Annotated in this window: 99 protein-coding genes and 1 pseudogene (1 of these 100 cut by a window edge); 60 read left to right on the top strand and 40 right to left on the bottom strand. The window is 72.0% G+C overall.

What is annotated here, in order from left to right:
• A pseudogene (locus Pme01_RS00710) lies at positions 1-325 on the top strand (hypothetical protein); the annotation flags it as partial.
• A gap of 38 nt (positions 326-363) precedes the next feature.
• On the opposite strand, the gene Pme01_RS00705 reads toward Pme01_RS00710, so the two are convergent.
• Both Pme01_RS00705 and Pme01_RS00700 read right to left on the bottom strand, forming a co-directional pair.
• Positions 364-1,203 (bottom strand): tyrosine-protein phosphatase, encoded by an 840-nt coding sequence (locus Pme01_RS00705; RefSeq protein WP_168113162.1) that lies wholly within the window; start codon positions 1,201-1,203, stop codon positions 364-366.
• Positions 1,204-1,228: 25 nt separating this feature from the next.
• Positions 1,229-2,437 (bottom strand): DUF349 domain-containing protein, encoded by a 1,209-nt coding sequence (locus tag Pme01_RS00700; protein ID WP_168113163.1) that lies wholly within the window; start codon positions 2,435-2,437, stop codon positions 1,229-1,231.
• A gap of 522 nt (positions 2,438-2,959) precedes the next feature.
• Here Pme01_RS00700 and miaA point away from each other — a divergent pair.
• Together miaA and dapF are read left to right on the top strand one after the other, a co-directional pair.
• Positions 2,960-3,889 carry a tRNA (adenosine(37)-N6)-dimethylallyltransferase MiaA gene (gene miaA / locus Pme01_RS00695; protein ID WP_239087933.1) on the top strand — a complete coding sequence of 310 codons (930 nt, stop codon included), beginning with the start codon at positions 2,960-2,962 and terminating at the stop codon, positions 3,887-3,889.
• A 29-nt stretch (positions 3,890-3,918) separates the two neighbouring features.
• Positions 3,919-4,794 (top strand): diaminopimelate epimerase, encoded by an 876-nt coding sequence (gene dapF, locus Pme01_RS00690; RefSeq protein WP_168113447.1) that lies wholly within the window; start codon positions 3,919-3,921, stop codon positions 4,792-4,794.
• Positions 4,795-4,900: 106 nt separating this feature from the next.
• Here dapF and Pme01_RS00685 read toward each other — a convergent pair whose 3' ends face one another.
• On the bottom strand, positions 4,901-6,394 hold the full coding sequence (locus Pme01_RS00685) for an NAD-dependent malic enzyme (RefSeq protein ID WP_168113165.1): 1,494 nt from the start codon (positions 6,392-6,394) through the stop codon (positions 4,901-4,903).
• Between the two features lie 174 nt (positions 6,395-6,568).
• On the opposite strand from Pme01_RS00685, the gene hflX reads away from it, so the two are divergent.
• Both hflX and Pme01_RS00675 read left to right on the top strand, forming a co-directional pair.
• Positions 6,569-8,026 carry a GTPase HflX gene (gene hflX, locus Pme01_RS00680; protein ID WP_239087932.1) on the top strand — a complete coding sequence of 486 codons (1,458 nt, stop codon included), beginning with the start codon at positions 6,569-6,571 and terminating at the stop codon, positions 8,024-8,026.
• Between the two features lie 51 nt (positions 8,027-8,077).
• Positions 8,078-9,562 (top strand): hypothetical protein, encoded by a 1,485-nt coding sequence (locus Pme01_RS00675; protein WP_168113167.1) that lies wholly within the window; start codon positions 8,078-8,080, stop codon positions 9,560-9,562.
• A gap of 66 nt (positions 9,563-9,628) precedes the next feature.
• On the opposite strand, the gene lexA is transcribed toward Pme01_RS00675, so the two are convergent.
• Positions 9,629-10,477: a transcriptional repressor LexA gene (lexA, locus tag Pme01_RS00670; protein ID WP_168113168.1), complete on the bottom strand. Its 849-nt coding sequence runs from the start codon at positions 10,475-10,477 to the stop codon at positions 9,629-9,631.
• Positions 10,478-10,957: 480 nt separating this feature from the next.
• Between lexA and nrdR the strand changes: the two genes are divergently transcribed.
• Positions 10,958-11,470, top strand: coding sequence for a transcriptional regulator NrdR (gene nrdR / locus Pme01_RS00665; protein WP_168113169.1), 513 nt, complete (start codon positions 10,958-10,960; stop codon positions 11,468-11,470).
• 132 nt (positions 11,471-11,602) lie between these two features.
• Positions 11,603-14,515: a vitamin B12-dependent ribonucleotide reductase gene (locus Pme01_RS00660; RefSeq protein ID WP_239087931.1), complete on the top strand. Its 2,913-nt coding sequence runs from the start codon at positions 11,603-11,605 to the stop codon at positions 14,513-14,515.
• A gap of 66 nt (positions 14,516-14,581) precedes the next feature.
• Here Pme01_RS00660 and Pme01_RS00655 read toward each other — a convergent pair whose 3' ends face one another.
• Positions 14,582-14,878, bottom strand: coding sequence for a DUF6582 domain-containing protein (locus tag Pme01_RS00655; protein ID WP_168113171.1), 297 nt, complete (start codon positions 14,876-14,878; stop codon positions 14,582-14,584).
• 128 nt (positions 14,879-15,006) lie between these two features.
• Between Pme01_RS00655 and Pme01_RS00650 the strand changes: the two genes are divergently transcribed.
• The 14 genes from Pme01_RS00650 to Pme01_RS00585 all read left to right on the top strand — a co-directional run bounded on the left by Pme01_RS00650 (position 15,007) and on the right by Pme01_RS00585 (position 25,725).
• Positions 15,007-16,692 carry a methyl-accepting chemotaxis protein gene (locus Pme01_RS00650; RefSeq protein ID WP_168113172.1) on the top strand — a complete coding sequence of 562 codons (1,686 nt, stop codon included), beginning with the start codon at positions 15,007-15,009 and terminating at the stop codon, positions 16,690-16,692.
• Between the two features lie 190 nt (positions 16,693-16,882).
• Positions 16,883-17,197 carry a gas vesicle protein GvpO gene (gene gvpO, locus Pme01_RS00645; RefSeq protein WP_168113173.1) on the top strand — a complete coding sequence of 105 codons (315 nt, stop codon included), beginning with the start codon at positions 16,883-16,885 and terminating at the stop codon, positions 17,195-17,197.
• Positions 17,194-17,541 carry a gas vesicle protein GvpJ gene (gvpJ, locus tag Pme01_RS00640; RefSeq protein WP_168113174.1) on the top strand — a complete coding sequence of 116 codons (348 nt, stop codon included), beginning with the start codon at positions 17,194-17,196 and terminating at the stop codon, positions 17,539-17,541. The genes gvpO and gvpJ overlap by 4 nt, the downstream gene beginning before the upstream one ends.
• Positions 17,538-18,290 (top strand): GvpL/GvpF family gas vesicle protein, encoded by a 753-nt coding sequence (locus tag Pme01_RS00635; RefSeq protein WP_168113175.1) that lies wholly within the window; start codon positions 17,538-17,540, stop codon positions 18,288-18,290. Before gvpJ ends, Pme01_RS00635 begins: the two co-directional genes overlap by 4 nt.
• Entirely contained in the window at positions 18,283-18,510 is a 228-nt protein-coding gene (locus Pme01_RS00630; RefSeq protein ID WP_168113176.1) for a gas vesicle protein, read from the top strand. The genes Pme01_RS00635 and Pme01_RS00630 overlap by 8 nt, the downstream gene beginning before the upstream one ends.
• On the top strand, positions 18,507-18,830 hold the full coding sequence (locus Pme01_RS00625) for a gas vesicle protein K (RefSeq protein ID WP_168113177.1): 324 nt from the start codon (positions 18,507-18,509) through the stop codon (positions 18,828-18,830). The genes Pme01_RS00630 and Pme01_RS00625 overlap by 4 nt, the downstream gene beginning before the upstream one ends.
• Positions 18,831-18,849: 19 nt before the next feature.
• On the top strand, positions 18,850-19,299 hold the full coding sequence (locus Pme01_RS00620) for a gas vesicle structural protein GvpA (protein ID WP_168113178.1): 450 nt from the start codon (positions 18,850-18,852) through the stop codon (positions 19,297-19,299).
• Positions 19,300-20,061: a GvpL/GvpF family gas vesicle protein gene (locus Pme01_RS00615; protein ID WP_168113179.1), complete on the top strand. Its 762-nt coding sequence runs from the start codon at positions 19,300-19,302 to the stop codon at positions 20,059-20,061.
• Between the two features lie 28 nt (positions 20,062-20,089).
• Complete coding sequence (locus Pme01_RS00610) at positions 20,090-20,698, top strand: hypothetical protein (RefSeq protein ID WP_168113180.1); 609 nt, start codon at positions 20,090-20,092, stop codon at positions 20,696-20,698.
• Positions 20,695-21,765, top strand: a complete 1,071-nt coding sequence (locus Pme01_RS00605; RefSeq protein WP_203935358.1) for an SRPBCC family protein — start codon at positions 20,695-20,697, stop codon at positions 21,763-21,765. Before Pme01_RS00610 ends, Pme01_RS00605 begins: the two co-directional genes overlap by 4 nt.
• 212 nt (positions 21,766-21,977) lie before the next feature.
• A complete protein-coding gene (locus tag Pme01_RS00600) occupies positions 21,978-23,051 on the top strand; it encodes an alpha/beta hydrolase (RefSeq protein WP_203935357.1) in 1,074 nt (357 codons plus the stop codon).
• A 58-nt stretch (positions 23,052-23,109) separates the two neighbouring features.
• Entirely contained in the window at positions 23,110-23,886 is a 777-nt protein-coding gene (locus tag Pme01_RS00595) for an SDR family oxidoreductase (protein WP_205863603.1), read from the top strand.
• The gene (gene lhgD / locus Pme01_RS00590; protein WP_168113181.1) at positions 23,883-25,061 is read left to right on the top strand and encodes an L-2-hydroxyglutarate dehydrogenase; all 1,179 of its coding nucleotides are present in this window, start codon (positions 23,883-23,885) and stop codon (positions 25,059-25,061) included. The genes Pme01_RS00595 and lhgD overlap by 4 nt, the downstream gene beginning before the upstream one ends.
• Positions 25,062-25,149: 88 nt before the next feature.
• Positions 25,150-25,725, top strand: coding sequence for a hypothetical protein (locus Pme01_RS00585; protein ID WP_168113182.1), 576 nt, complete (start codon positions 25,150-25,152; stop codon positions 25,723-25,725).
• Here the strand turns inward: Pme01_RS00585 and Pme01_RS00580 are convergent.
• Complete coding sequence (locus Pme01_RS00580; RefSeq protein WP_168113183.1) at positions 25,722-26,402, bottom strand: iron-dependent transcriptional repressor DtxR; 681 nt, start codon at positions 26,400-26,402, stop codon at positions 25,722-25,724. The two genes, Pme01_RS00585 and Pme01_RS00580, sit on opposite strands and share 4 nt — an antisense overlap.
• A gap of 53 nt (positions 26,403-26,455) precedes the next feature.
• Here Pme01_RS00580 and Pme01_RS00575 point away from each other — a divergent pair, with 53 nt between their 5' ends.
• Genes Pme01_RS00575 through Pme01_RS00565 form a run of 3 tightly spaced genes read left to right on the top strand, consistent with a single transcriptional unit; the run spans position 26,456 to position 31,102 of the window.
• A complete protein-coding gene (locus tag Pme01_RS00575) occupies positions 26,456-27,307 on the top strand; it encodes a sulfurtransferase (protein ID WP_168113184.1) in 852 nt (283 codons plus the stop codon).
• Between the two features lie 44 nt (positions 27,308-27,351).
• Positions 27,352-28,482, top strand: coding sequence for an acetoin utilization protein AcuC (locus Pme01_RS00570; RefSeq protein ID WP_168113450.1), 1,131 nt, complete (start codon positions 27,352-27,354; stop codon positions 28,480-28,482).
• A gap of 4 nt (positions 28,483-28,486) precedes the next feature.
• Positions 28,487-31,102: a bifunctional acetate--CoA ligase family protein/GNAT family N-acetyltransferase gene (locus Pme01_RS00565; protein WP_168113185.1), complete on the top strand. Its 2,616-nt coding sequence runs from the start codon at positions 28,487-28,489 to the stop codon at positions 31,100-31,102.
• A gap of 73 nt (positions 31,103-31,175) precedes the next feature.
• On the opposite strand, the gene sigB is transcribed toward Pme01_RS00565, so the two are convergent.
• From sigB to Pme01_RS00550, 3 genes are all read right to left on the bottom strand, one after another.
• Positions 31,176-32,246, bottom strand: coding sequence for an RNA polymerase sigma factor SigB (gene sigB / locus Pme01_RS00560; protein ID WP_239087930.1), 1,071 nt, complete (start codon positions 32,244-32,246; stop codon positions 31,176-31,178).
• Positions 32,247-32,321: 75 nt separating this feature from the next.
• Positions 32,322-32,744, bottom strand: coding sequence for a D-aminoacyl-tRNA deacylase (dtd, locus tag Pme01_RS00555; RefSeq protein ID WP_168113186.1), 423 nt, complete (start codon positions 32,742-32,744; stop codon positions 32,322-32,324).
• A 1-nt stretch (position 32,745) separates the two neighbouring features.
• Positions 32,746-34,230, bottom strand: coding sequence for a DUF7782 domain-containing protein (locus tag Pme01_RS00550; protein WP_444544215.1), 1,485 nt, complete (start codon positions 34,228-34,230; stop codon positions 32,746-32,748).
• 106 nt (positions 34,231-34,336) lie between these two features.
• Between Pme01_RS00550 and Pme01_RS00545 the strand changes: the two genes are divergently transcribed.
• The 4 genes from Pme01_RS00545 to Pme01_RS00530 all read left to right on the top strand — a co-directional run bounded on the left by Pme01_RS00545 (position 34,337) and on the right by Pme01_RS00530 (position 36,963).
• Complete coding sequence (locus Pme01_RS00545) at positions 34,337-35,278, top strand: ribose-phosphate diphosphokinase (RefSeq protein ID WP_373315424.1); 942 nt, start codon at positions 34,337-34,339, stop codon at positions 35,276-35,278.
• 81 nt (positions 35,279-35,359) lie between these two features.
• Positions 35,360-35,932, top strand: a complete 573-nt coding sequence (locus Pme01_RS00540) for an HhH-GPD-type base excision DNA repair protein (RefSeq protein WP_373315423.1) — start codon at positions 35,360-35,362, stop codon at positions 35,930-35,932.
• A 109-nt stretch (positions 35,933-36,041) separates the two neighbouring features.
• A complete protein-coding gene (gene mscL, locus Pme01_RS00535) occupies positions 36,042-36,458 on the top strand; it encodes a large conductance mechanosensitive channel protein MscL (RefSeq protein ID WP_168113190.1) in 417 nt (138 codons plus the stop codon).
• Positions 36,459-36,603: 145 nt separating this feature from the next.
• Positions 36,604-36,963 carry a DUF3099 domain-containing protein gene (locus Pme01_RS00530; RefSeq protein ID WP_168113191.1) on the top strand — a complete coding sequence of 120 codons (360 nt, stop codon included), beginning with the start codon at positions 36,604-36,606 and terminating at the stop codon, positions 36,961-36,963.
• A gap of 6 nt (positions 36,964-36,969) precedes the next feature.
• Here Pme01_RS00530 and Pme01_RS00525 read toward each other — a convergent pair whose 3' ends face one another.
• Together Pme01_RS00525 and Pme01_RS00520 are read right to left on the bottom strand one after the other, a co-directional pair.
• Complete coding sequence (locus Pme01_RS00525; RefSeq protein ID WP_168113192.1) at positions 36,970-37,866, bottom strand: carbohydrate kinase family protein; 897 nt, start codon at positions 37,864-37,866, stop codon at positions 36,970-36,972.
• Positions 37,863-38,780, bottom strand: a complete 918-nt coding sequence (locus Pme01_RS00520; RefSeq protein WP_239087927.1) for a pseudouridine-5'-phosphate glycosidase — start codon at positions 38,778-38,780, stop codon at positions 37,863-37,865. Before Pme01_RS00520 ends, Pme01_RS00525 begins: the two co-directional genes overlap by 4 nt.
• Positions 38,781-38,904: 124 nt before the next feature.
• On the opposite strand from Pme01_RS00520, the gene Pme01_RS00515 reads away from it, so the two are divergent.
• The gene (locus Pme01_RS00515; RefSeq protein ID WP_239087926.1) at positions 38,905-39,150 is read left to right on the top strand and encodes a DUF3039 domain-containing protein; all 246 of its coding nucleotides are present in this window, start codon (positions 38,905-38,907) and stop codon (positions 39,148-39,150) included.
• A 213-nt stretch (positions 39,151-39,363) separates the two neighbouring features.
• A complete protein-coding gene (locus Pme01_RS00510; protein WP_168113195.1) occupies positions 39,364-41,088 on the top strand; it encodes a DEAD/DEAH box helicase in 1,725 nt (574 codons plus the stop codon).
• A gap of 182 nt (positions 41,089-41,270) precedes the next feature.
• On the opposite strand, the gene Pme01_RS00505 is transcribed toward Pme01_RS00510, so the two are convergent.
• Together Pme01_RS00505 and Pme01_RS00500 are read right to left on the bottom strand one after the other, a co-directional pair.
• Positions 41,271-41,501 (bottom strand): DUF7455 domain-containing protein, encoded by a 231-nt coding sequence (locus Pme01_RS00505; protein ID WP_168113196.1) that lies wholly within the window; start codon positions 41,499-41,501, stop codon positions 41,271-41,273.
• Positions 41,502-41,780: 279 nt separating this feature from the next.
• Entirely contained in the window at positions 41,781-43,391 is a 1,611-nt protein-coding gene (locus tag Pme01_RS00500) for an RNA polymerase sigma factor (RefSeq protein WP_168113197.1), read from the bottom strand.
• 269 nt (positions 43,392-43,660) lie between these two features.
• Between Pme01_RS00500 and Pme01_RS00495 the strand changes: the two genes are divergently transcribed.
• On the top strand, positions 43,661-44,509 hold the full coding sequence (locus Pme01_RS00495) for an inositol monophosphatase family protein (RefSeq protein WP_373315425.1): 849 nt from the start codon (positions 43,661-43,663) through the stop codon (positions 44,507-44,509).
• 26 nt (positions 44,510-44,535) lie between these two features.
• Here Pme01_RS00495 and Pme01_RS00490 read toward each other — a convergent pair whose 3' ends face one another.
• A complete protein-coding gene (locus Pme01_RS00490) occupies positions 44,536-45,072 on the bottom strand; it encodes a LytR C-terminal domain-containing protein (RefSeq protein WP_168113198.1) in 537 nt (178 codons plus the stop codon).
• 405 nt (positions 45,073-45,477) lie between these two features.
• Between Pme01_RS00490 and Pme01_RS00485 the strand changes: the two genes are divergently transcribed.
• Together Pme01_RS00485 and Pme01_RS00480 are read left to right on the top strand one after the other, a co-directional pair.
• Positions 45,478-45,774 carry a DUF4193 domain-containing protein gene (locus Pme01_RS00485; RefSeq protein ID WP_168113199.1) on the top strand — a complete coding sequence of 99 codons (297 nt, stop codon included), beginning with the start codon at positions 45,478-45,480 and terminating at the stop codon, positions 45,772-45,774.
• A gap of 127 nt (positions 45,775-45,901) precedes the next feature.
• The gene (locus Pme01_RS00480; RefSeq protein ID WP_239087925.1) at positions 45,902-46,855 is read left to right on the top strand and encodes a hypothetical protein; all 954 of its coding nucleotides are present in this window, start codon (positions 45,902-45,904) and stop codon (positions 46,853-46,855) included.
• A gap of 11 nt (positions 46,856-46,866) precedes the next feature.
• On the opposite strand, the gene Pme01_RS00475 is transcribed toward Pme01_RS00480, so the two are convergent.
• Positions 46,867-47,394 carry a DUF3093 domain-containing protein gene (locus Pme01_RS00475; protein WP_168113200.1) on the bottom strand — a complete coding sequence of 176 codons (528 nt, stop codon included), beginning with the start codon at positions 47,392-47,394 and terminating at the stop codon, positions 46,867-46,869.
• Positions 47,395-47,445: 51 nt separating this feature from the next.
• On the opposite strand from Pme01_RS00475, the gene dut reads away from it, so the two are divergent.
• From dut to Pme01_RS00455, 4 genes are all read left to right on the top strand, one after another.
• On the top strand, positions 47,446-47,982 hold the full coding sequence (gene dut / locus Pme01_RS00470; protein WP_168113201.1) for a dUTP diphosphatase: 537 nt from the start codon (positions 47,446-47,448) through the stop codon (positions 47,980-47,982).
• Positions 47,979-48,767, top strand: coding sequence for a DUF3710 domain-containing protein (locus tag Pme01_RS00465; protein ID WP_168113202.1), 789 nt, complete (start codon positions 47,979-47,981; stop codon positions 48,765-48,767). Before dut ends, Pme01_RS00465 begins: the two co-directional genes overlap by 4 nt.
• Positions 48,768-48,829: 62 nt before the next feature.
• Entirely contained in the window at positions 48,830-49,213 is a 384-nt protein-coding gene (locus tag Pme01_RS00460; RefSeq protein ID WP_168113203.1) for an OB-fold nucleic acid binding domain-containing protein, read from the top strand.
• Positions 49,210-49,878, top strand: a complete 669-nt coding sequence (locus tag Pme01_RS00455; protein ID WP_168113204.1) for a DUF3159 domain-containing protein — start codon at positions 49,210-49,212, stop codon at positions 49,876-49,878. Before Pme01_RS00460 ends, Pme01_RS00455 begins: the two co-directional genes overlap by 4 nt.
• 7 nt (positions 49,879-49,885) lie before the next feature.
• Here Pme01_RS00455 and Pme01_RS00450 read toward each other — a convergent pair whose 3' ends face one another.
• Both Pme01_RS00450 and Pme01_RS00445 read right to left on the bottom strand, forming a co-directional pair.
• On the bottom strand, positions 49,886-50,578 hold the full coding sequence (locus tag Pme01_RS00450; protein WP_168113205.1) for a potassium channel family protein: 693 nt from the start codon (positions 50,576-50,578) through the stop codon (positions 49,886-49,888).
• Positions 50,575-51,243, bottom strand: a complete 669-nt coding sequence (locus tag Pme01_RS00445) for a potassium channel family protein (protein WP_168113206.1) — start codon at positions 51,241-51,243, stop codon at positions 50,575-50,577. Before Pme01_RS00445 ends, Pme01_RS00450 begins: the two co-directional genes overlap by 4 nt.
• A gap of 150 nt (positions 51,244-51,393) precedes the next feature.
• Here Pme01_RS00445 and Pme01_RS00440 point away from each other — a divergent pair, with 150 nt between their 5' ends.
• Together Pme01_RS00440 and Pme01_RS00435 are read left to right on the top strand one after the other, a co-directional pair.
• Positions 51,394-53,451 (top strand): APC family permease, encoded by a 2,058-nt coding sequence (locus Pme01_RS00440; RefSeq protein ID WP_239087924.1) that lies wholly within the window; start codon positions 51,394-51,396, stop codon positions 53,449-53,451.
• Between the two features lie 72 nt (positions 53,452-53,523).
• Positions 53,524-54,747 carry a class I SAM-dependent RNA methyltransferase gene (locus Pme01_RS00435; RefSeq protein WP_168113208.1) on the top strand — a complete coding sequence of 408 codons (1,224 nt, stop codon included), beginning with the start codon at positions 53,524-53,526 and terminating at the stop codon, positions 54,745-54,747.
• 44 nt (positions 54,748-54,791) lie between these two features.
• Here the strand turns inward: Pme01_RS00435 and Pme01_RS00430 are convergent, their stop codons facing one another.
• Entirely contained in the window at positions 54,792-55,976 is a 1,185-nt protein-coding gene (locus tag Pme01_RS00430; RefSeq protein ID WP_168113209.1) for an ROK family transcriptional regulator, read from the bottom strand.
• A 407-nt stretch (positions 55,977-56,383) separates the two neighbouring features.
• Between Pme01_RS00430 and Pme01_RS00425 the strand changes: the two genes are divergently transcribed.
• From Pme01_RS00425 to Pme01_RS00395, 7 genes are all read left to right on the top strand, one after another.
• Complete coding sequence (locus tag Pme01_RS00425; protein ID WP_168113210.1) at positions 56,384-57,646, top strand: ABC transporter substrate-binding protein; 1,263 nt, start codon at positions 56,384-56,386, stop codon at positions 57,644-57,646.
• A gap of 223 nt (positions 57,647-57,869) precedes the next feature.
• Positions 57,870-58,712, top strand: coding sequence for a carbohydrate ABC transporter permease (locus tag Pme01_RS00420; protein WP_239087938.1), 843 nt, complete (start codon positions 57,870-57,872; stop codon positions 58,710-58,712).
• Positions 58,709-59,617: a carbohydrate ABC transporter permease gene (locus Pme01_RS00415; protein ID WP_168113211.1), complete on the top strand. Its 909-nt coding sequence runs from the start codon at positions 58,709-58,711 to the stop codon at positions 59,615-59,617. The genes Pme01_RS00420 and Pme01_RS00415 overlap by 4 nt, the downstream gene beginning before the upstream one ends.
• A gap of 133 nt (positions 59,618-59,750) precedes the next feature.
• Positions 59,751-61,757 carry a 1-deoxy-D-xylulose-5-phosphate synthase gene (gene dxs / locus Pme01_RS00410; protein ID WP_203935355.1) on the top strand — a complete coding sequence of 669 codons (2,007 nt, stop codon included), beginning with the start codon at positions 59,751-59,753 and terminating at the stop codon, positions 61,755-61,757.
• Between the two features lie 51 nt (positions 61,758-61,808).
• Positions 61,809-63,248: an outer membrane protein assembly factor BamB family protein gene (locus tag Pme01_RS00405; RefSeq protein ID WP_168113213.1), complete on the top strand. Its 1,440-nt coding sequence runs from the start codon at positions 61,809-61,811 to the stop codon at positions 63,246-63,248.
• 177 nt (positions 63,249-63,425) lie between these two features.
• Complete coding sequence (locus tag Pme01_RS00400; RefSeq protein ID WP_168113214.1) at positions 63,426-64,100, top strand: response regulator transcription factor; 675 nt, start codon at positions 63,426-63,428, stop codon at positions 64,098-64,100.
• The gene (locus Pme01_RS00395; RefSeq protein WP_168113215.1) at positions 64,097-65,329 is read left to right on the top strand and encodes a sensor histidine kinase; all 1,233 of its coding nucleotides are present in this window, start codon (positions 64,097-64,099) and stop codon (positions 65,327-65,329) included. Before Pme01_RS00400 ends, Pme01_RS00395 begins: the two co-directional genes overlap by 4 nt.
• Positions 65,330-65,393: 64 nt before the next feature.
• On the opposite strand, the gene Pme01_RS30725 is transcribed toward Pme01_RS00395, so the two are convergent.
• From Pme01_RS30725 to Pme01_RS00370, 5 genes are all read right to left on the bottom strand, one after another.
• The gene (locus Pme01_RS30725; protein WP_168113216.1) at positions 65,394-66,311 is read right to left on the bottom strand and encodes a DUF2637 domain-containing protein; all 918 of its coding nucleotides are present in this window, start codon (positions 66,309-66,311) and stop codon (positions 65,394-65,396) included.
• 153 nt (positions 66,312-66,464) lie between these two features.
• The gene (locus Pme01_RS00385) at positions 66,465-68,537 is read right to left on the bottom strand and encodes a 3-hydroxyacyl-CoA dehydrogenase NAD-binding domain-containing protein (protein WP_168113217.1); all 2,073 of its coding nucleotides are present in this window, start codon (positions 68,535-68,537) and stop codon (positions 66,465-66,467) included.
• On the bottom strand, positions 68,534-69,727 hold the full coding sequence (locus tag Pme01_RS00380; RefSeq protein ID WP_168113218.1) for a thiolase family protein: 1,194 nt from the start codon (positions 69,725-69,727) through the stop codon (positions 68,534-68,536). Before Pme01_RS00380 ends, Pme01_RS00385 begins: the two co-directional genes overlap by 4 nt.
• A gap of 112 nt (positions 69,728-69,839) precedes the next feature.
• The gene (locus Pme01_RS00375; RefSeq protein WP_373315422.1) at positions 69,840-71,120 is read right to left on the bottom strand and encodes a ribonuclease D; all 1,281 of its coding nucleotides are present in this window, start codon (positions 71,118-71,120) and stop codon (positions 69,840-69,842) included.
• Between the two features lie 77 nt (positions 71,121-71,197).
• On the bottom strand, positions 71,198-71,779 hold the full coding sequence (locus Pme01_RS00370; RefSeq protein WP_168113219.1) for a DUF3000 domain-containing protein: 582 nt from the start codon (positions 71,777-71,779) through the stop codon (positions 71,198-71,200).
• Positions 71,780-71,966: 187 nt separating this feature from the next.
• On the opposite strand from Pme01_RS00370, the gene hemE reads away from it, so the two are divergent.
• Entirely contained in the window at positions 71,967-73,013 is a 1,047-nt protein-coding gene (hemE, locus tag Pme01_RS00365; protein ID WP_239087922.1) for a uroporphyrinogen decarboxylase, read from the top strand.
• Positions 73,014-73,035: 22 nt separating this feature from the next.
• Here the strand turns inward: hemE and Pme01_RS00360 are convergent, their stop codons facing one another.
• Positions 73,036-73,794 carry an SDR family NAD(P)-dependent oxidoreductase gene (locus Pme01_RS00360; protein ID WP_168113456.1) on the bottom strand — a complete coding sequence of 253 codons (759 nt, stop codon included), beginning with the start codon at positions 73,792-73,794 and terminating at the stop codon, positions 73,036-73,038.
• A gap of 68 nt (positions 73,795-73,862) precedes the next feature.
• Between Pme01_RS00360 and hemG the strand changes: the two genes are divergently transcribed.
• Both hemG and hemQ read left to right on the top strand, forming a co-directional pair.
• A complete protein-coding gene (gene hemG / locus Pme01_RS00355; RefSeq protein ID WP_168113221.1) occupies positions 73,863-75,227 on the top strand; it encodes a protoporphyrinogen oxidase in 1,365 nt (454 codons plus the stop codon).
• Entirely contained in the window at positions 75,224-75,931 is a 708-nt protein-coding gene (gene hemQ, locus Pme01_RS00350) for a hydrogen peroxide-dependent heme synthase (protein WP_168113222.1), read from the top strand. Before hemG ends, hemQ begins: the two co-directional genes overlap by 4 nt.
• A 55-nt stretch (positions 75,932-75,986) precedes the next feature.
• On the opposite strand, the gene Pme01_RS00345 is transcribed toward hemQ, so the two are convergent.
• On the bottom strand, positions 75,987-76,409 hold the full coding sequence (locus tag Pme01_RS00345) for a GNAT family N-acetyltransferase (protein WP_168113223.1): 423 nt from the start codon (positions 76,407-76,409) through the stop codon (positions 75,987-75,989).
• 9 nt (positions 76,410-76,418) lie between these two features.
• Entirely contained in the window at positions 76,419-76,838 is a 420-nt protein-coding gene (gene msrB, locus Pme01_RS00340) for a peptide-methionine (R)-S-oxide reductase MsrB (protein ID WP_168113224.1), read from the bottom strand.
• A 235-nt stretch (positions 76,839-77,073) separates the two neighbouring features.
• Between msrB and Pme01_RS00335 the strand changes: the two genes are divergently transcribed.
• Together Pme01_RS00335 and ligD are read left to right on the top strand one after the other, a co-directional pair.
• A complete protein-coding gene (locus Pme01_RS00335; RefSeq protein ID WP_168113225.1) occupies positions 77,074-77,805 on the top strand; it encodes a hypothetical protein in 732 nt (243 codons plus the stop codon).
• 102 nt (positions 77,806-77,907) lie between these two features.
• On the top strand, positions 77,908-78,924 hold the full coding sequence (ligD, locus tag Pme01_RS00330; RefSeq protein WP_168113226.1) for a non-homologous end-joining DNA ligase: 1,017 nt from the start codon (positions 77,908-77,910) through the stop codon (positions 78,922-78,924).
• Positions 78,925-78,970: 46 nt separating this feature from the next.
• On the opposite strand, the gene Pme01_RS00325 is transcribed toward ligD, so the two are convergent.
• Positions 78,971-79,642 carry an enoyl-CoA hydratase-related protein gene (locus Pme01_RS00325; RefSeq protein WP_168113227.1) on the bottom strand — a complete coding sequence of 224 codons (672 nt, stop codon included), beginning with the start codon at positions 79,640-79,642 and terminating at the stop codon, positions 78,971-78,973.
• Positions 79,643-79,978: 336 nt separating this feature from the next.
• Between Pme01_RS00325 and Pme01_RS00320 the strand changes: the two genes are divergently transcribed.
• Positions 79,979-80,146 (top strand): DUF4236 domain-containing protein, encoded by a 168-nt coding sequence (locus tag Pme01_RS00320; protein ID WP_168113228.1) that lies wholly within the window; start codon positions 79,979-79,981, stop codon positions 80,144-80,146.
• Positions 80,147-80,220: 74 nt separating this feature from the next.
• Here the strand turns inward: Pme01_RS00320 and Pme01_RS00315 are convergent, their stop codons facing one another.
• A complete protein-coding gene (locus Pme01_RS00315; protein ID WP_168113229.1) occupies positions 80,221-81,744 on the bottom strand; it encodes an alpha/beta hydrolase in 1,524 nt (507 codons plus the stop codon).
• A gap of 64 nt (positions 81,745-81,808) precedes the next feature.
• On the bottom strand, positions 81,809-82,900 hold the full coding sequence (locus tag Pme01_RS00310) for an ATP-dependent DNA ligase (RefSeq protein WP_168113230.1): 1,092 nt from the start codon (positions 82,898-82,900) through the stop codon (positions 81,809-81,811).
• A 114-nt stretch (positions 82,901-83,014) separates the two neighbouring features.
• On the opposite strand from Pme01_RS00310, the gene Pme01_RS00305 reads away from it, so the two are divergent.
• Complete coding sequence (locus tag Pme01_RS00305; RefSeq protein WP_168113231.1) at positions 83,015-83,536, top strand: SigE family RNA polymerase sigma factor; 522 nt, start codon at positions 83,015-83,017, stop codon at positions 83,534-83,536.
• Complete coding sequence (locus tag Pme01_RS00300; RefSeq protein WP_168113232.1) at positions 83,533-84,888, top strand: hypothetical protein; 1,356 nt, start codon at positions 83,533-83,535, stop codon at positions 84,886-84,888. The genes Pme01_RS00305 and Pme01_RS00300 overlap by 4 nt, the downstream gene beginning before the upstream one ends.
• A gap of 75 nt (positions 84,889-84,963) precedes the next feature.
• Here the strand turns inward: Pme01_RS00300 and cutA are convergent, their stop codons facing one another.
• From cutA to Pme01_RS00255, 9 genes are all read right to left on the bottom strand, one after another.
• Positions 84,964-85,287 (bottom strand): divalent-cation tolerance protein CutA, encoded by a 324-nt coding sequence (gene cutA / locus Pme01_RS00295; RefSeq protein WP_168113233.1) that lies wholly within the window; start codon positions 85,285-85,287, stop codon positions 84,964-84,966.
• A 14-nt stretch (positions 85,288-85,301) separates the two neighbouring features.
• The gene (locus Pme01_RS00290) at positions 85,302-86,657 is read right to left on the bottom strand and encodes a cytochrome P450 (protein ID WP_168113234.1); all 1,356 of its coding nucleotides are present in this window, start codon (positions 86,655-86,657) and stop codon (positions 85,302-85,304) included.
• Positions 86,658-86,702: 45 nt separating this feature from the next.
• Positions 86,703-88,130: an SDR family NAD(P)-dependent oxidoreductase gene (locus Pme01_RS00285; RefSeq protein WP_168113235.1), complete on the bottom strand. Its 1,428-nt coding sequence runs from the start codon at positions 88,128-88,130 to the stop codon at positions 86,703-86,705.
• Between the two features lie 13 nt (positions 88,131-88,143).
• Positions 88,144-89,055, bottom strand: coding sequence for a DNA-3-methyladenine glycosylase family protein (locus Pme01_RS00280; RefSeq protein WP_168113236.1), 912 nt, complete (start codon positions 89,053-89,055; stop codon positions 88,144-88,146).
• On the bottom strand, positions 89,052-90,002 hold the full coding sequence (locus Pme01_RS00275) for a hypothetical protein (protein WP_168113237.1): 951 nt from the start codon (positions 90,000-90,002) through the stop codon (positions 89,052-89,054). Before Pme01_RS00275 ends, Pme01_RS00280 begins: the two co-directional genes overlap by 4 nt.
• Positions 89,999-92,476 (bottom strand): AAA family ATPase, encoded by a 2,478-nt coding sequence (locus Pme01_RS00270; protein ID WP_168113238.1) that lies wholly within the window; start codon positions 92,474-92,476, stop codon positions 89,999-90,001. The genes Pme01_RS00275 and Pme01_RS00270 overlap by 4 nt, the downstream gene beginning before the upstream one ends.
• Positions 92,473-93,633, bottom strand: a complete 1,161-nt coding sequence (locus Pme01_RS00265) for an exonuclease SbcCD subunit D (RefSeq protein ID WP_168113239.1) — start codon at positions 93,631-93,633, stop codon at positions 92,473-92,475. Before Pme01_RS00265 ends, Pme01_RS00270 begins: the two co-directional genes overlap by 4 nt.
• A gap of 12 nt (positions 93,634-93,645) precedes the next feature.
• A complete protein-coding gene (locus tag Pme01_RS00260; protein ID WP_168113240.1) occupies positions 93,646-95,433 on the bottom strand; it encodes an ATP-binding protein in 1,788 nt (595 codons plus the stop codon).
• 170 nt (positions 95,434-95,603) lie between these two features.
• On the bottom strand, positions 95,604-96,338 hold the full coding sequence (locus Pme01_RS00255; protein WP_168113457.1) for a pyrimidine reductase family protein: 735 nt from the start codon (positions 96,336-96,338) through the stop codon (positions 95,604-95,606).
• 171 nt (positions 96,339-96,509) lie between these two features.
• Between Pme01_RS00255 and Pme01_RS00250 the strand changes: the two genes are divergently transcribed.
• From Pme01_RS00250 to Pme01_RS00235, 4 genes are all read left to right on the top strand, one after another.
• The gene (locus Pme01_RS00250) at positions 96,510-97,055 is read left to right on the top strand and encodes a plasmid pRiA4b ORF-3 family protein (protein WP_168113241.1); all 546 of its coding nucleotides are present in this window, start codon (positions 96,510-96,512) and stop codon (positions 97,053-97,055) included.
• A gap of 145 nt (positions 97,056-97,200) precedes the next feature.
• Positions 97,201-97,902 carry an ACT domain-containing protein gene (locus Pme01_RS00245; RefSeq protein WP_168113242.1) on the top strand — a complete coding sequence of 234 codons (702 nt, stop codon included), beginning with the start codon at positions 97,201-97,203 and terminating at the stop codon, positions 97,900-97,902.
• Between the two features lie 75 nt (positions 97,903-97,977).
• Positions 97,978-98,505: a hypothetical protein gene (locus tag Pme01_RS00240; RefSeq protein WP_168113243.1), complete on the top strand. Its 528-nt coding sequence runs from the start codon at positions 97,978-97,980 to the stop codon at positions 98,503-98,505.
• 34 nt (positions 98,506-98,539) lie between these two features.
• Positions 98,540-99,271, top strand: a complete 732-nt coding sequence (locus Pme01_RS00235) for a permease prefix domain 1-containing protein (protein WP_168113244.1) — start codon at positions 98,540-98,542, stop codon at positions 99,269-99,271.
• Here Pme01_RS00235 and Pme01_RS00230 read toward each other — a convergent pair.
• A complete protein-coding gene (locus tag Pme01_RS00230; RefSeq protein ID WP_168113245.1) occupies positions 99,251-99,580 on the bottom strand; it encodes a PadR family transcriptional regulator in 330 nt (109 codons plus the stop codon). The two genes, Pme01_RS00235 and Pme01_RS00230, sit on opposite strands and share 21 nt — an antisense overlap.
• A 205-nt stretch (positions 99,581-99,785) precedes the next feature.
• A complete protein-coding gene (locus Pme01_RS00225) occupies positions 99,786-101,327 on the bottom strand; it encodes an aldehyde dehydrogenase family protein (RefSeq protein WP_168113246.1) in 1,542 nt (513 codons plus the stop codon).
• A gap of 475 nt (positions 101,328-101,802) precedes the next feature.
• Between Pme01_RS00225 and gltB the strand changes: the two genes are divergently transcribed.
• Positions 101,803-106,470 carry a glutamate synthase large subunit gene (gene gltB / locus Pme01_RS00220; protein WP_168113247.1) on the top strand — a complete coding sequence of 1,556 codons (4,668 nt, stop codon included), beginning with the start codon at positions 101,803-101,805 and terminating at the stop codon, positions 106,468-106,470.
• Positions 106,463-107,541, top strand: the 5' portion of a protein-coding gene (locus Pme01_RS00215; protein WP_168113248.1) for a glutamate synthase subunit beta. 424 nt of this gene lie beyond the right edge of the window; the window shows 1,079 of its 1,503 coding nt (coding positions 1-1,079); the start codon lies at positions 106,463-106,465; its stop codon lies off the right edge, out of view. Before gltB ends, Pme01_RS00215 begins: the two co-directional genes overlap by 8 nt.

Raw genomic sequence — 107,541 nt, 5'->3', positions numbered from 1 at the left:
CTTCGCCGCGCCAGCGGCGAACGACGGGCCCGGCGCCGCGCCAGCGGCGAACGACGGGCCCGGCGCCGCGCCGGCGGCGAACGACGGGCCCGGCCACGGCAATGACAGCATCCGGCCCGGCGACATCGTGCACACCACGATCACGTACGCCGCGCCGCACCACCTCAACGCCGACGGTCCGCTGGTCTCGCACCGGCGCACCCGGGCCGGTGACGTCTGGGCGGCCGGCCACGCCGTGCGTACGCCCGGGGTCTCACTCGGGCTGCCGACGGTGGGCGTACCGGCGCCCGCGAGCACCGCGCCTGCCGCCTGCGGCTGCGACTGATCTCGGTGGGGTTCGGCGCCCCGACCGGGCGCCGAGCCTCACGACTCGTCGAGCAGGTGCCCGCGCAGCGTCTCCACCTCGGCGGAGGTGACCCCGGCCCGCCGTACGTAGGCCTCCACCGAGCAGTACCGTTCGCGCAGCTCGGCCAGGAAGAGGTGCATCGCCTCCCGCGGGCACGGGTTGAGCACCCAGGCCGGCGCGTGCCCCTCCTCCTCGGGCCGGCCGTCGACGCCCCGGCCGTCAACGCCCCGCCCGTCGACGCCCCGGCCGTCGACGCCCCGCCCGTCGACGCCCCGGCCGTCGACGCCCCGGCCGCGCCGCCACTCCCGGAAGCGCCGCTCGGACTCCTGGCTGAGCGCGTAGTCGTCCGCGATGTCGTCGTCGCCGACGCCGAGCAGGCTCAGGGTCAGCGCGGCCAGCACCCCGGTACGGTCCTTGCCGGCCGCGCAGTGGAACACCAGCGGCGTCGAGGCGGAGGCGGCGATCAGTCGCAGCGCCGCCCCGACGCCGTTCCGGCCGGTCAGCCCGCCCTCGGCCATCTCCGCGTACCGGTCCGCCAGGTAGCGCGGCATGTCGTCCGGGCCGAGCGAGTGCTCCGGCCACGGGTCGGCGTGGAAGTTGACGTGGTGGTAGTCCAGCCCCAACGACTCCGCCACCCGGCCGTCCGCGTCCAGCTCGTCCGGGCGCCGGAGGTCGAGCACGGTACGGACGCCGAGCGCGGCGAACCCCTCGAAGTCATCCTCCGTCAGCCGGTGCAGCGCGTCCGAGCGGTACAACCGCCGCAGGCGAACCGCCCGGCCGTCGCCAGCGCGGTAGCCGCCGAGATCACGGAAGTTGAAGACTGTGGAGAACGGAACGACGCGTTCGGCGGTTGTCACAGTTTCCGACCGTAGCGTGTATCGGTCAGCTGCTGTGCTCCGCGAGCGCGAGGAAGTTCCGCTTGGACTCCAGCGCCTGCTGTGCCTCCTTGATTCGCCGCGCGTCGCCGGCCGCCTGCGCCTTGGCCAGCCGCTGCTCGGCTTCGGCCACCTGCTCGCGCATCTGCGCCAGCAGCGGGCTCGCCTCCGGCGGGGTGCGCCGCCACGCGGCGTCCATGGCGTGCTTGACCCGGTCCTCGACCACCCGTAGCCGCCGGTCCAGGCCGGTAGCCGCGTCGCGGGGGACCCGCCCGATGTCGTGCCACTGGCCCTGGATCTCGCGCAGCTTGTTCTGCGCGGCCCTCGGGTCGGCGTCGACGTCGAGCGCCTCGGCCTGCGCCAGTAGTTCCTGCTTACGCTCCAGGTGGCCGCGCTGCTCGGCGTCACGGGCGGAGAAGACCTCGCTGCGGCGGCTGAAGAAGGCGTCCTGGGCGGCCCGGAACTTCTCCCAGAGCCGCTGCTCGGCCTCCTTCGACGCGCGCGGCGCCGTCTTCCACTCGCCCATCAGCTCCTTGAGGCGCGCGGCGGTGGCGTTCCACTCCGTGGAGTCCGACAGCGCCTCGGCCTCGGCGACCAGCTCTTCCTTGCGGGTCTGGGCCTGCTTGCGGGTCGCGTCGAGGATGGCGAAGTGCGCGCCGCGGCGGCGGGTGAACCCGTCCCGGGCGGCCGCGTACCGCTTCCACAGCTCGCCGTCGGTCTTCTTGTCGACGCCGTGGATGGTCTTCCACTCGTCGAGGATCTCCTTGAGCCGGTCGCCGGCGGTCTTCCAGCCGGTCGCCTCGGCCCCGATCTTCTCGGCCTCCTCGACCAGGGCGGTCTTGCGGGCCACCGCCTCGGCGCGGGCCGCGTCGCGGGCCGCGCGCGCCGCGCCGGCCTTCTCCTCGGCGATCGTGGCGAGCTTGTCCAGGCGGGCCGCCAGGCCGTCGACGTCACCGACGACGTGCGCGGTGTCCAGGCCGGACCGCAGGCGGCGGATGCTGCTCAGCGAGTGGGTGGCGTCGGCGGTGCCACTTCCCAGGCGGGCCTCGATGAGGTCCACCTCGGTGGCCAGGTCGGCGAAGCGCCGCGCGAAGTGGGCGAGCCCCTCCTCGGGGGTGCCGGCCTGCCACGATCCGACGACGCGCTCGCCCGCCGCCGTCTTGAGGTAGACCGTGCCGTCGGCGTCGACTCGACCGAAGGCCGTCGGGTCGCTCATGCCGCCACCTCGCTCAGCTCGGCCTCGGCATGAGGCTCGAACACACCGAGCCTCCCGATCTGCTCGAACCGCTCACTCATGTGCCCATCCTCGTCTTCCCGGCGCCCGTGGGTTCGGCTAACCCTCGATGTCGCCGCCGTCGCGCAGCCGTGTTCATTCGTTCAGGGCCTCATTGTCACAGGTCCGACCCCGTCCGCGTCGAGCGGCCGCAGCCGAACCGTGACTTTTGCTGTCGGGTTGGTGTCGCTTCGCTCCCGCCCGGTCCGGTACGGATCAGGTGAAGACACCCGATACCGTTTTCAGCGTGCCCCTCGTCGCCGCCGTCTGCCCAGAGCCGCCGCTCCCAATCCCCGGTTACGCCCCCGGTATCGCCGAAATCGCCAAGCGGGGTGCCGGACCGGCTCGACAGTGGCGGGTGGCGGTGGGTATCGCTTCCCGGGTACGGGAGTTGTCGTCACGGTACCGCGATTCGCCCGTCCTGTGTGGTGGGAGAACCGGTGGCGGCGTCGGGGGAGGACGACGGTGACGCCACGGCGCGGGCCGGTGATCGCGGTCGTCGGGCCGACCGCCGCCGGCAAGTCGGCCCTGAGCCTCGCGCTCGCGCACGCCCTCGACGGAGAGGTCGTCAACGCGGACTCCATGCAGCTGTACCGGGGCATGGACATCGGTACCGCGAAGCTGACGCCGGCCGAGCGGGAGGGCGTACCGCACCACGTTCTGGACATCTGGGACGTGACCGAGCCGGCCAGCGTCGCGGTGTACCAGGAGCTGGCCCGTGCGGCGATCGACGACGTACTGGCCCGTGGCCGGGTACCGCTGCTGGTCGGCGGCTCGGGGCTGTACGTGCGGGCGGTCCTGGAGGAGTTCGAGTTTCCCGGCACCGACCCGGTGCTGCGCGCGGAGCTGGAGGCGGAGCTGGCCGCCTCCGGCCCGGCGCCGCTGTACGCCCGGCTCGCCGTCGCCGACCCGGTCGCCGCCGAGCGGATCCTGCCGACCAACGGCCGGCGCATCGTCCGCGCCCTGGAGGTGATCTCGCTGACCGGCGGGCGGTTCACCGCCGCGCTGCCGGAGCAGCCCCGACCGTACTACGACTCCTGCCAGCTCGGCGTGGACCTGGCCTCGGAGCCGCTCGACGAGCGGATCGCGGTGCGTGTCGACCACATGTGGGCCGCCGGCCTGGTCGACGAGGTACGTGCGCTGGAGGCCCGTGGCTTGCGCGAAGGGCTGACCGCCGGCCGGGCCCTCGGCTACCACCAGGTGCTGCGCTTTTTCGACGGTACGTGCCCGGAGGAGGCGGCCCGGGACGAGACGGTACGGGCCACCCGCCGCTTCGTACGCCGCCAGCGGTCCTGGTTCCGTCGTGACCCTCGCATCCGGTGGTTCGACGCGGCCGACCCGGATTTCGCGCGGAAGACCCGCGAGGCGGCGTCGGCATTCGTCGCGGTGTCATGATGACGGGCGTGCTACTCGACGACGCGGCGTTGGACTACGCCAAGGGACACGGGACCGGCAACGACTTCGTCATTCTTCCGGACCCCCAGGGGCGGCTGCCGCTCACGCCGAGGCTGGTCGCCGCGCTGTGTGACCGGCGTCGCGGCATCGGCGCCGACGGCGTGCTGCGGGTGGTCCGGGCCGAGGCGCACCCCGACGCGGCCCGGTACGCCGGTGAGGCCGAGTGGTTCATGGACTACTGGAACGCCGACGGCACGCACGCCGAGATGTGCGGCAACGGCGTACGGGTGTACACGCGGTACCTGGTGGAGGCCGGTCTCGCCGCCGGCGGCGAGATGACGGTGGCGACCCGGGCCGGCGTCGTGCGGACGGTGGTCGGCCCCGACGAGATCGCCACGGGCCTGTCGAAGCCCCGCCTGTACGGGCAGAGCGTGGCCCGGGTGGAGGCGCGCCGCTACGTCGGTGAGTCCGTCGACGTCGGCAACCCGCACCTGGTCTGCCGGGTGGCCGACATCCCGGCGCTGGCCGCTCTCGACCTGTCGACCTCGCCGGAGTTCAGTGACGCGGACTTCCCGGCCGGCGTCAACGTGGAGTTCTCCGCGCCGGCCGTCCCGCTGCCCGGGGTCGACCTGCACGTCCGCATGCGCGTGTACGAGCGGGGCTCGGGGGAGACGCTGTCGTGCGGCTCGGGCGCCTGCGCGGTGGCCGCCGTGGCCCTCGCGGACGCGGGCCTTTCCACCGGCCGGGTCGCGGTGGACGTGCCCGGTGGGCGCCTCACGATCGTCCTCGACGAGGAGGCGTGCTGGCTGATGGGCCCGGCGGTGATCGTGGCGACCGGCACCGTCGACCCGGGCGCCCTCGACGTGCGGTTGCCGGACGTGGACAGCCGCGAGGCCGCCGCCTAGCTGTTCCGCGGCCCGGAACGGGCGCAGTATGGCCGAGACTGCTGCCATCCACGAGGGATGGCAGCAGTCTCGGCGCATCTGCGAGGATCTTGACGAGCCGCTCAGGTCACGAGACGGACGGGTCCGGTACGACCGGTGCGTGGTCGATGGTGGCGCGCAGGCCGTCGGCGGGCGTCTCGGACCGGTAGCCGTCGCCGGTGAACGGCTCCTCGCCCTTGGCCACCGCGCGGACCGCCGCGGCGACCGCCGGCGCCACCCGCGCGTCGAACACGCTGGGCACGATCACGCTGGCGTTGAGCTTGTCCGCGCCGACGGTGTCCGCGATGGCCCGTGCCGCCGCGAGCCCCATGTCGTCGGTGTACGCCCGCGCCTGCGCGTCGAGCATCCCGCGGAACACGCCGGGGAAGGCCAGTACGTTGTTGATCTGGTTGGGCTGGTCGGAGCGGCCGGTGGCCACGATCGCCGCGTGCTCGCGCGCCGCCCGCGGGTCCACCTCGGGGTCGGGGTTGGCCAGGGCGAACACGATCGAGTCCGGCGCCATCGTGGCGATGTCGTCGCCGGTGAGCAGGTTGGGCGCGCTCACCCCGATGAAGACGTCGGCGCCCCGGATCGCGCCGCGCAGGTCGCCGGCGTAGTTGTCGCGGTTGGTGTTCTCCACCAGCCACTGCCACGACTCGCTCAGCCCGGACATGCCCCGGTGCAGGGCTCCCGGCCGGTCGGTCGCGATCAGGTCCCCGACGCCCTGCCGGAGCAGCAGCTTCATGATCGCGGTACCCGCCGCGCCGGAGCCCGAGACCACCACGCGTACGTCGGCCAGTCGCTTGCCGACCACCCGCAGCGCGTTGGTGAGCGCGGCGAGCACGCAGATCGCGGTGCCGTGCTGGTCGTCGTGGAAGACCGGGATGTCGAGCATCTCCCGCAGCCGCGCCTCGATTTCGAAGCAGCGCGGGGCGGCGATGTCCTCCAGGTTGATCCCGCCGTACGCGGGCGCGATCGCCTTCACGATGTTGACGATCTCGTCGGTGTCCTTGGTGTCCAGCACGACCGGCCAGGCGTCGACTCCGGCGAACCGTTTGAACAGGGCCGCCTTGCCCTCCATGACGGGCAGCGCGGCGGCCGGGCCGATGTCGCCGAGCCCGAGGACGGCCGTGCCGTCCGTGACCACCGCCACCGTGTTGCGCTTGATCGTCAGGCGGCGGGCGTCCTCGGGGTTCTCGGCGATCGCCAGGCAGACCCGGGCGACGCCCGGCGTGTACGCCCGCGACAGCTCGTCGCGGGTACGCAGGGCGACCTTGGGATGCACCTCGATCTTGCCACCGAGGTGCAGCAGGAACGTGCGGTCGGAGACCTTGCGGACCTCGACCCCGTCCATCGCCTCCAGCGAGCCCACGACCTGGTCGGCGTGGACGGCGTCAGCGGTGTCGCAGGTGAGGTCGGCGATGACGTGGGTGTGGTCGGAGTCGACCACGTCGAGGGCGGTGACGACGGCGCCCGCTTCGCCGACGGTTGTGGTCAGTCGGCCGATCGCGGAGGCGTCCGCGGTCACGGCGACCCGGATGGTGATGGAGAACCCGGCACTGGGAAGACGACGAACGGTCACGGCGTTCTATTTTGAGGCCATCCGGCCAGGTCGCAACCTCCACCCCACCCGTATTCATATTCGTTTCATGGGGTACAGGGGCTGTAGGCGCCGCGGTGGCCCGGTAATTGCGGGTGCGACGGCCGAAACGACATGACACGATCGGAAGCGATGCGAGAACCAAACGTGAAATCTATGTACGACCTCGATCTGGACCTTGAGTCGATCGAGAAGTTCAAGGACGCGGAGTTCGACGACGCGACAACCGGTGAGCTCGAGCTCGAGGAGCGCCACGCGCTACGCCGGGTCGCCGGTCTGTCGACCGAGCTGTCCGACATCACCGAGGTTGAGTACCGGCAGCTGCGGCTGGAGCGGGTCGTCCTGGTGGGCGTCTGGACCGACGGTACGTCCGCGGACGCCGACAACAGCCTCACCGAGCTCGCGGCCCTGGCCGAGACGGCCGGTTCGGAGGTGCTCGACGGGCTGGTCCAGCGCCGTAACCGGCCCGACCCCGCCACCTACATCGGCCGGGGCAAGGTCGCCGACCTGCGCGACGTCGTCGTCGCCACCGGCGCCGACACGGTGATCTGCGACGGTGAGCTCTCGCCGTCCCAGCTGCGCAATCTTGAGGAGAAGGTCAAGGTCAAGGTCATCGACCGGACCGCCCTGATCCTGGACATCTTCGCCCAGCATGCCAAGAGCAAGGAGGGCAAGGCCCAGGTCGAGCTGGCCCAGCTGCAGTACCTGCTGCCCCGCCTGCGGGGTTGGGGTGAGGCGATGAGCCGGCAGGCCGGTGGTTCGGCCAGCGGTAACGGCGGCGTGGGTCTGCGTGGTCCCGGTGAGACCAAGCTGGAGACCGACCGCCGGCGCATCCGTACCCGCATCTCCCGGCTCAAGCGTGAGATCGCGGGCATGGCCACGGTGCGTGAGACGAAGCGGGCCGGGCGCCGCGAGCGGCGGGTACCGAGCGTCGCGATCGCCGGCTACACCAACGCCGGCAAGTCCAGCCTGATCAACCGGCTGATCGGCGCCGGGCTGCTGGTGGAGAACGCCCTGTTCGCCACGCTGGACACCACGACGCGTCGGAGCCGGGCGGCCGACGGCCGGATCTACACGCTGTCCGACACCGTCGGGTTCGTCCGGCACCTGCCGCACCAGCTCGTCGAGGCCTTCCGCTCCACCCTGGAGGAGGTGGCCGAGGCCGACCTGGTCCTGCACGTGGTCGACGCGAGCCACCCCGACCCGGAGGGGCAGGTCCGGGCCGTCCGCGAGGTGCTGGCGGACGTCGGCGCCGACAAGGTGGCCGAGCTGCTCGTGGTCAACAAGATCGACGCGGCCGACGAGGAGACGTTGCTGCGGCTCAAGCGGGAGTGGCCGGAGGCCATCTTCGTGTCCGCGCGGAGCGGCGCCGGCCTGGCCGACGTCCAGACCGCCGTCGAGGACCGGCTGCCGTGGCCGGCCGTCGAGGTGCACGCCTGCGTACCGTACGACCGGGGCGACCTGGTGGCGCGCGTGCACTCCACCGGTGAGGTCCTCTCGACGGAGCACACCAGCGACGGTACGGTCCTGCATGTCCGGGTGGCCGAGGGCCTCGCGGCCGAGCTGGCCCCGTACGCGCTGATCGGCCGATCCGTGGCTGGCCATGTGGCGTAGTTGAGGGCGGGCCGTACCCCGAATGGTGAAACCCTCTGCCAGACTAGTGCGATGCGACGCGTCGGGCTGGTGGCTGCAGGGGTATGGGTTGCCGTTTTCGGACTGGTGACCCCGGCCGTCGCCGAGCCCAGCCCGACGGCCGCCGCCACCGGGGCGGGCGGCGAGAACGTGTGCACCCTGACCGACAGCCGGCTGACCGGCCTGACCGGGCTGGTCGCGCTCGACGACGGCGGGTACGCGGCGGTCAACAGCGTGCCCGACCAGCAGGCCGGGATGCGGATCTTCTACCTGGACAGCAAGTGCAAGTTGAGCCGCTCGGTGCCCTACGGCAACAACCCGGCCCGCGACCCGCAGGACCTGGCGGTCGCCTCGGACGGTGCGCTGTGGGTCGCCGACACCGGCGACAACACCAGCAACAAGGCCGAGCGGCGGGACACCATCGCGCTGTGGCGGGTGCCGCCCGGAGGCGGGAACCCGGTCATCCACCGCCTCTCGTACCCGGACGGCGCGCACGACGCCCGGGCCGTGCTGTTCGGCCCGGACGACACGCCGGTCATCGTCACCAAGGAGTCGTCCGGCACCGCGGCGATCTACCAGCCGTCCGAGCCGCTGCAGGCGAACAACAGGCAGGGCGTACCGCTCAAGAAGGTCGGCACGTGGCAGCCCAAGCGCACCAACACCCCCAACTTCCTCTCGGTGACCGGCCGGGTCCTGGTGACGGGTGCGGCCCGGTCGCCCGACCGTAAGCGGATCGCGCTGCGCACCTACTCCGACGCGTACGAGTGGGACGTGCCAGACGGCGATGTGGTCAAGGCGCTCACGACCGGCAAGCCCCGGCTGACCACCCTGACCGGTGCCGACGGGCAGGGCGAGGCCAACGGCGAGGCGCTCGCGTACAGCGCGGACGGCAAGTCGTTCCTGACCACCTCCGGGCAGGCGGGGATCAAGATCCAGCGGTACAAGCCGGCGTCCACGCCGGCCGAAGCCGTCCCGGTGGCCGGCTCGCAGGCAGACAAGCCGGCGGACACCCGCTCGTGGTTCCAGAAGTTCTCGCTGTCGGACCTGGTCTACATCGTGGCCGGGGTCGGTGTCCTGGGCCTCCTGCTGGCCGTGATCGGCGTGATCGGCATCCGGCGCTCCCGCAAGGCGCGGCGCGCGGCGGCGGCCGAGGCGGGCCCGGCGGAGACCCCGGGTAAGGGTGGCGGCGGTCCGCAGAAGGGCGGCGGCGGCCCGCGGCCCCCGGCCCCGAACGCTCCTCCGGCCTTCCCCGACGCCGGGCCTCCCGCCTTCCCCGACCCGAGACGGCAGCAGGGCCGGGTCGTGGTCGGGCCGCCGGCGCCGCCGCCGGTCGACCCCCGCGCGGGCGGGCGGCGGCGCCCTCATCCCGGTCAAGGTCCCGCTGATGGCGGCAGGGTGTACGGCGGGCGCCCACATCCGCAGGCCGGCTACGAGCAGCCCGGCTTCGACCGGCGTACCGGGCCGCAGCAGTACTCGCAGCCGGGCTACCACCCGGACTACGGCGACGGGCGTTACTAACCCGAGCGCCTCCAGAAACGACATCGGGGTGGCGGTCACACCGCCACCCCGATTTTCTCGTCGTCGTCAGATCCGGCGCAGCACCGCGACGACCCGGCCCAGGATCGTGGCGTCGTCGCCCGCGATCGGGTCGAAGGCCTCGTTGTGCGGGATCAGCCAGACGTGCCCGTCGCGCTTGCGGTACGTCTTGACGGTCGCCTCGCCGTCGAGCATCGCCGCGACGATCTCGCCGTTGTCGGCCGTCGGCTGCTGGCGCACGGCGACCCAGTCGCCGTCGCAGATGGCCGCGTCGATCATGGAGTCGCCCTTGACCTGGAGTAGGAAGAGGGTGCCCTCACCGACGAGCTCGCGGGGGAGTGGGAAGACGTCCTCCACGGCCTGCTCGGCGAGGATCGGACCGCCGGCCGCGATGCGGCCGAGCATGGGCACGTACGCCGGGGTCGGCCGGGCGGCGCGCGCGGCCTCCTCCTGGTCGGCGGCGAACTCGCTCGGCGGGCGCACGTCGACCGCGCGCGGCCGGTTGGGGTCGCGGCGCAGGTAGCCCTTCCGTTCGAGCTCCTTGAGCTGGTAGGCCACGCTAGACGGGGAGACCAGCCCCACCGCCTCGCCGATCTCGCGGACGCTCGGCGGGTAGCCGTTGCGGTCGACCGCGCTCCGGATGAACTCCAGGATCCGCCGCTGGCGCTGGGTCAGGTCGTCCGCGACCAGGTCGGGGAACGCGGTGACGACCGCGGCCACGGGGCGCATCTCCGGCTGGCCACCGGTCTGGCCGGAACGGGCGCGCCGTCCGGGACGCTTGTGCGCGCCCGCGCGGCGCGGGGGAGGCGTGTGGTCAGGGGTGACGCCATGCTCGGGACCAGGGTCCCGGCCTTCGGTCGGGCGCCCGCTCGCGGGGTCGTCGGTGGCCACGTCCATCCTCCCTTGTCGCATCCTGGGCAGCGGGTGGGGGCCCGGGCCCGCAGTGCGTGATCGATGTGCGGACGACCGTAACGCCACGCCCCGACAGTTTCAAACATCTGTACGATTCCGCGCGGCGTGTCGCGGCCGGGAAGGTCGACACCGGTGATCACTTCTGATACACCATCGTACGTCTGTTCGAGTGCGTATGTGCGGCGGACGCCACCAGCGACCGAATCGCTCCCCGCGCGTTAGACACCCGGCGTCACGAACGAGACGCGCGACACCCCGAACGCATCGGGCGAGTTAACTTGCGAACGATCGGCGCAGCGCCTAACGTCAACCCCTAGATGTAGTAGTTACATGGGTGTAAGTCGTCCACAGGTTGGGGTCGACCACCCACAGTTCATTCACAGGTTATGCACAGTGGCGCCCCCGGTTGGGTAGGTGTCGCTGTGTTCGGCGTGCCCGCGATCGCCCACGAGAGGCTCGAAGACCATGCGCTGCCCGTACTGTCGGCACCCGGACTCCCGGGTCGTCGACTCGCGCGAGGCCGAGGACGGTCAGCTCATCCGCCGCCGTCGCTCCTGCCCGGAGTGCGGCCGCCGGTTCACGACGGTCGAAGAGGCAGTCCTCGCGGTGGTCAAGCGCAGCGGGGTCACCGAGCCGTTCAGCCGCTCGAAGATCATCACCGGGGTGCGCAAGGCGTGCCAGGGCCGGCCCGTCGACGACGACGCGCTCGCCGTGCTGGCCCAGCGGGTCGAGGAGGCCGTCCGGGCGCGGGGCGCCGCCGAGGTGCCCAGCCACGACGTGGGGCTGGCCATCCTCGGACCGTTGCGCGAGCTCGACGAGGTGGCGTACCTGCGGTTCGCAAGCGTTTACCGCTCGTTCGACTGCCTGGGGGACTTCGAGCGCGAGATCTCTGTGCTGAGGGCGGACCGGGAGCGGGCGGACCGAAAGCAAGCGGACCGGGAGGCCGGGCACGAGGTCGCGGGAGCCGTGAGCGGCTGACGCGGTGCGCCGTTCGCGGCGGCGCGCAACCCGGTCGCCCGGGTCAGGACGGCGAGACGTCAGGAAAGACAGGCAGTACGAGGACCACACCGACGACAGCACACGGGTCGTCGCAGGGGACCATTTCACACGATGGTGGGGGAAGGCATGACAGAGGCAGTACGCACGTCGTCGGGTAAGGCGCGCGGGGGGAACGGTGCGCGCGCCAACGGCGCCGGCAAGGCGACCGCCGCCCGCGGACTGCGGGTCGAGCGGGTGTGGACCACCGAGGGTGTCCACCCGTACGACGAGGTGACCTGGGAGCGTCGCGACGTCGTGATGACGAACTGGCGGGACGGCTCGATCAACTTCGAGCAGCGGGGGGTGGAGTTCCCCACCTTCTGGAGCGTCAACGCCGCGAACATCGTCACCACGAAGTACTTCCGCGGCGCCGTGGGCACGGCTGCGCGCGAGTGGTCCCTCAAGCAGCTCATCGACCGGGTGGTCAAGACGTACCGCGCCGCCGGTGAGGAGCACGGGTACTTCGCCAGCCGCGAGGATGCCAACGTCTTCGAGCTCGAGCTGACCTGGATGCTGCTGCACCAGGTGTTCAGCTTCAACTCACCGGTCTGGTTCAACGTCGGTACCGCCTCGCCGCAGCAGGTCAGCGCCTGCTTCATCCTGTCGGTCGACGACTCCATGGACTCGATCCTCGACTGGTACAAGGAAGAGGGTCTGATCTTCAAGGGCGGTTCGGGCTCCGGCGTGAACCTGTCGCGCATCCGCTCCTCGAAGGAGCTGCTGTCGTCCGGCGGCACCGCCTCCGGCCCGGTCAGCTTCATGCGGGGCGCCGACGCCAGCGCCGGCACCATCAAGTCCGGTGGTGCCACCCGGCGGGCGGCCAAGATGGTCATCCTCGACGTCGACCACCCCGACATCCAGGAGTTCGTCCAGACGAAGGCGCGCGAGGAGGACAAGATCCGCGCGCTCCGCGACGCCGGCTTCGACATGGACCTGGGCGGCCACGACATCGTCAGCGTCCAGTACCAGAACGCCAACAACTCGGTGCGCGTCTCCGACGACTTCATGCGCGCGGTCGAGAACGGTGACGGCTTCGACCTGCGCGGTCGCCTGGACGGCGAGGTGATCGAGACCGTCGACGCCAAGGAGCTGTTCCGGGCGATCGGAAAGGCGGCGTGGGAGTGCGCCGACCCGGGCCTGCAGTACGACGACACGATCAACGACTGGCACACCTGCCCGGAGACCGGCCGGATCACCGCGTCCAACCCGTGCAGCGAGTACCTGCATCTGGACAACTCGTCCTGCAACCTGGCCAGCCTCAACCTGATGAAGTTCCTGCGCTCCGACGGCTCCTTCGAGGTCGAGAAGTTCGTCAAGTCGGTGGAGTTCGTCATCACCGCGATGGACATCTCGATCTGCTTCGCGGACTTCCCGACGGAGAAGATCGGCGAGACCACCCGCGCCTACCGCCAGCTCGGCATCGGGTACGCGAACCTGGGCGCGCTGCTCATGGCCAGCGGCCTGGCGTACGACTCCGACGCGGGCCGGTCCCTGGCCGCCGCGATCACCAGCCTGATGAACGGCACCGCCTACCGCCGCTCGGCGGAGATGGCCGGCGTCGTCGGCGCGTACGACGGGTTCGCCCGCAACGCCAAGCCGCACGCGCGGGTCATGCGCAAGCACGCCGCCGCCAACGACGCGATCCGTGCGCTCGGCACGGTCGACGCCACGATCCTCGAGGAGTCGACCAAGCAGTGGCAGGAGTGCCTCGCGGTCGGTGAGAAGAACGGCTGGCGCAACTCGCAGGCCAGCGTGCTCGCCCCGACCGGCACCATCGGCCTGATGATGGACTGCGACACCACCGGGGTGGAGCCGGACCTGGCGCTGGTCAAGTACAAGAAGCTGGTCGGCGGCGGCTCGATGCAGATCGTCAACCAGACCGTGCCGCGGGCCCTGCGCAACCTGGGTTACCAGGAGGAGCAGGTCGAGGCGATCGTCGAGTACATCTCGGAGCACGGCCACGTCGTCGACGCGCCGGGCCTGCGGCCGGAGCACTACAGCGTGTTCGACTGCGCCATGGGCGAGCGGGCGATCGCGCCGATGGGGCACGTGCGGATGATGGCGGCGATCCAGCCGTTCATCTCCGGCGCGATCTCGAAGACGGTGAACATGCCGGAGTCGGCCACCGTCGAGGAGGTCGAGAAGATCTACTTCGAAGGCTGGAAGCTCGGCCTCAAGGCGCTGGCGATCTACCGCGACAACTGCAAGGTCGGCCAGCCGCTCTCCAACGCCAAGCCGGCGAAGAAGGAGGAGCCGGCCGCGGTCGCGGTCGTGACTCCGGAGCCGCAGAAGGTCATCGAGTACCGGCCGGTGCGCAAGCGGCTGCCCAAGAAGCGGCCCAGCGAGACGGTGTCGTTCTCGGTCGGCGGCGCCGAGGGTTACCTGACCGCGTCGTCCTACCCGGACGACGGCCTCGGTGAGGTCTTCCTCAAGATGTCCAAGCAGGGCTCGACCCTGGCCGGCGTGATGGACGCCTTCTCGGTCGCCATCTCCATCGGCCTGCAGTACGGCGTGCCGCTGGAGACCTACGTCAGCAAGTTCACCAACATGCGGTTCGAGCCGGCCGGTATGACCGACGACCCGGACATCCGCATGGCCTCGTCGGTGGTCGACTACGTCTTCCGCCGGCTCGCCCTGGACTTCCTGCCGTTCGACAAGCGTGCCGAGCTGGGCATCCTGACGGCGGCGGAGCGGACCGCCCAGCTGCGCGAGGAGAACGGCGAGGCGCCGGTCGACCTGACCGAGATGGCGTCGTCCGCGCCGGTGGAGAAGCCGGCCGCGGCGGCTCCGGTCAAGGAGGAGCCGCCGGCCCCGACTGCCGCTGTCGCTCCGGCCAAGGCGGCGCACTCCTCGACGGAGCTGCTGGAGCTGGTCCAGGGCATGGCGGCCGACGCGCCGCTCTGCTTCACCTGCGGTACCAAGATGCGGCGGGCCGGTAGCTGCTACGTCTGCGAGGGCTGCGGCTCGACCAGCGGCTGCAGCTGACAGCCTCATAGGTGACGGGGGAGCCGGGCGTTGCCCGGCTCCCCTTTCGTCTCCGGTGGATCTTCGTCAGTGCGCGGGATTGCGCGTGTGCGACCGCGTGCCCAGCTGACGCCAGTCGTCCTCGGCCACGTCGACGCCGTAGTGCTCGGCCGCGGCCCTGATGTTGGCGAACGCCTGGTCGCGTTCCGCGTCGGTGACGTCCTGCACCTGGTCGAAGCGGGCCAGGGCGTTGCGTACGTGCGAGGCGTCCGTCAGCGGCTCCTTGCGCTTGCCCGGGAAGGCGTACGCGCTGTCCGGCAGTTCCTTGCGCTCGGCCGTGGACAAGTCTCCGTGCTCCTCGTGGGGCGCCCACGTCGTCTTCATGTCAGTCACATGCCCGTCCGGGGCGACAGCCACACGTTGTTACCCAACTCTCTCCACAAGCACGCCGGAATTGGTCGAAGTCGGCGGCATCCGGCCGATTGTCCGGCGTGAACTGGATCTTGCGCAGGTTGCGTGCGGTTGTGGCCTCGGCCCTGGTGCTGACCGTTGGCTTTCTGGTGCTTCGGCAGATCACAACGAGCGCCTTCGACGGTATCGAGGCGCGCCAGGTGGCGCAGGATTCGGACCGGCTGCGCATCGCGCTGGAGGGGCAGGCTCGGGTACTCACCAACTACGCGGTCGTCAACGCGGAGTGGGACAACACCTACGACGAGGTCGCCGCCTCCGACCGGGAGAGCTTCAGCTCCGACCTGCCGGCCGACCAGCTTCACAAGACCCTCGGTATCGACGCGCTGTTCGGTGTCGGCCCCGACGGCACTCTCCATACCGGTGGAATCGCCACCAGTGACGCGTACGCGCCGCCGCCGGCCGACCTGGGCGCACCGGCCGTACTGACCAAGCTCGCCAGCACCGATATGCCGCTCGGGACCGCTCGCTGTGGCGTGGTCTCCACCTCGGTGGCGCCGTTCATCTTCTGCAGTTCACCCATCTACCGCTCGGACGGCAGCGGACCGCCCGCCGGCAGCCTCGTCGCTCTGAAAGCGCTCGGCGCCGACGGCCTTGCCCTCCTGGGCAAGCAGGTCAATCTGCCGTTGAAGAACGTCGCCGGTATCCGTGCCGGCAGCAAGGCCCAGTCCTCGTTGGCCAGCAATCTCGGCACCATCGCCGTGCACACGACAGCCACGAGCGGCAACCAGATCGCCGTCGACGCCGCGATCCCCACGGTCAACGGTTCTCCCGTCGTCATCGAGTCGCTGCGGGACCGGCCGATCCACCAGGTCGCCAACGACACGGCCGTGAAGATCTTCGTATTGATGGGGATCGCCACCGTCGGCCTCATCATCGCCGTCGTGTTGCTGGTGAACCGCGGTATCCGGACCCGGGTGGGCCCGCTACGGCGCACGACCGAGGCGGTGATCGCCTCCGGCGACCGGAGCCTGCGCGTCGGCATGACCGGCAAAGGCGACATCCCGGCACTGGCAGCCGCGATCGACCAGATGCTCGACGCGATGGCCGCGCAAGACGCCCAGCTTCAGGCCGAACAGGCCACCCGCGAGGAGGAACTCGCCCGCACCTTCAGCGAGCGGCAGCGCCTCGAACAGGAGACGCGCGAGCAGGCGCAGCACGCGATCACGCAGACCACGACGCTCGTCAGCGATCGGCTAGCCGAGGTGGTCGGGCAGGTGGACGCCGCCCGTACCACGACGCTCGACATCGACGACCGGGTCGAGACCGCTCACGCGGCGACCCAACGAATGGTCGACGAGGCCCGTCAGGCCGACCAGCTCGTCACCGACCTCACCGCCAGCCTCCGCCGGATAGGTGGCATCGCCGAGTTGATCGCGGGCGTCGCCACCCAGACCAACCTCCTTGCGCTCAACGCGACGATCGAAGCCGCGCGCGCCGGCGAGGCGGGTCGCGGGTTCGCGGTCGTCGCCGGCGAGGTGAAGGCGCTGGCCACCACCACGTCGCAGTCCACTGGGGACATCACGACGATGCTCGCGGAGTTGGAGGGGCAGATGGTCACCGTGTCGGCGGCCATCACCGCCATGACTGACGGCATAGCGGCCATCGACCACACCACAACCGGCGTCCGCGAGGCCTCCGAACAACAACGCCAGGTTGTCGAACGACTCGGCCGACAGGTCGAGGAGGCGATGGACCGGGTCCGCACCATCAACCAGACGACCCGCTGACACCTCGCAGTACTGCGTGAGCCCGCGCCAGGGTCATGCGCGACACCACGATCTGTCGACTGTGGATACACGAACCGTAGCGATGTGTGTACGCTCTATACACCATTAGTACTAAGTGGACAAGTCAATATGCTATTGAACACATCGTATTAATGATTGCCGACTGCGCGTTTAGGCAATATCAGTCTGCATGGCGACACCACGGCACGATCCCCAAGAAATAGGCGGAAACGAATCAAAGCCCCGCGTCGCCACGCTGGCCCAGATCGCACGGACCGCGCTGCGCGAGTTCGCGGAGTTCACCGGGCTCGATCCCATGGCCATGACCGGCGCGAGGCCGGACGGCGACGGATGGTCGTTCCTCGTCGACGTCACAGAGCTCGAGCGCATCCCCGCCACCAGCAGCGTGATGGCCACCTACCGCGTCGACGCCGACAGCGAGGGGCACATCACCTCGTACGAGCGACTGCGTCGCTTCTCGCGGAACGCCACGGACGCGTCATGAGTCCAGAGCCACGAAGCAAGTACGCCGTCACGCCGGCCCGCGCCGGCGGCCAGAGCTCGGGCTCCCTGGCCGACATCCTCGAACGCGTCCTCGACCGGGGAGTGGTCATCGTCGGCGACATCGTGGTCGGTGTCGTGAACGTCGAGCTGCTGACCCTGAAGGTACGGCTCCTCGTCGCCTCCGTGGACACCGCCAAGGAGATGGGGATCGACTGGTGGATGAACGACCCCTCACTGAGTTCGAAGGCGGCCCGGGAGCGCGACCAGCTCCAGGCTGAGAACCGCGAACTGCGCTCCCGCCTGGAAGCGCTGGAGCGCAGCCTCGGTCAGGCGGAGCCGTCATGACCCCCGAGCGCGCCCTGTACGTGTACGCCGCCGTGCCGGGCGATGCCGCGCTCGACGCGTTGCGCGGGGTCGGTGACGAACCCGTCGGGGTGCTCAGCGCCGACGGCCTCGGGCTCGTCGTCAGCGAGGTGACGACGGCCGACCTGGCGGCGGTCACTGACGAGTCCGCCGACCCGCGGCTGGTGGGTGACCTGGCGCAGCGCCACGACCTCGTCGTGCGTGCCGTCGCCGCGTCGGCCGGCGCGACGCTTCCGTTCCGGATCGGGACCGTGGTGACGGACCGGCAGGCCGCGTACCGGTTTCTGGGCTCCCGCGCGGCCGCGCTGCGTTCCGGCCTGACCCACGTCGCGGGCTGCGACGAGTGGGGCGTCACGGTCCGGGAGGGCGGCGCCGGCCAGGCCGACCCGGATGACACCCCGACCGCCGAGTCCGGCACCGCGTACCTGATGCGGCGCCGACAGCACTTCCAGCGTCTGGAGCAGCGCCGCCGCGCGGCGCTCGAACTCGTCGCGCAGACCGAGGCGGCGCTGGGTGAGCTGGCCGCTGACACGGTGCCTGGCCGGGGGCAGCAGGGTCTCCTGCTCGACCGCGCCTACCTGGTACGCCGTGACGAGCAGTCGCGTTTCGTGGCGGCGCTCGACCGGTGCGGGGACCGGCTGGCGGCCGACGGGTTCGTCCTGCGGGTCACCGGGCCGTGGCCACCGTACTCGTTCACCGTCGCTGACCTCGAGGTGACGGCAGATGAGTGAACCTCCCGCACTGCCCGCCCACGGTGTCGGCACCAACGACCTGGTGGACCTGCTGGACCGGGTCATCGACAAGGGCGCGGTCGTCACCGGCGACATCGTCATCGGGCTCGCCGGCATCGATCTGATCCGCCTCGACGCGCGGCTGCTGCTCGCGGCGGTGGACCGCCTGGCGGCCGACGAACCGGCCGACGAACCGGCCGACCGCACGGAGGTCCGATGACCACGCTGTGGAATCCGCAGAACCCGTTGCGGTTCAACATCGACCCGGAGGACGCCGGCCGCGGCCTCGGCCGGCTCGTGATCGCCCTCCTGGAGATCGTCCGCCAGCTACTGGAACGCCAGGCGCTGCGGCGGGTGGACGCCGGCTCGCTGACCGACGACGAGGTCGAACGGCTGGGTCAGGCCCTCCTCGCGCTCGAACAACGCTTCACCGAGCTCCGCGAGATCTTCGACATCTCCGCGGACGACATCCGGTTGTCCAACACCGATCTGGATCGGCTGGTGGTGACCGAACCGTCACCACCGGCCGAGAAGGGTTGACCTCCGAGAACCGAAAGAGGTGGCAACAATCAGTTCGTATTCAGGAGTAACGCGCGCCCCGCGACCGAGCGGATTGGCCGACGTACTCGAACTCATCCTCGACAAGGGCATCGTCATCGACGCGTACGTGCGCGTCTCCCTCGTCGGTATCGAACTGCTGACGATCGACGCCCGCATCGTCATCGCCAGCGTCGACACGTACCTGCGATTCGCCGAAGCCGTCAACCGGCTGGACCTGCAGCCCGAAGGTCAGGTCACCGGCCTGCCGGGGCTCGTACAGGGGATCACCAACGGCGTCAGCGAGGGTGCCGCGCGGCACAAGACGCGCGGCGCGCTGAGCGGGATCAAGGACACGCTCAGCGACGCCGCCGACGCCTTCCTGGGCGGCGATGACGACGACGATCACCGGCGGGCACCCTCGGGACGGCGGGCGCCCGGCGGCCGGCGCGGTGGACGGGGGGAGGAGTAGATGCCTGTTCAGGTCTACGGCCTCGTACGCGCCGGGCACCCCGATCCGCGCGACCTGACCGGCGTGGGTGAGCCGCCCGCCGCGGTCCGGCTCGTCCGCTCGGGCGAGGTCGCGGCCGTCGTGAGCGACGCGACAGCCACCGAGCTGCACGAAACCGACGCGGTCGCATACCTCGACGTCCTCACCGCGCTCCTGCGGGACGGCCCGGTCCTGCCGGTCCGGTTCGGCACCGTGGCACCGGACGAGGACGCCGTACGGGAGGAGATCCTCGACCCGGACGCCGAGTTCGTGGCCGGCCGCCTCGACGAGCTCGACGGGCTGGTCGAGCTCAGGGTGGAGGTGTCCGCCGACGAGGAGGCCGAGATCCGGCGCGTCGTCGCCGACTCTCCGCGCCTGCGCGACCTGGTGGCCCGGGCCCGCGGTAACGGCCAGGCGCTGGACCTCCGCATCGGGATCGGTGAGGAGATCAGCCATGCGTTGGATGCCCGCCGGGCCGAGATCAATGACCGGATCGTGGACAGGCTCGGCCCTCTCGCGGTGTCGTACGGCGTCCGGCTTTCTGACGACGTGACGCGTTCGAGCCACGCCTTTCTGGTGGCGGCCGAGCGGCTCCGCGACTTCGACGAGGCGCTGGAGCAGGTCCGGGCCGAGCTCGGCGAGGACTACGACCTCGAGTATGTGGGACCAATTCCCGCCTTCGACTTCATCGGAGGCGAGATACGGCCTCCATCGGAGGCACCCGCAGGGCGGTGGAGCTGGTGACGGCTGGGCTGAGGAAGGGAGACGGACAGTGAAGGACAGCGTGAAGCTGGGCGCGGCGGTTGTGGGTGGTTACCTGCTCGGCCGCACGAAGAAGGGCAAAGCCGCGATCGGGCTGGCGCTCTGGTTGAGCGGAAAGCGGATGGACAACACCCGGGACGCTCTCATGCGCCTCGTGACCTCGCCCGAACTGGCCAAGATCACGGGGCAGGTGCGTGGTCCGCTGCTCGCGGCGGCCGGGCGCGCGGTCACCGCGACCATCGAATCGCGTACGAACGCCCTCGCCGACTCGCTCCAGCAGCGCACATCGCAGCTGCTCCCGGCAGTCGGCGCGACCGCCGACGACCGCCGCGACGAGCGTGCTGACGCGGGTCTCGACGACGAAGGCCGTGACGACGAAGGCCGTGACGACGAAGGCCGTGACGACGAAGGCCGTGACGATGACGCGCGCCTCGACGACGCCGAACCGGACGAGCCGGAGCCGCCCCGCAAGGCCGGACGCCCGGCGAAGGCCGCGCGGCGCGCCCCGGCCCGGCGCCCCGCCGATGAGGGCCGCGAACCGGCTCGCAGCCGGGAATCCGGTCGAAGCCGCGAACCGGGCCGCCGCCGCAGCGCGCAGCGAGGCGGTGAGGTGGCATGAGCGAGACCGGTACCGGCCTGTCCGAACTCGGACGGGCCCTGCGCGCCAACCCGGCCATCGCGCGCCTCGGGCAGGAGGCCGGCAGGTACGCGCTCGCGCGAGCGACCCACCTGGTCGACGACCTCACCGAACGGCTGACCGACAGTGCCGACAACGGAGGCCTGGCGGCCGCGCTGACCGGGGCGCGCGGGATAGCCGAAGGGAAGTCCCCGCTGCGCGCCGGCGTCGGCGCGGCGATGGCCGGCCTGAAGGAGAAGGTGGCGTCGGCCCTTCGGGGTGGTAGCCGGAGCGGCGGGAAGCCGAAGGTGACGCACATCAGCGAGGACATCGACATCGGGCTGCCCGTCGACGTGGTCTTCAACCAGTGGACCCAGTACGGGGAGTTCGCGAAGTTCATGAAGGGTGTCGAGGGGGTCGAACGGACCAGCGACACCGAGACCACGTGGCGGGTCAAGGTGTTCAAGTCCCGGCGTACGTGGAAGGCCGTCGTCCAGGAGCAGATCCCCGACCGCCGGATCGTCTGGACGAGTGAGGGCGCCAAGGGCTCGACCAAGGGGGTGATCACCTTCCACCCCCTCGCGGACGATCTGACCCGGGTACTGCTGGTCATGGAGTACTACCCGCAGGGCTTCTTCGAGAAGACCGGCAACCTCTGGCGCGCGGGCGGCCGTCGTGCCCGCCTGGATCTCAAGCATTTCCGGCGGTTCGTCACGATGAACGGCGAGGCGACCGGGTCGTGGCGCGGTGAGATCCGCGATAGCAAGGTCATCCGGCAACCGGAGGATGGCGACAACGACGACCGGGAGCGCCGTGATCCAGTCGAGGGGGGCGCCCGCGATCGCCGCCCGGACCCGGACGACCCCGATCACGACCCCGATCACGACGACCAGTACGACGACTACGACGACTACGACGACGAATACGAGGGCGACGAGGAGCAGAACGCCGAGGAGCAGGACGACGAGAAGCAGAACGCCGAGGAGCAGGACGAACCGGACCTGCCGGCCCGCCGGCCTCCGGCGCGCTCGCGGCCGGCGTCGGCCGGGGGTGCCCGATCCCGCCGCTAGCGGTGTGGATGATCCGGAAAACGTCGAATATCCTCCTGCGGGTGTCGACCGACCTCCCGCTCGCCGGCCGCTGGTGCCTCCGCGAGGGTGGGAGCAGGTGCGTCGCTCTTTGGTGCTTCCCGGAAGCCCGCGTTCGAGCCTGACGATCTCGAACCCTGGTAGCGGTGGCCGCGTAAATCGGACATGAAATGCCCGATTCCAGGAGGCGATGAATGCGAGTGCCCGGCGATCCCCGGCGCCTGATGCTCCGGCTGACCCGCGAGGTGGCGACCACGGCCCTGGCCGTGGTCGTCGGCTTCAGCGGCTGGGTGTTCGGGCCGGCCGAACCGGCGGCGGCCGCCGCCGGCGGCACCGTGCCGGGCCTCGCCGCGTGGCGCGCGGACCGGAGCGCGGGCCAGCCGTTGCCGGACCCGCTGCGGGCACCGCCCGAGCGGATCGCCCACTTCTTCGCCCACCTCGACCCGGGCCGGCGGGGCGCCCTGGCCGACCGGTACCCCGAGATCGTCGGCAACCTCGACGGCGTCCCGTTGGACCTGCGCTTTCAGGTCAACACCCGCCGCTCGGCCTGGTCGCCGGAGCGTCACCTGATCCAGTACGACCGGCGGGGCAACGGCCACGTCGCCGAGGTGATCGGTGACCTCGCCACCGCCGACCGGATCGCCGTCGTCGTACCCGGCCTGAGCAACCGGCTGGCCAACTTCGACCGCGGCTGCGCCGGCCGGGAGCGCAGGGCCCCGGCCTGGCAGGCGCGGCAGCTCTACCAGCAGATGCGGTCGCTGGACGGCACGGCCCGGGTCGCGGTGGTCGCGTGGCTGGGCTACGACCCGCCGGACGGCATCGGGCGCGAGGCGGTACGCGAGGAGCGGGCCCGCCTCGGGGCGGCGGCGCTGAGCCGGTTCGTCGACGGGCTGGGGGTGTACCGCCCGTCGGCCGCGGTGACGGTGGTGGGGCACAGCTACGGCTCGGTCGTCGCGGGCCTCGCGGCGCCGTCGCTGGGGCGGCGGGTCGGCGACATCGTCGCGCTCGGCAGCCCGGGGATGGGCGTCGAGCGGGCCGCCGAGCTGCGGACCCGCGCCCGGGTGTGGGCCGGCAGTACCCGCTCGGACTGGACCCGGGACGTACCCGGGATCCGGCTGTTCGGCGCCGGCCACGGCACCCTGCCGTTCGAGGCGGCGTTCGGGGCCCGGCCGTTGCCGGTCGGCAACGTGGTCGAGCACGACGGCTACTTCGTACCCGGCTCCGACTCGCTGCGGGCCGTGGCCCGGATCGCGCTCGGCCGGCCGTAGCACTCCGCCCTCGGTCAGGGCTGACAAACCGTACGCGCGTAGGGCATTCTGAGGCGCGATGACCATCGACGGACCGATCCTCGTCACGGGTGGCACCGGCACGCTCGGGTCCGTCGTGGTCCGCCGGCTGCGCGACGCCGGCCGACCGGTACGCGTCCTCAGCCGGCGGCCCAGACCCGCCGACGTCGCTCCCGATCTCGACTGGGCCACCGGCGACCTGACCACCGGCTCCGGCCTGGACTTCGCCCTGGACGGGGTCGCCGCCGTGATCCACGCCGCCAGCGATCCCCGTACCGGAGGGGCCGACGTCGAGGCGGCCGAACGCCTGCTCGCCGCGGCCCGGGCCGGGCGCCCGCACCTGGTGTACGTGTCGATCGTCGGGGTCGACCGGGTACCGCTGGGCTACTACCGCCAGAAACTCGCGGTGGAGCGGCTCGTCGAGCGGTCGGAGGCGCCCTGGACGATCCAGCGCATCACCCAGTTCCACCCGCTGATCCGTACGTCGATGCGGGCGGCGGCGAGGCTGCCGGTCGTACCGGTGCCGTCCGGCACCAGCTTCCAGCCCATCGACGTGCCGGAGGCTGCCGCGCACCTGATCCGGATCGCCGACGGTCCCGCCCTCGGGCGGGCCCCGGACCTCGGCGGCCCCCAGGTCCGCGACACCGTCGACCTCGCCCGCGCCTACCTGCGCAGCCGGGGGATGCGCCGCCCGGTGGTCCCCGTGCGGCTGCCCGGCGCGGTGTGGCGCGGTTACCGTGAGGGCGGCCACCTGGCCCCCGACCACCTGGGCGGCGGCCGGACCTGGGAGGAGTTCCTGACCGGGGAGAAGCCGTGAGCGGCAAGCGTTACGTGGTCATCGGTGGTGGCATCGTCGGGCTGGCGGTGGCGCACCGGCTGGTGCTCGACCGGCCGGGTGCGACCGTGACCGTGGTCGAGAAGGAGCCCGGCTTCGGCGCGCACCAGACCGGCCACAACTCCGGGGTGATCCACGCCGGCGTGTATTACCGTCCGGGCAGCCTGAAGGCGAAGCTGTGCCGGGACGGCAGCGCGTCGATGGTGCGCTTCTGCACGGAGTACGGGATCCCGGTCGAGGTCTGCGGCAAGCTGATCGTGGCCACTGGCGCCGACGAGGTGCCCCGGCTGCACGCCCTGCACGAGCGCGCCCTCGCCAACGGCCTGCCGGTCCGGCTGATCACCGCCGAGGAGGCCCGCGAGTACGAGCCCCACCTGGCCTGCGTCGAGGCCATGCACGTCGCCTCCACCGGGATCGTGGACTTCCGCGCCGTCTGCGACCGGCTCGCGAAGTTGCTCGCCGACGCGGGGGCGCACCTGCGTACCGGTGAGCGCGTCGTCGGGCTGCACGACACCGTCGTGGTCACCACCGCCGGGGAGATCCGGGCCGACGTGGTGGTCAACTGCGCCGGCCTGCACGCGGACCGGATCGCGAGGCTGGCCGGGGTCGACGTGCCGGCGCGGATCGTGCCGTTCCGGGGCGAGTACCACGAGCTGCGCCCGGAACGCCGGGAGCTGGTGAAGGGCCTGATCTATCCGGTACCCGACCCGGCCCTGCCGTTCCTGGGGGTACACCTGACCCGGATGATCGACGGCAGCGTCCACGCCGGGCCGAACGCGGTCCTGGCGCTGGCCCGTGAGGGGTACCGGTGGTCGGCGTTCGACCTGCGCGACGCGCTGGACGCCGTGGCGTACCCGGGGCTGTGGCGGCTGGCCCGGCGACACCTGCGGTACGGGGTGGGCGAGGTGGCCCGGTCGCTGTCGAGGCGCCGGTTCGCGGCCAGCCTGGCCCGGCTCGTACCGGAGATCTGCGAGGACGATCTCCTGCCCGCGGCGGCCGGTGTCCGCGCGCAGGCCGTCGCGCCGGACGGGGGACTGGTCGACGACTTCCTGATCGTGCGCCACGGCGCACAGGTCCACGTTCTCAACGCTCCGTCACCGGCGGCCACCAGTTCGCTGGAGATCGCCCGCTATATCACGGCCGGTCTGCCCGTCTGAGGCTTCTTTCCGTCATTGTGACGGGACGACCGCTTCCACGACCGCCGATCCACCCGTACGGTGGTGCCTCGGCGGAGGGGAGATATCGATGTCCATGCCATGGCCGGGAATCCGGTCCGGCGCACCCGTCGTGGTTTCGCTGCTGGCGGTGCTCGCCGCGGCCGCGGGCTGCGGCAACGAGCGGGCCGAAGCGCGGTTCGCCGCGTCCACGGCGCCGTCGCGGGCGCCGGCGGCCGCCGCCGGTGGCGCCTGCTACATGGTGGAGTACGACGTCGTCGAGCAGACCGTCGGGACGTCCTTCGACCTCGCCGCGTCCAGCGCGGCCGGCGACACGGTCACCTGCGCGCTGCAGACGAGGGGTGGCAGCTTCCCGGACGTCACCCTCGCGGTGACCTCGGTCAAGGTGGACACGGCCGTGTTTCGATCGACCGTCGTGCCCAAGGGGTCGACCTCCGTCGCCGGGCTGGGCAAGGCCGGATACTCCGTGTTCAGGCCGGCCGGCCAGGGCGCCGGACCGGGCGTGGAGGTCGGCTGGCTGACCGGTGACGGCCGGCTCCTTGTGCTGCGGTACCGCTGCGCACCGGAGGTACCCGCCGCCGACGCCGCCGCGCTCGTACCCAAGGTGACCGCGCTGGCGAAGAAGGTCGACGAGAGCGCCGTCTAGGCGCCCAGGACGAAGACCCGCGAGGCCACCTCGCGGGGCAGCCGGATCTCCTCGCCGCCCCGGTCCACACGCACCGCGTCCCGCTCCTGCGCCACGGTCACGTGCGCGCCGGGGTCGATGCCGGCCGCGTGCAGCTGGCGCAGCACGTCCGAGTCGGTCTGCACGCTCTCGCAGATCCGGCTGACGACCACCGGCCCGGCCAGGCCCGGGAAGGCGAGGTTGCGCTCGCTGTCGCCGACCGGCGCGCTCACCGGGGTGCCGTCGAACTCGGTGAGCCCGGGGATCGGGTTGCCGTACGGCGAGCGGGTGGGGCGTCCGAGCAGCTCGTAGACGCGCTGCTCGACCGCGTCGCTCATCACGTGCTCCCAGCGGCAGGCCTCCTCGTGGGCCTCCTCATAGGGCATCCCGATGACGTTGACCAGCAGCAGCTCGGCGAGGCGGTGCTTGCGCATGACCGCGACGGCGTACGAGCGCCCGGTGTCCGTGAGGACCAGATGCCGGTCGCCCTCGATGCTGAGCAGGCCGTCGCGCTCCATCCGCGACACGGTCTGACTGACCGTCGGACCGCTCTGGCGCAGCCGCTCCGCGATGCGGGCACGCAGCGGCACGACGCCCTCCTCCTCGAGTTCGAGGATGGTGCGGAGGTACATCTCCGTAGTGTCGACCAGCTCGTTCAAAACGCGCCCTCCCGTCTGTCGATGTTACCTGTTGGGTAAGACAGACTGGCTTCATGACCGACCGGCAACACCTCGTCGACGTCACCGGGCTCCGCGGCGAGCTGGCCCGCAGCGACCCGCCGACCGTACTGGACGTGCGCTGGACGCTCACCGGCGGTGGCCGCGCGGACTATGAGACCGGCCACCTGCCCGGCGCCCCCTTCCTCGACCTCGACGCGGAGCTGGCCGGGCCGCCCGGCCGCGGTGGTCGCCACCCGCTGCCGGCCCCGGAGAAGCTGCAGGGCGCGCTGCGCCGCCTCGGCGTCCGCGCCGGACATCCGGTCGTCGTGTACGACGCCGGCGGCGCCCCACCGACCGGAGCCGCCGCCCGCGCCTGGTGGATCATGAGCTGGGCCGGCCTCACCGACGTGCGGGTGCTCGACGGCGGGTACGCCGCCTGGGTCGCGGCCGGCGGCCCCACCACGACGGAGGAGCCGACGCCGGCCCCCGGCGACGTCACGGTGACGGCCGGCTCGATGCCGGTCGTCGACGCCGCCGGCGCCCGGGCCGTCGCCGCCGACGGGGTGCTGCTCGACGCCCGGGTACCGGCCCGCTTCCGGGGCGAGACCGAGCCGGTCGACCGGGTCGCCGGTCACGTACCGGGCGCCCGTAACGCGCCGGCCGGCGGGACCGTTGACGACTCCGGCCGCCTGCACCCGCCGGAGAAGCTGCGGGAACGCTTCGCCGGCCTGGGCGTACGCGAAGATCAACCGGTGGCCGCATACTGCGGGTCCGGAGTGAGCGCGGCCCAGTCCGTCCTGGCGCTGACCCTCGCGGGATTCCGGCCGGCCCTGTACGTGGGCTCGTGGAGTGAGTGGATCACCGACCCGGCGCGGCCGGTGGCGACCGGGGAGGAGCAGGCGTGACCGACACGACGGTCGTCTGGAACGAGGCGCTGCTCGGCTACGACATGGGTGAGCACCCGCTCAACCCGGTACGCGTCGAGCTGACCATGGCCCTCGCCCGCGACCTGGGCGTGCTCGACCGCCCCGGGGTACGCCTCGAGGCGCCGGCGCCCGCGGACGACGCCGCCCTGCTGCGGGTACATACGCCCGGGTACCTCGACGCGGTGCGTACCGCCACGGTCGGGGCTTCGCATCACGGGCTCAACACCCCGGACAACCCGGTCTTCCCGCACATGCACGACGCGAGTGCCCTGGTCGCCGGCGCGACCCTGGCTGCTGCCGAGGCGGTGTGGCGCGGGGAGACCAGACGGGCCGTCAGCATCTCCGGCGGGCTGCACCACGCCATGCCCGACCACGCCTCCGGCTTCTGCGTGTACAACGACCCGGCCGTCGCGATCGCGCGCCTGCTCGATCTCGGCGCGGAGCGGGTCGGGTACGTCGACGTCGACGTGCACCACGGCGACGGGGTACAGGAGATCTTCTACAACGATCCCCGGGTCATGACGATCAGCCTGCACGAGACGCCGCTCACGCTGTTTCCGTACGCCACCGGATTCCCCGCCGAGACCGGCGGGCCGGGCGCCGAGGGCACCTCGGTCAACATCGCCCTCCCACCGGGTACGAGCGACGCCGGCTGGCTGCGGGCGTTCCACGCGGTCGTGCCCAGCGCCCTGCGCTGCTTCCGGCCGCAGATCCTGGTCACCCAGTGCGGCGCGGACGGGCACCGGCTCGACCCGCTGGCCGACCTGCACCTGACCGTCGACGGGCAGCGGGCCACCTACCTCGCGCTCCGCGACCTGGCCGAGGAGCTGTGCGACGGCCGCTGGGTGGCGACCGGCGGCGGCGGGTACGCGTTGGTCGAGGCCGTACCCCGGGCCTGGGCCCACCTGCTGGCCGTGGTCACCGGCGATGCGCTGGACCCGGCGCTGCCCACCCCGGCGAGCTGGCGGGCGCTCGTCGCTGACCGGTGCCCGGGCCGCCGCTGCCCCGACGCCATGACCGACGGGGTCAACCCGGCGTACCTGCCCTGGTCGCCGGGGTTCGAGACGCCGGACGCGATCGACCGGACCATCCTCGCGACCCGCCAGGCGGTGTTCCCGCTGCTCGGGCTGGACCCGGCCGACCCGAGGGACTGAACCGATGCCAGACAGGAGCACCCGGTCGGCGGACATCATCCTCTCCGACGGGTCGACCGCCCGGGTCCGCCAGATGCGGCCCGACGACGGACCGGCCGTGGTCGCGCTGCACTCCCGCTTCTCCGAGCGCACCCGGTACCTGCGCTACTTCTCCCCGTACCCGCGGATCTCCCCCCGCGAACTGGAGTACTTCGTCAACGTCGACCACCACGACCGGGAGGCGTTCGTGGTGGAGCTGGGCGACAGGTTGATCGCGATCGGCCGGTACGACCGGCTCGGCGCGGGCGCGGCCGACGCCGAGGTGGCGTTCGTGGTCGAGGACGCCCACCAGGGGCGCGGGCTGGGCTCGGTCCTGCTGGAGTACCTGGCCGCCGCCGCGCGCGAGGAGGGCATCAGCCGGTTCGTGGCCGAGGTGCTGCCGATCAACAACACGATGCTGCGGGTCTTCTCCGACGCCGGGTACTCCGTCGCGCGTGAGTACGCCGACGGCGTGGTGCACCTGACGTTCCCGATCGCGCCGACGCCCGAGTCGCTCGCGGTGCAGTGGCAGCGCGAGCGGCGCGCGGAGGCGGCGTCGATCGCCCGGCTGCTCTCCCCGCGGGCGGTCGCCGTGTACGGGGCGTCGTCGCGTGGCGCCGGCGTGGGCGCGGCGCTGCTGCGGCACCTGCGCTCCGGTGGGTACGCCGGGCACATCGTGCCGGTACATCCGACCGCGTCGACCGTGGACGGGCTGCGCGCGTACCCGTCACTGACCGGGGCGCCCGGCGGGATCGACCTCGCGGTCGTCGCGGTACCGGCCGAGGGGGTGCCGGACGTCGTCGCCGACTGTGCGGCGGCCGGGGTCCACGGCCTCGTCGTGGTCTCCGCCGGCTTCGCCGAGGCCGGTCCGGACGGCGCGGAGGCGCAGGCCCAGCTGCTGCGCACGGTACGCGGGCAGGGCATGCGGCTGGTCGGCCCCAACTGCCTGGGCATCGCCAACACGGGGGTACGCCTCAACGCCACCCTGGCGCCCCGGCTGCCCCGCGCCGGCCGGGTCGGCTTCTTCAGCCAGTCGGCCGCCCTCGGTACCGCGCTGATGGCCGAGGCCGACCGGCGCGGCCTCGGGCTGTCCAGCTTCGTGTCCGCCGGCAACCGGGCCGATGTTTCCGGCAACGACCTGCTGCAGTACTGGCGCGACGACACCGGTACCGACGTGGTGCTGCTGTACCTCGAGACGTTCGGCAACCCGCGCAAGTTCGCCCGGATCGCCCGTGAGCTGGCCCGGCACAAGCCCGTCGTCGCGGTCGCCAGCGCGGTACGGCCGCCGGCGCTGGAGGCGGTCGCGCCCGGCCCGGATGCCAGGGGAGTGTCGGCGCTGTTCGCCCACTCCGGCGTGATCCGGGTCGACACCGTCGCCGAGCTGTTCGACGTCGGGCTGCTCCTGGCCGACCAGCCGCTGCCGGCCGGCCGGCGCATCGGCCTCGTCACCAACGCCGCCGCGCTCGGGGCCCTGGCGGAGGCCACCGCGCCCGCGTTCGCGCTGGAGTTCGCCCCCGGGTACCCGCACGACGTCGGCCCGATGGCCGACACCGCCACGATCCGGAGCGCGGTCTCCGGCGCGCTCGCCGACCCGCGGGTGGACGCGCTCGTCGTCGCGTACGCTCCGGCGCTGGCAGAGGAGGGGGACGCCACCGGCGCCCTGGCCGAGGCCATCCAGGCCGAGGCGGCCGGCAGCGACAAGCCGGTCCTGGCGGTGTCCCCGTACGACCCGGCGTGGGCGTCGCAGGAGTGCGGGCCGGGCGCGGTGCCCAACTACCCCGCCGTCGAGGAGGCGGTACGCGCCCTGGGCCGCGCGGCGGCGTACGCGGCGTGGCGCCGGGAACCTACCGGTACCGCGCCGGAGCTGCCGGACGTCGACCCCGGCCCGGCCCGGCTGATCGTCGCCGAGCTGGCCGCCTCGGCGGTCTCACCCCTCGGCGACCTCGGTGAGGCCGACGAGCTGCTGGGCTGCTACGGCATCGAGGTGGTGCCCAGCCGCGCGTGCGCCGGGCCGGCCGAGGCGGTCGCGGCCGTCGCCGCCGAGGTCGGCTTCCCGGTGGCGATGAAGGTCGCCCGCTCGCCGTGGCGGCACCGCATCGACCTCGGCGCGGTACGGCTCGACCTGGCCGACGCCGACGACGTCGTGCGCGCCTACGACGAGCTGCAGCGGCTGTTCGGTACCGGCGTCGAGGTCACGGTCCAGCACATGGTCGCGCCGGGGGTGGCGTGTGTCGTGGAGGCCGCCGAGGACCCCGCCTTCGGGCCCGTCGTCGGGTTCGGCATCGGCGGCGTCGCGAGCGACCTGATCGGTGACCGGGCGTGGCGGCCGGTGCCGCTGACCGACCGGGACGCCGCGACGCTGGTACGGGCGCCGCGCGCGGCGCCGCTGCTGACCGGGTACCGCGGCGCGGCCTCCGTCGATCTCGATGCGCTCGCCGACCTGGTACTCCGGGTCGGCCGGATGGCCGACGAGCACCCGCAGCTGCACCGGCTGGAGCTCAACCCGGTGCTGGCCCGGCCGGACGGGCTGTCGGTGCTGCACGTCAACCTGCAGATCGGTACGCCGGCGGCGCGGCCCGATACCGGACCGCGCCGCCGATGATCCCCCCGCTTCCCGTGATCACCGAGAGTTGTGGCCGCTATCGCGACCCGAACTCTCGGTGATCACGGAAGCCCTAGCTCGCGTAGACCTCCAGTCGCTTGGCCCGGTCCGGGTCGCGCAGCTTGAGCAGCGTCACCTTCTCGATCTGCCGGATCCGCTCGCGGGACAGGCCGAACTCGCGGCCCACCTCGTCGAGGGTGCGCTGGCGGCCGTCGTCCAGGCCGAAGCGCAGCCGGATCACGGCCTGCTCCCGCTGGGACAGCGTGGCGAGCACGATCTCCACCTCGTCGCGCAATATCCCGCCGGCGACGCTGTCGGCCGGCTCCTCGCGCGGGTCGACCCGCGCGACGAAGTCACCGAGCGCACTCTCGCCGTCCTCACCGACCGCCTGGTCCAGGCTCACCGGCTCCCGGTCGTACGAGATCAGCTCGATCACCTGGAACTCCTGGACGCCCAGGTGCCGGGCGATCTCGGAGACCGTCGGCTCCCGGCCCAGCTCCACCGAGAGGTCCCGGCGCGCCCGGACCATCCGGTTGACCTGCTCGACCATGTGCACCGGGATGCGGATGGTGCGGGCCTGGTCGGCCATGGCCCGGCTGATGGCCTGGCGGATCCACCAGGTGGCGTACGTGGAGAACTTGTAGCCCTTGGTGTAGTCGAACTTCTCGACGGCGCGGATGAGGCCGAGGTTGCCCTCCTGGATGAGGTCCAGGAAGGCCATGCCCCGTCCGGTGTACCGCTTGGCGATGCTCACCACCAGCCGCAGGTTGGCCTCCAGTAAGTGGTCCTTGGCGGCGCGTCCCTCGGCGGCGACGACGGCGAGCAGGCTGCGCAGGTCGGCGTCGTCGACGTCACCGGCGGTCAGCTTCTCCTCGGCGTACAGGCCGGCCTCGACCCGCCTGGCGAGCTCGACCTCCTGCGCGGCGGTGAGCAGCTTGGTCCGGCCGATCGCGTTCAGGTAGGCCCGGACCAGATCGGCCGAGACCCCCCGCTCGTCGGCGGAAGCCTGCTCGGACGCCTCCACGGCGTCGATGTCCGCGCTGTCCAATCCCGTGGCGTCGAGGCCCTCAGGGCCTGCGGACACCCGGTCGATCAGCGGCTGGGCCACGCTACTCGCCTCCCCGTTGACAAAGTGGCGCATCATGCGGGGAATCTTGACTCAGCCGGCGTTAAGCCCCGGTGAGGCGACGGGCCGGTTACAGATGAGGAGTGGTGGGGGTCACACCTCCAGGAGTACGGTCCGCGGCCCGACGTTGACGCTCTCGACCAGCATGTGGGCGCGGAACCGCCCGGTCGAGACCTTCGCGCCTCGGGCCTGTAAGTCCTCGACGAACGCGCTGACCAGCGGTTCCGCGGTCTCCGCGGGGGCGGCGGCGGTCCAGCTCGGCCGCCGGCCCTTGCGCGCGTCGCCGTACAGCGTGAACTGGCTGACCACCAGCAGCGGCGCCCCGACGTCGGAGGCGGACTTCTCGTCGTCGAGGATGCGCAGCTCGTACACCTTGCGGGCGAGGGTCTCGGCCTGGGCCGCCGTGTCCGAGTGCGTCACGCCGACCAGGATCAGCAGCCCGTCGGTGATCGCGCCGATCACCTCGCCGTCGACGGTGACGCTGGCCCGGCTCACCGTCTGTACCACCGCGCGCACGTCACGCCTCCGAGGGCAGCAGCAGGCCGCGCTCCACCAGGTGCGCCACGATCGGCACGGCCGCCTCGGCGAGGACCGCCGGCTCGGCCTGGTGCGCGGCGGCCAGTACGTCGAGCTGGTCGCGCAGCGGCAGGGTGCCGTCGCACGCGCTGACCAGCGCGAGGACGAGCGGGTCGATCTGCTCCACCCAGCGCAGGCCCTCGGTGAGCGCCAGCAGCTGGCGGTCGACCTGCCATCCCTGGGGTCCCCGCGTCGCCTCCTGGCGCAGTTGCAGCCCGTCGGCCGCGACCAGCCGGGCGCCCAGCAGCGAGTCGGCGGACTGGCGGCGCAGCCAGTCCTGCCGGTCGAACCACGGCTCCACGTGCGCGCCGAGCGGCTGGTCCACGGCCTGCCGCAGGTCCTCCACCCGTACCGCGGGGTCGTCGTGGCCGCCGGCGCGCAGCGTGACCAGGCCGAGCCCGACCGCCTCGATCTTGTTGGCGTCGAACCAGTCCAGCCAGGCCGCCGCCCGGGCGGGCTGGGTTGCCGGGTCCTCGGACGCGTCGGCCAGCCACAGGTTGACGTACCCGACCGGGTCGGACACCTCCCGCTGGATGATCCACGCGTCCAGGCCGGTACCGGCGACCCAGCCCGCGACCCGGTCGGCCCAGTCCTCGCCGGTGACGTGCAGCCAGTTCGCCAGGAACTGCAGGTACCCGCCCTCGTTGAGCAGCCGGGGCGCGGCCGCCACCAGTTCGGCGCAGACCGCGTCGCCGGCCCGCCCCGAGTCGCGGTACGTGTGCGTGGTCGTACCCGGGCCGACGACGAACGGTGGGTTGCTCACGACCAGGTCGAACCGGCGGCCCGCCACCGGGTCGGTCAGGTCGCCGCGCAGCAGCTCCCAGTCCAGGCGGTTGAGGGCGGCCGTGGTTGCGGCGAAGCGCAGGGCGCGCTCGGACAGGTCGGTCGCGGTGACCCGGGCCGCGTGCGTGGACAGGTGCAGGGCCTGGATGCCGCAGCCGGTGCCCAGGTCGAGCGCGGTACCCACGGGCCGGCGGATCGTCGACTGGGCGAGGGTGGTCGAGGCGCCGCCCACGCCGAGCACGTGGTCGGGCGGCAGCGGCTGGCCGGGGCGCATCCCCGCGTCGACGTCGGAGACGATCCACTGGTCGCCGTACGCCTCGATCTCCAGGGCGGCCCGCAGCCCGCCGGCGACCGGCTCGACCAGGCCGGCCTCGATCGCGTCGGCGAGCGGCAGCGGCGCCAGCGCGGCCGCCACGGCCTGCTCAGGCTCGGTCTGGCCGCAGACGAACAGCCGGATCAGGGTGGCGAGCCGGTCCGGGGCGCCGGTGGTCGAGCGCAGCGCGGCCCGCAGGTCGTTGTGCTGCATCCCGACCGTACCGGCCGGGCCGATCCGTTCGGCGATGCCGAGCGAGGTGTAGCCGGCAGTGGTCAGGGCTTCGCGGAGCCGGGCGATTCCGTCGGGGGAGAGGATGGCGTCGGTCACCCGTCCCATCCTGCCTCGTGCCCGTCCCTGCGCTGGACCGCGACTCGGCGTTCCGCAGCCGTTCACGTACTTTTGTGCGGGCATGTGGAGCGACGAGGGAGTGTTCGTGCGGTCGGACATCGCGGTATTCAGTGGTAGTGCGCATCCTGAGCTGGCGGAGGAGATCTGCCGGCAGCTGGGGGTGCCCCTTCACCCGACCCGGATCAGCCGGTTCGCCAACGACTGCCTGGAAGTGCAGCTGCAGGCCAACTGCCGCGAACGGGACGTCTTCCTGATCCAGCCGCTCGTGCCTCCGGTCCAGGAGAACCTGGTCGAGCTGCTGTTGATGCTCGACGCCGCCCGCGGCGCCTCGGCGGGCCGGCTGACCGTGGTGATGCCGCACTTCGCGTACGCCCGGTCGGACAAGAAGGACGCCCCGCGCATCTCCATCGGGGCGCGGCTGGTCGCCGACCTGATGGTGACGGCCGGCGCGACCCGGGTGCTGGCGATGACGCTGCACTCGCCCCAGGTACACGGCTTCTTCAGCGTCCCGGTCGACCACCTGCACGCGCTGCGCGAGCTCGCCGCCCACTTCCGCCAGTACGACCTGTCGAACACCGTGGTCGTCTCGCCCGACCTGGGCAACGCCAAGGAGGCGGCCCGGTTCGCCCGGCTGCTCGGGGTACCGGTGGCGGCCGGCGCCAAGGAGCGCCTGTCCGACGACAAGGTGCAGATGAGCGCGATCATCGGTGACGTCGCCGACCGGGACGTGATCGTCCTGGACGACGAGATCGCCCGCGGCACGACCGTGCTCGAGCTGCTCGACCTGCTCCGGAAGCAGAACGTGCGCTCGGTCCGGGTCGCGTGTACCCACGGCCTGTTCGCCGACGGGGCGCTGGACCGGATCGGCGCCGAGCCCGACGTCCTGGAGATCGTCTGCACCAACACCGTCCCGGTGCTGCACCGCTCGCCCAAGCTGCGGGTGCTGTCGGTCGCGCCGGCGCTGGCCGAGGCGATGCGACGCATCCACTGGGGCGAGTCGGTCAGCGCGCTCTTCGACGCCCGCTGACCCGCCACCCTTACCCGTGATCACCGAGAGTTCGGGGCGTCACAGCACCCCGAACTCTCGGTGATCATGGGAAAATGGTCCGTGCTTTCGCTGCCCATCGATCCCGCCGCCAACGAACTGCTGGGGCGCAGCCCGCTCGCGCTCCTGATCGGCATGGTTCTCGACCAACAGATACCGCTGGAGAAGGCGTTCAGCTCGCCGTACGTGCTCCAGCAGCGCCTCGGCCACCCGCTCGACGCCCGTGAGCTGGCCGGGTACGACCCGGAGGCGCTCACCGCGATCTTCGCCGAGACCCCGGCCCTGCACCGCTTCCCGAAGGCCATGGCCGGCCGGGTCCAGCAGGTGTGCCGGTTGCTGGTGGACCGGTACGACGGGGACGCCGCGCGGCTGTGGTCCGAGGCGAAGGACGGCAAGGAACTGCTCAAGCGCGTCTCCGACCTGCCCGGCTTCGGCAGGCAGAAGGCGCAGATCTTCGTGGCGCTGCTCGGTAAGCAGTACGGCGTCCAGCCCTCGGGCTGGCGCGAGGCGGCCGGCGACTACGGAGTCGAGGGCTCTTGGAGGTCGGTGGCTGACATCGTCGACGAGGCCAGCCTGGTCAAGGTCCGGTCGTACAAGCAGCAGATGAAGGCCGCGGCGAAGGCCGGTAAGGCCTAGAGGCCCAGGTGGGTGCGTAGCGCGCCGTCCGGTCGGACCTAACGGATGATCTCCGTGCTCCTCCCTTAGGGTGGTCGGGTCCCTCCCCCCGGGTCATCTGGAGATGTTCATGCTTCGCGGTTTCAAAGACTTCGTCATGCGCGGCAACGTCGTCGATCTCGCGGTCGGCGTCGTGATCGGCGCGGCGTTCGGCGGTCTCGTCACCCAGTTCACCAAGTCGTTCCTCGAGCCGCTGATCCGTGTCGTCACCGGCGGCAGCAAGGCGATGAAGCAGGGAGTGTTCACGATCAACAAGGTGGACTTCGACTACGCCGCCTTCATCAACACCGCCATCACCTTCCTGCTCACCGCGGCCACCGTGTACTTCCTGATCGTCCTGCCGATGAACAAGCTCGCCGAGCGTCGCGCCAAGGGCCACGAGCCCCGGCCGAAGGCGCCGAGCGAGGAGGTCCTGCTGCTGCGCGAGATCCGCGACGCCCTGGCCGGCCCCCGTGTCGAGGTGGCCCACCCGGACGACCCTCGGTAACACCCCCGGCCGTCAGCCATGATCACGGATGCTTTTCCGGGTCCGGACCCGGAAAAGCATCCGTGATCATGGCGGGCAGAGGGCTGGCCGGCACCCCGGGTCGGTGAAAGACTCGGTGGGTACCACTGCGCAGAGGGGCGGCCAGGTGAGACGACGGGCACCGCGTCCGGTGGTGATCACCGACGCCGAGGTGAGCCAGGACGACCAGCTCCGCGCGCGGCAGATCAAGTACCTGATCATGATGTCGATCCGGGCGCTCGCCCTGATCCTCGCCGCGATCCTGGTGACCGTGCGGCCGCCGCTGCTGGCCCTGTGGCTCATCCTGTGCGTGGCCGCGATGGTCCTGCTGCCGTGGCTCGCGGTACTGCTGGCCAACGACCGGCCGCCCAAGGAGCAGCACCGCCTCTCCCACAAGTTGCACCACGCCGCCCCACGGGCGGAGAAACCGCCGCAGACCTCGATCGGTCCCACCCGGGAGCCCACCGTCATCGACGCCGAGGAGTAGGGCGGCTCACCGCCGCGGCGGAGCAGGGCGGCCGCCGACCAGGCCGACGGCCGCGGCGCCGGTACGGGTACCGGCGCGCAACGCCTCCTCCGGCGAGCCGCCCGACAGCCACGCCGACAGCAGCCCCGCGGCGAACGCGTCCCCGGCCCCGGTCGGGTCGACCACCGACGCGGGCGCGGCGGCGACCTCGGTGATCTCTCCGCCGGCCGACGCCCACACCGCACCGGCGGCGCCGCACTTCACGACGGCGTGCCCCGCCCAGCCGGCGAGCCGGACGGCCAACTCCACCGGCGTACCGTCGCCGACCAGGGCGCTCGCCTCGTCGACGTTGGCCAGGAGCAGGTCGGCACCGCGTACCCAGTCAAGGAACGACCCGGCACCCAGCCGCCGCATGATCGCGGCGGCGGCGAGATCGACGCTGGTGGTCAGGCCGGCGCGGGCGGCGGCGGCGAGGGCGTACCGGCCGGCGTCGCGCGCCGGCGGCTCCAGCAGCGTGTACCCCGACAGGTGCAGGTGCCCGGCGCCGGTGGCGAGCCCCGCGTCCACGTCCGCCGGCGACAGCAGGCGGTTCGCGCCGCGCTCGGACAGCATGGTCCGGTCCCCGCCGCGCGAGAGCACCACCACGCTGCCGGTGGCGGTGTCCGCGGCGCGGCGCACCGACGCGCGTACCCCTGTCGCCGCCAGCTCGGCCACCCGGGTGGAGCCCGCCTCGTCGGCGCCGACCACCCCGACGAAGGTCGTCGGTACGCCCGAAGCCGCGAGCCAGGCCGCGGTGTTGGCGCCCGAGCCGCCGCCGAGGATGCGGACGTGTGCGGGGGTGTCCGAGCCTGCCGCGAGGGGCAGCTCGTACCGGGCGACCACGTCGGTGGCGAGATCACCGACGACGACTGCCGCGGTGGTCACGGCCGGGCGTACGCGACCGCCACCGCCGCGGCGAGCGCGGCGTTGCGCAGGATGATCCGTACGTTCACGGCGAGGCTGCGGCCTTCGGTCGCGGCGTGGAAGTGGGCCAGCAGGTACGGCGTGACCGACTTGCCCGTGATCTGCTCGCGGGCCAGGCCCGCCAGCCCTTCGCTGAGCACCCGGTCGTGCAGCTGTGGGTCGAGCTGCTCGTCGGCGGGGAGCGGGTTGGCGACGATCAGGCCGGCGTCCGACACGCCGTGCCCGGCGCGGGCCCGCATGATCCGCGCCACGTCCTCCGGGGAGCCGACCGACCAGTCCAGGTCGTACCCGCTGTCGCTGAGGTAGAAGCCGGGGAACCGCCGGGTGCCGTACCCGACGACCGGTACGCCGAGCGTCTCCAGGCGCTCCAGCGTCGCGCCGACGTCCAGGATCGACTTCACCCCGGCGCAGACGACGGTGACCGGCGTGGAGGCGAGGGCGGTCAGGTCGGCCGACTCGTCGAAGCTCTCCGCCGCAGCCCGGTGGACGCCGCCCAGGCCGCCGGTCGCGAAGACCGGGATGCCCGCCCGCGCCGCGACGGCGGCGGTCGCGGCGACCGTGGTGGCGCCGTCCGCGCCGCTGGCGGCGGCGACGGCCAGGTCGCGGACCGACAGCTTGGCGACCCCGTCGGCGGTAGCCAGGTGGGTGAGCTGCGGCTCGTTCAGGCCGACGATGAGCTGACCGCCGACCATGCCGATGGTCGCAGGTACGGCACCGGCGTCGCGTACGGTCTGCTCGATCTCCTGCGCGACCTTCAGGTTGTCGGGCCGAGGCAGGCCGTGGGACACGATCGTGCTCTCCAGCGCCACGACCGGCCGCCCGGTCCGGACCGCTTCGGCCACCTCGGTGCTGGTCTTGATCGAGTACTCGTCCACCTCGTCACCATACGTGCCGCCCGGGACCGGCCCGTTGCTCGCCCGCCGCTGCGCTGCCTGGCAGACTGGGATGTCCGTACCGTGGCGGCGCCAGTCGGCGTCGCCGGCAGAGAGGGAGCGTGTGGTGACCACTGGTCCCGAGTCCAACACCGACACCATCGTCGAAGAACAGGTCGACTACCGCCTGGACGAAGGCGACCACGAGCGGTTCTCGCACTACGTGCCGAAGGACAAGCTCATGGAGGCGATGGTGGAGGGCACCCCGGTACGGGCGCTCTGCGGCAAACTGTGGGTGCCGTCACGGGATCCACAGCGGTTCCCGGTGTGCCCCGAGTGCAAGCGCATCTATGACGAGGTCGTGCCCGAATAACGGCGATCTTTCGTGACGTCCCCGTGACGTCGCCGCACCCGCCGCCGGCCTGTTGACGGCCGGCGCGCGGGCGAGGTTCGCCCTTCTTCGGCCCGGTGGCGGTTACGCTTCTGCTACGCCTTCGCGGCCCGGCTCGCCTTCACGGCCTGCCCGGCCCGGGGGCTGCTTCATGTCGGGTAACCGGGGCCTGTCGGCCGCGAGGGAGGGGAGCGCATGCCGCCGCGTCCAGTACCGGAGGCGAGCCCCAATCTGCGGGCCTGGCAGCGGAAGGCCCTCGTCGCGTACCTGCGCCGCCCGACCGAGGACTTCATGGCGGTCGCGACGCCCGGCGCCGGCAAGACCACCTTCGCCCTGCGCATCGCCGCCGAACTGCTGGCCGACGGCACCGTCGACGCGGTGACCGTGGTCGCGCCGACCGAGCACCTGAAGCTCCAGTGGGCCTCCGCGGCCGGGCGGGTCGGCATCCAGCTCGACCCGATGTTCCGCAACGCCGACATCCACTCCTCCGCGGACTTCCACGGCGCGGTGCTGACCTATGCGCAGGTCGGCATGGCGCCGGACGTCCACCGGCGGCGCACCATGACCCGCAAGACACTGGTGATCCTCGACGAGATCCACCACGCGGGTGACTCGCGGTCCTGGGGCGACGGCGTGAAGATCGCGTTCGAGCCGGCCGTACGCCGGTTGATGCTCACCGGTACGCCGTTCCGCTCCGACGACAACCCGATCCCGTTCGTGGAGTACGAGCGGGGGCCGGACGGGCTGCCACGATCGCGCGCCGACGCCGTGTACGGGTACGCCGACGCGCTCGCCGACGGCGTCGTACGCCCGGTGATCTTCCTCGCGTACTCGGGGGAGACCCGGTGGCGCACCTCGGCCGGCGACGAGCTGGCGGCCCGCCTGGGCGAGCCGATGACCCAGGACCTGATCGCCCAGGCCTGGCGGACGGCGCTGGACCCTCGCGGCGACTGGATGCCGCAGGTCCTGCGGGCCGCCGACGCCCGGCTGCGGGTCAAGCGGGCGGGTGGCATGTCCGACGCGGGTGGACTGGTCATCGCCAGCGACCAGCAGTCCGCCCGGGCGTACGCGAAGATGCTCCACCAGATCACCGGCGAGCCGGCGGCGGTGGTCCTCTCCGACGACACCGGCGCTTCCGGCAGGATCGCCGAGTTCGCGGCCTCGGAGCAGCGCTGGCTGGTCGCGGTACGGATGGTCTCCGAGGGCGTGGACATTCCGCGCCTGTCCGTCGGGGTGTACGCCACGAGCGCCTCCACGCCGCTGTACTTCGCCCAGGCCATCGGCCGGTTCGTTCGGGCCCGCCGGCCAGGCGAGACGGCGACGGTGTTCCTGCCGAGCGTGCCGCACCTGCTCGGGCTGGCCAGCGAGATGGAGGTCCAGCGCGACCACGTGCTGGGCGGGCCCAAGCGGCGCGAGGGCTTCGACGACGAGCTCCTGGAGCGGGCCCAGCGCAACGAGCAGGCGAGCGGGGAACTGGAGAAGCAGTTCGAGGCGCTCAGCGCCACCGCCGAGCTGGACCAGGTGATCTTCGACGGTGCGTCGTTCGGTACGCCGGTCGGGGCGGGTACCGCCGAGGAGGAGGAGTATCTGGGCCTTCCCGGCCTGCTCACGCCGGACCAGGTCTCGATGCTGCTGTCCAAGCGGCAGGCCGACCAGGTGGCGGCCGAGAGCCGCCGCCGGGCGACCGCGGTGGCCGAGGCCGTGGCGCCCCGCGCCCCGGCCGGGCCGACCACTGCGGGGGAGCGGCGGATCGTCCTGCGACGCCAGCTCAACGCGCTGGTCGCGGCGCACCACCACCGGACCGGGCTGCCGCATGGGAAGATCCACGCCGAGCTCCGTAAGCGCTGCGGCGGGCCGCCGAGCGCCCAGGCGACGATCGAGCAGCTCGAAGAGCGGATCGCGATGATCCAGAGCCTCTGAGCGGGGCTCCGTCCGTCAAGATCCACCGAGCGTCCCCCGTCAAGATCCGCCCAGTTTGGTCGAAACCGCGCGGATCTTGGGCGCGAGCGGACGAGGCGCAGGTGCGAGGGCTAGACCGGCCCCGGAAAAGACGCAGGGCGCCCCCCGAAGGGGACGCCCTGCTGTTGTTGTTATCCGTCCGATCAGTTGTTCATCAGGTCGGTGCCGCGCCAGGAGAATTCCGGAGCGACGGCCACGTCGACCGCGATCTTCGCCAACTGCTCGGCGTACTTGTTCGCGTGATGTCCGCAGAACACGAGTTCACCGCCTTCGGAGACCCGGATCCGCAGCTTGCCCGCGGCGTTGCAGCGGTCGCACCGTTCATCGGTGGCGGGGGCCACCAGCTCCGGCGGCGGCGTGAGGGTTGGGGTCATCGCCATCCTCCTTTAGTCGTCACCGACGAACGCATCCAATACGTTGCCGTTTCACACATCGTTCAACATCGGCCAGGCGGTGAGCCTTCCCGCCCCGGTGACGGGACAAAGGTCACAGTTGAACCTCCGCCTGATCGTCGTCGCCCGCTGTGAGGTGTTCATAGCGTGCCATAGAAACGATCAGAAGACGGTCCACCGGACGGGTGGGTTCGGTCTTGGACGAACCGTGACCGGGAACACACCCCTCCGTAGCCGTTCGGATGATTTCGTACCCGCACCTCAGTCCAAGTAATCGCGAAGCACCTGAGAGCGTGACGGGTGACGCAGCTTCGACATGGTCTTCGACTCGATCTGGCGGATCCGCTCCCGGGTGACCCCGTAGACCTGGCCGATCTCGTCGAGCGTGCGCGGCTGGCCGTCGGTGAGGCCGAAGCGGAGCCGTACGACCCCCGCCTCGCGCTCGGACAGCGTCTGCAGCACCTGCTGGAGCTGGTCCTGAAGGAGCGAGAACGAGACCGCGTCGACGGCCACGACCGCCTCGGAGTCCTCGATGAAGTCACCGAGCTGGCTGTCGCCCTCGTCGCCGATCGTCTGGTCGAGGGAGATCGGCTCGCGCGCGTACTGCTGGATCTCAAGCACCTTTTCGGGCGTGATGTCCATCTCCTTCGCGAGCTCTTCCGGGGTGGGCTCGCGACCGAGGTCCTGCAGCAGCTCGCGCTGGATACGACCCAGCTTGTTGATCACTTCGACCATGTGCACCGGTATGCGGATGGTGCGGGCCTGGTCGGCCATGGCCCGGGTGATGGCCTGGCGGATCCACCAGGTGGCGTACGTGGAGAACTTGTAGCCCTTGGTGTAGTCGAACTTCTCGACGGCGCGGATGAGGCCGAGGTTGCCCTCCTGGATGAGGTCCAGGAAGGCCATGCCACGCCCGGTGTACCGCTTGGCCAGCGACACGACCAGCCGGAGGTTCGCCTCGAGCAGATGGTTCTTGGCCCGCTCGCCGTCCCGCGAGATCCACAGGAGGTCGCGCCTCATCGTGGTCCCGAGGTCCTCGCCGTTCTCCTCGGCGGCGCGCAGCCGCTCGGCGGCGTACAGGCCGGCCTCGATCCGCTTGGCCAGGTCCACCTCCTGCTCGGCGTTGAGCAGGGGGACCTTGCCGATCTGCTTGAGGTACGCCCGGACCGAGTCGGCCGAGGCGGTCAGCTCGGCGTCGCGGCGGGCCTGCTTGAGGGCCTCGGACTCGTCGTCGTCCCAGTCGAAGTCGTCCGCCGCGTCCGCGGCGGCCGCCTGGGCCAGCTCCGGCGTCGGCTCGTCCTCGACGACGTCCTCGATGTCGGCGGCGAGCGCCTCGGCGTCGAGTTCGCCGTCTTCGGGCTCCTCGCCACCCTTGGCGGCGTCTGCCTTCTTGCCCCGGGTGGCCTTGGTCGCCTTGGCCGGGGTGTCGGTCGACTTACGTGCGGTCTTGGCGGCGGGCTCGACGTCCCCGTCGGTGCTCTTGCGCGCCACGGTCTTCTTGGCGGCCCTGGGCGCCGTCGCCGCGGTGGCCTCCGTGGCCGACTCGGCGGGCGCGTCCGCGACCTTCTTCTCGGGCTTCGGAGCGGTACGCGCGGGTGCCGCCTTCGCGGTGGTGGCCTTGGAGGCCGGCGTGGCGGAGCGGGCGGCGGCGACGCGACGTCGCCCGGAGGTGGAGTCGTCGACCACGACGGTCACTCCCGACTCGGCCAGCGTCCGGAGGAGCTTCTTGGCCTGAGCGGGGGTGACGTCCGCGGCCTCGACGGCATGGGCTAGTTCGGCCGACGTGAGATGACCACCGGTGGTGGTAGCACGCGCGATCAGCGTATCGGCGAGTGAACGTACATCGGCGCCGGTCTGGCGGGGTGCTGTCACGGACGACCTTCCCGAGGCGGAGAGCGAGCGTGGCCTCCCCAACCAGCTTCGCGCGCGACGAAGCCGTTGACGAGTGGCCGGGTTGTGATGTCTTGGAGCCCGTACGCCGCGGGCCGGGGCGATCCGTGACGCAGGGGGGCAAGCGTGAATTGTAACGCCGATATTGGCGATCGACCTGCCGTGGGCGGGCGAGGTGCTCGATTGTTGCGATCACGTCGCCCGGCGGGCCTGGAAGTATGGTACCCAGGCCCGAGGAGGTAACCATGGAGATGCCATCGGAGGCGCGCTCGACGGGAATGGGACCCGGAGCCTCCGAGCCGCCGGATCCGGCCCAGCTGCTCGACCTGGCCGTCGCCACCGTCCGCGCCGCCGCCGAGTTGGCCCGCTCCATGCGGGCCGAGGGCGTACGGAGTGTGCGGACCAAGAGCACCGAAACCGACGTCGTGACCGCCGCCGATCATGCGGTGGAGCGGTACGTCATCGCACAGTTGCGGGAGCGCCGCCCGTACGACGCGGTCGTCGGCGAGGAGTCCGGCTCGGTCAACGGCTCCGGCAGCCCGGTGCGGTGGATCCTCGACCCGATCGACGGCACGGTGAACTACCTGTACGGCCTCCCGGTGTACGCGGTTTCGCTCGCGGCCGAGGTGGACGGCGTGGTCGTGGCGGGGGTGGTGCGCAACCCCGTCACCGGCGACGAGTGGACGGCCACCCGGGGCGGCGGGGCGTTCCGCGACGGGCGCCGGCTGACCGGCTCGGGCATCACCGACCTGGGGCAGGCGCTGCTGGGTACCGGCTTCGGGTACGACGCGGCCCGCCGCCGCCATCAGGCCGAGGTGCTCACGCGGCTGATCCCGTACGTCCGGGACATCCGGCGCATGGGTGCGGCCTCGATCGACCTCTGCCTGGCGGCGGAGGGGGCGCTCGACGCGGTCTACGAGAAGGGCCTCAACGTGTGGGACCACGCGGCCGGCGGGCTCGTGGCAGAGGAGGCCGGTCTGGGGGTCACCGGACTCGCCGGGGCCGGGCCCGGCCCCGACATGGTGCTGGCCGCTCCCAAGGGGATCCACCGGGCGCTGCACGACCGGCTGGTGGAGTTCGACGCCGCCGGCGGGCCGTGATCACCGCCCGATGAACCGGGCGGTGATCACGCCTCGTTGATGTCGCAGGTGCCCTTGGGCGGTACGGCGCGGCCGGCGGAGGCGAGCGACAGCCTCTGCTCGGTCTCGGTGGCGAGCTTCTTGAACGACGGGCCCAGGACCACGTCGATCGTCTCCTCCTGACGGTTCGGGTCGAACTCGCCGACCGCCTCGTTGAGGAAGTACGAGCGCACCACCCAGGCGGCGCCGACCATCTTCGGGCCGTACCGGAGCACCGCCACGCCCTCGACCGGCTTACCCAGCGGGTCGTTGCTGGCCTTCTCCGGGTCGACCTTGAACTTCCGCTGCTTGAGTTCCAGCGCGACCTTCTTGGCCAGGCCGACCTCGTCGGTCGCGTTGTAGACGTTGAGCTGGATGGTTTCGGCGTCGGCCAGGTGGCTGTCCACGCGTACGGAGCCCTTGGCACAGGTGGAGCCCGGCGTCTGGGTCTGCTTGTCCTTGACGATGCTGACCGTCACGAGCACGAGCGCGGCGAGGAAGAGGGCGCCGACGACGGCGAGGGCCCGGATTCTCGCGATGGTCATCTGTCGGCTCCCCGTAGCGCTGGCTGGCGTCCGTCGCAGTTCGGTCGGACGTGGAACGAAAAGGTGAACCGCGGCGCGGCGTGCGACCGGTGGTCGCCGCCGAGGTTAGCGTGTACGCGCTCATCGCGCGCGAGCAGTCGTGCCCTCCGGCGCGTCGGATGTCCCACCAACCTCAGCACCCCCACCTTGGTGTCGCCTGAATCACAATGGGAACAAGTTTCCGCGCGGAGGCGTACAACCAACGCACGAGAGCGGTAAGGTTCCGCGCTCGCAAGATACATTTCCGGCACGGTCGGCAGGATCCGTGACGGATGCCGCGGCGAAAGTGTTCCAGAGCGGGTACGAAAACCACGACGTCTGGCGTTACACACGGCGCGACACAATATTGGGGAGTGTGACTATCCGATGGCCACCGACTACGACGCCCCGCGTCGCGACGAGGTCGACCTCGGCGAGGACAGCCTGGAGGAGCTCAAGGCGCGACGCGTCGACGCACAGTCGGCCACCGTCGACGTCGACGAGGCCGAGGTTGCGGAGAGCTTCGAGTTGCCCGGAGCTGACCTTGCCGACGAGGAACTGACGGTCAAGGTGCTGCCGATGCAGGCGGACGAGTTCCGCTGCTCGCGCTGCTTTCTCGTACACCACCGCAGCCAGCTGGCGGCGGAGCGCAACGGAGAGTTGATCTGCCGCGAGTGCTCCTGACACCGGCGGCATAGATTCCTGTCGCTCTGGGTAGGAGCGGCAGGAGGCGGCGACCGATCCGGCGACCGGTCTGGGCATCCCGTGGACGCGGGCCAGGCTGGTCGCGGGCGCGAGGGAGGGCGACAGCATGCGTAAGGGTGATCAGCCGTCCGACGGGAAGGAGCCCGGGGCGGGCAGTCCCGGCAGCCCCGGTTCGGGGGATACGCCCCCGGCTGATGACGTCAGCACGATCGATCCCGTCGACAACGCCGACACCGTACGCATCAACGACGTGGACACCGTCCGCCTGGACGCTGTCGAGAGGCTGAACGTCGACGACACCGTCCAGGCGGACACCCTTGATCTCTCCCGCGCCGTCGCGGCCCTGACCGACGAGGAGTTGGACCGCGGTACGCGGTCGAAGCTACTCGGCCGGGTGGTGCTCCGGGAGATCCGCGAACGTGGCGTGAAGGATCTGCTGCGCCCCCGTACCGCCGTCCGCTGGGTCGTCGACGCGGTGACCGAGGCGGTACCGCACCTCCCGATCCGCGACCTGGACACCCTGCGCGAGCACCACGACGGCCTGGACGGTGAGGACCTGGCCGAGCGCCTGGTGCGCAACGCGGCCCGGGTGACCGCCGGTATCGGCGCGGCGAGCGGCGGCGTGGCGGCCGTCGAATGGGCCGCGACGCCGACCCTGTTATCGGCGCCGGCGTTGCTGGCCGCCGAGACCGTCGCGGTCGTCGCGGTCGAGATCAAGCTCCTGGGCGAGCTGCACGAGGTGTACCGGAAGCCGCTGCCCGGAAACGGTCCCCAGCGGGCGGTCGCCCTGCTGCAGGCGTGGGCCAACCGTCGCGGGGTCAACCCCTTCACCCAGGGCCGCGGCGTTGCCGCCGCCCTCAGTACCGCCGCCCGCAAGGAGTTACGGGATCGGCTGTTACGGCGCCTCGGGCGCAACCTGACCACGCTCGGCCCATTCCTGACCGGCGCCGCCGTCGCGGGCTACCTCAACCAGCGGGCGACCCGGTCGCTGGGCGCCGACGTCCAGGCCGACCTGCGTCGCCGCGGTCCGACGGTGATCGAGCTCGAGGCGGGGAGGTAACCGCCGCCGTGTCAGGACCCGGCGATGTCGCCGTGGGCCGTGCCGCTCTCCCCGGCGGCGCGGGCCGCGAGCAGCGTCGCCGCGAGCGCCGCCGGCCGCCGCGAGCTGACCACCCAGTACGGGGTGGGGTCGGCCGGGTCGTCCAGGTGCACCTGAACCGCCCCCTTGATCCACGGCCGCTGCACGACGAACGCGTACGGGTGCGCCGCGGTGCCCAGCAGGATCCGCTTCTCCGCCGCGCCCAGCACGGTGACCCCGCCCACGAACCGTGCCGGCAGCCGGGCGTCGTCGACGCGCAGCTCGCCCTCCTCCACGGCGACCCGCAGCCGCCCCAGCGCCCACAGCGCGCCGGCCGTGGCGGGCAGCACGACGGCGTACGGGATCCAGGTCTTGAGTCCCGGAGCGCCCAGGTACACCTCGGCGGCGAGCAGGGCGGCGAACGCGAGGGCGGGCAGCCACAGCCACCACGGCACCCACAACCGCTCGGCGTGACTCCTCGCCGTGCCGTTGCCTGTCTGTGCAGTCGCTTGTCCCGCCACGGTGCGAGAGTACGACGCCGTTCGGCACGTTCACACGGCAGGATGTAGCGCATGGAAGACAAGACGATTCCGGTGGCACTGCGCCGGCTCGATCCGGACCTGCCGCTGCCGACGTACGCCCACCCGGGCGACGCCGGGGCGGATCTGGTGGCGGCCGAGGACGTGGAGCTGCCTCCGGGAGGCCGGGCGCTGGTGCGCACGGGGATCGCGATCGCGCTGCCGCCGGGGTACGTGGGGCTCGTGCATCCCCGCTCCGGCCTGGCCACCCGCCTGGGCGTGACCGTGTTGAACGCACCCGGCACGGTCGACTCCGGGTACCGCGGTGAGATCCTGGTGAACCTGGTCAACCACGATCGGGGGACGGCGGCGAAGATAAGCCGGGGTGATCGCATCGCCCAACTTGTCGTCCAGCAGGTGGAACGGGCACACTTCCACGTCGTCGACCAGCTACCGCCGTCCGGGCGGGGCGTCGGGGGGCACGGTTCGACCGGTGGACACGCCGGGCTGGTCGGCGACCGGTCCGGGTCGCGGCGCGGCGCCGGACGCGCCGAGCCAGACTGGTCGAGAACGAACGGAGAGGTTCAGTGATCTTCTCGCGGAGGCGCGGGGGCGGTGGTCGCCACCACCGGGTGGACGACGCACGAGGCACCCGGCGGCCCGGCACCGAGCGGGCCTACGACGGGTCGCGACCCGTCGACGAGGCGTCGCAGTCGCCCACCAGCGGCCCGTACGACGTGACCGAAGCGCCGGCCGGCGTCGAGCGCCTCGACCTGGGCAGCATGTGGATCCCCGCGGTACCGGGCGTCGAGCTGCGGGTGCAGGCCGACCCCGAGGGGCAGATCCAGCAGGTCATCCTGGTGGCCGGCGAGAGCGCGCTGCAGCTCGGGGTGTTCGCGGCTCCGCGTTCCGAGGGCATCTGGGACGAGGTCCGCGAAGAGATCCGCAAGCAGCTGTTCAACGACGGGGTCGCCGCCGAGGAGGTCGACGGCCGGTACGGGGTCGAGCTGCGCTCGCGCGTGCGTACCCCGGAGGGCTTCACCGACATCCGGTTCGTCGGGGTCGACGGGCCGCGGTGGATGGTCCGCGGTGTCTACCAAGGCGCGGCGGCCGTCGACCCCGAGCAGGCCGGTCCGCTGGCCGAGTGCCTGGACGGGCTGGTCGTCGACCGGGGCAACGAGGCGATGCCGGTCCGCGAGCCGCTGCCGCTGCGACTGCCGCGCGAGATGGCCGAGCAGGGGCGGCACGCCGACGACACCGCCGACGCGTCTCTGGAGACCGCGGACCCGGTCGGGGTGGAGCCGGCAGGCGCTCGGCCGGCCGCCCCGTCGCCGCGGCGGTCCAAGCCGTCCCCCCGTCCCCGGGGCCGGGCTTGACCCGCCGGGTCATGATTGCGGGGGCGGGGACGTTGCCCACCGAGGAGGGTGACAGCGAGGCCATGGCCATTGAGGAACGGCCCTCACCGGTACGGCGGTTCATGCGCCGGCTGTTCGCCAGCCCCGAAGAGCTGGACGCCGAGGATCTGCAGCGGGACGCCGCGGAGTCGGGCTGTACCCCGGCCTGTGACGTGCGCAGGGGACAGCTGGTCACCATCACCGGCCGGCTGCGTACCGTGGTCTACACGCCGCGGACCAACCTGCCGACCCTGGAGGCCGACCTGTACGACGGCAGCGACCTGATCCGGTTGGTCTGGCTGGGCCGCCGGCGCATCGCCGGGATCGAGCCCGGCCGGTCGGTCACGGCTCGCGGGCGCATCGCGTTCCGCGACGACCGGAAGGTCATCTACAACCCGTACTACGAACTGGAAGCTCCCAGACCATGACGAACCCCGGCGTCGAGCAGACGAGGACCGGCGAGGACGAGGAGGCGCCTGTCCCGTCGTTCTCGGAGCAGATCGCCGAGCAGCTCGGCGGGGTCCGGGGGCTGGTGGAGTCGAGCGTCCCGGTCGCGGTCTTCGTCGTCACCAACATCGTGTGGGCGCTGCGGCCGGCGCTGATCATCTCGGTCCTCATCGGGCTGGGGATCGCCGGCTGGCGGTTGTCGCGCCGGGAGCCGATCCGGCACGCCCTCAACGGGCTGTTCGGCATCGGGTTGGGCGCGTTCCTCGCGTCCAGGACCGGGCAGGCCAAGGACTTCCACCTGCCCACGATCCTGTACACGCTCGGGTACGCGGCGGCGCTGATCGCGTCGGTCGTGGTGCGCCGACCCCTGGTCGGCTGGGTGTGGTCGGTCACCTTCGCCGGCGGCTCCGAGCGGTGGCGCACCGAGCCCCGGCTGCTGCGCCTGTTCGGCCGGCTCACGGTGCTCTGGGCCGCCGTCTACGTCATCAAGGTGACCGTGCTGAGCTCGCTCTACCTGGCCAACCGGGACAACGCCCTCGGCATCGCCCGGCTGGTCCTGGGCTACCCGCCGTACGCCCTGCTGCTGGTGCTCACGGTGTACTCGGTGCGCCGGGTCATGCGCACCACGCCCGAGCCGGCGAACTGACGGTTCGTCACGCGCCTCCGGACCGGTGGCGCGCGGCCGTGTCGGGTCCGAGGACCACCGCCCGTACCTCGTCCTCGGCCTCGGCGGTGCACACGAAGACCAGCTCGTCGCCGGCCTCCAGCGGGTCGTCCTGGCTGGGCACGAGGACCCGCTTGCCGCGCAGGATCGCCACCAGCGCCGAGTCGCGGGGGAGCGGCACCTCGCGTACCGGGTGACCCACGTACGGCGCCGTGGACGGCAGGGTGATCTCCACGAGGTTGGCCGCGCCCTGGCGGAAGGTCATGATGCGGACCAGGTCGCCGACCGTCACCGCCTCCTCGACCAGGGCGGCCATCATGCGCGGCTTGCTCACCGAGACGTCCACGCCCCACTGCTCGGTGAAGAGCCACTCGTTCTCGGCGCGGTTGACCCGGGCCACCACCCGGGGCACCGCGAACTCGGTCTTGGCCAGCAGCGAGACGACGAGGTTGGCCTTGTCGTCGCCGGTGGCCGCCACCACGACATCGCAGTTGGCCAGGTCGGCCTGCTGGAGGCTGGACACCTCGCAGGCGTCGGCGAGCACCCACTCGGCGGCGGGTACCCGCGACGGCATCAGGCGCGCCGGCTCCCGCTCGATCAGCATGACCTGGTGGCCGTTGTCGATGAGCTCCTGCGCGATGGAGCGGCCGACGTTGCCGGCTCCGGCGATCGCGACCTTCATGACTGTGCCCCTTCCGGCGCGCTGCCCGTCACCTTCGTCACGCCCGCCGCCATGTCGTCGGTGACCAGCATGTACACCTGGTCGCCGTCCTGGATCACGGTGGAGGACGTCGGGAGGGTGCCGACCCCGAAGCGCATCAGGTACGCCACCCGCGCGCCGCTGGCCTCCTCCAGGGCGCGCAGCGGCCGACCGACCCACCCGGTGTGCACCGGTACCTCCACGATCACGACCGAGCTGGTCGGGTCGCGCCACAGTTCGGCGGCGCTGTCCTGGACGAGTTGGCGCAGCATCCGGTCGGCGGTCCAGCGCACCGTCGCGACGGTGGGGATGCCGAGCCGCTCGTACACCTCGGCGCGCTTCGGGTCGTAGATCCGGGCGACGACCCGCTGGACGCCGAAGGTCTCCCGGGCCACCCGGGCTGAGATGATGTTGGAGTTGTCGCCTGAGGACACGGCGGCGAAGCCGTCGGCGCGCTCGATGCCCGCGGCGCTCAACACCTGGCGGTCGAAGCCCTCCCCGGTGACGGTCAGGCCGGTGAAGTCCGGCCCGAGCCGCCGGAACGACTCCCCGTTGCGGTCGACGACCGCCACCGAATGCCCCCGGGCCTCCAGGCTCAGCGCCAGCGTCGAACCGACGCGGCCGCAGCCCATGATCACGATGTGCACGCTGGCCCTCCGGACTCCCTGGTGCGTTGTGCTGCGAGCATGGCATGGGCACGCTCACCGGCGATGCGGGACGGTACACCCCGTACCCGAAGGGGGTGGAGATCACCCACCCCGGCCCTGCTATGCGCGTGCGTGGCTACTCTTGCTGCCGTGGCCAGTTCCACCTCCTTGCTGAAGCGGCTCCTCGTCGGCCGGCCGTTCCGGTCCGACCGGTTGCAGCACACCCTGCTGCCGAAGCGGATCGCGCTTCCGGTGTTCGCCTCCGACGCGCTGTCGTCGGTGGCGTACGCGCCCGACGAGATCCTGCTGACCCTGTCGGTCGCGGGCGCATCGGCGTTCATCTTCTCGCCGTGGATCGCGCTCGGCGTCGTCGTCGTCATGCTCACGGTCGTCGCCAGCTACCGGCAGAACGTGCACGCCTACCCGTCGGGGGGCGGTGACTACGAGGTCGCCGGCGTGAACCTGGGCCCGAAGTACGGCCTCGGCGTGGCGAGCGCGCTGATGGTGGACTACGTGCTGACCGTGGCGGTGTCGGTCTCCTCGGGGGTGCAGAACTTAGGGTCGGCGGTGCCCTGGGTGGCCGAGCACGCGCCCCTGGTCGCGGTGGTGACCGTGCTGGTGCTGACCGCGCTGAACCTGCGCGGTGTCCGCGAGGCGGGCACCGCGTTCGCCATCCCCACGTACGCGTTCATGATCGCGATCATCGGCATGGTCGTGTGGGGACTGTTCCGCTACTTCGTGCTCGGCGATCCGGTGCGGGCCGAGAGCGCCGGCATCACCGTGAAGGCCGAGCACTCCGTCGCCGGCTTCGCGATGGTGTTCCTGCTGGTGCGCGCGTTCTCCTCCGGCTGCGCCGCGCTGACCGGCGTGGAGGCGATCTCCAACGGAGTGCCCGCGTTCAAGCCGCCCAAGAGCCGCAACGCCGCGACGACGCTGCTGATGCTCGGTACGGTCGCGATCGGCATGCTGGTCGGCATCATCGCGCTGTCGCGCCTCACCGGCATCCAGTTCGTCGAGTGCGACAAGATCAAGCCCGGCTGCGCCGCGGCCGACCTGCAGATCGTCTCCGCGCCCGTGGACTACGTGCAGCAGACGGTGACCGCCCAGCTCGCCGGAACGGTGTTCGACCACTTCGCGCCCGGCTTCTGGTTCGTCATCGCCACCACCGCGCTGATCCTGGTGCTCGCGGCCAACACGGCCTTCAACGGCTTCCCGGTGCTCGGCTCGATCCTGGCCCAGGACCGCTACCTGCCCCGGCAGTTGCACACGCGGGGCGACCGGCTGGCGTTCAGCAACGGAATCATGTTCCTGGCCGCCTCCGCGATCGTCCTGATCCTGGCCTTCCACGCCGAGACGACGCGGCTGATCCAGCTGTACATCGTCGGGGTGTTCGTGTCGTTCACGCTCTCGCAGAGCGGCATGGTGCGGCACTGGAACCGGCTGCTGCGGGTCGAGCGCGACCCGGCGGCCCGCCGACGCATGATCCGCTCCCGCGCCATCAACGTCTTCGGCCTGTGCATGACCGGGTTCGTGCTGGTCCTCGTGCTGGTCACCAAGTTCACCAAGGGCGCGTGGATCTCGATCGCCGCGATGGCGGTGATCTACCTGCTGATGCTGGCCATCCGCCGGCACTACGACCAGGTGGCCCGCGAGCTGGAGCCGTCGGAGGACAAGCCGGTCCTGCCCTCGCGTAACCACGCCGTGGTCCTGGTCAGCAAGGTCCACCAGCCGACGCTGCGGGCGCTCGCGTACGCCCAGGCGACCCGGCCCGACTCGCTCACCGCGGTGACGGTCAACGTGGACGACAACGACACCCGGGCGATCCAGGCGGAGTGGGAGCGGCGCGAGCTGAGCGTGCCGCTGACGGTCGTGGACTCCCCGTACCGGGAGATCACCAATCCGATCATCGATTTCGTGAAGTCGATGCGCCGGGAGTCGCCGCGCGACGTGGTGACCGTCTTCATCCCGGAGTACGTGGTCGGCCGCTGGTGGGAGAACCTGCTGCACAACCAGAGCGCCCTGCGGATCAAGACCCGGCTGCTGTTCGAGCCCGGTGTGATGGTCGTCAGCGTGCCGTGGCAGCTCAGCTCCACCGAGGGCAAGAACCTCGAGCGGATGGCGCAGAGCCAGTGGCGTACCCCGCAGCGCGGCCCGCGACCGGGCAGCGAGGAGACGCCCCGCCCGGACGACGAGTTCGTCGGGACATGAACGGCACGACTTCCGGGAAGTCGTCGCCTCGGGGCCCCGGATGACCACAGTTTCCCGAAAGTTGTGACGACCATGGATATCGACATCGGGACCGTCCTCGAGCTGACGGTCGGGCCGGTCGCGCAGGGCGGGCACTGCGTCGCCCGGTTGCCCGAGGGCCAGGTGGTCTTCGTCCGGCACGCCCTGCCCGGTGAGCGGGTCCGGGCCGTGGTCACCGAGCGGCGGCGCGGATACCTGCGCGCCGACGCGGTCGAGGTGCTGGAGGCATCCCCGGACCGGGTCGAGGAGCCGTGCAGGTACGCCAAGCCGGGCCGCTGCGGCGGCTGCGACTGGCAGCACGCCACGCCGGACGCTCAGCACGAGCTCAAGGCCGCGGTGGTGCGTGAGCTTCTGACCCGGATCGGCGGGCTGTCCGAGCTCGAGGTCGAAGATCTGCGGGTACGGGTGGAGCCGCTGCCCGATGGGCCGCTCGGCTGGCGGACGCGGGTGCAGTACGCGGTGGACGACGCGGGCCGGCCGGGCTTCCGCCGGCACCGTTCGCACGACATCATCCCGATCGACCGCTGCCTGATCGCCGACCCACGCATCCAGGAGGCGCCGGTGACCGACCGGACCTGGCCGGTACGCGGGGGAGGCGTCGAGGTGGTGGCGACCACCGGCGGCGACCTGACGATCTTCACCAGGCCGCGCGGTGGCCGGCAGGTGCGCCTGGTCTCCGGGCCGCGCATCGTCCGGGAACGGGCGGTCGGCCGCGAGTGGAGGATCGACGCGACCGGCTTCTGGCAGGTCCACCCGGCCGCGCCGGATGCCCTGGCCGAGGCCGTCCTGGGCTTCCTGAAGCCGCAGCCGGGGGAGCGGGCCTGGGACCTGTACGGCGGAGCCGGCCTCTTCGCCGCGGCGCTGGCGCCCGTACTGGGCCCGAAGGGGCGGGTGACCATCGTGGAGTCCGACCCGCGTGGGGTGACCGCCGCCCGCAAGAACCTGGCCGACCTGCCGCAGGTGCACGTCGCGCCGGGCGACGTCGCCGCGGTGATCGCCAACCCGCGCTGGCGCTCGGTGGACCTCGTGGTGCTCGACCCGCCGCGCGCCGGGGTCGGCCGGGAGGTGGTCGAGTCGGTGACGGACCGCAAGCCGCGCGCGATCGCGTACGTCTCCTGCGACCCGGCCGCGTTCGCCCGGGACGTGGCGACGTTCGCCGACCGGGCGTACCGGCTCACCGCGCTACGGGCGTTCGACGCCTTCCCGATGACCCAGCACGTGGAGTGCGTGGGCCTCCTCGAGCCGACCTCCCCCTGATCACCGAGAGCTGTGGGTGCCCTGACGCCCACAACTCTCGGTGATCATGAAGCAGACACGACGCCGAGGGCGAGCGTGACCCCGCCGAGCGCCGAGGCGCGCTGTTCGAGCTGGGCCGAGACGACCTGTACGGCGTGGACCGGGGCGGCCATCGCGGTGTCGGCGAGCCCCCGCCGCAGCGGCTCCCGCATCAGCGGCGCCCCGCCGCGCAGCTCGCCGCCGAGCACGATGCGGGCCGGGTTGATCAGGTTGACCAGGCCGCCGAGCGCGTACCCGAGCTGGGTGCCGGCGTCGATGAGCAGCCGCCGGCAGCCGGGGTCGCCGTCGGCCGCGAGCCGTACCAGTTCGCCGAGGTCGGCCAGGTCGGGCCGGGTCAGGCGGGCGTTCTCCAGCAGCGCCCGCCCGCCGGCGGTCAGCTCCAGGCAGCCGCGGTTGCCGCAGCGGCAGAGCGGGCCCCGGGCGTCGAGGGTGACGTGGCCCAGCTCGCCGGCGGTACCGGCGGCGCCCCGGTAGAGCCGGCCGTCGAGCACGATGCCGGCCCCGATACCGGTGGCGAGCTTGACGTAGACGAAGTCGACGCAGCCCCGGCCGGCGCCCCACAGGTACTCCGCGAGCGCGCCCAGGTTGGCGTCGTTCTCCACCCGTACCTGCAGGTCGAGCCGGGCCGCCAGCTCCTCGCCGGGTGCCAGCTCGGCCCAGGCCGGCAGCAGGGCGGCGGAGCCGATGCGGCCCTGGCGGGTGATCGGTGCCGGGATGCCCAGGCCCACCCCGACGACGTCGCGGCGGGTGGCCGAGGTGGCCTCCAGCGCGTGGTCGACCAGCGCGGTGGCGACGTCGAGCACCTCGTACGGGTGGTCGTCGGCGTCCCGGTCCAGCCGGGTGGCCCGCTCGGTGAGGATGGTGTGACCGAGGTCGGCCACGGCCACCCGTACGTGCCGGCGGCCGACGTCGACGCCGAGGGCGAGGCCGGCCGCGCGGGTCAGCCGTACCACCGCGGCGGGCCGCCCACCGGCCGGGCGGGCGGCCGACGAGAGCTCCTCGGTGACCAGGTCGGCGCCGGTCAGCTCGGCGAGGCCGGCCGTGACGGTCGGGCGGGACAGGCCGGTGAGAGTGACCAGTTCGGAGCGCGTGCGTGGCCCGTACGCGCGCAGGATCTCCGCGACCCGACGCGCGTTTCCGGCGAGGATCCGGTCCCACAGGGCGCCGGCATCGACGCGTTCCGCAGTCACGGCGGAATCGTCTTAGCGAACCCCGGGTTCTGTCAAGACTTTCCTATACCTGCCCCTATTTGCGCCTTTCTTGGCCTGGGTAACGCTCAATCCACGCCAATGTTGCGGCCTTATCACGAGATCATGTGCAGTTATTGACAGAACGCCGCAAGGGATAGAAGGCTGCCGACCAGAACCGACAGCCCGTCTTCTCACCGGGGAGGAGGCGTGCGGACCTCCGCTCGCCGTAACCCGGGGCCTTGACGGCAGCCGTGGGAGATACGCGACATGGACATCCGGTGCTTCGACACGGAGCACCCGTCGGCGGTCGTGGTCGTCACGCGAGGCCTCGTGCGACGGCCGACGACTCCACGACAGCGGTCGCGACGACAACTGAGGTAAACGACATCGTGACAGATGGAGGTTCGATGCGCTTCTCGAAACGAGCCGCGGTCGCCGCCGCCGGGATCGCCGTCGCGCTGCTGGCCAGTGCCTGCGGCAGCAGCGGCGGTGGCGGGCAGGCCAGCAAGGACGTCGAGGTGTTCACCTGGTGGGCCGACGGCGGCGAGAAGGCCGGGCTCGACGGGCTGGTGAGCCAGTTCAAGACCGACTGCTCGCAGTACAACTTCCAGAACGGCGCCGTCTCCGGTGGCGCGGGCTCCAACGCCAAGCAGGTGCTGGCGTCGCGGCTCCAGCAGGCCCAGCCGCCGGACACGTTCCAGGCGCACGCGGGTGCGGAGCTGACCGACTACATCAACGCCGGCCAGGTCGAGGACCTCAGCGCCCAGTACAAGGAGTGGGGCCTCGACAGCGCCTTCCCCAAGGGCCTGATCGACAGCCTGACGGTCCAGGGCAAGATCTACTCGGTGCCGGCGAACATCCACCGGGCCAACGTGCTGTGGACCAACAAGACGGTCCTGGCGAACGCCGGCGTCAACGAGGTGCCGAAGACGCTGCCGGAGTTCTTCACCGTCCTGGACACGCTGAAGGCCAAGGGCGTGCAGACCCCGCTGGCCGTGGGCAAGGACTGGACCCAGCAGATGCTCTTCGAGGCGGTCCTGATCAGCGACCTGGGCGCGGAGAAGTTCACCGGGCTGTGGAACGGCAAGACCAGCTGGACCGGCGCTGACGTCACCCAGGCCCTCAACGACTACAAGAAGCTCCTGAGCTACTCCAACAAGGACCGCGACACCTTCGACTGGACCGACGCCGAGAAGCTGCTGATGGACGGCAAGGCCGCCTTCCAGCTGATGGGTGACTGGGAGGCCGCGGACCTCGACACCAAGGGCTTCAAGGACTACGGGTACGCGGTGTTCCCGGGCAACGGCAACGCGTACCAGTGGCTGGCCGACTCGTTCGTGCTGCCCAAGGGTGCGAAGAACGCCGAGGGCACCAAGTGCTGGCTGAAGACCCTCGGTAGCGCCGCCGGCCAGAAGGCGTTCAACACCAAGAAGGGCTCGATCCCGGCCCGTACCGACGCCAACGCCGCGGACTACCCGGCGTACCAGCAGACGGCGATCGCCGACTGGAAGAGCGGCGTGCCGGTGCCGTCGTGCCCGCACGGCTCCGCCTGCTCGCAGGGCTGGCAGGGCGCCGTCGCCTCGGCGCAGGGCAAGTTCTCCAGCGACCAGGACGTGGCGGCGCTGCAGAAGGCGCTCGACGCCGCCGCCAAGCAGTACACGAAGAAGTAGTTCCCGTCAGGGTTCTCCATCCACGCCGACGCGGCGGAGCCGGTGCTTGAAAGCCCGGCTCCGCCGCCACCGGCGGCAGGCCGCGGTAACACGGAGGTTCTCTGAGGTGACGACCAGTTCGGCAACACTGCCCCCCGCGCCGGGCAGCCGGCGCAGGCGAAGGAGGTCGGCGCCCGGCGGAGTGCGGCGCTGGGGCCCCGGGCTGCTCCTGCTGTCCCCGTCGCTGATCCTGCTCGCCGTCTTCGTGTACGGGCTGATCGCCTGGACGGCGCGGCTCTCGCTGACCGACCAGCACACGGCGATCAGGTCCGGCAGCGTCGTCGGCCTGAAGAACTACGTCGACCTGTTCGTGAACGACATCAACGGCCGGTTCACCCACTCGCTGAAGAACCTGCTCATCTTCACCGTGGTGTTCATGGTGGGCGCGCTCGTGATGGGCCTCATCTGGGCGCTGATCCTCGAGCGGGGCCTGCCCGGCGAGGGCGTCTTCCGGGCCGTCTACCTCTTCCCGATGGCGGTCTCGTTCGTCGCCTCCGGCGTGGTGTGGCGGTGGCTGATGAACTCCGGCACCGGCGAGCAGGCCGGCGGCCTCAACCGGATCTTCCACGACCTGCACCTGGGCTTCCTGGAGAACCCCTGGTGGACCGACCCGCAGTGGGGCATGGCCGCGATGGCGGTGCCCGCGATCTGGCAGCTCGCCGGGTACGTGATGGCCCTGTTCCTGGCGGGGTTCCGCGGCATCCCGCCCGAGCTGCGCGAGGCGGCCCAGGTCGACGGCGCGACCACCTACCAGATGTACCGGCATGTGCTGTTCCCTCAGCTCACGCCGACGGCGCTGTCCGTCCTGATCATCCTCGGGCACATGTCGATGAAGATGTTCGACCTGATCATGTCCGTCTCCGGGGCACAGTGGATCACCGAGGTTCCCGCCGTGTACGTCTGGCAGACGTTGCTGACCAGCGACTACGCCAAGGCCGCGGCGATCTCGGTCGTCCTGCTGCTGCTCGTGGCGGTCGTGATCGTGCCTTACCTCGTCTACAACAACCGGGTGGAGCGCCGCTCATGACGTCCACGAGCATCGTCACGCCGCCGCCGACTACCGCGTCCGGCCGGGTCGACAGCCCCCGCCCCAAGCGCCGGGGCCTCAACCGCCCGTCGCCGGCCGGCCGTGCCGTGAAGTACGCCCTGCTCCTGCTGTTCCTGCTCATCGTCCTGATGCCGGCCTACGTGCTGATCGTGACCAGCTTCAAGTCGGGCCGGGAGATCGGCGTCAACGGGCAGTGGAGCCTCCCGACCGAGTGGACACTCGCGTCCTGGACCAAGGCGTGGACGGCGCTCCAGCCGTCGTTCCTGCGTACCTTCGAACTGGCCATCCCGGTTGCGCTGATCTCGTCGCTCCTCGGCTCCGCGAACGGGTTCGTGCTGTCGCGGTGGCGCTTCCCGGGCGCGGACGTCGTCTTCACGCTGATCCTGTTCGGAATGTTCATCCCGTATCAGGCCGTGATGATCCCGTTGCGGCAGATCGTCCAGTCCGCCGGGCTGCCGCCGGGCATCCCGACGCTGATCGTCGTGCACTGCATCTACGGCATCCCGATCTGTACGCTGATCTTCCGCAACTACTACGCCACCATCGTGCCGGTCGAGCTCATCGAGGCGGGCCGGGTCGACGGCGCGGGACTGCTGCGCACGTTCTCCTCGATCATCCTGCCGATCTCCGTACCGGGCTTCGTGGTCACGGTCATCTGGCAGTTCACGTCGGCCTGGAACGACTACCTGTTCGCGATCTTCCTGTCGAACACGAGCAACGGTCCGATCACCATCGCGCTCAATGCCCTCGCCGGCGCACAGTCGCCCGACTACGCTGCGTCGATGGCGGGCGCCCTGATCGCGTCGCTGCCAACCCTGTTCGTATACATCGTGCTGGGACGATGGTTCATCGGCGGCCTGATGGCCGGCTCCGTGAAGAGCTGAACCCGATAACCGGGAGTGACGGACCGGTCCGCCGCGGGGGTGGACCGGTCCGTTGCGTGCCACATGTGAGGGATGTGTGAACGAGTGATCGCCCCCGATGACGGCGTGCGCGCCCCCGCTAGACTGGCCCGTCATGAGCGCTTCCGCTGACGGCCCCACCAGTCTTCTCGGCTCCATCCGTGATCCGCAGGACCTGAGGGGGCTGACCGAGGAGCAGCTGACCGTCCTCGCCGCCGAGATCCGGGACTTCCTCGTCGACAAGGTCTCGCGTACCGGCGGCCACCTCGGTCCGAACCTCGGCGTTGTCGAGCTCACCCTCGCGCTGCACCGGGTGTTCGAGTCGCCCAAGGACCGGATCCTGTTCGACACCGGGCACCAGGCGTACGTGCACAAGATCGTCACCGGCCGCCAGGACGGGTTCGACCTGCTGCGCCAGCGCGGCGGCCTGTCGGGCTACCCCAGCCGGGCCGAGAGCGAGCACGACCTGATCGAGAACTCGCACGCCTCCACGGCGCTGTCCTACGCCGACGGCGTGGCCAAGGCGTACGCGCTGCGCGGCGAGAAGCGCCACGTCGTGGCGGTCGTCGGCGACGGCGCGCTGACCGGCGGGATGTGCTGGGAAGCCCTCAACAACATCGCCACCTCCAGGAACCCCCTGGTCATCGTCGTCAACGACAACGGCCGCTCGTACGCGCCGACGATCGGGGGCCTGGCCGACCACCTGTCGACGCTGCGCCTGAGCCCCGGGTACGAGAAGGTCCTCGACCTGATCAAGGATGCGCTCGGCCACACCCCGGTGGTGGGCGGCCCGCTCTACGAGGTGCTGCACGGGCTCAAGAAGGGGCTCAAGGACGCCGTCGCGCCGCAGGCGATGTTCGAGGACCTCGGCATCAAGTACGTCGGCCCGGTCGACGGGCACGACCTGGCCGCGATGGAGTCGGCGCTGCGCCGGGCCAGGGCGTACGGCGGGCCGGTGATCGTGCACGCGGTGACCCGCAAGGGGTACGGCTTCCGCCCGGCCGAGGAGGACGAGGCGGACTGCCTGCACGGCCCGGGCGGCGCGTTCGACCCGGAGACCGGCAAGCTGCTGGCACCGGCCTCGGTGAAGTGGACCCACGTCTTCGCCGAGGAACTCGTCGCGATCGCCGACGAGCGGCCGGACGTCGTCGGTATCACCGCCGCCATGGCCGAGCCGACCGGCATCGCCAAGCTCATGCGCAAGTACCCGGAGCGCGCCTACGACGTCGGCATCGCCGAGCAGCACGCGATCACCTCCGCGGCCGGCCTGGCGATCGGCGGGCTGCACCCGGTCGTCGCGGTGTACGCGACGTTCCTCAACCGGGCCTTCGACCAGGTACTGCTCGACGTGGCCATGCACAAGCTGCCGGTCACCATCGTGCTCGACCGGGCTGGCGTCACCGGTCCGGACGGCCCCAGCCACTACGGCATCTGGGACATGTCGGTCTTCGGTACCGTGCCGGGCCTGCGCATCGCCGCCCCGCGCGACGCCGCGACGCTGCGCGTCGAGCTGCGCGAGGCGGTGGCGATCGAGGACGGCCCGACGATCGTGCGGTTCCCGACCGGCAGCGTCGCCGCCGACCTGCCGGCGATCGACCGGGTCGGCGGCGTGGACGTGCTCGCCCGCGCCGAGCGGCGCGACGTCCTGCTGGTCGCGGTCGGTTCGTTCGCCCACCTGGGCGTCGAGGTCGCCGCGCGGCTGGCCGAGCAGGGGTACGGCGTGACCGTCGTGGACCCGCGCTGGGTCCGCCCGGTGCCGGTCGACCTGGTCGGGCTCGCCCGCGAGCACCGGCTCGTGGTGACGCTGGAGGACGGGGTCCGTACCGGCGGCGTCGGTGACGCGGTCGCCAAGGCGCTGCGCGACGCGGACGTCTGGGTGCCGCTGCGCGACCTCGGCATCCCGCAGGACTGGCACCCGCACGGCACGCGGGCCCAGATCCTCGCGGACCTCGGCCTCACCGCGCAGGACATCTCCCGTCAGGTGACGGAGTGGGTGAGCCGGCTGGAGGACCCGACCCAGCCCCCGGCGCGGACCACGGCGAACGGCCGGACCACGGGCAACGGTCGGACTGCCGTGAACGGCCGGGCGGCCGCGAACGGCGGCCGCGGCGGCCGTCACTGAGCGCGGCGCCGTCTCGCTGCCGTCGGGGCGTCCCTCCCGCACAATGACCGCATGGGACAGGCCGCCGAGCCGCTTATCGACCTGGGTGAGCTGACCGGCGCGGCGCCGTCCGCTGACGACGAGGGCCGGCCACGGGTGCCGGCCCGTCTCGTCCTACTCCTCGTCGCGGTACTGGTCGCGGCCGGTCTGCCCGGCGATGCCGCCCTAATACCGCTGCGCCCGGTGCTGACCACGCCGTTCACCCCGACGGACTTTGACATGGGCGACGACGTGCTGTACCTGTTCGACGGCTCGTACGCGCCCAACCGGGTCCTCGCGCACCGACTGCGCGACGGCAAGCGGCTGTGGCAGGTGGGGTCGCCGGCCACCGCGTCGTACGAGACGGTCCGGCAGGTCGGCGGCCGGACCCTGTTCGTACCGGACCCCTGCACCGCACCCGGATCGGTGTCGACCGTCGCCGTCGACACCGCGTCCGGCCGCGAGGTGTGGCGGCGCCCGGGCACGGCCGAGTGGCTCGTCAGCGGCGGCACGCTGGTCGTGATGGCCCGGCCGCACTTCACGTACGGCTGCGGCACCGGCTTGCCGGCGACCCCCGTGCACTGGGACGCCGTCAACGTCGCCACCGGCGCGCTCGCCTGGTCGGTCGAGGTACCGGAGGTCGACCGGATCTCCCTTGACAGCGGCCGCGACGGCTCGCGGTGGGTGGTGTTCGTCGCGCGCGACGGTACGGTCGTCGTCCGCGACCTGCTCACCGGGGCGGTCACGGCGCAGACCGTGCTGCCCGAACTGGCGCGGCCGGCCCCGCCCGGCGGCCACGCGCCCGCCCTCGGCGGCGACGTCGTACCGGCGCCCGACCTCCTGATCGTCGGCAACCAGGCGCTGCTGCTCCGGCGCCCGGCCATCCGGTTCGGCGGCGGCCCGGCCGTACTCGACATCACCGCGTACGACGTCGCCGGCCTCACCAGGCGGTGGGACGTGCGCGTCGACGTCGGCCCGTCCGACCTGCGCGGCAGCGCCGGCTATGTGGACCTCGCGGCCTGCGGGCCGATGCTGTGCCTGCGCGGGCAGCTGCGGACGGTCTTCCTGGATCCGCGCGACGGTGCGCAGCGCTGGCGCAGTTCGCTGAGGCTGCTGGCGACCAGCGGTGACCGGGCGGTGCTGGCCGACGCGCGGGCGGGCAACGCCGCGGACGAGACGGCGCCGGGCGGGCTGACGGTACGCGACGTCCGTACCGGACAGGAGCGTGGCATCGTCCCGGGCTGGCGGGTCCTCACCGCCGACCTCCGCCGCCAGGCGGCGCCGCTGCTGGGGGTGACCCTGGCCGGCCGTACCTGGTTCGCCCGGCTCGACCTGGCCCGGTTGCGGGTCGTGACGCTCGGCTCGGCCCCCGGCCGGTACGGCTCGTGCCTGGCCGAGCCGGAGTACTTCGCCTGCCGCGGGATCGATGGGTCGGTACGCGTGTGGCGGTCGTGGGTGGCGCCCAGGCTCTAGGGTCGGCCGGGCCGATTGCTGGGCGAGCGGTACCCACGTCGCCTGCCGCGTGGGAAAGACACTCTCCGTGCCTGGGAGTACTCCTCCTGACTCCCGCCGGGGTGGTCACACTAGCGTGGCTCACGCAGACTTCACGTCCAGCAGGATGTGCTGGGCGACGTGGGAGGAGACGACCGGGTGCGGGTACTCGTGGTCGAGGACGAGGCCAACCTTGCCGACGCGATCGCGCGCGGGCTGCGGCGGGAGGGCATGGCCGTGGACGTCGCCTACGACGGATCGGACGGTCACGAGATGGCGTTTGTCACCAGGTACGACGTGGTAGTGCTCGACCGGGACCTGCCGGGGATGCACGGGGACGAGATCTGTGCCGCCCTGGTCTCGGCGGGGGCGCTGACGCGGGTACTGATGCTGACCGCCAGCGGCAGCGTCGCCGACCGGGTCGAGGGGCTGCAGTTGGGCGCCGACGACTACCTGCCGAAGCCGTTCGACTTCACCGAGTTGGTGGCCCGGGTGCGGGCCCTCGGGCGGCGGGCCACCCCGGCCACCCCGCCGGTGCTGTCCGTCGCCGACCTCGTGCTGGACCAGGCCCGGCACGTGGTGACCCGGGGCGGCCGGCCGGTCGAGTTGACCCGCAAGGAGTTCGGTGTGCTCGAGGAGCTGCTCAAGGCCGACGGTGGCGTGGTGTCGAGTGAGGAGCTGCTGGAACGGGTCTGGGACGCCAACGCCGATCCGTTCACGACGACGGTACGGGTGACCATGCTGACCCTGCGCAAGAAGCTGGGGGAGCCGGCGCTGATCGACACCGTGGTCGGCGCCGGCTACCGGATCCGGGTGGAGGAGACGGGGCCATGACCCTCTACGACGCACGCACCTCACGCCGTCCCCGGCCGACGCTGCGGCTGCGGCTGACCCTCCTCAACGGAATCCTCCTCATCGGCGCGGGCGCCGTGCTGGTCGGTCTGTCGTGGACGGTCGTCAGCTCCGCGCTGCACCCCTCCGATCAGCTCCGCGCCGGTACCCAGGTGCAGCTCGCCGACGGCCGTACCGTCGACGCCGGTACCTGGCAGAGCGAGCTGATGCACGCGGCCGAGCGGGACCTCCTGCTCAAGGGGCTGGGCGCGCTGCTCGCCATCGGCACCGCCGGTGTGATCGGCGCGTACCTGGTGGCCGGCCGCGCGCTGCGGCCGCTGCACAGCGTCACCGCCGCGGCGCGACGGCTCTCGGGGGAGACGCTCGACCAGCGGATCTGCTACGACGGCGCGGACGACGAGGTGGCCGAACTGGCCGCCACGTTCGACGCCATGCTCGACCGGATCGGTACCGCGTTCGAGAGCCAGAAACGCTTCGTCGCCAACGCCTCGCACGAACTGCGCACCCCGCTCGCGGTCATGCGTACCGAGATCGACGTGACCCTCGCGGACTCCGATGCCGACGTGGCCGACCTGCGCCGGATGGCCACCGTCGTGCGCGACGCCTCCATCCGCGCGAACGCGCTGGTGGACTCGCTGCTGCTGCTGGCCCGTACCGAGGCACAGGCCGGCCGGCGGCTGGCGCGGAAGGTGCCGGCCGACCTGTCGGCCGGGGCGTCGGCGGCGCTGTCGTCGGTACGCCAGGAGGCGTCCAGGCTCAGCCTCGACGTGACGACCGACCTCGCCCCGGCGCCGGTGGTCGGCGACCCCGGCCTGGTGGAGCGGCTCGCCGGCAACCTCATCGAGAACGCGGTGCGCTACAACCACCTGGGCGGGCGGGTATGGGTACGTACCTGGGCCGACGCCACCCAGGCGTGGCTGGTCGTCGGCAACACGGGCTTCGAGGTGGAGGCCGCCGACGTACCGGGGCTGTTCGAGCCGTTCCGGCGCGGCGGCCGGGAACGTACCGGGGCCCGCGGCTCGGGGCTGGGCCTGTCGATCGTACGGGCGGTGTGCGACGCGCACGGGGGCAGCGTCACCGCGATCGCGCTCGACGGCGGGGGGCTGGAGGTGACGGTACGTCTGCCGGGCGCGGCCACCACGCCGCTGCTGACCGGGTCGGCGACCGTACCGGCGCCGGCTCCCCCCGCATCCCCGGCCCCTCCCCCATGATCACCGAGACTTGTGGCTGCCATAGCGCCCCAAACTCTCGGTGATCATGGGGGAGAGGGCCGGCTCAGGCGGCGACGGCCTGGCGGTTGATCTGGCGCAGGCGCTGGGTGGTGATGCCCAGCTCCGCAGCTATGGCGGCCTGTGTGATGCCAGGTTGTTCCATCTTCATACGGGCCGCGCGCTCCGCCAGCTCGGCGGGTGACAGGACGGCGTCGGCCGGGGTGGCCGCCGCCCGCTTGCGTGGCGCCGCCTTCGCCGGGGCGGCCTTCGCGGCGCGCGACTGGCTGGTACGGGGCGCCGACGACCGGTTGGGCTGGGCTTTGGTGGAGGTGTCGTCCGTGGTCGACGGCGCCACCGGGGCTCCGGCTGACGTCGGCCTCGCCACGACGGTGACGCCGTCCGGTACGGGGCCCGCGACCGGATCGACGGCCGGACCGCCCACCACGGCCGGGCCGCCCACCGCGGCCGGACCGCCCACCACGGCCGGACCGCCCATCGCGGCCGGACCGCCCACCACGGCCGGGCCGGTGGCCGCCGATTCAGCGGCCACCGCTTCGGCCCCCGCGGCCCCGGTGGCCCCGGCCGTCTCCATCACCCGGATCCGGCCCGCCAGCTCGACCAGGCTCACGCTCGCGACGATCACGAGGCCGTCGACCGACAGCGGCAGCAGGTACGGCGACGGGCCCGTCTCGCCGTAGTGCGCCGCGACGCCCACCATGTGCCAGTACGACACCCAGGCGGCGATGCCGGCGATCGTCGAGGTGGCCACGAGGCGTACCGCGGCCAGGGAGCGGCGGTGCACCGGTACCCGCGAGATCAGCTCGACGGTCAGCAGCAGGGCCAGCGGCGGCCAGGCCGCGATGATCTGGCTGATCGGGTTCGGCTGGGCGTGCAGGATGTTGGCGGCGACGGAGGCGGCCACGCCGAGGGTGAGCGTGGCCCGTACGGCCCAGCGGACGCGACGGAGCTGTGGCAGGCGCATCCGTCGATTCTGATGTTCAGCCGTGAACGCGCCAGTCCCTTTCCCGGCGTGTCGGGTGTGACATGCACCAGATGTAGAACGAGGGGCGCTCCCCTACACAAGATCATGTAGGAGAGCGCCCCAGCGCCGTGATCATGAAGGTGGGTGGGCGGGTCAGGCGGGCAGACTGGCCGCGCCCTTGGGCAGGAACCGCTTGCCGGTGACCTTCTCCGATACGCCGGTCCGGTCCAGGTACGGCGTGACGCCGCCCAGGTGGAACGGCCAGCCGGCGCCCAGGATCATGCACAGGTCGATGTCCTGCGCCTCCGCCACGACGCCCTCGTCGAGCATCAGGCGGATCTCCTGTGCGAGCGCCTCCAGGGCACGGTTGCGCAGTTCGTCGGAGGTCAGTGGGGAGTCGCCCACCTGGAGCAGCGCGGCGACCTCGGGGTCGATCTCGCCGCCGGAGGTGAGGAAGCCCGGCTTGCCCGCCTCGACGATGCGGCCGAGGTTGGCGCTGACGCCGTACCGGTCGGGGAACGCGGTGTGCATGGTCTCCGCGACGTGGTGCGCCACGGCCGGCCCGACGAGTTGCAGCAGCGCCAGCGGGCGCATCGGTAGGCCGAGCGGGTCGATCGCGGCGTTGGCGACCTCCAGTGGGGTACCGGCGTCGACGGCCGCGAAGACCTCACCCAGGAACCGGGTGAGCAGCCGGTTGACCACGAACGCCGGCGCGTCCTTGACCAGTACGCAGGACTTCTTCAGCTTCTTGCCGACCGCGAACGCGGTGGCCAGCGCCGCGTCGTCGGTCTTCTCCGCCCGTACGATCTCCAGCAGCGGCATCATCGCGACCGGGTTGAAGAAGTGGAAGCCGACCACCCGCTCGGGGTGCTCGAGGTCGGCGGCCATCGCGGTGACCGACAGCGACGAGGTGTTGGTCGCCAGGACCGCCTCGGGCTTGACGATCTTCTCGAGCTCGGCCCAGACCTGCTTCTTGACGCCCAGGTCCTCGAAGACGGCCTCGATGACGAAGTCCGCGTCGGCGAAGGCGCCCTTGTCGACCGAACCGCTGACCAGGCCCTTGATCTTGGCGGCCTTGCCGGTGTCCATCCGGCCCTTGGCGACCTGCTTGTCGACCTCGGCGTGGACGTACCCGACGCCCTTGTCGACCCGGGCCTGGTCGAGGTCGGTCAGCACGACCGGCACCTCCAGGCGGCGGGCGAACAGCAGGGCGAGCTGGCTGGCCATCAGGCCGGCGCCGACGATGCCCACCTTGTTGACGTCGCGGGCCAGGCCCTTGTCCGGCGCGCCGGCCGGCCGCTTGGCCCGCCGCTGCACCAGGTCGAACGAGTACAGGCCGCTGCGCAGCTCCTCGCTGAACACCAGGTCGGCCAGGGCCTCGTCCTCGGCGGCGGTGCCGGTGGAGAACGGCGCGTCCTTGGCCAGGGCGAGCAGCTCGAGGGCCTTGTACGCGGCCGGGTGCGCGCCGTGCAGCTTCTCGTCGAGCGTCGCCTTCGCGAACTCGAGCACGCCGTCCCAGCTGTCCCGGTCGATCTCCGGCCGCTCCACGGCGATGTCGCCGCGGACCACGCCCGCCGCCCACTCCAGCGACCGCTCCAGGAAGTCGGCCGCCTCGAACAGCTCGTCGGCGATGCCCATCTCCCGCGCCTGCTTGGGCTTGAGCATCTTGTTCATCATCAGCGGGTTGGACAGGATCACCGTCGCCGCGTTGATGATGCCGACCAGGTTGGGCAGCAGCTGGGTGCCGCCCCAGCCGGGCACGAGGCCCAGCGAGACCTCGGGCAGCGCGAGCGCTGCCGCGCCGGTGGACAGGGTCCGGTAGTGGCAGTGCAGCGCCAGCTCCAGGCCACCGCCCATGGCCGCGCCGTTGACGAACGCGAACGTCGGGATCTGGGAGTCCTTGAGCCGCTTGAACACCCGGTGGCCGAGCCGGCCGGTCTCCAGCGCGTCCTCGCGGCCGCGGGCCTGCGGGATGACCGTGATGTCGGCGCCGACGCAGAAGATGTACGGCTTGCCGGTGACGGCGATGAAGCGCGGGTTGCGCTCGATCGCGGCGTCGATCGCGGCGTCCAGGCTGGCCAGGCCGCCCGGGCCGAGGGTGTTGGGCTTGGTGTGGTCGTGCCCGTTGTCGAGCGTGATGAGCGCGGCCTCGCCGTCCAGCCCCGGGATGGTGGTGAAGCGTACGAGCGCCTTGGTGACGACCTCGTTGATGACCGGCTGCGTCACTTGTTTCCCTCCCAGGCAGGGTTCTCCCAGATGACCGTGCCGCCCATGCCGATGCCGATGCACATGGCGGTCACGCCGTACCGCACGTCGGGGCGCTCGGCGAACTGCCGCGACAGCTGCGTCATCAGGCGGATGCCGGAGGACGCGAGCGGGTGGCCGATCGCGATCGCGCCGCCCCAGGGGTTGACCCGCGGGTCGTCGTCGGCGATGCCGAAGTGGTCCAAGAACGCCAGTACCTGGACCGCGAACGCCTCGTTCAGCTCGAACAGGCCGATGTCGTCGATGGTCAGACCGGCGATCTTCAGGGCCTTCTCGGTCGACGGGACCGGGCCGTACCCCATGATCTCCGGCTCGACGCCGACGAAGCCGTAGCTGACCAGCCGCGCGCCAACCGGCAGGCCCAGCTCGCGGGCCACGTCCTCGGCGGCGAGGATCGCGGCGGTGGCGCCGTCGTTGAGGCCGGCCGCGTTACCGGCGGTGACCCGGCCGTGCGGGCGGAACGGGGTCTTGAGCGTGGCCAGCTTCTCCAGGCTGGTCTCGCGCGGCGCCTCGTCGACGCTCGCCAGGCCCCAGCCGGCCTCCGGGTCGCGGACGGCGACGGGTACCAGGTCGGGCTGGAGCTTGCCGTTGGCGTACGCCTTCGCGGTCTTCTGCTGTGAGGCCAGCGCGAACGCGTCCACGCGCTGCTTGGTGATCTCCGGCAGCCGGTCGTGCAGGTTCTCCGCGGTGGAGCCCATGACCAGCGCGGACGGGTCGACGAGCTTCTCGGCGATGATGCGCGGGTTGGGGTCGACGCCCTCGCCCATCGGGTGGCGGCCCATGTGCTCGACGCCGCCGGCAATGGCGATGTCGAGGGCGCCCATGGCGATGCTGGAGGAGACCGTGGTGACGGCGGTCATCGCGCCGGCGCACATGCGGTCGATCGAGTAGCCGGGAGTGGTCTTGGGTAGACCGGCCAGCAGGGCGGCGACGCGGCCGAGCGTCAGCCCCTGGTCACCGATCTGGGTGGTCGCGGCGATCGCGACCTCCTCGACGCGCTCTGGCGGCAGCTGCGGGTTGCGCCGCAGCAGCTCACGAATGCAGCGAATGACGAGGTCATCGGCGCGGGTGTTCGCATACATCCCTCCGGCCTTGCCGAAAGGGGTGCGCACACCGTCGACGAAGACGACGTCGCGGACGGTACGGGGCACGGAGAGCCTCCTAGCGGGCGGTCCTTTTCCGCCGATGTTACTCGCCAGTAGGTCATCGGCGGCGACCCGTTCTTGTGGTCCGACCCACACCGATCGACGACCGAGCCGAGGATCAGGCCGCGGCCGGGCCGCGGAGCGCCTCGGTCAGGCCGGGCGCGATCAGGTCGATCTGCCAGCGTCGCGCCCCGAAGCCGGCCAGCACCTCGCGTACCGCGTCCTCGTCCAGCGGGTCGGGTGGCGACCAGGCCAGCCGGCGGACCGAGTCCGGCGCGATCAGGTTCTCCGGCGGGAGTCGGTGAGTCGTGGCGAGGCCGGTGACCACCTCGCGGGAGCGGGCCAGCCGCGCCGCCGCGTCGGGATCCCGCTCGGCCCAGCGGTGCGGCGGGGGAGGCCCCTCCGCCGGCCCCGTCACCGGCAGCTGGTCGTCGCGCAGCGTCCGGGCGTCGCTGAGGGCGTTGAGCCAGGTACCGGCCATCCGCCGCCCCGAGCGGCCGCCGAAGCCGGGCAGCGACACCAGGGCCCGCTCGTCCTTGGGGTCGGACTCGGCAGCGGCCACGATCGCGGCGTCGGGCAGTACCCGGCCGGGCGTGGTGTCCCGGCGGGCGGCGATCGCGTCCCGGGCGTACCAGAGCGCGCGTACCCGTGACAGCGCCCGCGCCCCGCGTACCCGGTGGATGCCCGAGGTGCGCCGCCACGGGTCGGGGCGGACCCGGGGCGGCTGCCCGGCGCCGGCGACGAGCGACGCGAACTCCTCGGCCGCCCACTCGGCCTTGCCCTGCCGCTCCAGCTCCGCCGCGAGGGCGTCGCGCAGGCCGATCAGCAGCTCCACGTCGAGCGCCGCGTAGCTCAGCCAGGACTCGGGCAGCGGTCGGGTCGACCAGTCGGCGGCTGAGTGGTGCTTCTCCAGGGCGTACCCGAGCAGCGACTCGGTCAGCGCGGCCAGGCCGACCCGCTCGAAGCCGGCCAGCCGGGCGGCCAGTTCCGTGTCGAACAGCCGCAGCGGCAGCAGTCCCACCTCGGCCAGGCACGGCAGGTCCTGGCTGGCCGCGTGCAGTACCCACTCCGCGTCGGCGATCGCCTCGCCCAGCGCGCTCAGGTCGGGCAGCTCGATCGGGTCGATCAGAGCGGTGCCGGCACCCTCCCGCCGCAACTGCACCAGGTACGCCCGGTGCGAGTACCGGTAACCCGAGGCGCGTTCGGCGTCGACCGCGACCGGACCGGTACCCGCGGCGAATCGCCGGACGACGTCGGCGAGTTCGTCCGGTGTGGTGACAGGGGGCGGTGTGCCGTCACGGGGAGCGGTGAGCAGGACCGACTCGGAGGTCGCCGCGGCTTCGCCGCCCTGCGCCGGTCCATTCGCTTCCCGACGGCGTTGGGGGGCTTCGTCGGTCACGGCCCTACCGTACGGCGCCGAGGTTGCGCTCTTGTGCAGCCGGGTCGGCGCGTCGGGGTAGCCGCTTCTCCGAGGGCCTACGACCGGGCCGCCGGAACGGGCGGCCGGGGCTCGGGCAGCGCGGTCACTCCGGGTGGCGGCAGCCCGGCCGTCAACGCGAGCAGCGCGCACCACCCCTCCAGATGGACGGCCAGGTCCTCGTCGAGCGGGGTCCAGGACGCGCGGATCTCGACGTCGGCGCTGCTCGGCGGTCCGGTGAGACCGCCGAAGCGGGTGGACAGGGTCTGCGTCACCGTGCCGGCTAGCGTGGTGTACGCGGCGCCGTTGGCCTCCAGGGCGTCCACCAGCCAGCTCCACCCGACGCCGGGTAGCAGCGGGTCGGTGGCGAGTTCCGGCTCGAGCTCCGCCGTCACGTACGTGACGAGTCGCATCGTGCCCTCCCACGCCTCGTGGCCGGCGGGGTCGTACAGCAGGATGAGCCGCCCGGTCGCCACCTCGTCGCCGTCGCGCCGCACGGTGCCGCTCATCGCGTACCCGAACGGCGCGAGCCGCTGCGGCGCGGACACCTCCTCGAGGGTGATCTCGGGTCGGTGCTGCCCGCCTCGCAGGCGGGCGACGGCGCGGGTGAACGCCTCCGGGGGGACGGTCGAGGGCGCCATGACCGAAGCGTAGGCCTGGTTGAGCCCTCCAACGGCGGCGCCGCGCCGAACATCCGCGCCGCTTGCGTCACCGGCCGTCGCTGATGTCCCTATTTTTCGGTTACTGAGGGCTCCTGATCCCGTGCTGACCGTTGTGTAGACGCGTCCCCGGCGGCGCCGTGCTCCGTACATGGCACGATTGCGTGCGATGAGCCCATCTTCGCCGAACCCCGCCATCGCCGACTCGCCGTTCCTGCGCGCCTGCCGTCGCCAACCCGTGCCGTACACGCCGGTCTGGTTCATGCGCCAGGCCGGGCGCTCGCTACCCGAGTACCGGGAGGTGCGGTCCGGCATCGGCATGCTGGAGTCGTGCCGGCGCCCCGACCTCGTCTGCGAGATCACGCTCCAACCGGTACGCCGGCACGGGGTGGACGCCGCGATCCTGTTCAGCGACATCGTCGTACCCCTCGCCGCCGCCGGCGTGGACCTGGACATCGTGCCCGGTACCGGACCGGTGGTCGCCAACCCGGTGGCCGCCCTGACCGACGTCGAGGCGATCCCGAAGCTCGCACCCGAGCAGGTCGACTACGTCGCGGAGGCGATCGGGCTGCTCAAGCGCGAGCTGGGCACGACGCCGCTCATCGGGTTCGCCGGGGCGCCGTTCACCCTGGCCAGCTACCTCGTCGAGGGTGGACCGTCGCGCACCCACGCCCGGACCAAGGCGCTCATGTACGGGGCTCCGGACATCTGGCACGCGCTCTGCGCCCGGCTCGCCGACATCACCCGGACGTTCCTGCGGGTACAGGTCGACGCTGGCGTGGCCGCGGTCCAGCTGTTCGACTCGTGGGCCGGTGCGCTCTCGGAACGCGACTACCGCCGGTACGTCCTGCCGCACTCGACGAGCGTCCTGGAGGGCGTCCGCGAGGTGCCGCGGATCCACTTCGGCGTCGGTACCGCCGAACTGCTCGGGGCGATGGGCGAGGCCGGCGCCGACGTGGTGGGCGTCGACTGGCGTACCCCGCTCGACGTCGCCACCCGGCGCATCGGACCGGACAAGGCGGTACAGGGCAACCTCGACCCGTGCACGCTGTTCGCGCCGCCGGACGTGGTCGAGGCTGAGGTCCGCCGGGTGCTGGACGAGGGCCGGGCGGCGCCGGGTCACGTGTTCAACCTCGGCCACGGGGTGCTGCCGGAGACCGACCCCGGCGCACTGACCCGCGTGGTCGAACTGGTCCACGAGCTGTCCGCGCGCTAGCGGCGGGTTCCCCCGGGAAAGATCAGCGCCCGCGGGCGTCGAGGCGTAGCGAGGGCCAGGAGCCGTCGGCGGCCCAGCCGCCGTCGACCGACAGGGCCGCGCCGTTGACGTACCCGCTGCGCGCCGGATCGGCCAGGAACGCCACCGCCTGCGCGATGTCCTCGGGGCTGGCGAACCGCCCGGCCGGGGTGTGCTCGGTGATGTCGGTGTCGACGTACCCGCCCGACGCCTGGTCGGCGGAGTCCATCTCGGTCTTCACCCAGCCCGGGCAGACCGCGTTGACCCGCACACCACGCCCGCCCCACTCCACCGCCAGGGTGCGGGTGAGCCCGATCAGGCCGTGCTTGCTGGCGTTGTACGCCGCCCGGTCGCCGATCCCGCGCAGGCCGGCCACCGAGGCGATGTTCACGATCGAACCGGAGCCCTGCGCCAGCATCTGCCGGCCGAACGCCTGCGAGAGCAGGAACGGGCCGGTCAGGTTGACCTCCAGGACCTGCCGCCACAGATCGGCCGGGGTCTCCTCGGCCGGGCCGATGCAGGAGATGCCGGCGTTGTTGACCAGGACGTCCACCCGTCCGTACCGGGCCTGGACGACGCGCGCGAACGCACGGACGTCGCCGTCGTCGGATACGTCGCCCATGACGGTGAGGGCGTCGAAGCCGGTCACCAGCGACCGGTCGAGCAGCGCGAGGTCGTACCCGGAGGCGGCGAGCAGTTCGGCGGTACGCCGGCCGATGCCCTGGGCGGCGCCGGTGATCACGGCGACGGGGTTTGTGGTCATGGTCACCTCGGTCACCTTACGGGCACCCCGGGCGTGAAGATCACAGGCCCGCGCGATTCGATAGGTACATGCGCATCGTGGTCGTCGGTGGCGGCATCAGCGGGCTGGCCGCCGCGTACCGGCTGGTGGAGCAGGGCGCCGAGGTGGTGCTCGTGGAGCAGTCCGGCCGGCTGGGCGGGAAGCTCCACACCGTCGAGCTGGCCGGCGGGCCGGTGGATCTCGGAGCCGAGGCGTTCGCGCTGCGGGACCCGGCCGGCCGGCCGAGCGCCGCGGTCGAGCTGGCCGGCGCGGTGGGCCTGGCTGACGAGGTGGTGTACCCGGCGATCGGCAGGGCCGCGCTCGCCGTGGGCGGACGGCTGCGGCCGATGCCTGCGGGCACGCTGATGGGCGTACCCGGGGATCCGGCCGCGCTCGACGGCGTCGCCGCCGTGGCGGACCGCGACCGCGACGCGGGCCGGCCGCTGCTGGGTCCGGACGAGGACGTGGCCGTCGGCGCGCTGGTACGTGCCCGCTTCGGCGACGAGGTGGCCGACCGGCTCGTCGACCCGATGCTCGGCGGGGTGTACGCCGGCCGCGCCGACGGACTCTCGCTCGCCACCACCATGCCCGGCCTGGCCGCGACCTGCCGGCGCGAGCACACCCTGACCGGCGCGGTACGGGCGGCGCTGGCGGACCGCCCGGCGAACAGTGGCCCGATCTTCGGCACCATCCTCGGGGGAGTGGGGCGGCTGGTCGCGCGTGTGGTGGACCGGCTGGACGGCGCCGACATCCGCCTCGGCCTGCCGGTCCGCGCGATCACACCCGCCGGTACCGGCTGGCGGGTCACCGTCGGCTCCACCCGCGAGCCGGAGACGATCGACGCGGACGCGGTGATCCTCGCCACCCCGGCGGCGCCCGCCGCCCGGCTGCTGGGTGAGATCGAATCCGGCGCAGGTGCCCGCGTCGGGGTGCTGGACTATGCGAGCGTCGCGCTGGTCACCCTCGCGCTGCCCGAGTTCGAGCTGCCGCAGCTGTCCGGCCTGCTGGTGCCGGCGTCCGAGGGGTACGCCATCAAGGCGGCCACCTTCTTCGACCGCAAGTGGGCCCACCTGGGCCGCCCGGGGGTCACGCTGGTCCGGACCTCGCTGGGACGCTACGGCGACGAGCGGGTCCTCCAGCGCGACGATGACGGACTGATCGGGCTGGCCCGCGCCGACCTGGGTGCGCTGCTGGGGCGGCCGTTGCCGGAGCCGATCGAGGCCCGCGTCCAGCGCTGGGGCGGCGCGCTGCCGCAGTACGCCCCGGGCCATCTCGACCGGGTGGCCGCCGCGCGGTCGGTCCTGCCTGCGACGGTCGCCCTCGCCGGCGCCGCCTACGACGGGGTCGGCATCCCCGCCTGCGTCCGGTCCGGTCAGACGGCCGCCGACCGGGTTCTGGAAGGATTGAAGTCATGACCGAGTCCCAGACCAACGCTGCCCGCATCCGCGAACTGAACGCCACGATCCGGTACACGATGTGGTCGGTGTTCCGGGTGACCGACCCCCTCGGCCCGGCCCCGCGCAGTGAGGTCGCCGCCGAGGTCGACGGTCTGTTCGGCCAGCTGGCAGACAAGGACGTGGTGGTGCGGGGCACGTACGACGTGTCCGGTCTGCGTGCCGACGCCGACGTGATGGTGTGGTGGCACTCGTCCAGCGCCGACGCGCTCCAGGAGGCGTACGGGATGCTGCGGCGCACCGCGCTCGGGCGGCACCTGGAGCCGGTGTGGTCGCAGATGGCGCTGCACCGCCCGGCGGAGTTCAACAAGAGCCACCTGCCGGCGTTCCTGGCCGACGAGCACCCCCGCAAATACGTCTGCGTGTACCCGTTCGTGCGCTCGTACGAGTGGTACCTGCTTCCGGACGAGGAGCGCCGGGACCTGCTGGCCGAGCACGGCCGGCAGGCGCGCGGGTACCCGGACGTGCGGGCCAACACGGTCGCCTCGTTCGCGCTCGGCGACTACGAGTGGATGCTCGCCTTCGAGGCCGACGACCTGCACCGGATCGTCGACCTGATGCGCGATCTGCGCGCCTCCGGCGCCCGCCGGCACGTCCGGCTGGAGGTGCCGTTCTACACCGGTCGCCGCCGGTCCGTCGGCGACATCGTGGCCGCCCTGCCGTAACTCGCCGTCGACGGCGCCGCCCCGCCGCTGACCGCGCCGTCCGCGGACGGCGCGGTTAGCGGCGCATCGGTACGTGCGGGATGCCGTCCTCCACGAACTCCGCCCCGCTGACCTGGAAGCCGAACCCGGCGTAGAAGCCGACCAGGTACGACTGGGCGTCCAGTACGCACGGTCGGTCGCCGATCAGGTCGAGCGCCGCCGCCATCATGCGCGTCGCCAGACCCTCGCCGCGGTGGGTGGGCGCGGTGCAGACCCGGCCGATGCGCGCCGCGTCGTGGTCGACCAGGATCCGCAGGTACGAGGCCGGCTCACCGTCGTGGTCGAGCCACAGGTGAATCGTGTCGGGCTCGAGGTCCCGGCCGTCCAGTTCCGGGTACGGGCACTTCTGCTCGACCACGAACACGTCGATCCGCAGTCGCAGCAGGGCGTACAGCGTGGCGGCGTCGAGCTCGGCGAAGCGGGCGGTCCGGAGAGTCACCCGCTCAAACTACTCGGCCGGCTCCAGGCGCAGGCTGACGCTGTTGATGCAGTACCGCAGGTCGGTCGGGGTCGGGTAGCCCTCGCCCTCGAACACATGGCCCAGGTGGGAGTCGCACGCGGCGCAGCGCACCTCGATGCGCTGCATCCCGAGCGACTTGTCCTCGATGAGGCGTACCCGGTCCTCGGCCAGCGGGCTCCAGTAGCTGGGCCAGCCACAGTGCGATTCGAACTTGGTGTCGCTGGCGAACAGTTCGGCTGCGCAGGCGCGGCACCGGTACACGCCCTTGGCCTTGGTGGACACGTACTCACCGGTCCAGGGCGCCTCGGTACCGGCCTGGCGCAGCACGTGGAACTCGGCCGGAGACAGGATCGCCCGCCATTCCTCGTCGGTCTTGCGTACTTCGGGCTGTCGCGTTTCGTGCTCCATGACTCGATCCAACACCAGAAGGCGGCGAAACGGCGCCGGTGCGGGGCGGTGTGGTCTAACTGACGCGGGCGCTCGGAGGATTCCCGAAGTCACCGGAGTGGGTGAGTCGGGTCGCGTGTCGGACTGAACACGCCGGCCTTTCGGCTATTTTTCCGCGAAACGTGCATATAGTGCGGAAGCTTTTCAGACATCCGGTATCGGGCGCCGCTGGACGGCGCGGCCTGGGAGTTGAGACATGAAGGTACTGGTCAAAGCGATGGCGGCCGGCGCGATCGGCTGTGCCGGGCTGCTACCCGCAGCCGCGGCACACGCCGCTCCGGGCGACCCGCTGCCCGACGGCGCGCTGCGCTCACTGGACACGACGCTCTCCACGGTCGGGCAGGGATCCGGCCTGTTCGGAGGCGATGGCCTTCTCGGCGGCAACCAGGTCGACACCACCGTGCAGGCCCCGGTGAACATCTGCGACAACAGCGTCGCGATCCTCGGCCAGTCGGTCGCCGGGTCCGGCGGCGGCGCCGGGGCGGCGGGCAGCGGCTACGGTGCCCCGGCCGGCGGTGGCTACGGCGGCGGCACGGGCGGCGGTACGGGTGGCGACACGTGCGTCGTCGACACCCCCGGTGGTGGTGCGGGCGGCGGTAACGGCGGCGACACCCCGCCGGGCGGTGACTACGGCGGCCCGGGCGGCGGCAGCGGTGGCGAGACTCCTCCGGAGACCCCGACTCCCCCCGACACCCCGGGCGGCGGCAGCGGTAGCGAGACTCCTCCCGACACCCCGGGCGGCTCGGGTGGCGGCACCGGGACCCCGATCACCGGTACTCCGGTCGGTGCCCTGCCTGTGACCGGTTCGGCGAGCGAGTCCCTGGCCGCGGTCGGCGTGCTGCTGGTGGCCGGCGGCGCGGGTGCGATGATCATGGCGCGTCCTGCGCGGCGTCGGCGGCCTTCGCCGGTACCGTTGGGTCGTCGCTGACTCCATCAGACGTCCCTTGGCCGGGATGCGACGCGGCAGTTACCGGACCGGTAACTGCCGCGTCGGCGTCTGGGCCCGGCGGGAACGCGTAGGGTGCGGCTCATGGCAGAAGTGCTGCAACTCGAGGTGGCGGGCCGGACGGTCCGGGTCAGCAGTCCGGACCGGGTGTGCTTCCCGGAGCGGGGGTTCACCAAGCGGGACGTCGTCGAGTACTACCTCGCCGCGGGTGATGCGATCGTGCGGTCGCTGCGGGACCGGCCGACCACGCTGCAGCGCTTCCCCGACGGCATCGGCGGCGAGATGTTCTTCCAGAAGCGGGTACCGACCCGGGGCGTACCCCCGTGGGTGGAGACCACCAAGATCACATTTCCGAGCGGGCGCAGCGCCGACGAGCTGTGCCCGACCGACCTCGCCCACGTGGTGTGGGCCGCGCAGATGAACACCGTCGTGTTCCATCCGTGGCCGGTGCGCCGCGCCGACGTCGACCGCCCCGACGAGCTGCGGATCGACCTCGACCCGCAGCCGGGCACCGACTTCACTGACGCCGTCGCGGCGGCCGGCACGCTCCGCGAGGTCCTCGCCGAGCGGGGCTGGACCGGGTACCCGAAGACCTCCGGCGGCCGGGGCGTGCACGTCTACGTCCGGATCCGTCCTCAGTGGAGTTTCATCGAGGTGCGGCACGCCGCGATCGCGCTGGCGCGCGAGGTGGAGCGGCGCCGCCCCGACCTGGTGACGACGGCGTGGTGGAAGGAGGAGCGGGGGGAGAAGGTGTTCGTCGACTTCAACCAGATGGCCCGCGACCGTACGATCGCGTGCGCGTACTCGCTGCGGGCCAACGCCCGCGCCACCGTCTCCACCCCGGTCACCTGGGACGAACTGCCCGACGTGGAGCCCGACGACTTCGACCTGCGCACCGTGCCGGCTCGGCTGGCCGCCGGCAACGACCCGTACGCGGGGCTCGACGACGTGGCGCACGACATCACGCCGCTGCTGGAGTGGTACGAGCGCGACGGCGGCACGGACATGCCATACCCGCCGGACTATCCGAAGATGCCGGGGGAGCCGAAGCGGGTGCAGCCGAGTCGGGACCGGGATCTGACCAGGAATGACGCTGTTTAGATCGACGAACCCGCAGCAACGACCCCGGCTCTGATCTTCGTGGACCTCAGCCGAGCGGGTTGTCCGTGTCCCGCAACGTGTCCAGGACGGACGCGTACAGGCGGGTCTTGATCGTGGCGAGCGTATCGCCGGCCTTGGCAGCCTGGGACTCGGCGATCTCCACGGCGGTCCGTCGTACCGCGTCCTCGTCCACCGCGCGGTCGACGATCGCCGCGGCGAGGGCGTCCTGACCCCCGTAGCGGTGGGCGGTGGTCATGGCCTCGTGCGCGGTCTGCGGGGTCAGCCGGGCCTGGATCAACGCGGACATGCCCCGGGTGAACGGGATGTGGATGTCGGCCTCGGGCAGGCACCAGAAACCGCGGTCGGCGCGCATCACACGGAAGTCGTGGGCCAGCGACAACATCGCCCCGGCGGCAAAGGTGTGTCCCTGCAGCGCGGCAACGGTGATCAGCGGCAGCGTCAGCACCCGCGCGAACAGTTCGTGGACCGTGGTCACGTACTCGTGGCGCTGCTCGCCGTGGGTGCCCAGCCACTCCAGGTCCAGGCCGTTGGAGAAGAACTTCCCGGTCGCGCAGGTCACCAGGGCGCGCGGCCCGGACGCCTGCTCCACCTCGTCCAGCGCCGCGTTCACGGAGGCGAGCCAGTCCGGGTGGAAGCGGTTCTCGCCGTCACCGAGGTCGAGGAGGAACACGTCGTTCTGGCGGTCGAGCGTGGGCACAGCAGGCTCCTTCTTGGCGGATCGGATCTGGTGGCGTGGCCGGTCACCGGTGCGCCACCGCTTTCTCGATCGGCTGCACCGGCTGGCCGGACAGTGGTGGCCAGCCGTGAAACGTGCCGGTGTACCTCTCCTGACCTGGTCGAACAGGTCGCCCGTCAGAGGTTACCGGCCGGTAACTTATGGCGCAAGGCGTAAGCCACAGGACCGCAAGCGCCGGCGGACGATCGCTTCGCCGACGGAGTCGGCCCGCTGTCACAGGACCTGGCTGCAATGTCCTGAATGGAATGTTGCGGCCCTGGGTATCTTCAGGAGTGTCGATATCGGAAAGGACCTCTGATGCCACTCCACTTCCGCAAGATCGTTAAGTTCGGCCCGATCCGCCTCAACCTCGGCCGCAAGGGCCTCTCGTCGTGGACCGCCAAGATCGGCCGCTGGTCGTGGAACTCGCGCACCCGCCGGCAGAACGTCGACCTCCCCGGCCCGTTCTCCTGGCGCTCGAAGTAGCCGCCACCATCTCCGATGGGGGAGCCGTGGTCTCAGACCGGTCTGAGACCACGGCTCCCGGCACGTTGTGACGATCATGACGCCGGGCAGGAGGTGCCCTTCGCCGGTACGGTCAGATCGGTCAGGTACCGGTTCACCGCGCTGCTGATGCAGCGGGTCTGCGGGTATGCGGTGTGCCCCTCGCCCTGCCACGTCAGCACCACCCCGCTGCCGAGCGTCTCCGCCAGCTTGGGCGTCTGCTCGTACGGCGTGGCCGGGTCGCCGGTGGTGCCGACGACCAGGATCGGTGGCGCGCCCTTGGCGGCGCCGGCCGGGTACGGGTCGCGCTTGCCCGGCCACTGGGCGCAGAGCAGGTTCAACGCGCTGGAGGGGCCGAACAGCGGGTACTTCTGCCGCCACTCGCTCTGCAGCGTCCGGAGCTTGTCCACCGCCGGGGTGTTCGCGTCGTCGGCGCAGTTGACGGCCGCGTTCGCGTCGAACAGGTTCGAGTACCGCCCGCGGGCGTCGCGTTCGGCGTACGAGTCGGCCAGCCGGAAGATCCCGGTCGCGTTGCCCTTGCGCAGGTTGTCCAGGGCGGTGGCGAGCTGAGGCCACTGCTCCTGGCTGTACAGCGACGCCACCACCGCCGTCTGGATCCACCCGGCCGTCGCCGCCCGGCCGCCCGACCCGGTCACCGGGGTACGCCGCGCCGAGTCCATCGCCGACGTCACGGTGGCGCGGGCATCCGGGGCGATCGGGCACTTGGACGCGTTGCTCCGGCACCAGGCGGAGAAGTTGTCGAAGGCGCGTTCGAAGCCCTTCGCCTGCCCCTCGGCCGACGCCACCGAGTCCAGCGTCGGGTCGATGGCGCCGTCGAGCACCAGCGCCCGGACGTGGGTCGGGAAGAGCTGCGCGTACACCGCGCCGAGCAGCGTGCCGTACGAGTACCCGAGGTAGGTCAGCTTCGGCTCGCCCAGCGCCGCGCGGATCGCGTCCATGTCGCGCGCCGCCTGCTCGGTGGAGAACAGGGGCAGGGTGTCGCCGTACCTGGTACCGCAGCTCTGTGCCATCTTGCGGGACAGCGCGACGGCCTTGTCGAAGTCGGCCTGCGCGACCGGATCGGGGTCCGCGCCGAAGGACGCGTCGAGGTCGGCGTCGGAGAAGCACTTCACCCGGTCGGATGCTCCGACGCCGCGGGGGTCGAAGCCCACGATGTCGAAGCGCTGGGTGACGTCGGCGGGCAGGCCCACGGACAGGTACGCGGCGAGATCCACCCCGGAGCCGCCGGGGCCGCCGGGGTTGACCACCAGGGAACCGATCCGGTTCGTCTGGTGGGTGGCGCGGGCCCGCATCAGCGCGATGCCGAACTGCTTGCCGCCGTTGGGGTTCGCCCAGTCCTGCGGCACGTTGAGCTTGCCGCACTCGTACGTGACGTTGTCCGGGGTTCGGCCCAGGGCCGTCCGGGCGGTGTCCGGGCAGGGCCGCCAGTTGACGGTCGCCGCGGCGGGAGCGGCCGGGCCGCCCGGCTTCGGCGCACTCCAGCGGGGGGCCGGACCGACGCAGCCGGCCACGGCGAGCACCAGGACGACGAGTACGGCGAGTGCGACGCGTCTGATCACCGCTGACCCCCTTCCGGGACACGTGACGGTCCTCGAGCCTACGTCGGCCCGGGTCACACCCGGATCACACCTTTCCGGCGAGAACCTCGGTCACGTCCACCCGGACCGGGCGTTCGAGCTGTTCGTACGTGCAGGAACGCGGATCCCGGTCGGGCCGCCAGCGCTTGAACTGGGCGGTGTGGCGGAACCGGTCACCCTCCATCGCGTCGTAGCCCACCTCCATGACCAGGTCGGGTCGCAGCGGCTCCCACCCGAGGTCCTTCTTGCCCGACCAGCGGCTCGGCGCGCCCGGCATCCGCTGGCCGCCGTTGGCGTGCGCCTCGGCGGAGGTCCAGGCGGCCCACGGGTGCTCTCCGGCAGGGATCCGGTAGGGCTCCAGCTCCTCGACCAGCTCCGCGCGGCGGGCCTTGCTGAACGAGGCGCTCACGCCGACGTGGTGCAGGACGCCGTTGTCGTCGTACAGGCCCAGCAGGATCGACCCGATGATCGGGCCGTCCTTGTGCCAGCGGAACCCGGCGACCACCACGTCCGCGGTACGGGCGTGTTTGATCTTGTACATCAGCCGCTTGCCCGGCACGTACGGGATGTCGGCGGGCTTGGCGACGAGGCCGTCGAGCCCGGCCCCCTCCAGGACGTCGAACCACTCGCGGGCGACGGCCAGGTCCTTGGTCACGGCCGTCACGTGTACCGGCGGCTTGACCTCCGCAAGGAGTTCTTCCAGCCGGGCGCGGCGCTCGGCGTACCCGGACTCCATGAGTGCCTCGTCGTCCACCGCCAGCAGGTCGAACGCGATGAACGACGCCGGTGTGTCCGCCGCCAGCAGGTTGACGCGCGACGCGGCGGGGTGGATGCGCTGCCCGAGCATTTCGAAGTCCAGCTTGGGGATCGAGCCGGGGTCGTGGCGGATCACCACGATCTCGCCGTCGACGACGCAGCGCGGCGGGAACTGGGCCCGTACCTGCTCGACGACCTCCGGGAAGTACCGGGTCATGGTCTTGCCGCCACGGCTGGCGAGCTCGATCTCGTCGCCGTCACGGAACACGATGCAGCGGAACCCGTCCCACTTCGGCTCGTACGTCATCGCCTCGCCGGTCGGGATCTCCGGCACGGAGGTCGCCAGCATCGGTTCGATCGGGGGCAGCACCGGCAGTTCCATGCGGGCAGTCTTCCACTGTCGGCCACATCGATGGTGGCCTTCCGTCGAGTTCCAACCTCCTGGGCGGCGGCCCGCGTGTAGATGGCAGAGCGGTTTCGTCATGGAGGAGCGCACGTGGACGAGTACGAGGGATTTCGCGAGTTCGTGCGGGCGCGGCTGGCGAGACTCTCGCGGGTGGCCTACCTGCTGACCGGTGATCACACGCAGGCCGAGGACCTGTTGCAGTCGGCGTTGGTCAAGGTGGCGGCGCGCTGGCGGCGGGTGGCGGCGGCCGGCGATCCGGAGGCGTACGTCAAAAAGATCATCTACCACGAGCACATCTCCGTCTGGCGGCGTCGGCGCCTCGTCGAGTGGCCCATGGAGCGGGTGCCCGACAGGCGCAGTGCTCATGACGAGAGCGGCAGCGTACTGCTGCGGATGGTGCTGGAGCAGGCGCTGGCCAAACTGACCCGGCGGCAGCGTGCGGTGATCGTGCTGCGGTACTTCGAGGATCTCTCGGAGGCGGCCGCCGCCGATGTCCTGGGCTGCTCCGTCGGCACGGTGAAGAGCCAGACGAACCACGCCCTGAAACGGCTCCGGGTGCTCGCACCCGAACTCGCGGACCTGAGGTGGGAGCGGACGGAGGTGGGGTCATGAACGCGTTGAAGCACGCGCTGGGCGAGATCGCCGAGGAGGCGAAGCTCTACGAGGTGACCGAGCGGGCGGTACGCGGCGGCCGGCGCCGCCGACGGGTGGCGCGGCTGGCGCCGGCGGCGGTCGCCCTGGCCGTGGCGGTCGGCCTGCTCGCAGCGGGGATGCCCGGGCAGCGGACCGGACCGGACCGGGTCGCCTCGCCGCCGGCGCTGGTGGCGGAGCTGCTGAACTCGTCGACCCGGGGATCCCTGGCACCCGACGAGAGCTTCCTCGCCGAGCTCAAGGACAAGGCGGCCCGGGAGGTACCGACGGCGGACGGGAGGAAGCCCGAGGTGCCCTGGAATCCCGCGCGGGTACGGGTACTGTTCGCCGGCGACGTGCCGGGCGGTTTCCGCGTCGCGCTGGTCGTGGTGACCGGCGCGCACCCGGTGCTGTCGAAGCTGTCCGGTCCGGCCGGCGCGCCGGCGTCCCGACTGCAACTGTGGGAAAGCGATGAGCTCCGCGGGCCGATCCTGTGGAACGAGTTGCTCACCGACGACGGCGCCGGCCGGTCCGTCCTGGTCCTGGGGCCGGTGGGCTCCCAGGTCGAGGTGTCCGGCGATCCGCACTACCTCGCCGACGGTTCGGTCCGGCGCACCTGGACCCCGGAGCCGGCCGGCTCCGGCTACCTCGTACGGGGCCCGAACATCCCGGCCGGGCTTCGGGTGCGATTCAACCGGGACGGCGCGCTCCTGTACGAGGCGGACGTGACCCCGTCCATCAACCGCACCCCGGTCACGTTCGACCCGACCCCGCGCGCGGGCAGGCCAGCCCCGGTGGCGGCCCAGGAGGCGGCGAAGTCGCTGCGCGTGACCTCTCCGGGTGTCCGGTACGTCGTGCTGTGGAGCGACGACCTGCCCGTACACGACCCGAACGGCGACCAGACCGGCATCGGGACGATCGCCACGGTCATGGCGCAGACCCCGGACGGGGGCGGCCCGTACACGACGTTCCTGGTCGGCGCCGGCCACGGCGAGGAGCCCGTCGTCCGCGACCACCCCACCGGATCGGGCGTCATCGGCGACCCGGACCACAGCGTGATCGCGATGCGCCTGCCGTCCTTCGACCGGCAGACCGACGACCTCCAGATCGTCGCCCCTCCGGCGGCGGTACGCGCGGAGATCGTCAGCGGCGGCGCGGTGATCGGCTCGACCGTGCTGAACCAGGGCGCCGGACGTCTGAAGCTGGCCCGGACCGAGGGGGCGACGGTACGCGCCTACGACGCCGCCGGAAGCGTGGTGGCGCAGGGCCGGTTCACCGACGACTTCGACGGCTGGGGCTACGGCCGGTACGAGCGCGAGATCCGCGCCTGGTAGCCGCCGGGCGATCGGGGTGACCGCGCATCGCGGTCACCCCGACGGATCAAGTCCGCTTCAGGTTCGGCTCGCGGGTTACCTCGGCCGGGTCTCCTCGCCGATCCAGGCCAGGTACGCGGGATTCCCACCCGTTACCGGCGTGGTGATGACCTCCGGTACGTCGTACGGGTGCAGGCCCCGGATGTGCTCGACGAGCGCGTCGGCCCGCTCGGCCGTCGTCTTGAACAGCACCAGCCACTCCCGCGCGCTGTCGACCCTGCCCTCCCAGCGGTACACGCTGTCGATGGGGCCGATCACCTGGCCGCACGCGGCCACCCGCGCCTCGACGGCGGTCCGCGCCAGTTCGGCGGCCGACTCGGGGGAGTCGATCGTGGTCGACACCTGGCAGCACTCGGGCATCACCGGTCCTCCGTTCACGTCGATCGGCCAGCCGCCTGCCGGGCGTGCAGCACGGCCCGTACCGGCTCGGCGGGGCGCAGGGTGATCAGCGGCTCCAGTCGCATCCGCGCGTCGAGGGACTCGACGCGGTACCGGGCCAGCAGGGTACCCAGCAGCACCGTCGCCTCCAGCATCGCGAAGTGCTCGCCGATGCAGCTACGCGGGCCGCCGCCGAACGGGAAGTACGCGTACCGGGGCCGGTCGTGCTCACCGAGGAACCGCTCCGGGTCGAACCGCTCCGGGTCGGGCCAGCAGCCCGGGTGCCGGTGGGTGACCCAGGGCGAGACCAGGACGGGGGTGCCCCGGACGATGCGGTGGCCGGCGATCTCGGTGTCGACGGAGGCGCGCCGCTCGGTGGTGTGGGCGGGTGGGTACAGCCGCATGCCCTCCAGCACGGTGGCCCGGACGAGGTCGGGGTCACCGGTGGCCACCCGCTCCTGGATCTCCGGGTGCCGGCCGAGCAGGTGCAGGGTGAACGTCAGCGCCCCGGCGGTCGTCTCGTGACCGGCCAGGAGGAAGACCAGGACCTGGTCGCGGATCTCCTGGGCGGACAGCGGCTGCCCGGTCTCGGGGTCGCGGGCGGCGCGCAGGCGACTCAGCATGTCGTCACCGGCTCCGGAACCGTCGACGACACCGGCACGACGAGCCAGGATCCGGTCGACGATCGCGTACATCTCCGCGCTCACCCGCCGGAAGCGGCGGTTGCGGGGCGTCGGGTAGTCCAGCGGCAGCCGGAGGATCTGCATGCTACGGGCCAGGCTCAGGTCGCTCGCCAACGGCACCAGGCGCTGGAGATCGGGTACCACGTCGTCGACCTCGTCGCCGAAGAGTGCCCGGCCGACCACCCGCAGCGTGTACACCTGCATGAGTTGGTGCAGGTCGACGGCGCCGGGCCGGTGCCGGGCGACGCGCTCCGCCTCGGCGGTCATCAGGTCGGTGTACCCGGTGACGCGGCGCGGGGTGAACAGCGGCTGCAGCGTCCGGCGCTGGCGCTTCCACAGATCGCCGTCGCTGGTGAGCAGACCCGCGCCGAGCATCTCGGTGAGCACCTCGAACCCGGCGGTACGCCGGCCGAAGACCTGCGGGTTGGTGAGCACCTGCCGTACCCCGTCGGGGTGGTGCACCGCCACGGCCGGCGGCCCCAGCCGCTCCCAGCGCGGGCCGATCCGGTACGTGACCAGGTCGCCGTAGCGGTGGAACCCGTCCAGCATCGTGCCGAGCAGGTCGCGGCGCAGGGCCGACGCCATCCCCAGCAACCGGCTCCCGGCCGGACCGGGGATCGCGGCCGGGGGCGCCCCCGATCCGGTGGCCGCCGACTCAGTGGTCGTCATGAAGATCACCGTGCCACGTTACTGGCGGGTAAGGCTAGGGGGTGTTCACCAGGCGGTGCGCTGGTAGTCCTTCAGGAAGCACCCGTAGAGGTCCTCGCCCAGCTCGCCCCGGACGATCGGGTCGTAGACCCGGGCGGCGCCGTCGACGAGGTCGAGCGGCGCGTGGAACCCGGCGTCGGCCATCCGCATCTTGGTCGGGTGCGGCCGTTCGTCGGTGATCCAGCCGGTGTCCACGCTGGTCATCAGGATGCCGTCACTGAACATGTCCTGCGCGCTGGTACGGGTCAGCATGTTCAGCGCGGCCTTGGCCATGTTCGTGTGCGGGTGGCCGGCCCCCTTGTACCCGCGGCTGAACTTCCCCTCCATCGCGGACACGTTCACGATGTACTTGCGCCGCGCGGGCGAGCCGGCGAGCACCGGACGCAGCCGGCTGACCAGGATGAACGGCGCCGTCTCGTTGCAGAGCTGCACCTCGAGCAGCTCGATCGGGTCGATCTCGTGCACCCGCTGGCTCCAGCTGTTGTCCGCCGCCAGGTCCGGTACGAGGCCTCCGGCGTCGATCGCGCCTCCCGCGGCGATCCGGTCCGGGCTGGCGGACCGGCTGGTCAGGGCAAGGGCGGTCACCGCGTGCGGAGCGATCGCCGGACCCGTCAGCTCGGCGACCCGGCTGGCGCCGTTTGCCACGTGGCCGAAGGTGATCATCTCGGGCAGCGGACCGGCCGGCAGCGGCGCCGACTCCGCGGCGACGAGCTGGGAGTACGCGCCGGGGCTGCGCCGGACGGTCTGCGCGGCGTTGTTGATCAGGATGTCCAGCGGGCCGTCCGCGCCGACCGAGTCGGCCAGGGCGATCACCTGGGCGGGGTCGCGCAGGTCGATGCCGACGATCTTCAGCCGGTGCAGCCAGTCCGCGCTGTCCGGCATGCCGGCGAACCGCCGGACCGCGTCGTTCGGGAACCGGGTCGTGATCGTCGTGTGCGCGCCGTCGCGGAGCAGCCGCAGCGCGATGTACATGCCGATCTTCGCGCGCCCGCCGGTGAGCAGGGCACGGCGGCCGGTCAGGTCGGTACGGGCGTCGCGCCGGCCCCGGTTGAACTCGGCGCAGGGCGGGCAGAGCTGGTGGTAGAACGCGTCCACCTCGGTGTAGCGCGCCTTGCAGGTGTAGCAGGAGCGGGCGCGGCGCAGGTGGCCGACGGTGGCCGCGTCCGTGGTGACGGCGAGCGGGATGCCCTGGGTCTCGTCGTCCAGCCGGCCGCGCGCGCCGGTGGCGGTCGCCTCGGTCACCGCCGTGTCGTGCGCGGTGACCGCCGCCCGCCGCTCCTGACGCCGGCGCTGCTTGACGCCCTTGTACAGGCGGGCCGTCGCGCGCCGTACCCGCTGGACGTCGGGGTGGTCGGGCGGCAGGTCGTCCAGTTCGGCGAGGACCGCGAGGCAGATGTCGAGCCGGGCGGGGTCGATCCCGTCGTGCGTTGTCACCGCTGAACTGTACTCAGTAGCGGGCGAAGGACCGGATCGGCGACCGCGGCCCGTACTTCGGCGCCGTGATGCCGGCCGCCAGGATGAGCCGGCAGACCCGCCCCCGGTGGCCGGAGAACGGCTCCAGCAACTCCAGCATCCGCCGGTCGTCGGCGCGCGGCTCACCGGCGAGCGCCCAGGCCACGAAGTTGGGGAGGTGGTAGTCGCCGACGCTGACCGCGTCGGGGTCACCGTGCGAGGCCCGTACCACTTCGGCCGCCGTCCAGGGGCCGATCCCGGACAGCGACACCAGCCGGCGGACGGCGTCGGCGGCGTCGGTGGCCCGCTCCAGCGCGGCGGCCCGGTCGGCGGCCCGGCGCAGCGTGTCGGCCCGGCGCTGTTCGACCCCGAAGGGGTGGAAAAGATAGTAGGGAGTACCCGCTATCGACGCCGGTTCAGGTGGGAGGGTCATGTCCGGCATGCCGGGGGCCGGCTCGCCGAAGTGGCGCAGCAGCGCCCGGTACGACCGGAACGCCTCCTGGTAGGTGACCTTCTGACCCAGGATCGCCGGTACGAGGTGGTGAAAGACCAGGCCGCTGGTGGGCATCCGCAGACCCCGGTGCCGGCGCGCCAACTGGCGGACGAGTTCGTGGCGTCCGGCCACGGCGGCGAAGCCGTCCAGGTCGTCACGCAGGCCGGCGATCGCGTCGGCCTGCTCCAGCAGCCAGTCCGCGCCGGCGCCGTACGCCCGCGCGGCCAGCGTCCCGCCCGCGCGGACGAGCTGCAGCGTCCCGGGCCCGTCCGGGGTCCGGGTCACCCACCAGGCCTCGCGCGCGGTGACGCGTACCGTCGGGTCGTTGCGGATCACCGCGAGCCCGGACAGCGTCCCGGCCAGGTCGTAATGCTCGGGAAGGGTGAGAAGCCGCACCGGCAGGACGGCGGTCACCCGATGACCGTACGCGCGGCGAGGACCAGCGTGCGGTAGAGCAGCCGGCCGTCGCCGAGCATCGAGCGCAGCCGCCGTTCGAGACCGGCGATCGGTACGAGGTTCTGCGGCGCGCGCGGGTCCTTGTACGAGGACGAGGCGAACCGGGGCAGCGTCACGACGGACAGGTCGGCGAGCGCCACCGCCTCCGCCTTGTCCAGCTCGGCTGCGCACTCGATGCGGACGACGCCGGCCCAGGGGGCGCTCGACGTGGTGGGCAGCCGCAGGTACCAGGCGTACCGCTGCCAGTTGGTGCCGACGTGGAAGACAGGGGTGCGCTCCTGCGCCTTGAGCGCGGTGACGACGGCGGTCAGCGACGCCGGCAGGTACTCGACCCGGTGGGTCTTGACGTACCCGATCGCGCGCGGCAGGTGCTGGCGGTTCTTCAGCGGGCCGTCGACCACGAGCAGGTCGTTGTCGACCCGTGCCGCGCCGGAGACGTCGGCCTCCAGCGCGGCGAGCTGGGCCTGCACGCCGCCGGTGAGGGTGGCCTGGTCGTCGCGGCCCATCTGGTGCGCGGTGTACCGGACCCGGCCGACCAGGACGTCGTTCGCGGTCGGGCTGGAGGTGAACAGCCCCCGCTTGACCAGAGCGCCGGCCACGTCGGCAACGCCGCGCTCCAGGTCGCAGCGGACCACCCCGGCCGCGTACGAGGCGGCCAGCCCCCGGTGCGGCACGCCGTCGTCCCCGGTGACCCAGACGCCGGCGTCGATGCGCCGTACGCCGTCGACGAGCAGGACGGTCGACGGGCCGCGCAGGTCGTCGCGGCGCGGGATCGGACGCCAGTCCGACTCCGGCAGTTCGATGTCGGTGACGGTCTCGGCGGAGCTCTGGGAGGCCGGGCCCTCGCCGCTGCCGTCGAACGACGTGCCGTAGCCGGGGTCCCAGCCGTCGACGTGGAGTCTCACAGGCCGACCCTTTCGACGTGCGCGGTACGGGCGTCCTTGCGTACCTCGAAGCGGACCGGGATCCGCTCGGCGAGCGCGGTGACGTGGGTGACCACGCCGACCATGCGGTCGCCGCGCGCGGCCAGGTTCTCCAGGGTCGCGGTGACGGTGTCGAGCGTCGTCGCGTCGAGCGTCCCGAAGCCCTCGTCGAGCACGATCGACTCCAGGCTCGCCGCGGCCGTGGACAAGCCGGCGAGCTGCTCGGACAGCGCGAGGGCCAGGGCCAGCGAGGCCTGGAACGTCTCGCCGCCGCTGAGCGTCCGGACCGCCCGGCGCAGCCCGGCGTCGTGGTGGTCGAGGACGAAGAACTCGCCCTTCTCGTGGCCGAGGTCGTACTGGCCGCTCGACAGCTCCCGCAGGATCCGCGAGGCGCCGGCGACCAGCGAGTCGAGCGCCTCCTCCAGCAGCCAGCGCTCGAAGTTGTTGGACTGCAGGTGTCTGGCGAGCGTCTTGGCGACCTGGACCTCGCGCTCGTGGCCGGCGCGCTTCTCGCGCAGCCGGGCCGCGTCGGCGCGCCGCTCCTCGACCCGCCGCAGCGCCGCCTCGGCCCGCTCGACGGCGATCGCGGCCGCCCGGGCCGGGTCGTCGGTGGGGGTACCGGCACCGGCCGCGGCGAACAGTGCCGTCAGCCGGTCGTGCACGCCGGCCGTGGCCCGGTCCGCCTCGGCCACCGACGCGGCGGCGGCCTCCCGCGCCTCCCGCCGGCGCAGCAGTTCGGCGGCGATCCAGTCGGCCAGCGCGGTCCAGGCCCGGCCGAGGTCGTCGCGGTCGGCCGGCGGCGGCCCCAGCCGGGCCAGGTCGTCGCGTACCCGGTCGAAGTCGCGCCACGCCGCGCGTACCTTCTCCTCGGCCCTGCCGGCGGCGGTGACCGCGACCCGGTGCTCCTCGCGGGCCGCGCGCACGGCGGCGGCGGCCTCCTCCAGCCGGCGGGCGGCCGCGGCGATGCCGGCCAGTTCGCGCTCGATCGCGGCCGGTTCCGGCGCGTAGGCGAGGCGGCCGTCCAGCTCGGCCAGGCGCACCGCGACCTGCTCGGCCTGGGCGCGGGCGGCGGCGAGGGCCCGGTCGAGGTCGCGGGCGGCGGCGTCCCGCTTCTTGACCACCTCTTCGGCGGCGTCGGAGGCCTTGCGCGCCTTCTCCCCGGCGGCCTTCGCCGCCTCGACTGCCGAGGCCCGGGACAGCGGCGGGACGGTGACGACGGTCTGCTCGCAGACCGGGCACGCGTCACCGGCTCGCAGGTGCGGACGGAGCGCGGCGGCGGCGTCGGTGGTGCGCGCGGCCTGGTAGGCCTCGCGCGCCTCCTCCAGGACGGTTTTCGCCCGCGCGGCGGCGGCGTGCGCCTCCTCCAGTGCGCTCATCGCCGCGTCGTGCCCGGACTGCGCGGTAGCGACCGCGCCGGCCAGCCGGTCGGCCTCGCCGGACAGGCGGGCCCGTTCGCCGTGCGCGTCCAGCAGGCGCCGCAGCGCGGCCTCGTCCCCGGCGGCGGTCAGCTCGCCGCGCAGCTTCTCCTCGCGCTCCTCGGCCGCGGTTACCGCCGCCAGCGCCGCGGCCACCGCGGTGCGCGCCGCCGTCGCGTCGTCGGCGATGGAGGCCACCCCGGCCGGCATGCGTACCGCCGACAGCTTGGTGATCTCGGCGTCCAGCCCGGTGAGCCGCTCCCGCGCGGTCTGGACGTCGCGGCGCGCCCGGTCCAGTTCGGGCACCACGGCGTCCACCTCGGAGGCGAGGGTACGCAGGAGGTCGACCCGGGAACGGGCGGCGGCCAGGGCGGCGTCGTCGGCGTCGGTGAGCCCGGCCAGCAGGCCGTCACACGCCTTCATCTGCGCCTCGGCCTCGGACGCCACGCCGTTCGCGCGCTCACGGATCTGCCCGTACACGTCCAGGCCGAGCAGGTTGACCAGGATCTTCTGCCGCTCGGCCGGCTTGGCGTGCAGGAACGCGGCGAAGTCGCCCTGCGGCAGGATGACGCACTTGGTGAACTGCTCGTACGGCAGTCCGATGATCTCCTGTACTGCCTCCTCTATTTCGGCCGGCGAACCGGCGACCACGTCGCCCAGGTCCTCAGGCGACAGACCGGTGTCGAAGCGGGACAGGTCGAAGCCGGCCGGCAGCAGTTCCATCGCGGCGTTCTTGGTGGCGACGCTGCCCTTGGTGTCGCGGCGGACCACCCGGGTCAGCACGTACCGGGCGCCGGCGGACTCGAAGACCAGCCGTACCCGCGCCTCGGTGCAGGACGGGGCGAGGGCGTTGGCGATGGCGCGCCGGTCGCCCCAGCGGGGCACCGTGCCGTAGAGCGCGAAGCAGATCGCGTCGAGGATGGTGGACTTGCCCGAGCCCGTCGGGCCGACCAGCGCGAAGAAGTCGGCGTCGGTGAAGTCGACGGTGGTGTGGTCGCGGAAGACGGTGAACCCGGCGAGGTCCAGTCGAAGTGGCCTCATGAATGGCTCACCTCCCCGTGCAGGCGGTGGAACAGCGCCACGGTGGCCTCGTCCACGTGGCCCTTCTGGGACAGGTAGTCGGCGAAGAGTTCGCCGGGAGAGCGGCCGGAGCGCTGTACCCGGGACCGGTTCGCGTCGGCGTCGGGCAGCATCCGGGGGTCGATGCGCACCTCGAGGGCGCGCGGCAGCAACTCCTGTACCTCCTCGCGCAGCCCGGCGCGGGGCGCCTCGGCCACGTACACCCGAAGCCACGCGTCCCCGATGTTTTTAGACGACTCAGCCAGGGTGGACAGGTGCTCCAGCGTTCCGCGCACCGTGTACAGCGGGACCGGACCGGTGATCGGTACCTCGCGGACCTTCGCGGCGGTCGTCGCGGTCACCTCGACGATCGACACCGACGAGGCGTTCTCCTCCTCGCCGAAGTCGATCGCGAGCGGGCTGCCGCTGTAGCGCACCGGCGCCGGGCCGGGTACCTGCTGGGCGCGGTGCAGGTGGCCCAGGGCGACGTAATGCGCGCTGGCCGGGAAGACGGTCGAGGGTACGGCGTACCCCATGATCGTGTGGGCCTCGCGCTCGCCGCCGCCCATCGTCCCGCCGACGACCGTGAGGTGGGTGGTGATCAGGTTGACCGTGTCGGCGCCGAACCCCTCGCACAGCCGGGTGATCAGCCGGGCCACGTGATCGGCGTAGGTCTGGGTCGCCTCGGCGGCGGTCAGGTCGAACAGTTCGCCGGCGCGCACCGCGTACCGCTGGGACAGGAACGGCAGCGCGACCAGCCGCCACTCCTCGCCGTCGCGGGTACGCCCGGTGATCAGGTGGTCGGCGGGCGTCTTGACCGCCCCGCGCAGCGCGACGCCGGCCGCCTCGGCCCAGACGCGCAGCGCGTCGAGGGTCGGCCCGTTGTCGTGGTTGCCGCCGATGGCGACCACGTCGGCACCGGTCTCGCGCAGTGCGGACAGCGCCCGGACCACGACGCGGGTGGCGTCGGCGGTCGGGGTGGCGGTGTCGTACAGGTCGCCGGCGACGATCACCAGGTCGGGCCGCTCGGCCTTCGCGGCCTGCACCACACCGTTGAGCGCCTTGATCTGGTCGTCGAGGCGGGACTGCCCCTTGAGGACCTTCCCGACGTGCCAGTCCGAGGTGTGCAGGATCTTCACCGGTCCACTCCTCTAGAACGGGATGTCGTCGTCTTCGAGGCCGTTGGCCGACGCGCCGACCACCACGAACGGGTCGCTGGCCTGCACGATCGAGCGGAGCGTGGCGTTCGGCGGCGAACCCGCCTCGGACGGGCGGGTCGCCCAGGACGGGAACGGGAACTCCACGCAGAGCGGTACCGGGATCTCCGGCTGCCCGACGAACATCGTGCCCGGCTTGGCGAGCAGCGCCCGCTGGCGCTGCGCGGGCGGCAGGAACCCGTACTCGGGCCGGGACGCCTCGGCCGGGTCGAGCCGGCCGACCACCCGGATCGCCGAGTTGGACACGATCCGCCGCTCCACCTCGCTCGCGGTCTGCTGGGCGCCGATGAGCACCACGCCCAGCGAGCGGCCACGCTCGGCGATGTCGAGCAGGATCTCCTTGATCGGGCTCGACCCCTCCCGCGGCGCGTACTTGTTGAGCTCGTCGAGCACCACGAACAGCAGCGGCTTGGCGGTACCCGCCTTCTCCTTGCGCTCGAACTCGCTCTTCAGCGTCACACCGACCACGAACCGCTGCGCCCGGTCCGGCAGGTTGTGCAGGTCGACCACGGTCACCTGGGCGCTCTCGGCGGTGTTGATCTGGTGCGGGCGGCGCACGGCGAGGTCGCCGCGGATCAGCCGGGCCAGGTCCTTCTTGCTGCCGATCAGCCGCCGCGCGAACGCGTTGACGGTACCGAGGCCGACCGCGCTGCCGGCCCACGTTCCCCGGGTGGCGTCGTCGTTGAGCTGGTTGACGAGGTAGTCGACCAGCTCGGCGTAACCACCGATGCGGGTACCGTCGATCACCACCCCGCTGTCGGCGGGCTGCGCCACCCGGGCCAGGTGGGCGGTCACCGCGTGCACGACCATCGTGTACTGCTGCCGCTCGTCGTCGGCGTCGGCGAACACGAACGGCAGCAGCCGGTTCTCGCAGAACTCGGCGAGGGTCCAGTAGAAGCTGTCCACCCCGGCGTGGCGGCTGCTCACGTCCGGTGTGCCGGAGGAGTCGCCGGCCCGGGGCGGGGCGTAGACCCGTACATCCGGGAACGGCCCGGCGGTCAGGCCGAGCTTGTTGTACGCGTCGATCGTGTCCTCGTCCAGCCGCGTGTTGGGGTGGTCGAGGAAGAGCAGGTCCTCGCCCTTGACGTTGAAGATCAGCGCGCGGGAGTTGGCGGACTCGCCGGCGCCGCCGAGCGCGCCGCAGCGGAACACCGAGTACAGCAGGAACGTCGCGAAGCTGGTCTTGGTCGCGACGCCGGAGATGCCGGAGATCGACACGTGCGCGCCGCGGCTGCCGTCGAGGAAGTCGGCGTTGAGGTACACCGGCGCGCCGTCGCGGCCGAAGCCCATCGGGACCTTGCGCTGCATCCGGTCGAAGTACAGCGCGCTGTCCCGGGCCTCGCCCTCGGCCCGGTGCACGACCGCGCCGGGCGACGGCGGCACGTACACCTCGGGCAGCACCCGCGTCGTGGTGACCTCGGCCGCCTCCTGGACTTGGGCCGGGAGCGTGCCTTCGGCGATGGCGAACACGTCGGAGTCGAACTGGGCGCCCTCGTGGCGGGCCCGTACGGCCGTCACCACCCCGGCGATCGTGACGGTCGTGCCGTCGGGCAGCTCGCGACCCGTGACGACCACGTCGTCGAGTTGCAGGTACGCGTCCGCCGCCACGGCGACCCAGAACGTCAGCGGGGTGGCGTCGGCGGTGCCCAGCACCCGACCCACCGGGTGGTTCAGCTCCGTACGTTCACTCACACCGACCCCCTCCTGCGGTACCTCTGGCATCCTGCCCCACCGATGGCACGCGTGTTCGTACACCACGCCCATCTCGGCGACAGGTCACGGTATTGAATCCGGTCAAAATGCACATGAGGGGTGGGCTGTCCAAGGTACCCGGCTTTTTCGATCTTCTGCCCGGGGCGTCAGCGCGCCGAGATGTCCCCGCGCTGGCGCTGTCAGCGCGCGTACCGCAGCAGCAGCATGTCCTCGTCGGCCAGGACGTGGCGCAGCCCGAGCCGGTGCGGGCGAGGGCTCGGCGGCCCGGCGGTGATCCGGCCGGCGCCGGCCCCGGCGAGCAGCGGGGCCATGGTCAGGCAGAAGTCGTCGACCAGGTCGGCGGCGGTGAGCCCGCCGAGCAGCAGCGGGCCGCCCTCGGACAGCAGGTGCGCCAGCCCGCGCTCGTGCAGCTCGGCGCGGGCCGCGGCCAGGTCGACGTCGTCGTCGCCGCAGACGATCACGTCCGCCACCTCGGCCAGCGCCGCGCGTACCGAGGGCGGCGAGGTGCCGCAGGTGATCACGTACGGCCGGGTCGGCGCCGCGGTCAGCGCCCGGAGCGCCGGGCCGAGTTCGAGGGTGCGGGAGACCGCCACCAGCGGGACGTACTCGGCGAGCCCGTGCTGGCGTCGCCAGGCCCGTGCCCGCTCGTCCAGCATGACCGGCCCGTACCCCTCGTGCCGCAGCGTGCCGGCGGCCACGATCAGCGCGTCGCAGAGCATCCGCAACAGGGCGAAGACGCGCTTGTCGGCCGGGCCGGACAGGCCCTCGGAGTACCCCTCCAGGGTGACGGCACCGTCGAGGCTGGTGACGAAGTTGACCCGCAGCGAGTTCTGGGACCGGTCGGGCGCGTACAGGTCGATCAGGGCCGGATCGTCGAGCGGGGTCGGATCGGGCTCAGGGAAGATCCGGTGCACGTCACTCCCCGGCCGGGCCGGTGACCGGCGGTTTCGGCTCGGGCGGACGGTGCTGGCAGTCACACCACGAGCCACCCCGGCACTCGGAGTGGCGCTGTTCCCGGCAGGCACGGCAGATCACACCCCCCAGCGTGCGTCAGGCGTACCCCTCGGTCAACAATGGGCGGCACGATGACCCGGCGAGTCTTCCAACTGCGCGTGACGCTCGATGACGTGACGCCCCCCGTCTGGCGTCAGCTCCTGGTGCCGACGGGCTACACCCTCGACCGGGTGCACCGGGTGATCCAGTTCGCCATGGGGTGGCAGGACTGTCACCTGCACTCCTTCGACGTCGACGGCGAGCAGTACGGGGAGCCGGACCCCGACGGCGACCTGCCGGTCCTCGATGAGCTGGACTACCGCCTCGACGACGTGGCCGGGCCGGGCACCCGGCTGCGCTACGTCTACGACTTCGGCGACTGGTGGGAGCACGAGGTCCTGGTCGAGGAGGTCCTGGCGGCCGACCCGCGGGTGCGCTACCCGGTGTGCGTGGCGGGGGAGCGGGCCTGCCCGCCGGAGGACGTCGGCGGCCCGGAGGGGTACGCCGAGTTCATCGCCGCCCTGGACGACCCGTGCCACCCGCGCCACCTGGCGATGTGGGACTGGATCGGGCGCCGGTACGACCCGGCGGAGTTCGACGCCGACCGGGTCACCACCCTGCTGCGCCGGCTCACCTGAGTCACCGGTTTACCGACTCCGCTTCCGGGAAGTGGCCTTCCTCACCGCTGGCGGGTTTCCCTCTGTCGATACCGCGACGCAACAGGCCGGAAACCGACGTCCAGCACTCTTGAATCCAGTCGTCGATCGACGGAGCGGAGGACGAGTGTTGCTTCGACTACGGGTGAGCCTGCCGGACCGGCCAGGCTCACTGGGACAGGTGGCGCGGACGCTGGGCATCGTCGGCGCCGACATCGTCCATGTCGTGGTGCTCGAGCGGGTGGCCGGACGGGCGGTCGACGACTTCACGGTGGTCTGGCCCGCGGCCGCACCCGTCGATCGGGTGCTGACCGGCCTGGCAGCGATCCCCGGCGTACGCCTCGACGGCGTGTGGCGGGCGACCGAGCTGTCGGATCCGTCCGCTCGCGAGGTCGCGGTCGTCGGACAGGTCGCCGCCAATCCGGGGTACGGGCTCGCCACGCTCGTGGACGCTGCGCCTGGGGTGTGCGCCGCGAACTGGGCGGCGGTGCTGTCCGTACCCCGGGATTGGGCGGGTGCCGGCCGGCTGGCCCCCAGCGTGCTGCGCGCGAGCCTGGGCGCGCCGGCCGTGCCCCGCATCCCGGACGTGGCGCCGCTGCGCCCGCGCGCGATGAGTACCCCCGAGGGCGACCATCTGGCGGTGGCGCCGTTCCAGCGGGGTGGTCTGGTGCTCGCGGTGGCCCGGACGGGGGCCGACGGCGGCGGCGAGCCCGGCATGTACCCGCCGCCGTTCCACCGGGGCGAGGTGGACCGGCTGGCCCAGTTGGTCGAGACGGTCGCGATGGTGCTCGGCGAGCGCCTGGCCGACGTGCAGGGGGCCGTGGCCTAGGCGGGGTACGGCACCCGGCGCCGTGGCCGCGAGGCCCCGGCGCCAGTCCTACCGGAGCAGGTGTGGGAGGAAACGATGACGCTGTGGCGGGTCCGGGCGACCGTGGACGACCGGCCGGGCTATCTCGCGGTGCTGGCCGCGAGCCTGGCTCTGAAGTCGGTCAACATCCTGTCGGTACAGGTACACGCGACCGAGGCGGGAGTGGTTGACGAGTTCCTCGTCGACGCTCCGCAGCGGTTGAGCGCCGACGAGCTTGGCGAGGCGATCCGGCGTGGCCGGGGCCGGGACCCGTGGGTCTGCCGCGCCGACGCCCGGGTACTGGTGGACGAGCCGACCCGGGCCCTGGGGCTGGCCGCGACCGTGCTGGCCGACCCGACCCTGCTGGAGTCCGCGCTCAGCGCGCTGCTGGGCGGTTGCGAGGTGACCCGGGGCGGCCCGGACAGCCGGCCCGGCCTGACCGCGACCGCCATGGTGCTGGCCGATCCGGCCGGCGGGGCGCTGGTGGCGCGCCGGGCCGAACCGGCGTTCACACCGGCCGAGTTCGCCCGCGCCCAGGCGCTGGTACAGGTCGCGAGTGCACGGGTCGCGCAGCGGTATCGGTGAACCATCGGGTGACGAACTGTGCGACCCTTGATCCGTGTCCGCAACAGCTTCCCGGCTGCCCGCGGTGGACGGGCACCTCATCGAGGAGTACCTGACCGGCCTGTCCCGCCGGTTGATCGGACCACGTCGCGCCAAGGAGGATCTGCTCGCCGAGGCCAGGGATGGTCTGATCGACGCCGCGGAGGCGTACGCCGTCGCCGGCCTCCCCGCGCCTGAAGCGACCGCCCGCGCGCTCGCCGACTTCGGCGGGTACCGGCAGGTGGCCGCCGACTATCAGGCGGAGTTGGCCGCGGCACAGGGCCGGCGGACGGCGCTGCTGGTGGCGGTCGTCATGCCGACGATGCTGCTGCTGTCCCGGTTCATGTGGACCGGCAGCCCCTGGACGCGGTCCGGCCCCGCTCCCGGCTCGGGTTACCTGCTGGTGTCGTACACACTGGACATCCTGCAGGTGACCGCGGCGATCATGGCCCTGCTGACCCTGCTCGGGTACGGCTGGGGGAGCCGGTACCTACCGGCCGCGCGGGTGCCCGCCGCCGTGCTGCTGACCCGGCTCATGGGCGTGGGCGTGTTGGTCTTCATCGCGATCGAGGCCCTGACCGGCTTCGTGATCTACGCGTGGAGTGTGCGGATGTGGCCGGTGGCGGCGGACTGGCCGCCGCTGATGGTGGGTGCGGTGCTGGTGCCGCTGATCCTGTTCGCCATCGGCCGCTCGGGCGTGCGTTGCGTGCGGTCGAGCGGAGGGGCGTCAGTGCCCCGGCTGGGGTGACAGGAACGCGCCGATCGTCGTGATGAACTCCGCCCAGGTCGAGCGCTCGGCGGCCAGCGTCTTCCGGCCGTCCGCGGTGAGCTGGTACGTGCGCCGCTCCCGCCCGGCGACGGTGCTCCAGGTGCTCTCCACGTACCCGGCGCGCTCGAGTCGGCGCAGGGCAGGGTAGACGGTGCCGGTCGGCAGGGACAGCACCCCGCCGCTGCGTACCTGCAGCGCCTCGATGATCGCGTACCCGTGGCGGGGGCAGTCCTCCAGTACGGCGAGGAGGAGGGCGTCCAGGTGTCCGCGCAGCGCATCGGCCTTCACGTGTAGCGAGTCTACGGGTACCCGCCGGCAGTGCCTAACGTTGCCGGCCGGGTATTGACGTGCGCGCGCTTTGCTCTGCTTCCGGATAGGCATCATGTGTAGGGCTGCTACATGTGTTGCCTGGATGCCAGCAGAGCAAAGCGCGGCCAAGCAGTAGTGGCCCGGCGAGGGGACAACCGCGCCGGGCCACGCCGAGCCACCCTGCTCAGGTCTGCGGGTACCGGCTGGAGTCGGGGAAGTTGCCGTGGAGGCGCTCGTCCGGCTCGCCGACCGTCACGGCCTCCACCAGCAGGTCGCCGCCGACGAAGCAGCCCTTCCAGGACGCGCCGCGCCCGCCGAACGGCTCCTCGCGGTCACCGCGCGAGCGCGGCTTGTTGATCCCCACCTTGAACGCCTGGAGGTCGACCGCGAGCTTGGCCGCCAGCTCCTCGTCGTCGCAGGCCAGGCTCGCCACCAGCGCGCCGTTGGAGGCGTTCATCGCCGACAGCAGCTCGTCGGTGGTGTCGACCACGGTGATCGTGTCCACCGGCCCGAACGGCTCGGCGTGCATCAGCCGGGACCGGCCGGGCGGTGCGAGCAGGACGGTCGGCGCCACGTACGCGGACGTGTCCTGGTCGGGCAGGAACGCGCCGTCGTCCAGCTTGCCCCGGTACAGCGGCACGGCGCCGTGGCGGATCGCCTCGTCCACCTTGCGCCGCAGCTCCTCGGCCTTGGCCGCGCTGATCAGCGGCCCGAAGTCGAGCGCGGGCAGGGCGTCGTCGGCCGATTCGACCGCGAGCGGGTGGCCGAAGCGCACCGAGCGGACCACCGGCAGGTACATCTCCAGGAACTGGTCGACCAGGTTCCGCTGCACGACGAAGCGCGGGTACGCGGTGCAGCGCTGCTTCGCGTACTCGAAGCCCTTCTTCAGGTGCCCGGCGAGCAGGTCCCACTGGGAGAAGTCCCAGATGCCCCAGGCGTTGAGCCCCTCCTGCTCGATCATGTGTCGCTTGTCCGTGTCGAGCAGCGCCGCCGCGACCTTGCCGCCGTTGGACCGGCCGCCGACGAAGGCGACCGCGCCGATCTCGGACGCCCGTACCAGTACCTCCGACAGCTCCTCACCGCTGCCCGACAGCAGGGTGGCGGGCAGGCCGGCCCGGCGCATCAGGGCGTGCGCGACGGTGAGGCAGACGGCTCCGCCCTGCGTCGGGGTCTTCGCGATGACGGCGTTGCCGGCGAGCAGCTGTACCAGCTCGGCGTGGACCAGCACGCTCATCGGGTAGTTCCAGGAGGCGATGTTGGACACCGGGCCGGTGAGCGGCTCCCGGCCCGCCACCTGGCGGTCGATCTGGTCGACGTACCAGCGCACGCCGTCCAGCGCCCGGTCGACGTCGGCGCAGGCCAGCCGCCAGGGCTTGCCGATCTCCCAGACCAGCAGCAGCGCGAGCAGGCTGCGGTGCTCGGTGAGCGCGTCGAGGGCGGCGACGACCATCGCCTTGCGCTCGGCGAGGGGGGTGGCGGCCCAGGTCGCGTGTTCGGCGGCGGCGCTGCGCACGGCGGCGAGGGCCGTGGGTGCGTCGATGCGTCCGACGGAGGTGAGCACGGTGCCGTCGACCGGCGTGGTCAGCGCGGCCCGGGTACCGGTGTCGGTCCACTGTCCGGAGATCAGGTTGCGCAACCGGCCGTAGGCGAAGGCCTCGGGGGTTGTGGTGATGGCCCGGTCCAGGACGTCGGCCCAGGCGGTGCCGTTCGCGATGCGCAGGGTCATGTGGCTGCCTCCATCGGGTCGCTCGCGCGGCCGGCGGTGGCTCGCGCGGCTGGGGACGCCCACGCGGCGGGGTGCGCCGGCTGCGGGCAGGGGGCGGTCGAGACGGCGGCTGCATCGGCGCCGCGATATGAGTTACTGTGGAGTAACTTCACTACCCCTGCGAGCATCACCCAAACTCTGGGATGGGTGTCCGTATGGTGGAGCACATTTCCGCTCGTCAACGCCCGACAACGGTGTCAAATGTGAGGCGTTGCACGGCTTAGGTGCATGTGAAGGTTTTGAGAGTGCGCGTCACAATGGTGTTTGTCCACGTCGGGGCAGGCACGGTCTCGCAACACGAGGCCTTCCCGTCACGGTCAGCCCGATTGTGATCAGGTCGACCTTCTCGTTGGAGGGTCGGTTTCGCGTACACTCAACGCGACTACCTGGGCCGACGTCGTCCCTTTCCGCTGTCTTGACGACGTGAGGAGGCCCGATGGCATCGTCACACACCCCCACCGCGCCGCCCAAGGGAACGCTGCCACAGGCCCAAGGTCTCTACGACCCCGCCTACGAGCACGATGCCTGTGGTGTGGCGTTCGTGGCGGATGTGGCCGGTCGGCGCTCCCATGAGGTCGTCGAACTCGGGCTGAACGCACTCTGCCGGATGGATCACCGCGGTGCCCGCGGCGCGGAGCAGAACACCGGCGACGGCGCCGGCATCATGATCCAGGTACCGGACGCGTTCTGTCGCGCCGTGGCCGGAGTGGAGCTTCCGCCAGCCGGCGGATACGCCACCGGCCTGGCGTTCCTGCCCACCGACCAGGCTGACGCCGAGCGGGCCATGGCAGTCTTCGCCAAGTACGCCCTGGTCGAGGGCGCCCGCGTGCTCGGCTGGCGGGACGTACCCGTCGACGCGAGCGACCTCGGGGCCAGCGCCTGCGACGCGATGCCCCGCATCATGCAGGTCTTCCTCGCGGCCGACCGGCTGGTCGACACCCCGCAGGGGTCGGCCGGCGAGGCCCTGTCCGGCCTCGAGCTCGACCGCGTCGCGTTCTGCGTGCGCCGGCAGGCCGAGCGGGAGACCCGCGAGCGCGGCATCGACCTGTACTTCCCGTCGCTGTCCAGCCGCACCATGACCTGGAAGGGGATGCTCGCCCCCGACCAGCTGCCCCGGCTGTACCCGGAGCTGTCCGACCCGCGCGTGGACAGCGCGATCGCGCTCGTGCACAGCCGCTTCTCCACCAACACGTTCCCGTCGTGGCCGCTGGCGCACCCGTACCGGATCATCGCCCACAACGGCGAGATCAACACGATCCGGGGCAACCGCAACTGGATGGCCGCCCGGGAGGCGCTGCTGGCCAGCCCGGACCTGCCCGGCAACATCCGGCGCCTGTTCCCGATTTGCACGCCGGGCGCCTCCGACTCGGCCAACTTCGACGAGGTCCTCGAACTGCTGCACCTCGCCGGGCGCAGCCTGCCGCACGCCGTCCTGATGATGATCCCGGAGGCGTGGGAGAACGACCCCGCGATGGACCCGGCGCGGCGCGCGTTCTACCAGTTCCACGCGAGCCTCATGGAGCCGTGGGACGGGCCGGCGGCGGTCGCCTTCACCGACGGTACGGTCATCGGCGCCGTCCTCGACCGCAACGGCCTGCGGCCGGGGCGCTGGTGGCACACCTCCGACGGCCTGGTCGTGCTCGCCAGCGAGGCGGGCGTGCTCGAACTCGACCCGGCCACGGTCGTGGCCAAGGGCCGGCTGCAGCCGGGCCGGATGTTCCTGGTCGACACGGCCGCGGGCCGGATCGTCGAAGACGACGAGATCAAGGCGGAGCTCGCCACGCAGCAGCCGTACGACGACTGGCTGCACGCCGGGCTGATGCACCTCGACGCGCTGCCCGCGCGCGAGCACGTCGTGTACACCCACGAGTCGGTACAGCGCCGCCAGCAGACCTTCGGCTACACCGAGGAGGAGCTGAAGATCCTCATCGGGCCGATGGCCCGCGCCGGCGCCGAGCCGCTGGGCTCGATGGGCACCGACACCCCGGTCGCGCCGCTGTCGACCCGTCCCCGGCTGCTCTACGACTACTTCACCCAGCTCTTCGCGCAGGTCACCAACCCGCCACTGGACGCGATCCGGGAGGAGCTGGTCACCAGCCTCAACCAGACCATCGGTCCGGAGGGCAACCTGCTCGACCCGAACCCGGCGAGCTGCCGGCAGATCGTGCTGCCGGGTCCGGTGATCGACAACGACGAGCTGGCCAAGATCCTGTCGATCGACGAAGACGGCGACATGCCGGGCTTCAAGGCGGTCCGCGTCTCCGGGCTGTACCCGGTCCGCGAGGGCGCCGCCGGCCTCAAGGTCCGCCTGGTCGAGATCATGCGCGGGGTCTCCGAGGCGATCGAGGACGGGGTACGGGTACTGGTCCTGAGCGACCGCGACTCCACCGCCGACCTTGCGCCGATCCCGTCGCTGCTGCTCACCGCCGCGGTCCACCAGCACCTGGTACGTGAGCAGACCCGTACCCAGGTCGCGCTGGTCGTCGAGTCCGGCGACTGCCGCGAGGTGCACCACGTCGCCGTGCTGATCGGGTACGGCGCGGCCGCGGTCAACCCGTACCTGGCGTTCGAGAGCGTCGAGGACCTGATCGCCACCGACGCGCTGCCGGGCATCGGCTCCGCGAAGGCCATCAAGAACTACGTCAAGGGCCTCAACAAGGGCGTCTTGAAGATCATGTCGAAGATGGGCATCTCGACGGTCTCGTCGTACTGCGGTGCCCAGGTCTTCGAGGCGGTCGGGCTCGCTCCCGACCTGGTCGAGCGGTACTTCACCGGTACCAGCAGCAAGATCGGCGGCATCGGCCTGGAGGAGATCAACGCCGAGGTGGTCGCGCGGCACGCCAAGGCGTACCCGGCCAACCCCGCCGAGCGCTCGCACCGCCGGCTGGAGGTCGGCGGGGAGTACCAGTGGCGCCGCGAGGGTGAGCTGCACCTGTTCAACCCGGAGACGGTCTTCCTTCTCCAGCACGCCACCCGGTCCCGGCAGTTCGACGTGTTCAAGAAGTACACGTCGAAGGTCGACGGACTGGCGGCGCAGGCGGCGTCCCTGCGCGGCCTGTTCGAGTTCAAGTTCGGCGAGCGCCCGGCCGTACCGATCGAGGAGGTCGAGCCGGCCAGCGAGATCGTCAAGCGGTTCGCCACCGGCGCGATGAGCTACGGCTCGATCTCCGCCGAGGCGCACACCGACCTCGCGATCGCGATGAACCGCCTCGGCGGCAAGTCCAACACCGGCGAGGGCGGTGAGGACGTCGAGCGGCTCTACGACCCGGCCCGGCGCTCGGCGGTCAAGCAGGTGGCCAGTGGCCGCTTCGGCGTGACCACCGAGTACCTGGTCAACGCCGACGACCTCCAGATCAAGATGGCGCAGGGTGCGAAGCCCGGCGAGGGCGGCCAGCTTCCGGGCAACAAGGTGTGGCCGTGGATCGCCAAGACCCGGTACGCCACCCCGGGTGTCGGCCTGATCTCGCCGCCGCCGCACCACGACATCTACTCGATCGAGGACCTGGCGCAGCTCGTCTACGACCTGAAGAACGTCAACCCGAGCGCGCGGATCCATGTCAAGCTGGTCTCCGAGGTCGGTGTGGGTACGGTCGCCTCCGGCGTGGCGAAGACGAAGGCCGACGTCATCCTGATCTCCGGCCACGACGGCGGCACCGGCGCGTCCCCGCTCAACTCGCTCAAGCACGCGGGTACGCCCTGGGAGCTGGGCCTGGCCGAGACCCAGCAGACGCTGCTGCTGCAGGGCCTGCGCGACCGGGTGACCGTCCAGGTCGACGGGCAGCTCAAGACCGGCCGGGACGTCGTCGTCGCGGCGCTGCTGGGTGCGGAGGAGTTCGGCTTCGCCACCGCCCCGCTGATCGTCTCCGGCTGCGTGATGATGCGCGTCTGCCACCTCGACACCTGCCCGGTCGGCATCGCCACCCAGAACCCTGAGCTGCGCAAGCGGTACACCGGCAAGCCCGAGTTCGTGGAGAACTTCTTCCTGTTCCTCGCCGAGGAGGTTCGCGGGTACCTGGCCGAGCTCGGGTTCCGCACCCTCGACGAGGCGATCGGGCATGTCGAGCTGCTCGACACCAGGTCGGCCGTGGAGCACTGGAAGGCGTACGGGCTCGACCTGGAGCCGGTGCTGTACGTGCCCGACCTGCCGGCGGACGCGTCCCGGCGCCAGAGCGTCAAGCAGGACCACAAGCTCGAGGAGGCGCTCGACAACAAGCTGATCGCCGCCGCGGGCTCCGCGTTGAACGACGCCACCGCGGTGAAGATCGAGATGGCGGTGAGCAACCGCAACCGCAGCGTCGGCGCGATGCTGGGCGGCGAGGTGACCCGCCGGTTCGGCGGTGCTGGCCTGCCCGCCGACACGATCGACGTGACCCTGCGCGGCACGGCCGGGCAGTCGTTCGGCGCGTTCGTGCCGAGCGGGGTGACGCTGCGGCTGCTCGGCGACGCCAACGACTACATCGGCAAGGGCCTGTCCGGCGGCCGGCTGATCGTGCGGCCGGACGAGTCCGCGCCGTTCGTGGCGCCTGGATCGCCGCTCGGCGGAGCCGAAGATCAAATCATCGGCGGCAACACGATCCTGTACGGGGCCACCCGCGGTGAGGTCTTCCTGCGAGGCCGGGTGGGGGAGCGGTTCGCGGTCCGCAACTCCGGGGCCGCGGCGGTCGTCGAGGGCGTCGGTGACCACGGCTGCGAGTACATGACCGGGGGTACGGTCGTCGTGCTCGGCGGTACCGGACGCAACTTCGCGGCCGGCATGTCCGGCGGCGTCGCGTACGTGTGGAACCTCGACCCGGCCCGGGTCAACCCGGAGCTGGTGGACCTGGATCCGGTGGGTGACCCGGACCTGCTGCGGTCGCTCGTCGCCCGGCACGCCGAGGAGACCGGCTCGCCGGTGGCCGCCGGGCTCCTGGAGCGGTGGGACTCGGCCGTCGCCGAGTTCACCGCGGTGGTGCCCCGCGACTACAAGCGGGTGATGGAAGTGATCAAGGCCGCCGAGGCCGCCGGCCGTGATGTCGACGAGGCGGTGATGTCGGCCGCGACCGGGTCCAGGTCCGCGGGGCCGTCGCCCACGCCTGAAGACAAGACGGAGGTATCCCGTGCCTGACCCGAACGGTTTCCTGCGCCACGGGCGCGAGCTGCCGGCCCGCCGGCCCGTACCGGTGCGGATCATGGACTGGCGTGAGGTGTACCCGTCCGCGCCCGACGGGTTGGTCCGCGAGCAGGCGACCCGGTGCATGGACTGCGGCATCCCGTTCTGCCACGAGGGCTGTCCGCTGGGCAACCGGATCCCGGACTGGAACGACCTGGTCCGTACCGACTCCTGGCAGTTCGCGAGCGAGTCGCTGCACGCCACGAACAACTTCCCGGAGTTCACCGGGCGGCTGTGCCCGGCGCCGTGCGAGGCCGCCTGCGTGCTCGGCATCGCCGACGACCCGGTGACCATCAAGCAGGTCGAGGTCGAGATCGCCAACCGGGCGTTCGACCGCGGGTACGTGCGGCCGCAGGCCTGCCCGGCCCCGACCGGGCGCAGCGTGGCGGTGGTCGGCTCCGGACCGGCCGGGCTCGCCGCCGCCCAGCAGCTGGCCCGGGCCGGGCACGCCGTCACCGTGTACGAGCGCGACGACCGCGTCGGTGGCCTGCTGCGGTACGGCATCCCCGACTTCAAGCTGGAGAAGGAGCACATCGACCGGCGCCTGGAGCAGCTGAGCGCCGAGGGTGTGCGGTTCGTGACCGGCGTGAACGTCGGCGTGGACCTGACCGTGGCCGAGCTGCGCGAGCGGCACGACGCGGTACTGCTGGCCTGCGGCGCGCTGCAGGGCCGGGACACCCCGGAGACGCCGGGCCGGGCGCTGCCGGGGGTACACCTCGCGATGGAGCACCTGGTCGAGTCGAACCGGTTTGTCGCCGGCTTGCCGGCGACACCGGGGGACGCTGCCGCGGGTCCGCAGCGCCGGCCGTCGATCGACGCGGCCGGTAAGCACGTCATCATCATCGGCGGCGGCGACACCGCCGCCGACTGCCTGGGCGTGGCGCACCGGCAGGGCGCGGCCAGCGTGACCCAGCTCGACATCTACCCGGAGCCGCCGGGCTCCCGGGACGCGGAGCGCGACCCGTGGCCGACCTGGCCGTGGGTGCTGCGCAACTACCCGGCCCACGAGGAGGGCGGCGACCGCCT

This window comes from Planosporangium mesophilum, assembly GCF_016863255.1.
Classification (GTDB): Bacteria; Actinomycetota; Actinomycetes; order Mycobacteriales; family Micromonosporaceae; genus Planosporangium; species Planosporangium mesophilum.
This window is presented reverse-complemented; position numbering and strand designations above follow the sequence as displayed.

Excerpts from the sequence above, each read along its gene's own strand:
- nrdR (WP_168113169.1), top strand. The coding sequence starts at position 10,958 with ATGCGCTGCCCGTACTGTCGGCACCCGGACTCCCGGGTCGTCGACTCG.
- Pme01_RS00595 (WP_205863603.1), top strand. The coding sequence starts at position 23,110 with ATGACCATCGACGGACCGATCCTCGTCACGGGTGGCACCGGCACGCTC.
- Pme01_RS00310 (WP_168113230.1), bottom strand. The coding sequence starts at position 82,900 with ATGGAACTGCCGGTGCTGCCCCCGATCGAACCGATGCTGGCGACCTCC.
- Pme01_RS00260 (WP_168113240.1), bottom strand. The coding sequence starts at position 95,433 with ATGCCAGAGGTACCGCAGGAGGGGGTCGGTGTGAGTGAACGTACGGAG.
- Pme01_RS00405 (WP_168113213.1), top strand. The coding sequence starts at position 61,809 with ATGGGACAGGCCGCCGAGCCGCTTATCGACCTGGGTGAGCTGACCGGC.
- Pme01_RS00505 (WP_168113196.1), bottom strand. The coding sequence starts at position 41,501 with ATGACCCCAACCCTCACGCCGCCGCCGGAGCTGGTGGCCCCCGCCACC.
- Pme01_RS00490 (WP_168113198.1), bottom strand. The coding sequence starts at position 45,072 with ATGACCATCGCGAGAATCCGGGCCCTCGCCGTCGTCGGCGCCCTCTTC.
- Pme01_RS00700 (WP_168113163.1), bottom strand. The coding sequence starts at position 2,437 with ATGAGCGACCCGACGGCCTTCGGTCGAGTCGACGCCGACGGCACGGTC.
- Pme01_RS00510 (WP_168113195.1), top strand. The coding sequence starts at position 39,364 with ATGCCGCCGCGTCCAGTACCGGAGGCGAGCCCCAATCTGCGGGCCTGG.
- Pme01_RS00660 (WP_239087931.1), top strand. The coding sequence starts at position 11,603 with ATGGTGGGGGAAGGCATGACAGAGGCAGTACGCACGTCGTCGGGTAAG.
- Pme01_RS00250 (WP_168113241.1), top strand. The coding sequence starts at position 96,510 with ATGACCCGGCGAGTCTTCCAACTGCGCGTGACGCTCGATGACGTGACG.
- sigB (WP_239087930.1), bottom strand. The coding sequence starts at position 32,246 with ATGATGCGCCACTTTGTCAACGGGGAGGCGAGTAGCGTGGCCCAGCCG.
- Pme01_RS00395 (WP_168113215.1), top strand. The coding sequence starts at position 64,097 with ATGACCCTCTACGACGCACGCACCTCACGCCGTCCCCGGCCGACGCTG.
- ligD (WP_168113226.1), top strand. The coding sequence starts at position 77,908 with ATGGCAGAAGTGCTGCAACTCGAGGTGGCGGGCCGGACGGTCCGGGTC.
- dut (WP_168113201.1), top strand. The coding sequence starts at position 47,446 with ATGGAAGACAAGACGATTCCGGTGGCACTGCGCCGGCTCGATCCGGAC.
- hemG (WP_168113221.1), top strand. The coding sequence starts at position 73,863 with ATGCGCATCGTGGTCGTCGGTGGCGGCATCAGCGGGCTGGCCGCCGCG.
- dxs (WP_203935355.1), top strand. The coding sequence starts at position 59,751 with ATGAGCGCTTCCGCTGACGGCCCCACCAGTCTTCTCGGCTCCATCCGT.
- Pme01_RS00600 (WP_203935357.1), top strand. The coding sequence starts at position 21,978 with ATGCGAGTGCCCGGCGATCCCCGGCGCCTGATGCTCCGGCTGACCCGC.
- Pme01_RS00450 (WP_168113205.1), bottom strand. The coding sequence starts at position 50,578 with ATGAAGGTCGCGATCGCCGGAGCCGGCAACGTCGGCCGCTCCATCGCG.
- Pme01_RS00480 (WP_239087925.1), top strand. The coding sequence starts at position 45,902 with ATGCGTAAGGGTGATCAGCCGTCCGACGGGAAGGAGCCCGGGGCGGGC.
- Pme01_RS00485 (WP_168113199.1), top strand. The coding sequence starts at position 45,478 with ATGGCCACCGACTACGACGCCCCGCGTCGCGACGAGGTCGACCTCGGC.
- Pme01_RS00655 (WP_168113171.1), bottom strand. The coding sequence starts at position 14,878 with ATGAAGACGACGTGGGCGCCCCACGAGGAGCACGGAGACTTGTCCACG.
- Pme01_RS00320 (WP_168113228.1), top strand. The coding sequence starts at position 79,979 with ATGCCACTCCACTTCCGCAAGATCGTTAAGTTCGGCCCGATCCGCCTC.
- Pme01_RS00570 (WP_168113450.1), top strand. The coding sequence starts at position 27,352 with ATGGGTGAGCACCCGCTCAACCCGGTACGCGTCGAGCTGACCATGGCC.
- msrB (WP_168113224.1), bottom strand. The coding sequence starts at position 76,838 with ATGGAGCACGAAACGCGACAGCCCGAAGTACGCAAGACCGACGAGGAA.
- hflX (WP_239087932.1), top strand. The coding sequence starts at position 6,569 with ATGTACGACCTCGATCTGGACCTTGAGTCGATCGAGAAGTTCAAGGAC.
- gvpO (WP_168113173.1), top strand. The coding sequence starts at position 16,883 with ATGGCGACACCACGGCACGATCCCCAAGAAATAGGCGGAAACGAATCA.
- Pme01_RS00240 (WP_168113243.1), top strand. The coding sequence starts at position 97,978 with ATGACGCTGTGGCGGGTCCGGGCGACCGTGGACGACCGGCCGGGCTAT.
- Pme01_RS00495 (WP_373315425.1), top strand. The coding sequence starts at position 43,661 with ATGCCATCGGAGGCGCGCTCGACGGGAATGGGACCCGGAGCCTCCGAG.
- Pme01_RS00360 (WP_168113456.1), bottom strand. The coding sequence starts at position 73,794 with ATGACCACAAACCCCGTCGCCGTGATCACCGGCGCCGCCCAGGGCATC.
- gvpJ (WP_168113174.1), top strand. The coding sequence starts at position 17,194 with ATGAGTCCAGAGCCACGAAGCAAGTACGCCGTCACGCCGGCCCGCGCC.
- Pme01_RS00585 (WP_168113182.1), top strand. The coding sequence starts at position 25,150 with ATGTCCATGCCATGGCCGGGAATCCGGTCCGGCGCACCCGTCGTGGTT.
- Pme01_RS00605 (WP_203935358.1), top strand. The coding sequence starts at position 20,695 with ATGAGCGAGACCGGTACCGGCCTGTCCGAACTCGGACGGGCCCTGCGC.
- hemQ (WP_168113222.1), top strand. The coding sequence starts at position 75,224 with ATGACCGAGTCCCAGACCAACGCTGCCCGCATCCGCGAACTGAACGCC.
- Pme01_RS00565 (WP_168113185.1), top strand. The coding sequence starts at position 28,487 with ATGCCAGACAGGAGCACCCGGTCGGCGGACATCATCCTCTCCGACGGG.
- Pme01_RS00335 (WP_168113225.1), top strand. The coding sequence starts at position 77,074 with ATGAAGGTACTGGTCAAAGCGATGGCGGCCGGCGCGATCGGCTGTGCC.
- Pme01_RS00455 (WP_168113204.1), top strand. The coding sequence starts at position 49,210 with ATGACGAACCCCGGCGTCGAGCAGACGAGGACCGGCGAGGACGAGGAG.
- Pme01_RS00635 (WP_168113175.1), top strand. The coding sequence starts at position 17,538 with ATGACCCCCGAGCGCGCCCTGTACGTGTACGCCGCCGTGCCGGGCGAT.
- Pme01_RS00630 (WP_168113176.1), top strand. The coding sequence starts at position 18,283 with ATGAGTGAACCTCCCGCACTGCCCGCCCACGGTGTCGGCACCAACGAC.
- Pme01_RS00300 (WP_168113232.1), top strand. The coding sequence starts at position 83,533 with ATGAACGCGTTGAAGCACGCGCTGGGCGAGATCGCCGAGGAGGCGAAG.
- Pme01_RS30725 (WP_168113216.1), bottom strand. The coding sequence starts at position 66,311 with ATGCGCCTGCCACAGCTCCGTCGCGTCCGCTGGGCCGTACGGGCCACG.
- gltB (WP_168113247.1), top strand. The coding sequence starts at position 101,803 with ATGGCATCGTCACACACCCCCACCGCGCCGCCCAAGGGAACGCTGCCA.
- Pme01_RS00270 (WP_168113238.1), bottom strand. The coding sequence starts at position 92,476 with ATGAGGCCACTTCGACTGGACCTCGCCGGGTTCACCGTCTTCCGCGAC.
- Pme01_RS00370 (WP_168113219.1), bottom strand. The coding sequence starts at position 71,779 with ATGGCGCCCTCGACCGTCCCCCCGGAGGCGTTCACCCGCGCCGTCGCC.
- Pme01_RS00625 (WP_168113177.1), top strand. The coding sequence starts at position 18,507 with ATGACCACGCTGTGGAATCCGCAGAACCCGTTGCGGTTCAACATCGAC.
- lexA (WP_168113168.1), bottom strand. The coding sequence starts at position 10,477 with ATGGACGTGGCCACCGACGACCCCGCGAGCGGGCGCCCGACCGAAGGC.
- Pme01_RS00575 (WP_168113184.1), top strand. The coding sequence starts at position 26,456 with ATGACCGACCGGCAACACCTCGTCGACGTCACCGGGCTCCGCGGCGAG.
- Pme01_RS00225 (WP_168113246.1), bottom strand. The coding sequence starts at position 101,327 with ATGACCCTGCGCATCGCGAACGGCACCGCCTGGGCCGACGTCCTGGAC.
- Pme01_RS00675 (WP_168113167.1), top strand. The coding sequence starts at position 8,078 with ATGCGACGCGTCGGGCTGGTGGCTGCAGGGGTATGGGTTGCCGTTTTC.
- mscL (WP_168113190.1), top strand. The coding sequence starts at position 36,042 with ATGCTTCGCGGTTTCAAAGACTTCGTCATGCGCGGCAACGTCGTCGAT.
- Pme01_RS00435 (WP_168113208.1), top strand. The coding sequence starts at position 53,524 with ATGGATATCGACATCGGGACCGTCCTCGAGCTGACGGTCGGGCCGGTC.
- Pme01_RS00425 (WP_168113210.1), top strand. The coding sequence starts at position 56,384 with ATGCGCTTCTCGAAACGAGCCGCGGTCGCCGCCGCCGGGATCGCCGTC.
- Pme01_RS00415 (WP_168113211.1), top strand. The coding sequence starts at position 58,709 with ATGACGTCCACGAGCATCGTCACGCCGCCGCCGACTACCGCGTCCGGC.
- Pme01_RS00460 (WP_168113203.1), top strand. The coding sequence starts at position 48,830 with ATGGCCATTGAGGAACGGCCCTCACCGGTACGGCGGTTCATGCGCCGG.
- cutA (WP_168113233.1), bottom strand. The coding sequence starts at position 85,287 with ATGCCCGAGTGCTGCCAGGTGTCGACCACGATCGACTCCCCCGAGTCG.
- Pme01_RS00615 (WP_168113179.1), top strand. The coding sequence starts at position 19,300 with ATGCCTGTTCAGGTCTACGGCCTCGTACGCGCCGGGCACCCCGATCCG.
- Pme01_RS00290 (WP_168113234.1), bottom strand. The coding sequence starts at position 86,657 with ATGACGACCACTGAGTCGGCGGCCACCGGATCGGGGGCGCCCCCGGCC.
- hemE (WP_239087922.1), top strand. The coding sequence starts at position 71,967 with ATGAGCCCATCTTCGCCGAACCCCGCCATCGCCGACTCGCCGTTCCTG.